Source organism: Streptomyces sp. NPDC002125 (assembly GCF_053593715.1).
Genome location: NZ_JBSFDD010000025.1, coordinates 1 through 114,625 on the forward strand (window position 1 = coordinate 1; position 114,625 = coordinate 114,625).

Sequence of the window (114,625 nt, forward strand, 5' to 3'; positions counted from 1 at the left end):
CGGCGACGTGTGGGCATCTGACGCGGCGGCCATGGGTAGGCGAGGGACGCAGAAGATCGTGCGTGCGGGTGAGGTGACGGCGTCCGACCGGGTGGCCGGTCTGCTCGGAGTGGAGCGGGGCGCGGCTGTCGTCGAACGGTGCCGGATCATGTATCTGGACGGTGTTCCATGCGAGTTGACCGATACCTACTACCCGCTGGAGATCGCCCGGGGTACGGCGCTCGCCGCGCCCGCCAAGATCCCGGGAGGGGCGGTCGGGCTGCTCGCCGGACTCGGGTACGTGGGTGAGCGGGCCCAGGAAGATGTCGCTGCCCGGCTTCCCACCGAGGGTGAGCGGACCTCCCTGTCGATGGAAGCGGGTCAGCCGGTCCTCGAACTCGTCCGGCTCACGCTGGGTGCCGAGGGTCGGCCGATCCAGGCGGATGTGATGGTCATGCCTCCGCATGGGCAGAGGCTGCGGTACGAGATCAGGATCCGATGAGCGTGCCCGGACGCGACGAGGAGCACGTGGACCACCGCTCCCTCCATGAGCGGATCGCCGCCGACCTGCGGGAGGGGATCATGTCGGGAGACCTGGCCCCCGGCGCGAGTCTGCCGTCCACCGCCCAGTTGAAGGAGCGGTTCGCCGCCTCGAACGCGACGGTTCAAAAGGCCCTGCAACTCCTCAAGGGGGAGCGGCTGGTGGTCGGCAGGGCCGGAGCCTCGGTGACTGTTCGCGACCATCGGCAGCGGACGATACGCCCTGCTTCGTACATGGCGCCGGCTGCCGAGGGGGAACCGTATCGCTGGCTCACCGCCGCGGAGGAGTCGGGCAGCCGGGCGCACAGCACGCTGGTGGACGTCGGTGAGGTCGTTCCCCCGGCGGACGTGGCTGATGCGCTGGGGCTGTCCGGGGGAGTCACCGCGATTCTCCGGCGCCAGGTGCTGTCGATCGACGGCGAACCCGCCGAACTCGTCGCCTCCTACTACCCGACAGGGATCGCCGAGGGGACGGCGCTCACCCAGCGCCGCCGGATTCCCGGCGGCACACCCACCCTCCTCGCCGCCCTGGGCTACCCTCCCAGGCTCAGCGTGGACCGGGTCTCCGCGCGCGTTGCCACGCAGGAGCAGTACACGCTGCTCCGGCTCCCCGGTGACCTGCCCGTCCTGCGGACCCTGCGGGTGGTGTTCAGTGACCACGACCGGCCCATCGAGGCGACGGTGATGGTCAAGGCGGGGCATCTCTACGAGGTGCAGTACGAGTTCACGTCCGGACCGTCCGACTGACTTCGGGCCCCGCTCGGGGGAGTGTGCAGATCTCAGTCGCCGGTGTCCCCGGATCGGCGTGCGAAGACCAGGCCGGCGAGGGTGCGGAAGGCGTCTTCCGGCGTGCGGTCACCGAGGGCGTCCGTCAGGTTGCCGCTGAGCAGCAGCGTGGCGAAGCCGTGGGCGAGGGACCAGGCGGCGATGCCCGCGAGCCGGGCGTCGTCACCGCGGTCGGCGTCGGAGAGGCCGCTGACCCCGGCGCGCAGGGCCTCGGTGGCGCGTTCCTTCGCGGCGAGCAGCTCCGGGTCGTCGGCGCGGTGGAGCTCGGGGCGGAACATCACCTGGAAGTGCGCGGGGTGCCCGGTCGCGAAGCGCACGTAGGCCACGCCCCGCTCCCGTAGGTCCGGCGCGTCCGTCAGGGCGTCGGCGAAGAGGGTGTAGCCCTCGGCGGCCACGGCGGTGAGCAGACCGGTGCGGTCCTTGAAGTGGTGGGCCGGCGCGGCGTGCGAGACGCCCGCCCGGCGGGCCAGATCGCGCAGGGACAGGGCGTCGGGCCCTTCGGCCCCGATGACGTCGAGCGCCGCGCCGAGGACGGCGCGCCGCAGGTCGCCGTGGTGATAGGTGCGTTCACTGCTCATGGGACGTACGGTACGCGGAATCTAGGCATTGACAAGTTACCGGGGGGAGGTCCACCCTGGGAATCTAGTCACTGACAAGATGAAGCGCCGAGCGGGAGGCCGACATGTCCGACGAACTGGGGCTCGTACGCAGGATGTGGCATCTGCTGGAGCCGCTGCACGCCGTCCTCTACTACGCGCCGGAGGCCTTCGAGGAGGCTGCCGCGCTCGGCTATGCGACGGACGAGCGCTGGCCCAGCTACTTCGCGTGGCGTGCCGCCCCGCTGGGCGCGGTCGGGGCGGACCGGGTGACGGACACGTTCCACAGCTTCAGTCCGGGGATGACCGCGACCTATGTCCCGGCCGGCTGGTCCGTGGCCACCCCGGACGCGGTGCTCGCGGCCAGGACGCGTGCCGTCAGCCGGGCGTACGGCGCGCTGTTCGGCGACCGGGTCCACGGCCCGGAGTTCGCCGAGGCCGCGGACCTCGCCCGGCGCGCGGCGCTCGCCGCAGATGTGCGGGGGCGCCCGCTCGCGGCGGCCAACGCCGCACTGCCGTGGCCCGAAACCCCGCATCTGGTGCTCTGGCAGGCCGCGACGATGCTTCGGGAGCACCGTGGGGACGGCCATGTCGCGGCGCTCGTGGCGGCCGGCCTGGACCCGGTGGAGTCGCTGGTCTCCTTCGCCGCGATCGGCGCCGCCCGCCCGGAGGTGTTCGCGAGCCGGGGATGGAGCGCGCAGGACTGGGACGCGGCACGCGACAGGCTTGCCGCGCGGGGACTGCTGGAGGCGGACGGGACGGCCACCACCGCCGGGCGGGCACTGCGCGCGGAGGTCGAGCAGCGCACGGACGAGAGCGCGTCGGGCCCCTGGGCGGCACTCGGCTCCGGGGAGCGGGACCGGCTCGTGGAACTGCTGGGGCCGATCTGGGTGGAGGTGATCGGCTCGGGGCTGCTGCCGTCCGAGACGACGCTGGGCATCGGGAAGGTGTGAGCCCGGGGCGCGGCGGGCCGACCCCCGGGTGCGGGTGCGGGTGCGGGTGCGGGTGCGCGTGCCGGCTCACGGCCTTGGGGGCGCCTGCTCACGCGGGCGTCGGATGAGGGGCCTCGGGTACGGACTTCTGGTCACGCAGGCGTCGGGTGAGGGGCCTCGGGTACGGACTCCTGGTCACGCAGGCATGGGGTGAGGGGCCCCACGGCCCGGCGTTCGAGGGGGCCGGGTCAGCCGCCGCACTGTTCCAGCATCATCTCCTTGTCCGCCGAGGTCACGGACATCTCGTACTTGAGGGAGACCTGCGCGAACCGCACCGCGTACGAGCACCGGATCTTCTTGTCCGGCGGCAGCCAGGACGCCGGACCGGAGTCGCTCTTGGAGCCGTTGGCGGGCCCGTCGACCGGGATGAGGTTGAGCGGGTCGTTTATGTCGGCACCCGTAACTGTCTCACCGATCTTCCCGTTATATGCGCGTACGGCTGGTCTCACGCGGGGAGGGTGACTTACACATGCTGGAGTCAGAAGAAGCGGATGCCAGTTCCGGGACACCGGTGCTGCTGCACCGGACAGAACTCGAGGCGCCCCCCATCGACCCACTTCCCTTCGACGGGACCGCGGTCCTTCGGCGAGCGGGTGCCGACGAGGGCAGAACCTTCATCCTCGGACCGGACGGCGGCTACGACCACCACCTGAACCGCTTCCTGCGCGACCTGGAGCACTGGGGCGTGCGATCGGAGAACAGCCGCACCGCCTACAGCACCGACGTCATGCTCTACTGCCGCTTCCTCCACGAGTCCAGGGACGGCAAATCGATCTGGGAGACGGACGGTGCCGACCTCCGCGCTTACAAGGCCGTCCGGCTGCACAGCAGCGGGCCTGGCAGCGTGTCGGTGGCGACCTGGAACCGATCGCTCGCCGCGCTCGACAAGTGGGTGCAGTGGTCGCTGTACGAGGAGTTGTTGTCGGCCGAACCGTTCCGGTACGTCGACAAGACCGTGGTGTCACCACAGGGACCGAAGCGGGTACGGGTCAACGCCGACGCCGGGCTCGAGGTGCCCCGGCAGCCGATCCGCTTCCTGTCGCACGAGGACTTCATGCTCTGGCGGGATGTCGGGCTGCGCGGGCTGCTGCCGGACGGCTCCCTCGATGCCAAGTGGCGTGGGCGCAACGGCGAACGCAACGCTCTCTTCGCCGATCTCCTGGTCTGCACCGGCATGCGGCTGGGCGAAGCCGCGAGCCTGCTGACGACGGAACTGCCGCCGGTGACCGGCAGACGCCTGATCGGCGACATCACCGTCTCGGCCGCCGTGGCCAAGCGCGGCAAGGCGCGCACGGTGTACGTCCGCCCTCGGGTGGCCCGCGACCTGCGCCACTACGTCGGTATGGAGCGTGACGAGCTGGTGCAGCGGCGACGCGCCCAAGGCCTGTACGAAGCACCTGAGAACCCTCTGCCAGTACGTCGGGCGAGCCGGCACGCGCTGGTGATCGAGAACGGAACCAGCTGGTCGTACTCACGGATCGGCGCGGCCGAGCGTGCACGGCTCGTCCAGGTCGACAGCCGGGGAGTCGTGGTCGGTCCCCTGTGTCTGTGGCTGGGTGAGAACGGTATGCCTCTGCGGAGCAGTACCTGGCAGTCGGTATTCCAGCGGGCAAACGAACGGTGCGCGGCGTTCGGGCTCGACTTCGACGTCCACCCGCACACCCTGCGGCACACGTTCGCTGTGCACATGCTCGGCCTCCTGCTTCGACAGACCGTCCGGGCCCTCGGCATGCGTGAGGACCGCCGGTTCACCCACGCGGAAGTGAAGCGCCTACTCATCGGCAACCCTCTGCGCAAGCTCCAGCTCCTGCTCGGCCATCGCCACGAAGCTACCGTCTACACGTACCTCGACGTGCTGGACGAGGCCCAGGAGATCGTGCTCGCGGCGCTCGGCGACTGGGACGAACAGGCCGCCACCTTCGAGCGGATCAGCTTGAGTGCGGAGGAGGAACGGTGAGCCCGCGCCTCGTCCGCTTCCCTGCCGCTGTCGAGACCCCCGCCGCGGCCGAGCCCGTACCGACGATCGGTCCGGTGATCTTCACCGTGGATCTCAACGGGAGTCCCGAAAGCATCGACCTGTCAGGGCTCCCGTGCCCACGTCTCACCCGGGCCCTGGCCGCTGCTCTCGCCGAAGTCGTCAGCGCTCCCGGAACCCTGCGTGACCGCAATGGCGTCCGCTACGTCGTCAAACGCATCCGGGAGTTCGTCGAGTTCGCGGCCGCTGCCCTCCCGAACTCCGCCGCCGACCTGCTTCTGAGCGACCTGGAGCCCGATCTTCTGGATGCGTTCGAGACACGGCTGATCGCTCAGTACGGAGAGACGAGCAAGGAGCCGTACCTCACCATGACGTACCTCGTGCGGCTGCTGAAGCTGGTGCATGAGGGGCACCCCGACGCCTTCGGGGCCGCCTTTCACGCCCGTCTGGGCTTCACGTCGACGTCGGCCCACCGGGCGTCGAAACCGCTCGACGCGTATCCGTTCCCGGTGCTCGACGCGTTGGAGGCCGCCGCCCGGGACGACGTCGCCCGTATCCGCAACCGGATCCTGGAGGGCGAGAAGCTGGCGGCCGCGGGCCGTGACCCGCGCCAACACGGTTGGGACCGGCTGGAGAACATCCTCTGGTACATCGCCAACCAAGGCCCGCTGACCCCCGACGACGCCTCGTACAAGATCCTGCGCTCCTGGGGTGGAAGGGAGGAACTCAACGGTCGTCTCCACCTCACCGCAAGAGACCTGGTGCCTTTCCTGCTTCTGCTCGCCTGCCAGACGGGCATGGAACCCGAGTGCATCCGACAGCTCCGCTCCGACTGTCTGGCGAGTCCGGCACGCGGCTACGTCAGCATTGCCTACGTCAAGAAGCGCGCCCCGGGTTCCACGCACAAGACAGTCAGGGTCACCGATGGCGGCTCGCTGCGCTTCCCCGGTGGCGTGATCCGGCTGGCCCTGCGTCTGACGAAACGCGCCCGTGAGCTGTTCGACAGCGACGCACTGTGGTGCGACGTCGGTCGTCACGGGCAGGTCCGGGCATCCTTCGACGGTCCGCAGGGTTCGGCCGTGAGCCGGCAGTGGATGTCCGAGCATGGGCTCGACCGCCTCACCGACCGCGACGGCCGGCCAGTCGCCCTGGACCTGCGGCGGGTACGCAAGACCGTCAAGTCCCGTCAGTATCTGCGGGCTGGCGGGGTCCTTGAGGACTTCGCCTCCGGCCATACCCGGCCGGTCGCCGCGAAGCACTACGCGGACATCGGCGCGCACGAGGAGACCCACGAGCAGGCAGTGGAGGCGGGCCTTGAACAGGCGCTCGGCGCGGCGCTTTCGCCACCTGTAGTGCTGTCGGACGACGGCACACGGCTTGACGACGGCCAGGCCGCACTGACCGCGCTGGAGATCGAGTCAGCGCTCTCCAGTGAGCAGGACGTATGGCTCGCGTCCTGCCGCAACTTCTTCGCCTCGCCGTTCGCGCGCAAGGCCGGGGCAGCCTGCCCTGTCCCGGTCTGGGGTTGCCTGGAGTGCCCGAACGCGGTGTTCACCAGCCGCCACCTGCCGAGTCTGCTGTCCTTCCTGGACTTTCTGGGGCGACAACGTGAGGAGTATTCCGCCGCTGAGTGGACCGCGCGGTTCGGTCTCGCGTGGGACCGCGTCGTCCACGGTGTTCGAGCCCGCTTCAGCACGCGCCAGATCGCCACGGCGCAGGCCATCGCCGAGGCCGACGGCGATCGCCTCCTGCTACCCCCGTCGTTCCTGGAGGTCATCGCATGACTGCCGCCCCCAAGCCGCAGGCTGATGATCACGACCTGTCCTCGGCCGCGGAGTACGTGCTCCCGGAGCGGCTCACGCGGGGGCTGCCGAGCCGGGGTCCGCTTCTGTACGAGGACGTCTGGGATCTGCGGTGCGTGCTGCCCCGCACCTGGCGGACGTGGCGGCTCGACTTCACGCAGATCGGCGATCCGCTGACACGGCGCACGGCGAAGGAGTACGTCGCCTCCCGCCTCCATCGGGGCTCCCTGGGCCTCGGCCCCATGAAGGCCACGGCAGCAGCCGCAGAGCTACGCGTCTTCATCGCCGTAATGAAGGGTCTGCGAGAGGTGGGCGCCCCTCGGTTGTCCACCGTCGGCCGCACGCACCTGGACGCCGTGTTGACGAGGTGGAAGCCCAGCCCGGACAACGCCGTCCGCAACGTCACGCTGCTCAAGCACCTGGCGGCCCACGGGCCGTTCCTGTCCCAGGACCGGCTGAACGTCCTGCCCTGGAACGGCCGCAGCGCCTACGCCGTCGTCGGCGCGCGGCGGATCAAGGGAGAGAACGCCACCCCCCGCATCCCCGAGGAGGTCCTCGCTCCGCTGCTGCGAGCAGCGGTCTTCTACGTGGAGAAGGCCAGCGGCGACATCCTCACCGCCTGCGGGGAGATCGCCGCGCTCGAAGCAGCGCGCAAGGGCCAGAACCGCGGCCACGGCCAGGCACGCGAACGGGTTCTGGCCTTCATCGCCGAACGCCGCGCGGCCGGTCGGGGTATCCCCGCGCTCCCTCGCGAGACCGCGCACACCGTGCCCGACGCCATCACCGTCGACGGCGTGCCGCAGAGCCCCAACCACAGCCTCATCTCCCTTCTGACTGGTTGCGGCAACGCCGCACATCTGCGACCGCTGATGTGTCAGGCCGGCGAGGACATCGGCTACGAGGAAGGCGGCCTGGACACTCCGATGTCCGAGTGGCCGGCCACCGACATGCCTTGGCGCCCACGACTCAGCCCCTTCACTCTGGCGAACGAGCTGTCCTTCCTGCGAACGGCGTGCTGGATCGCCATCGCCTATCTGTCGGGGATGCGGGACGTGGAAGTTCGTGAGCTGGACCGCGACTGCGCCACTATCGAGACCGGTGCCGACGGTCGGCCCCGATACAAACTCCGCGGGCGGGTCTACAAGGGAAAGGACCGCAAGCTCAGCGGGGATGAAGCCGAGTGGGTAGTCCTCGACGTCGTGCACCGGGCCGTCGCCGTTCTCAGGGAGATCAACGACGACCCCGGCCATCTTTTCGGCTACGACGGCGGTGGCCGCAACGGGTACGTGCTCCTCAGCAACATGCCCCGGCGCATCAGAGCCTTCCGCGACCACCTCAACGAGCTCTTCAGCGCGGCGGATGAGCTCTACATACCGCTGCCGACGACGGACGAGCGCTCCCCGGCGGTGGAGGACGAGGTCGAGGAAGACGCGCCGGCGCCCACGACGCTTCCCTGGGCCTTCGACACCAGGCAGTTCCGACGCACCCTCGCCTGGCACATCGCACACCAGCCCTTCGGCGTGGTCGCGGGTGCCCGCCAGTACAAGCACGCCGCGATCACCATGTTCGAGGGATACGCGGGAACCTCCGCCTCCGGCTTCGCCGACGAGGTCGCCACCGAGGAGGCCGTCGCCAAACTCGACTACGTCGAGGACCTCTACCATGACTGGAACGAGAGCGGCCACTCCGCGGGTGGCGCCGCCCAGCGCATCGAGGCCGAGTTCGACCGCATCCGCGCCGAACTCGGCGACCTGCCAGGTGTGGTGGCCAGCTCCTCCCGGCTGAGAACGCTGCTGCACCACCTGACGAAGACCCTGCACCCAGGCGTGCTGAACGACTGCTTCTATCAGGTGGAGACGGCAGTGTGTCGCAAGCGAGCCAAGCCGCTGGGACGCCCCGTCCCCATGCTCGACATGTGCATGCACTGTCCCAACTCACGCCGTTCAGCCGTCCACCTACCCCGCTTGGAGCGGGCGCATGACATGGCCGAGTCCGAACTGGGCGAGGCCACCGGCGTCCCACGGCTCCAGCAACTGGCCATCACCGAGCACCTGGCCACGCTCACCCGCCTGATCGCCGAAATTGACCACGAGGGCGCCCGACGATGACCGATTCCACGAACGAAACCCTCCTGACCGTCCGCACGGCCTTCGCTCGCCTGACGCGGGAGAACCCCGGGCTGACCGAAATCGACCACAAGATCATGCACGCCTTCGAGCAGCTCATGCTCGGCCGCCCCGAGATCACCGACGGCCGTACTTCGGCAGTGAACATCTGCGCCGAAGCCAGCGTCTCCCGGGCCTCGTACTACCGCTCTCCCGTCGCCGCGGTGATCAAGGGGATTCTCGATTCTCCCGAGGCCAGACGGCCGGAGTCCGACGAGCTCAGGCAGGAGATCACACGTCTGAAACAGTCCGAGCGGGAACTCCGGAAGGAGAAGGCGGGTGAGATCAGGGAACTGCGTGCCACCGTCGCGGCGTACGCGAACCAGATCCAGGCCCTGGCCCTCAGGAACGTGGAGCTGGAGGCAGACACGCGGCGGCTTCAAGCTCAGCTCGACGGAGGCCGGAAAGACGTGGTCAAACAACTGAGGCGATCGCAGGAACCGGCCATGTGAAAGCCTCAGTCGCGAGCGACACGCAGGACTGTGCTCAGTCGGTGTCCGTCGCGGCCAGCACCGCCAGCCGTCGGCCTTCTGGAGAGGCCGAGGCAAGGCCGATATCCCAGGCCACGCGCTCGAACCACTTGGTCTCGGCGTCGAAGGCGTACCAGGCACACTCCCGTACACGTGCTTCGACCGTCTCGGGAGGAGCACCCTCGGCGGCCCCGGCCAGGCCGGCCAGGGACTGCCACGCGGCCAGTCGGCCGTATGCGCCACGAGCACCGGAGTTGTAGGCCCCTCCCGAGGAGGCGGCTGCGAAGATCACTCGCCATGCCTGGTCCGGCGGACAGGCCACGATCGAGAAGGCGGTCTTCCTCCCCGCACCCTTCAGGCACTGCAGCCCCAGTGCCAGCAACGCGCTCGGTACCGATTCGGCGTCCAGAGGAGCTGCCAGACCGAAGATACGTGCCTCGATCCGGCCGTTCGATTCCTCTGCCCAGTTCGCCACGGCCGCGCTGATGCCCTTGGCAGCGGCTGGGGTCGTCGTCTCCTCGACTGGCGGCACGTGCGCCCCGCGTTCGACCACCACGCGACCGCTCTCCGACGGGCCGTACGGCATCGAGTGGCTGCTGCCCCGGGTGCTGTAGCTCGGAAGATCCGGCTGTCCCTCTATATCGGACAGCGCCAACGGGAGCCATCCCAGGGGATGGTGTTCCCAGTGCGGCGATGTCGCCCACCCTGCGATTTCTGGCGTCTCTGTGACTGCGACGCCCCTGAGTACGAGCTCATGGACCAGGCAGGCACGCAGTTCCTCGGAGGCGTTGCCGGTGGACGTCTCGGTGAGTTCCTCTGCCGGGTGGCTGGAGGCCAGCAGGGACGCCGTGTAGTGGTCGAGCTTCCTGTGGGCGGCTTCCGTCGAGGAGACCAGCCGTAGCGCCTGCCTCACGTTCCCGGGGCCGGGATTGGTGGCCAGCAGCCGGAGCAGGTGGTCGAAGACACTGCCGTACTGCCAGATCGGCCTGGGCTCGGAGCCGTACGCTCCGGCGAGCGCGATGCCGAGGTCCGCGACGAAGGCGGCGTCCCCTTGCGCCAGGCGACGGTCGGCCACCTTCCAGACCTCGGTGACACTCTTCAAGCCCGGCAGTTCCGTCACGATCTTCTGTATGCGATCAGCCACGGCAACGGAGCTTAGGCGTCCCACAGCGCGGAAGCGACGGCTTTTCCCCAGGTCATCGGGCTCCTCTCAGTCTCCACACTGCTTGAGCATTACGTCCTTGTCCGGGGCCGTCACTGGGAGCTCATACTTCTCCGCGACCTGCGCGAACCTCACCGCGTACGAGCAGCGGACCGCCTTGTTCGGCGGCAGCCAGGATGCCGGACCGGAGTCCCGCTTGGCGGAGTTCGTGGAACCCGAGACCGGCAAAAGGTTCAGCACGTCATTGGCCAGCTGCCGCCGCTTCTCCTTGCTCCAGCGCGCGGCGCCCATCTGCCAGGCGTACGACAACGGCACCACGTGGTCTATCTGCACCTCGGTGGCCTTGGCCTTCTTCCAGGCGATGTCCTTGCCGGTGTACGGGTCGTACAGGTCCATCGACACGACAATGCAGTCGGAACCGGTACGGAACTCAACGTTTTGACCGTGGAGTTTCAGCAGATCGTTTCGTGTGTCACAGCCGTTTCGCGACAGCGGCACCCCGTCCGCCGTGTCCATCCACGCGTACCCGAACTCGTCCCGGTCGTACCCCGTCTTCGGCCCTCTCCCCTTGGTGGTCACCTTTGAGATCAGCGCCCGCGCTGTCGCCTCGTCCTTCTCTGCCGAGATCGGGGCCAGCCCTGGTTTGGTTCCGTCAGGATCGGCCAAGGGACTCGTCCCGTACCTGGCGGACATGCCGCCGCCTGATGAACCGCTCTCGCCGGAGAGCTCTCCCGTACAGCCTGCCAGTACCGCCCCGACACCCAGTACGACGCCGGCATACAGCACGCCACTCGTGAGACACCGCCTGGACACTCGGCCACCCCGCCCCTGAGACACATCACCGTGAGACATCTACGCCGCCAACATAAGGTCGTTCGCGAGTTGCTTGCGCTTGCTCTCGGACCAGCGGGCGGCGCCCATCTGCCAGGCGTACGACAGCGGCACCACATGGTCTATCTGTACGGCCGAGGCGTCGGCCTTCTTCCAGTCGATGTCCTTGCCGGTGTACGGGTCGTGCAGGGTCATCGAGACGACGACGCAGTCGGAACCCCTACGGAACTCGACGTCCTGTCCATGAAGTTTCAGCAAGTCGTTCCGGGTGTCACAACCGTTCCTCGCCAGCGGCACCCCATCCGCCGTGTCCATCCACGCGTATCCGAACTTGTCCCGCTCGTAACCCGTCTTCGGCCCGCGGCCCTTCGTGGACAGCCCGGAGATCAGGTCGCGGCCCGCCGCCTCGTCCTTCTCGGAGGAGATCGCCGCCAGGCCCGGCTTCGTGCCGTCCGGATCGTCCAGCGGGCTCGTCCCGTGGCCGTCAGGTGCGGCCGAGGAGACCCCGCCGCCCGGAAGACCGCCGTCCTCGGGGAGCCCGGTACCGGTGCAGCCCGTCAACAGCACCCCGAGCGCCACCACGACGCAGCCGGCGGCCGGGCCGGAGGAAGGGAGCCGGGCGGGGCGCCCTGCGGGGCGCCGGGGGGAGGGTGTTGCGCGGAGACGGGTCACGAGGCATCAGCGTAGGCGCAGGGCGAGGGAGGCCGGGAGGGCGCGTCGGCCGTGCGCTGCCGGAGGGGCGGTGGGTGCGGCCGGGGGTGGGAGGGCGCGTTGGCCGGGGCGCTGCCGGTGGGGCGGTGCGGGGGCGGGAGCGTGCTCGGCCGTGAGCTGCCGGAGGGGCGGTGGGTGCGGCCGGGTGTGGATACTTTGGCGCATGTGGAAATGGCGGCTGACGGCCGTGGGGGCGAATCTGCTGCTCGGGGTTCCGGGCGTGATTCCCGTGTGGCTGGTGTGGTATTTCCTGTCCAACGGCCCGTTCGCGGACGCCGGCTTGACCGTCCGGGAGCCGACGGAGAACGACGGCATGATGCTGTGGCTGGTCATCATCGTGCCGGTGGTGGCCGTCTTCGGGATCATCTGGTGGCTGGTCAACGAACGCGTGGGGCGCAGGGCCGCCCTGGACCCGCGCGTGTACTGGCCGACCGGTGTGCTGCTGACCCTCGTGCCCACGGGTGTGCTCATCGTCGGCAGCTATGTGTGAGCGGGCCGGGGCGGTGCCCTGGCGCCCGCACCCGGGGGTGTCCCGTTACTTAACCGGTTGGCGGCGGCGCGGGGCCCCTCTACCGTGGCCGCATGGACGTCAAGATCACCACGCTCGCCGCACGGCCCGAACTCGCAGGTGCGCTGCAGGAGATGCCCGACACCTGGCCCGAGTTCGTGCTGGAGGACCTCGTCGGCTGGGCGAACTTCCCGCGCATCGCGGTCGAGTTCCCCGAGTTCGTGCTCGTCGCCACCGGACCCGAGGGTGACGTGGTGGCCCGAGGCTACAGCGTGCCGTTCGCCCTCGAAGCGCCGGGGCGTGACGGGAAGCTGCCCGAAGGCGGCTGGGACCAGGTGCTGTTGTGGGCCTTCTCCGACCTGAGGCACGGGCGGGCACCGGACACGGTCAGCGCGATCGAGATCGCGGTCGCGGCCGGGAGTCTCGGGCAGGGCATCTCCGGGCGGATGGTGGCCGCGATGCGGGAGAACACCCGGCGCCTCGGCTTCCGGGAACTCGTCGCCCCGGTCCGGCCGAGCGCGAAGCACGCCGAGGCCTCGGCGCCGATGGAGGAGTACGCCCGGCGGACCCGCCCCGAGGACGGCCTGCCCGTCGACCCCTGGTTGCGGGTCCATGTGCGGGCGGGCGGGGTGATCGAGGCGGTGGCCCCGGTGTCGATGACGGTGAGCGGATCGCTGGAGCGGTGGCGGGCCTGGACCGGGCTGCCGTTCGACGCGGAGGGGCCGGTGGAGGTCCCGGGCGCGCTGGTGCCGGTGCACTGTTCGCCCGCCCACGGGTACGCGGTGTACGTCGAGCCGAACGTCTGGGTGCGGCACAGGGCCTGAAGGGCGCTCTGGCTCAGAGGGCTGGGCCTGGGGGTGCGGCACCGGGCCTGAAGGGCCGTGGGCTCCGAACGGGGCCCCGAGGGGTGCGGCACCGCGCCTGAAGGGCCGTGGAGTCCGAACGAGGCCCTGGGGGTGAGGCACCGGGCCGCCGAGAGTGTGGCACTGCGCCTAAGGGGCCGTGGGCTCCGAACGGGGCCCGAACGGCCCCAGGACGCCCCTCCGGTGACTGCTGGAGGGGCGTCGCACGGGGTGGGCCTTCGCCGGGGCGCGGGCCGGTGCTCAGAGCTTCAGGTCCCACTGCTGGGCGTCCCACTCGAAGCCGGGGGAGACCTCGACGGTCAGGTTCTTCGCGTCGGCCGGGGCGTCGAAGGCGTACGTCGCCGTGACCTTCTTGCCCGGCAGGACCGTGCCGCTGAAGCCTTCGCCGACCTTGTCGTCGAAGATCTGCTCGGCGTTCACGCCGTCCTCGCCAGCGCGGGCGTCCACGGTCGTGAGCGTCGCGTCGAACTTCTCCTTGCCCTTGTTCTCGATGACGACCGTGACCTTGTAGGCGCTGTTGCCCTTGGTGTGTCCGATGGCGAACTCGTCGGCGGTGTACGCGGCGGGGGCGTTGACGGTGATTTCCAGGTCGTCGTCGTAGACAGCCGTGTCCCCTTCGGCCAGGCTCTCGCCCTTGGCCTCGCCCTTTGCCTCGTCCTTCGCCGTGCCCTCTCCGGTGTCCGCCGGCTTCGCTGCCGCGCTGGAGGTGGCCGACTTGTTGATGTCGTTCACCACATCGTCCACGGCCTTGAACGTGAGGACGGCTCCGACCACCGACAGGACCAGCGCCACGAGGCCGAGCACCGCGCCGAACGTGGCCACGCCCTTGTTGGTGGCCTCGCCGCGCTTCACGCGCCCCCGGGCGGAGAGTCCCAGGATCAGGGCGATGAGGCCCAGGATGCCCGCGAGCCAGAAGAAGAAGGGGATCAGCCCCGAGACGGTGCCGATGATGCCGAGGACGAGCGCGGCGATGCCGAGGCCGTTGCGGGCCGGGCGGGTGCCGGGCGTCTGCGCCGGGGCGTACGGCTGCTGAGGCTGCGGCTGCGTGTACTGGGACATGGGTGTGCCCTTCGGAGGAAGAACGGAAAGTGTGAGCGGGTCCGCATCACCGTCCGGTGTGCGGTGAGTCAATGAGACCAGCTGCTGTGAACCAAGTCAACACCGTTCACGGGTGTGTGGAGTTGAATGTGGTGTGAACCGATGGGTGGGGTGAGATCGGTATGCTCACCCACACAGCAGGCGACACCCATGCGCGCGGAACGGGAGACAGGCCAGTGCCGGAGAACTCGACAGAGGTGACCGCCGCCGGGATCGCCCGGCTCGCGGGCGTCGGCCGTGCCGCCGTCAGCAACTGGCGCCGCCGGCACGCCGACTTCCCGAAACCGGTCGGAGGCACGGAGGCCAGCCCCTCCTTCGCGCTCCCCGAGGTCGAGCAGTGGCTGCGCGACCAGGGCAAGCTCGCCGAAGTCCCGCTGCGGGAGCGGGTCTGGCAGCAGCTGACGGGTCACCCCGGCGGCGCCGTCACCGCGCTCGTCCACGCCGGGTGCGCCCTGCTGCTCGTCCGGGACAGGCCCACCGCCTGGCTGGAGATCACCGCCGTCTCCGACGCCCGGATGGCGGGAGTGCTGCCCGGCGCGCTGGACCATGTGCTCGCCGACCGCTTCGGGGAAGACCGCTCCGGGGGAGGCCGGGCGGTGCCCACGCCCACCGAGCAGGAGCTCCTGCCGTCCGTCCCGCTGCTGCGGGCCGTCAGCGAACTTGCCGCGGAGAACGGGGCCCGACAGGCCTTCGACTTCCTCTTCGGCCGCCAGCTCGACGCCAACCCGCGTCAGTACACGCTCACGCCCCCCGGCCTGGCCGAGCTGATGGCCGATCTGGCGGAGCCGCCGAGGGGCGCCCGGCAGAGCGGCAGGCACCCCTCACGCACGGTCCTCGATCCCGCCGCCGGAACCGGCGCCCTGCTGCGCGCCGTCGGCCGTCCCACCGCCCTGTACGCCCAGGAGACCGACCCCGACCTGGCGGCGCTCACCGCGCTCCGGCTCGCCCTGCACGCGGCGGGGGGCGGGAGCGGGGGGGCGCTCGCGGTGCGGACCGGCGACACCCTGCGTGCCGACGCCTTTCCCCGGCTCACCGTGGACGCGGTGCTCTGCCACCCCCCGTTCAACGAGCGCAACTGGGGCCACGACGAGCTGGCCTACGACCCGCGCTGGGAGTACGGCTTCCCCGCCCGCACCGAATCCGAACTGGCCTGGGTGCAGCACGCCCTGGCCCATCTCCGCGAGGGTGGCACCGCCGTCGTGCTGATGCCCCCGGCCGCGGCGTCCCGCCGTTCGGGCCGCCGCATCCGAGCCGATCTGCTGCGCCGGGGCGCGCTGCGCGCCGTCATCGCGCTCCCGGCGGGCGCCGCGCCCCCGTACGGCATTCCCCTCCACATCTGGGTACTCCGCAAGCCGGGCTCCGAGCAGCCCCCCGCCCCCGAACTCCTCGTCGTCGACACGGCGGAGCCCGAGCAGGCGGGGGCTCCCACCGGCCGTGACCGGCTGGACTGGCCCGCCGTGCGCGCCGCCGTGCTCGACGCCTGGACCCCCTTCGACGCCCCCGGGCGCCGGGACCCGGTCGAGGAGCAGCCCGGGACCAGCAGGGCGGTCCCCGTCATCGAACTCCTCGACGACGACGTGGATCTGGCCCCCGCCCGCCATCTCCCGCCCCGGGCAGCCGGCGGCGGCGCGGCCGAACTGGTCCGCGTACGGCAGCGCCTGGACGACACCCTCAAGCTGACCTCCCGGCTCACCCCGCCGCCCGCCGTGCCCGGAGAGCCGGCCCGGCGGCCCTTCACCACCGTCGGTGAACTGGCGCGCGCCGGAGCCCTTCATCTGCGTACGGGCACCGGCGCCTCCGGCGGCACCGCGCGGGTCCTCACCGAGCACGACGTCCTCGCCGGTACGGCGCCGAGCGGCACGGCACAGAGCGGCGCGGCGACCGGCCCCGCGCACACGCCCTCACCCGACGCCGAGCCGCTCCTCCTGGAGGAGGGCGACGTGGTCGTGCCCGTGCTGGGCGGCGGCTCGATGGCCAGGGTCGTCGACCAGGCCACCGCCGGAGCCGCGCTCGGCCGCAACCTCCAGTTGCTGCGCCCCGATCCGGCCGCCCTCGACCCCTGGTTCCTCGCGGGCTTCCTGCGCGCCACCGCCAACAACCGGCAGGCCAGCAGTTACGCCTCCACCGCGGCCCGGCTCGACGCCAGACGCCTCCAGGTGCCGCGCCTGCCGTTGGACGAACAGCAGCGTTACGGAGAGCAGTTCAGCGCCCTCGCCGCCTTCGAGGACGCGCTGCGCACGGCCGGGAGACTGGGCGGACAGCTGGTCCAGGGGATGTACGACGGGCTCACGGAGGGCACGGTGGCCCCGGAGTGAGACCCGGAGCGAGACCCGGAGTGAGACGACGGGCGCGGCGACCGGCGACGCCACCGGGGAGCGCGACCGTGATGTGAACCACAACGGTTGTGCACAACCCGGGACCGGTTGTCCGTGTCGGTGTATACGCTCACTGCACACGTCCGACACACGCCCTCCGGGAGCAGCACATGCACGGCTACGGCTATCCGCCGGAGCAGCAGCCGAAGCGTCGTCCGTCCTCGGCCACGCTGGTCACGCTGCGCGTGGTCTTCGTCGCGCTCACCCTGCTGAGCTGCGGGCTCCTCTCCTGGGCGGCGATGCTGCGCCTGGCGATCGTCACCCGCAGGAAGCGCGACTGGTGGCTGTTCGGCCTGGTGATCGCGCTGAACGTCGGACTCATCGCCTATCTCGGGTCGTTGCCCGACGAGGAGGAGGTGATGTCCGACGCGCAGGCGCTCATCACCCTCACCTGGATGCTGGTGCTCTTCGCCGGCACGGTCACCTATTACCTCTACGCGGAGATCCGCCACTTCGGCCCGTACGGAGGCCCGCAGACGGGGCCGTACGGATACGGCGCCCCGCACCCAGGTGCGTCCGTGCCGGGATACGGGCAGCAGACCGTGCCCGTCCAGCCCGCAGTCGCCCCGTCCTACGGCTACCCGCCCGCGCCGCCCCAGCAGACCGTTCCGGCGCAGCCGCAGCCGCAGCCGCAGCAGCAGCCCGCCCCCACGCCCCCGGCCGACACCCCCAGGCCCCACGCGCCCCAGCGGCTGGACCAGGTGCGCGCCGAGCTCGACGAGCTGAGCGACTACCTCCGCAAGGAGGGCGACGGCCGGTGAACGGGCGTGTCATCGCCGGGCGTTACGAGCTGGCGACCATTCTCGGCCAGGGCGGCATGGGCCAGGTCTGGACGGCGTACGACCAGCGCCTGGACCGCAGGGTCGCGGTGAAGCTCCTGCGCCCGGACCGGGTGGCGGGCCCCTCCGGCAGCGAGGCCGCCGACGATCTGCGCCGCAGGTTCGTCCGGGAGTGCCGGGTCACCGCGCAGGTCGACCACCCCGGTCTGGTCACGGTGCACGACGCGGGGAGCGACGGCGAGGACCTCTATCTCGTCATGCAGTACGTCGAGGGCGCGGACCTCGCCGACCATCTTGCCGAGCACGACCCCTACCCGTGGCCCTGGGCCGTCGCGATCGCCGCCCAGCTCTGCGCGGTGCTCTCCGCCGTGCACGCGGTACCGATCGTCCACCGCGACCTCAAGCCGCGCAACGCGATGGTGAAGCCCGACGGCACGGTCACCGTGCTCGACCTGGGCATCGCCTCCGTCATGGACACCGACACCACCCGTCTCACGCACACGGGTTCACCGATCGGCTCCCCGGCCTACATGGCGCCCGAGCAGGCGATGGGTGGCGCCGTCGGCCCGTACACCGACCTGTACGCCCTGGGGGTGCTCCTGCACGAACTCCTCAGCGGTGACGTGCCGTTCGCCGGGTCCACGGCCCTCGGCGTCCTGCACCGCCATCTCTACGAGCCGCCCCTGCCGGTCCGCCACCTCAGGCCCGAGGTCCCCGAGGCGCTCGAAGTCCTCGTCCTGCGACTGCTCTCCAAGGACCCCCAGCACCGGCCCGCCTCCGCCCAGGAGGTCTACGAGTCCCTGCGGCCCCTGCTGCCCTCCGGCGGCTCGCCGTCCGGGCCGCTCGACCCGACCCGCCCCTTCCTCCGCCCGCACGCGCCCTGGCCCGACCGCGCAGCCACCCCGGCGCCGGTGCCGGTCCCCGCCCAGCAGGTGCCCGCGGCGCCGCACGAGCCGCCCGCCCGCCCGGACGTGGCGCGGGCCGTCGACGACGTGAAGCGGCTGCTCGGCGAGGGCCGCATCACCCAGGCCGTCGACATCCTCGGGGGCATCCTTCCGGCCGCCGCGGCGGAGCACGGCGAGCACTCGCCCGTCGTCCGCATCCTGCGCAAGCAGTACGCCGCCACGCTCATGGACGACGGCCAGTACCGCCGCGCCCTCCCCGAGCTCCGCCGCCTCGCCGACGACCGCGCGGCGGAGGCCGGCCCGGCCGACTCCCAGACCCTGCAGTTCCGTTACGACGCCGCGCAGTGCCTGGAGCAGCTCGGCGAGGCCGCCGCGGCGCTCGCCGAGTACCGCGCGGTCCTCCCCTTCTACGAGAACGGCTACGCCCACTCCGGGGGCCCCGGCAGGGCCTTCGACATCCGCCACCGGATCGGCCATCTGCTGCTCGGGGCCGGCGACCACGCGGCGGGCCGCGCCCAGTTGCAGGCGCTCCTGTACGACACGGAGCGGGCGTACGGCCCCCATCACCCGCTCCCCACGGAGCTGCGCAGGCAGCTGGCCCACCACCAGGACGTCCGCGGCTCGGTGTGAGCCGCGGGTTGGCCGAAAAGGGCGGGCCGAGGGGTTTTCGGTTCCGACCCCACACCCACGGGTCCGGAAATCGTTGGTCGAAGCAGTGGCCCGAATCACGTCCACTGCCTAACATCGATCACCGCAAGGCTTTGTGCACTGATGCACAAACTCTCCCCGGGAGGCTCCTTTGCACCGCCGTCGTCGCACCGCGCTCGCCCTTTCCGCCGCCGCACTCCTCGCGGCCCCGCTCCTGACGGCCTGCGGCAGCGAGGCCCATCCCGGTGCCGCGGCCGTCGTCGGCGGCGACCGGATCGACGTGGCCACGGTCCAGGCGCAGGCGGCGGACGTGCGCAGCGCCCAGCGGACCTCGGCACAGTCCGACGAGCTGGTGAAGAAGTCGGGACAGCTGAACCGCGCCAAGCTGCACAGCCTGATCTTCGGCCGGGTCCTGGACCGGGCCGCCGAGGACGCCGGGGTCAGCGTCAGCCGCAAGGAGATCCAGCAGATCCAGGCGGCGGCGGCCCAGCAGTCCGGTGGCGCCCAGGGGCTTCGGACGGTGATGCTGGAGCAGCGCTGGGTCGCCCCCGGCCAGATCGAGGCGGACCTGCGCAAGGAGGTCCAGCTCCCGAAGCTGGCGCAGGCGCTCGGCGCCGACCTGCAGACCCCGGCCGGCCAGCAGGCCGTCGGGAAGGCGCTCACCGAGGCGTCGAAGTCGCTGCACATCGACGTCAATCCGCGCTACGGCAGCTGGGACGACGCGAAGGTCCAGCTCAGCACCTACGAGTCCCCCTGGATCAACCAGGTCACCACCTTCCAGGCGCAGGAGCCCGAGGCAGGCGCCTGACCCTGCGGGGCCGGGGGTAGGTTCGGGGTGTGAACGCTGAAGATCCCGGCCGTATCGTCCTGCTCACCGCCAGCCACCGTGTCGCGCCGGGGCTCCTGTCCTGGCCCGCCTGGCAGACGCTGCACGCCGCCGACCGGGTGGTGTGCGCGGAGGGGGAGCACCCGCAGCTGCCGTATCTGCGGGAGGCGGGCGTCGCCGTCGAGCACGCCGTGCCCTCGGCCGACGAGCTGGTGGACGACTGCGCGGGCGGCCGGACCGTGGTGGTGCTGGTGGGCGGCGAGGGCAATCAGCCGCTCACCGACGGACTGGCCAGGCTCGGCGGTTCCGGCCGGGTGCGGATGCCGGACCTGGAGCTGCTGCCCGGTTCGTACGACCTGCCGGGGGCGCGTCTCCTGGATCTGGTCCAGGTCATGGACCGTATCCGGCGTGAATGCCCGTGGACCTCGCAGAAGACGCACGAGGGCCTCGCGAAGTACGCCATCGAGGAGGCGTACGAACTCGTCGAGGCCATCGAGGACGGTGACCGCGAGGAGCTGCGGGAGGAGCTCGGCGACGTACTCCTCCAGGTCGTCTTCCACGCCCGGATCGCGCAGGAGGACCCCGAGGAGCCGTTCGGCGTCGACGACGTCGCGGCCACGATCGTCGACAAGCTGATCCACCGTCATCCCCATGTGTTCGGCGACGAGACCGCCGAGACCCCGGAGGACGTCCACGCGCACTGGCTGCGTACGAAGGCGATCGAGAAGCAGCGCGCCTCGGTCACCGACGGGGTGCCGCTCGGGCAGCCCGGCCTCGCGCTCGCGGCCAAGCTCGGCAGCCGGGCCCGTACGGCGGGGATCGACGCCGCGCTCCCCCAGGGGGACGGCGTCGGCTACCGGCTGCTGGCCCTGGCCGTGAGCGCCGAGCAGGACGGCACCGATCCGGAGGCCGCCCTGCGGGCCGCCGCCCGCGCCTACCGGGACGCGATCCGGGCGGCGGAGGGGCTCGGGACCGCCCGGGAGGGTGCCGGGGACGCCCCGGACGGCGGCGGGAGCGCTCCGGATAGCGTCGAGGGGTGAACGACAGCCCCGGGGCGGCATCCGCGCCCGACGCAGCACCCGAACTCTTCACCTGGGAGTTCGCCTCCGATCCGTATCCCGCCTACGCCTGGCTCCGCGAGCACAGCCCCGTGCACCGCACGGCGCTGCCCAGCGGGGTCGAGGCGTGGCTGGTGACCCGGTACGCGGATGCCAGGCAGGCCCTCGCCGACACCCGCCTCTCCAAGAACCCGGCGCACCACGCGGGGTCGGCGAACGCCAAGGGCAAGACGGGCATCCCGGGGGAGCGCAAGGCGGAGCTGATGACGCATCTGCTGAACATCGACCCCCCGGACCACACCCGGCTGCGCCGGCTCGTGTCCAAGGCGTTCACCCCGCGCCGGGTCGCGGAGTTCGCGCCGCGCGTGCAGGAGCTGACGGACCACCTCATCGACTCGTTCATCGAGGAGGGGAAGGCGGACCTCATCCATGACTTCGCCTTCCCGCTGCCCATCTACGCGATCTGCGACCTGCTCGGGGTGCCGCGCGAGGACCAGGACGACTTCCGCGACTGGGCGGGCATGATGATCCGCCACGGCGGCGGCCCGCGCGGCGGGGTGGCCAGGTCGGTCAAGAAGATGCGCGGTTATCTCGCCGAACTCATCCACCGCAAGAGGGAGAATCCCGGCGACGACCTGATCTCCGGGCTGATCCGGGCGAGTGACCACGGCGAGCACCTCAGCGAGAACGAGGCCGCGGCGATGGCCTTCATCCTTCTCTTCGCCGGCTTCGAGACCACCGTGAACCTCATCGGCAACGGCACGTACGCGCTGCTGCGCGACCCGGCCCAGCGCGAGCGCCTGGAGCGCTCCCTCGAAGCGGGGGAGACGGAGCTGCTCGCCACGGGCATCGAGGAGCTGCTGCGCTACGACGGGCCGGTGGAGCTCGCGACCTGGCGGTACGCCACCGAGCCCGTGACGCTGGGGGGCCAGGAGATCGCGGCGGGGGACCCCGTTCTCGTGGTTCTGGCCGCTGCGGATCGTGATCCGGCCAGATTCCAGGATGCGGACACCCTGGATCTCGCGCGGAGTGACAATCAGCACCTCGGATACGGGCACGGCATCCACTACTGCCTGGGTGCTCCGCTGGCCCGTCTGGAGGGCCAGGTGGCTCTGGCGACGCTGCTGCGGCGCCTCCCCGACCTGCGGCTCGCTGCGGAACCTGCCGATTTGCGCTGGCGGGGCGGGCTCATCATGCGTGGACTGCGCACGCTTCCTGTCGAGTTCGAACCGGGGCGCCCGGCCGAAAAAAGTGACAGCCTGTCAACTCTGTGACTTTCACGTGATCTCCGCTGCATCGACTTGTGACACACGTTCGAGTAGGGCTAGGTTCACCGTTCGACTCACCCGTCACATGTCAGTCACACGGAAGGCAATCCCATGGGCTCCGCGACCGGCAGACACCGTCGCCCTCGCCAGGCACCCGCCATCGTCGTCGCCGCAGGCGTCACGGGATCGGCCATCGCCATCCCGCTCCTCGGTGCCGGCGGCGCACAGGCCGCAGACGCCACGACCTGGGACCGGGTCGCGGAGTGCGAGAGCGGCGGCATGTGGAGCGCCGACCTCGGCAACGGTTACTACGGCGGCCTGCAGTTCTCGCAGGAGACGTGGTCGGCCTACGGCGGCAAGGACTACGCCCCCAGGGCTGACCTCGCCAGCCGCTCGCAGCAGATAGCCGTCGCCGAGAAGGTGCTGGACGACAAGGGCCCGCAGGCGTGGCCCAGCTGCGCCGTGATCTCCGGGCTCGCCCTGGACGGGACGCTGCCGGGTGTCGACCCGGGCGGCGAGCCCTCCGCCGAGTCCTCGGACACCGCGACCGGGTCCGAGACCCCCTCCGACGAGGCCTCCGACGAGGCCGACGGTTCGGAGAAGTCGGACAAGGCCAAGGACAAGTCCGGCGCAAAGACGGACAAGAGCGATGAAGTGGACGCCTCCACGGGTGCCGACGCGTCGCCGTCCGCCACTCCGTCGCCCGAGGCCTCGGAGAGGTCCGGCGCGTCGAAGGGTGATGCCGCGAAGGGCGGGAAGCACCGCGGCACCCCCGCCCCCGAGGCGAGCGCGAGCACGGGCTCGGAGCTGGGGAGCGGACGCGAGTCCGGCCGCCACGCCTCCCGGGGCGACTCCGACGCGCGCCAGGGTGCGGACAGCACGTACACCGTCCGCTCGGGCGACAACCTCTGGGCGATCGCCGACGCGCAGGAGCTCCCCGGCGGCTGGCCCGCGCTCTATGAGGCCAACAAGAGTGAGCTGGGCTCCGACCCGGACCTGATCCTCCCCGGCCAGAACCTCGTCCTCGACGTCGCGGCGGACGCCGCCGACGCCCGGACGGACGCAGCCGACGCCCAGGCGGAGGCCGTGTCCGGCAGCTGATCCGGCGGTTGATCCACAACTGATCCAAAGCGGGAAAACACCCCGAAATCAGGGGTAGTTCAGAGGCCTATGTCCACTTATGCGTAAGTGAGACATGGGTCTCTTTGCTTCAATTGCCGCGCTCCGCCTGTCCGGTCCGTCCATATTGGCTCCGACCTGCGCAAACGGCTCGACGCACCATTCCGGTTCATGTTGATTGACCGTTATGTCCATCTTTGAATGTAGGGGTTGCGTGTGTTTACGGTCGGAGCCGCTCGCACCGCGGGCACCTTCGACCGTCACGCCGAATCCTGCCGTCGGACGAAGGGAACCGACGCGTAAAGCGCCGTAGGCAGGAGCGGGGGACCCAGGTAAGCGCCGGACCCGGCCGTCGGAAGACGGACGCGGGCACGGCTCGGGGTGAAGTCGTCCGCGAGTGCGGGCGACCGGGCAACTCACAGGCCCGAACCCGACAGCTCACCTCGTAGGCGTCGGTGAGGAGAACCATGCTGCTTTCCAGCAAGGGCAAGCACCGCCGCCCGTCCAAGGCCGTCCGTGTCGCCACCCTGGCCGGTGTCGCCGGTGCCGCCGTCGCCGTGCCGCTGATGGGCGCGACCAACGCCTCCGCCGCCTCCGTCGCCACCTGGGACGCCGTCGCGCAGTGCGAGTCCGGTGGCAACTGGTCCATCAACACCGGCAACGGCTACTACGGCGGGCTCCAGTTCTCGCAGTCCAGCTGGGCCGCCGCCGGCGGTACGCAGTACGCCGCGCGTGCCGACCTGGCCACCAAGGACCAGCAGATAGCCACCGCCGAGAAGCTCCTCGACCTCCAGGGCCCGGGCGCCTGGGCCTGCGCCGGTGCCGGCGGTCTGACGAACGACGGTGTGGACCCGGGTGTCGACACCGGCTCCGGCGCCAAGGCGGCCGAGACGAAGACCCAGCCGGAGCGCACCGCCGAGCAGCCCGCCAACCGCAGCGAGAAGCGCGCGGAGCCGAAGGCCGAGAAGACCGTCACGACCCCGACCGGCGAGAAGGTCCAGAAGGGCGACGGCGAGTACAAGGTCAAGGCCGGAGACACCCTCAGCAAGATCGCCGACGCCGAGAAGGTCAAGGGCGGCTGGGAGAAGCTCTTCAAGCTCAACGACGACATCGTCGACGACGCCGACCTGATCTTCCCGGGTCAGCAGCTCCACCTGAAGTAGTCCGGGGTCCTTCCTCCTGCCCCGGAGGCCCGGCCCGGTGCGCCCACCCCCCTGCGCGCCGGGCCGGGGCCGTGTCCGGCACCGGAAACCTTCGGTGCTGTGCGGAACGGGTTCCCGGAGGTGTTTCGGCGCTCCGCGGAATGGAGCCGCCGGGGGCCGCCGGCGGGCGCGATCGTTCAACTGTTGTAGTTACTTGCCAGTAAAATTCTGGAGCTTTGCCCGTAATACGGGCCCTTGGGTCCTTTTTCGTCCCAGGGGGCGGGCGGACGGCCGACGCAGCGGGCCGGGCCGGTTAGGCTCGTGCCGCAAGGCCACAGTGACCCTGCCCAACCAGTGTCAGATCCCAGAAGGAGATGCCTCGTGCCGTCCATCGACGTCGTCGTAGCCAGGGAAATCCTCGACTCCCGGGGCAACCCCACGGTCGAGGTCGAGGTTGGCCTCGACGACGGCAGCACGGGACGTGCTGCTGTTCCGTCCGGAGCCTCCACCGGCGCGTTCGAGGCCATTGAGCTTCGCGACGGTGACCCCAACCGTTACCAGGGCAAGGGCGTCGAGAAGGCCGTCCTCGCCGTGATCGAGCAGATCGGCCCGGAGCTCGTCGGCTACGACGCCACCGAGCAGCGCCTCATCGACCAGGCGATGTTCGACCTGGACGCCACCGAGAACAAGGGCTCCCTCGGCGCCAACGCCATCCTCGGCGTCTCGCTGGCCGTGGCGCACGCCGCGTCCGAGGCGTCCGACCTCCCGCTGTTCCGCTACCTCGGCGGCCCGAACGCGCACCTGCTGCCCGTTCCGATGATGAACATCCTGAACGGCGGCTCGCACGCCGACTCCAACGTGGACATCCAGGAGTTCATGATCGCGCCGATCGGCGCCGAGTCCTTCTCCGAGGCCCTGCGCTGGGGCGCGGAGATCTACCACACGCTGAAGAAGGTCCTGAAGACCAAGGGCCTGTCCACCGGTCTCGGTGACGAGGGCGGCTTCGCCCCCAACCTCGAGTCCAACCGCGCCGCCCTCGACCTCATCCTCGAGGCCGTCAAGGAGGCCGGCTACGTCCCCGGCCGCGACATCGCGCTCGCGCTCGACGTCGCCGCGTCCGAGTTCTACAAGGACGGCGTCTACGAGTTCGAGGGCAAGTCCCGCTCGGCCGCCGAGATGACCGAGTACTACGAGGAGCTCGTCTCCGCGTACCCGCTGGTCTCCATCGAGGACCCGCTGTACGAGGACGACTGGGCCGGCTGGAAGGTCATCACCGACAAGCTCGGCTCCAAGGTGCAGATCGTCGGTGACGACCTGTTCGTCACCAACCCCGAGCGCCTCGCCCGCGGCATCGAGGAGGGCTCGGCCAACGCCCTGCTCGTCAAGGTCAACCAGATCGGTTCGCTGACCGAGACCCTGGACGCCGTCGAGCTGGCCCAGCGCAACGGCTTCAAGTGCATGATGTCGCACCGCTCCGGTGAGACCGAGGACGTCACCATCGCCGACCTCGCCGTCGCCGTGAACTGCGGCCAGATCAAGACCGGCGCCCCGGCCCGTTCGGACCGCGTCGCCAAGTACAACCAGCTGCTGCGCATCGAGGAGATCCTCGACGACGCCGCGGTCTACGCCGGGCGTTCGGCGTTCCCGCGGTTCCGCTTCGAGGGCTGACGGCCCGAGTCCGGGCACCAGCCTCCGTCCGTCCCCGCACTCGGTCCCGTACCGTGTGCGGGGACGGACGTGCGTAACGGGGAGCGTGAGACATGGCCGGGAAGGACCGCGACCGGTTCTCCACCGCGACCAGGCTGCGGCTGCTCGGCGAGCAGACGGCGGCCCGCGTCTACCGGTCCCAGAACCGCCGTCAGGCCCGCCGCTCCCGGCTCACCGGCCGGGCCGCCTTCCTGGCGCTGATCGTCTGCTCCCTGGTGGTGGCGCTCGCCTATCCCATGCGGCAGTACATCTCCCAGCGCGACCAGATCGCCGAGCAGGAGAGGCTCTCGCAGGACGCGCGGGCGCGGACCGAGGAGCTGCGGGACGAGAAGGCGCGGCTCAAGGACGACGCGTACATCCGCCGTCTCGCCCGCGAGCACCTGCACTACGTGCTGCCCGGCGAGACCGGTTATACGGTGGTCGACCCGGACGCGGCCGAGGTGCGCCGCGGTGAGCCGGGGGAGACGGGGCGGCCCTGGCACTCGAACCTCTGGGACGGCGTCGACACCGCGGACCGGGAGTGACCCCGTCGCGGTACCGTGCCCCCTCCCCGCACCGATTCATACAGTCCGACCGATGACATTCAAGGCAGGCATGGACACGCCCCCTCCGCAGACCGAATCCACCACGCCCACCGCCGCGGACATCGCCGCGTTCGAGCTCCAGCTCGGCCGCCCGCCGCGCGGTCTGCGCGCCATCGCGCACCGCTGCCCCTGCGGCAACCCGGACGTGGTCGAGACGCAGCCCCGTCTGGAGGACGGCACGCCGTTCCCGACGACGTACTACCTGACGTGCCCGCGCGCCGCGTCCGCGATCGGCACGCTGGAGGCCAACGGGGTCATGAAGGAGATGACCGAGCGCCTGGCCACCGACCCGGAGCTGGCCGCCGCCTACCGGGCCGCGCACGAGGACTACATCGCGCGCCGCGACGCCATCGAGGTCCTGGAGGGCTTCCCGAGCGCCGGCGGCATGCCGGACCGGGTGAAGTGCCTGCACGTCCTGGTCGGCCACTCGCTGGCGGCCGGCCCCGGAGTGAACCCGCTGGGCGACGAGGCGATCGCGATGCTGCCGGAGTGGTGGGCCAAGGGCCCCTGCGTCACGCCGTGCGGCGACGCCGACGCGTCCTGACCCCGCGCGGTCCCCGTACAACCACAGGAGCCCCATGACCCGCGTTGCCGCCATCGACTGCGGTACCAACTCCATCCGCCTGCTCGTCGCGGACGCGGACCCCGCCACCGGGCACTTCACCGAGCTGGACCGCCGGATGCGGATCGTCCGTCTCGGCCAGGGGGTCGACCGGACCGGCAGGCTGGCCCCGGAGGCGCTGGAGCGCACCTTCGACGCGTGCCGCGACTACGCGGCCGTGATCAAGGAGCTCGGCGCCGAGCGCATCCGCTTCGTCGCCACCTCCGCCTCCCGGGACGCGGAGAACAGCGCCGTGTTCGTCCAGGGCGTGCTGGACATCCTGGGCGTCGAGCCCGAGGTCGTCACCGGTGACCAGGAGGCGCAGCTGTCCTTCGACGGTGCCACCAAGGAGCTGGCGGGCAGCGACCACCTGGAGAAGCCGTATCTCGTCGTGGACATCGGCGGCGGCTCCACGGAGTTCGTCGTGGGCGACGACCGGGTGCTGGCCGCCCGGTCGGTGGACATCGGCTGCGTACGCATGACCGAGCGTCATCTCGTCCAGGACGGCGCCGTGGTGGACCCGCCCACGCCCGACCGGATCGCGGCGATCCGCGCGGACATCGACGCCGCCCTGGATCTCGCCGCCGGGACCGTGCCGCTCGCCTCCGCGGCGACGCTCGTCGGCCTGGCGGGGACGGTCACGACGATCGCGGCGATCGCCCTCGGGCTGGAGGAGTACGACTCCGCGGCGATCCACCACTCCAGGGTCTCCCTGGAGCAGGTCCGGGAGATCACCGGGCGGCTGCTCGCCTCGACGCACGAGGAGCGCGCGGCGATCCCCGCGATGCACCCCGGCCGGGTCGATGTGATCGCCTCGGGCGCGCTCGTGCTGCTCGCGGTGATGGAGCGCAGCGGGGCCGCCGAGGTCGTCGTCAGCGAACACGACATCCTGGACGGGATCGCCTGGTCCGCCGCGTGATCACAGCGCCCCCGCAGGCGCGGTGAGAAGCTGCTCATACGCATTCCCGCCTGCACCTTTGAGCTCGACAAGGCTCCTTCGGACCCGTCCGGAGGAGCCTTTCGCGCGGCGCCGCCACGAAGTTCGTGAACTTCTTCACAAGGAATTCGGTCCCTCTGGGGGAAGTTCTGCACCCGGGGGGCCGCACGGGTCGTCCGCGAGGCGGCGCGGCAGTGATGCGGGGAGGTTTCGGCGGGGTGGCCGGGGCGTGTCGCGGACGGCTGGTTCATCCCGTCTGCCGCCCCAAGGGCCAGCTCACAAGCGGTGAACAACGTTCGCCAGGACCTCGTGGTTCCCCGTGCCCGCCATGACCTGGGTCACGTGGGCGGCGAAGTGTAGCAGAGGGTCGCGCATACCTTGTGAAGGGGCTCACGAGCATGCCCCCCGAGGGGGGTGGATACTCGATGGCATGAGCACCACGGAGCGTCCCAGGATCCTCGTTGTAGGCGGTGGGTACGTAGGCCTGTACGCAGCTCGTCGCATTCTGAAGAAGATGCGGTACGGGGAGGCGACCGTCACGGTCGTCGACCCTCGCTCGTACATGACGTACCAGCCCTTCCTCCCCGAAGCTGCTGCCGGCAGCATCTCGCCTCGGCATGTCGTCGTCCCGCTGCGACGCGTGCTGCCCAAGGCCGAGGTTCTCACCGGCCGTGTCACGACCATCGATCAGGACCGCAAGGTCGCCACGGTCGCGCCGCTCGTCGGCGAGGCCTACGAGCTGCCCTTCGACTACCTGGTCATCGCGATGGGCGCGGTCTCCCGCACCTTCCCGATCCCCGGCCTCGCCGAACAGGGCATCGGCATGAAGGGCATCGAGGAGTCCATCGGCCTGCGCAACCACGTCCTCGAGCAGCTGGACAAGGCCGACTCGACGACCGACGAGGACGTCCGCCGCAAGGCGCTGACGTTCGTCTTCGTGGGCGGCGGCTTCGCCGGCGCGGAGACCATCGGTGAGGTCGAGGACATGGCCCGCGACGCGGCCAAGTACTACACCAGCGTGAAGCGCGAGGACATGCGCTTCATCCTGGTCGACGCCGCCGACAAGATTCTTCCCGAGGTCGGCCCGAAGCTGGGCGCGTACGGCAAGGAGCACCTGGAGAGCCGTGGTGTCGAGGTCTACCTCTCGACCTCCATGGACTCCTGCGTCGACGGTCACGTGGTGCTGAAGAACGGCCTCGAGGTCGACTCCAGCACGATCGTGTGGACGGCCGGCGTGAAGCCGAACCCGGCCCTGGCCCGCTTCGGTCTCCCGCTCGGCCCCCGTGGCCACGTGGACACCTCCGAGAAGCTCCAGGTGCAGGGCACCGACTACATCTGGGCCGCGGGCGACAACGCCCAGGTCCCGGACATGGTCGGCCGCCGCGCGGGCAACCCGAACGCCTGGTGCCCGCCGAACGCCCAGCACGCGCTGCGTCAGGCCAAGGTCCTCGGTGACAACGTCATCTCCGGCATGCGGGGCTTCCCGCAGAAGGAGTACAGCCACGCCAACAAGGGTGCGGTCGCCGGACTCGGCCTGCACAAGGGCGTCGCGATGATCGTCATGGGCAAGGTGAAGATCAAGGTCAAGGGCCGTCTTGCCTGGTACATGCACCGCGGCTACCACGGCATGGCCATGCCGACCTGGAACCGTAAGATCCGGATCTTCGCCGACTGGACCCTGGCGATGTTCCTGAAGCGCGAGGTCGTCTCGCTCGGCGCCATGGAGACTCCGCGCGAGGAGTTCTACGAGGCCGCCAAGCCGAGCCCCGCGCCCGTCGCGGCCAAGGCCGACGGCGACAAGAGCAAGACCGAGGGCGAGAAGGCCAAGGCCTCCTAGCGCTCGTACGTCATCGAAGGGGCCGTCCGCCATCCGTGGTGCGGGCGGCCCCTTCGGCGTGCCTGCCCGCCGTCAACTAGATGGCTAATGCAGGTGTTTTGCCGTTCCGTTGCCCGGCCGGGGGATGGCATCGCGGCCGGGTTGCGTTGACGCTGGTGTACCTCGCTGCGGCCCCGAGGTGTCGCGGCCCGGTTCGGGTGCGTATATGCGAATTTAGGCACGTTCGGAAACACCACCACGGAGGTGTGCACCATGGCCGACGCCGCATCGCGGCTGACCGCTCTTGCCGAAGAGTTGCTGGGGGAGCCCCTGCCCGTCCGGATCAGGGCGTGGGACGGCAGCGAATCCGGGCCGCCGGGTGCCCCCGTCCTCGTCCTGCGCCACCGCCGCGCCCTGCGGCGCCTGCTCTGGAAGCCGGGCGAACTGGGCCTGGCCCGCGCCTGGGTGGCCGGTGAGATCGACGTGGACGGTGATCTCTACGCCGTCCTGGACTCCCTGGCCTCGCTGCTCTGGGAGCGCGGCGCCGACGCCAAGGACACCGTCCACCCCGTCCGCGACCCGAAGGTCCGGGCCTTCGCCCGCGGCCTCGTCCAGCTGGCCGGGCCCTGGCCCCCGCCGGCCCCGCCCGCGGAGGAGGTCAGACGCCGCACCGGCGCACTGCACACCAAGCGCCGCGACAAGGCGGCCATCAGCCACCACTACGACGTGGGCAACGACTTCTACGCCATGGTCCTCGGCCCGTCCATGGTCTACTCGTGCGCCTACTGGCAGGACGGCGGGAGCCTCGAAGAGGCCCAGCGGGACAAGCTCGACCTCGTCTGCCGCAAGCTCGCCCTGAAGGAGGGCGACCGGCTCCTGGACGTCGGCTGCGGCTGGGGCTCCATGGCCATCCACGCCGCCCGCGAGTACGGCGCCCGCGTCACCGGGGTGACCCTCTCCACCGAACAGGCCGCCTTCGCCCGTAAGCGCATCGCCGAGGAGGGCCTCACGGACCGGATCGAGATCCGGGTCCAGGACTACCGGGACGTCAGCGACGGCCCGTACGACGCCATCTCCTCGATCGGCATGGCCGAGCACGTCGGCACCGTCCGCTTCCGTGAGTACGCCGACGACCTCTACGCCCTCCTCAAGCCCGGCGGCCGGCTGCTCAACCACCAGATCGCCCGCCGCCCCGAGAAGGACGAGACCGCCTACCGCATCGACGACTTCATCGACTCCTACGTCTTCCCCGACGGCGAACTGGCCCCGGTCGGCCGCACCGTCGCCACCCTGGAGGAGGCCGGCTTCGAGGCCCGTGACGTCGAGGCGATCCGCGAGCACTACGCGCTGACCCTCCGCCAGTGGGTGACCAACCTGGAGAACAACTGGAAGGAGGCCGTACGGGCCACCTCGCCCGGACGCGCCAGGGTGTGGCGGCTCTACATGGCGGCCTCCGCGCTCTCCTTCGAGCACAACAAGATCGGCGTCAACCAGATCCTCGTGGTGCGTCCGCGGGAGGGCGGCGCCGCTGACATGCCGCTGCGGGCCCGCGACTGGACGGCGTCGGCGAACGGCTGACGACGGCTGGTCCGCACACACGGAAGGGCCGGTACCCGCGGGTACCGGCCCTTCCCGTACGGAGCCGGCGGGCTACTCCGTCTTGATCGCGGTCAGCATGTTCAGCTTCGCGCCGCTGCGGGCCGGCCAGAGGGAGGCCAGGACGCCCACCAGGCCCGCGAGGACGAGGAAGACGGCGAGCCGGTCCCAGGGGATGACCAGGGCGTAGCCCGGGATCGAGGCCGACAGGCTCTCGCCGATCGCCCAGCCCAGGAACGTACCGAGGCCCACACCGACCACCGCCCCGAAGAGCGAGATGACGACGGCCTCCAGCCGGATCATGCGCTTGACCCTGCGCCGGTCCAGACCGATCGCGCGCAGCATGCCGATTTCCTGCTGGCGTTCGTAGACCGACATGGCGAGCGTGTTGACGACGCCGAGGACCGCGATGACCAGGGCCATGGCCAGCAGCCCGTACATGATGTTCAGCGCGGTGTTGATGAAGCCGCCGAACATGTCCCGGATGCCCTGGCGGTCCATGACGCTCATCGCCGGGTTGTCGCCGAGCGCGTCGACCACGGCCTGCTCGTTGGCCTCGCTCTGGCCGCCGTCCATGGTCAGCCAGACCTCGCGGATGTCGGCGAGGGTCTCGTGCGGGTCGACGACGTCCTCGGCGATCAGGACCGGGGAGAGGAACTCGTTGCCCTCGTAGAGCGCGCCGACCTTCAGCGTCTCCTTCTTGTCGTCCTGGAACGTCACCGGAACGCCGTCGCCGGTCTTCCAGCCGCGCGACTTCGCGGTCTTGCGGTCGACGGCGATCTCGCCGTCCTTCAGGGAGGAGAGCGAACCGGAGACCGTCTTCAGGGCGAAGACCTTCTCGACGTCACCCGGGGTGACTCCGGAGGCCGAGATACCTTCCTCCTTGCCGACGGTCAGCCAGACGGCCCGCTGGGGGGAGGCCGCGGCGACGCCGTCCGCCGTGCGCAGGGCGGTGAGAGCCGTCTCGTCGAGCGGCTCCCCGCTGGCCATCGAGATCATGTAGTCGGCCCGGATGTTGTCCGTCGTCATCTTGTCGATGGTCTGGCCCAGCGTGACTCCGAGCACCGAGATACCGGTGACCAGGGTGAGACCGATCGCCAGGGCGGAGGCGGTGGCTCCGGTGCGCCGCGGATTGCGGACCGCGTTCTGCGCCGCCAGCTTGCCGGAGACCCCGAACACCTTGCGCAGCAGCGGGCGGAACAGGGCGATCACCGGCCGCGAGAGCAGCGGGATGAGCACGATGACGCCGATCAGGGCCAGAAAGGCCCCTCCGCCGATGAGCCAGCGGCCGTTCTCGTCGCCCTGGGCGGCACCGCCGATGATCGCGGCGGACCCGAGGAGGGTGAGGACCCCGCCGATCGAGTTCCGTACGACGAGGGACTTGGTGGTGGCCACGGCGTGCACGCTGCTCATCGCCGCCACCGGCGGGATCTTGGCGGCACGGCGGGCGGGCAGCCAGGCGGCGAACACGGTGATCAGCACACCGACGGCGAACGCCGAGACGACCGAGGCGGGGGAGACGACCAGCGGTCCGGCCGGGATCTTCCCGCCGATCACGCCCATCGCGGAGCGCAGTCCGACGGCGAGGCCGACGCCGAGCGCGAAGCCGGCCACCGACGCGACCACGCCGACGACACCGGCCTCCAGCAGGATGGCCCGCTTGACCTGCCGGCGGGAGGCGCCGACGGCGCGCATCAGGGCGAGTTCCTTGGTGCGCTGGGCGATGAGCATGGTGAACGTGTTGGCGATCAGGAACACACCGACGAAGAGCGCGATGGCCGCGAAGGCGAGCAGCATCGAGTTGAGGCTCTTGAGGCCGGACTCGGTCATCTCGGCCTCCTCGTCCGCGAGGGCCGCGCCCGTCTTGGCCTCGGCGTCCTTGGGGAGGAGGGGCTTCACCGCGGCCAGCAGCGCGGTGTCGGACGCGCCGGGCTCGGCGACGACGTTGACGTCCTTGAACTCGCCGGGCCGAAGGTAGAGCCGCTGGGCGACGTCGGTGTCGAAGAGGACGAGGCTGCCGCCGGCGTTCACGGCGCCGTCCTCGGTGGTGAAGACGCCGGAGAGGGTGTACTCCTTCACCGGGCCGTTCGTGGCGACCCGCACCGGGGCTCCCACGCGGTACTCGCCCTTGCTCGCGGTCTCCTTGTCGAGCGCGATCTCACCGTCCTTCACCGGCCCGGTGCCCTCGGTGAAGGTGTACTGCGCGTCCTTGCCGCCGGTGCCGGGGGCGAAGTTGGAGCCGGTGTTGGACCAGCCGTTGCCGATGAGCTTGCCGTCCGGGTCGGCGACGCCCGCGAAGCCGGAGACCCGTCCGGTGGCCTCCGCCACGCCGTCGATGTCCCGGATCTTCCCGAGTGTCTCCTCGTCGACGGCGGCGGTCTCCTCGTCGCCGCGCTCCGCCCAGGTCGTGACGGCGACGGCGACGTTGTCGTAGCTCTTGGCGGACTGGTTGCGGAAGGCGTTGCCGAGGGTGTCGGTGAAGACCAGGGTGCCCGAGACGAAGGCGACGCCGAGCATCACGGCGAGCACGGTCATCAGCAGCCTGGCCTTGTGCGCAAGCACATTGCGCACGGCGGTACGGAACATGTCTGTGTGTCCTGGGGATGGGTTCCGGAAGGGGGAGGGGCGGCGGGCTCGCCGGGTCAGCTGGTGCGGCCCTTCGCGTCGAACGCCTTCATCCGGTCCAGCACCTTGTCCGCGGTGGGCTGCGTCATCTCGTCGACGACGGCCCCGTCCGCCAGGAAGATCACCCGGTCCGCGTAGGACGCGGCCACCGGGTCGTGGGTCACCATCACCACGGTCTGGCCGAGCTCGCGCACCGAGTTGCGCAGGAAGCCGAGGACCTCGGCGCCGGAGCGGGAGTCGAGGTTGCCGGTCGGCTCGTCACCGAAGATGATCTCGGGCTGGGAGGCCAGGGCGCGGGCGACCGCCACGCGCTGCTGCTGGCCGCCGGAGAGCTCGGTGGGCCGGTGCTTCAGCCGCTCCGAGAGGCCCACCATGTCGATGACCTTCTCCAGCCAGGCTGCATCGGGCTTACGGCCCGCGATGTCCATCGGCAGGGTGATGTTCTCCAGCGCGGTCAGCGTGGGGAGCAGGTTGAAGGCCTGGAAGATGAAGCCGATCTTGTCCCGGCGCAGCTGGGTGAGCTGCTTGTCCTTCAGGGTCCCGAGCTCCGTCTCACCGATGCGCACGGAGCCGCTGCTGAAGCTGTCGAGACCGGCCACGCAGTGCATCAGCGTGGACTTGCCGGAGCCCGAGGGGCCCATGATGGCGGTGAACTCGCCCTGCGGGAAGTCCACGGTCACCCGGTCCAGGGCGACCACCTGGGTCTCCCCCTGGCCGTAGACCTTCGACAGCTCCGTGGCGCGGGCGGCGACCGCGGTGGTGCGGTGAACGGTGGTGGTGGTCACGGGGGTACTCCTGGTTCGGACGACTGCTTCGCGGGACTGGTTCGCGGGGACCCCACCATCGTCACCGCCGTATCGCGCCGGGTCGTCAGTCCCCGTGCCCGTTCCTGGGGCCCTCTTGAGTCGCACCCGCAGGGCGGCGGCGTAGTCCTGAGGTAGGAGAACGACCCCGAGATCCGCCGCCCCGGGCCCGCGGCCCCGGACCTCAGCGCGGGGGCGCGGTGGACCCCCGGGGCACCAGCCGGGCCGCCGCGTCCTCGAAGCCGGGGGCGGTGCCGTCGGCCACCATCGCCAGGAGGGTACGGGCCGCGTGGGTGCCGTACGCGGGGATGTCCCTGCTCAGGGCGGTGAGCGGGGGGCGTACGACGCGGGAGAGCTGGGAGTCGTCCCAGGCGACGAGCGAGAGGTCGCCCGGCACGTCGAGTCCCATCTCCTGGGCGACGGAGAGGCCGGCGACGGCCATGATGTCGTTGTCGTAGAGGACGGCGGTGGGGCGCGCGGCCGAGCTGATCAGCCGCCGTGTGGCGTGCGCGCCCTCCTCGCCGGAGTAGTCGGTGTGCACCACCACCGGCTCGTCGAGGCCGAGTTCGGCGCTGAGCTCGCGCTGGGCGCGGTCGCGCAGCTGGGTGTGCGTCAGCTCGGGCAGTCCGGCGACCCGGGCGATCGAGCGATGGCCGAGCGCGGCCAGATAGGTCAGGGTGTCCCGCAGCACCGCCCGCTCGTCCGACCAGACGGGCGTGAGCGGTCCCGCCGCGGACGGGTCGCCGATCACGACGGCGGGCATGCCCAGCTCGGCGATGCCCTCGATGCGCGGATCGGGGGAGCGCACATCGGCGACGAAGACCCCGTCCACCCGGCCCTCGCCCCACCAGCGGCGGTACATCTCCAGCTCCTGCGCGGGGTCGGTGACGACCTGGAGGAGCAGGGCGCAGCCGCGCGCCGACAGCTCGGTCTCGATGCCGCTGATCAGCTCCATGAAGAACGGCTCGACCCCGAGCATCCTGGCGGGCCGCGACAGCGCGAGCCCCACGGTGTCGGCCCGCGCACGGGTGAGGGCCCGGGCCGCGCTGTTGGGGCGCCAGCCGATCTCCTGCGCGATGGCCTTGATGGAGGCGCGGGTCGCGGGGGAGACCCCGGGGCGGTCGTTGAGGGCGTACGACACCGCCACCTTCGACACCCCGGCGCGGCGCGCGATGTCGGCGATCGTGGGGCGGTGCTTGGACATGCGACCTCGCTTAACCGGTTCGTGTTCAAGGCGCATCCTAGACCGTCCGGCCGCAAGGCCCTGACCACTGTCTTCCCCGGCGCGGTCCAGACCTCTCCCAACACCCCTGAAAAAACTCGGATGGGAGCGCTCCCGCTCTATTGACACCGCTTCTGGGCCCCCATACCTTCACGGCACTTACCCGGTTCAGTAACTCCGCTCGGCAGGGACGGCGGGGGAAAAGGAGGGGCTATGGGTACGCGTACCCGGCTGCGGGTCACCACCGCACTCGCCGTGTTCACACTCGCCGCGACCGCGTGCACGGGAGGCGGCTCCGGGACGGGCGGCTCCAGCGGCCCGGTCGGCAAGGGCGGCTCGCTGCCCCGCAACGAGACGCTCTACACCACCGGCACCCAGTGGGGGCCTCCGGCCAACTACAACCCGCTGCGCAACTGGGACCACGCGACCGGCACCAAGGGCCTGGTCTACGAGACGCTGTTCCACTTCGACCCCAACGAGGGCAAGCTGACGCCCTGGCTCGCGGAGTCGGGCAGCTGGACCGACGACAAGACGTACGAGGTGAAGCTGCGCTCCGGCATCACCTGGGCCGACGGCAAGCCGCTGACCGCGAAGGACGTGGCGTACTCCTACGGCCTGGGCAAGATCGAGGCCGCCTCCTTCCACTCGCTGTGGAGCTGGCTGTCCGACGCGAAGGCGGTGGACGACAGCACGGTCCGCTTCACCTTCAAGGAGGCCCGCTACCAGGAGTGGGACTACACCCTCTACGGCCAGCCGGTCGTCCCCGAGCACATCTGGAGCACCCGCTCCGACGAGGACGTCCTCAACGGCGTCAACGACAAGCCGGTCGGCACCGGGGCGTACAAGCTCAAGAGCAAGTCCCAGGACCGGGTCGTCTGGGAGCGGCGCGACGACTGGTGGGGCACCAAGGCGCTCAGCATGACGCCCGCCCCCCGCTACATCGTCGACGTCTCCAACCCGAGCAACGAAGTGGTCATCGGTCAGCTGGGTCAGGGCCAGCTGGACCTCAGCAACAACTTCCTGCCCGGAGCCTCCTCGCTGGTCAAGAGCAAGAAGGTCGTCTCGTACTACGACGAGGCTCCCTACATGCTCTCGGCCAACACCGCCTGGCTGGTGCCCAACACCACCAAGAAGCCGATGGACGACGCTGCCTTCCGCAGGGCGCTGGCCGCCTCCGTCGACACCGGGAAGATCGTGAAGGGTGTGTACGGCGACCTCGTCAAGCCGGCCTCCCCGACCGGACTGCTGCCGCAGTGGGAGCAGTACGAGGACAAGGCCCTCATCGCGGAGAAGGGCTTCACGCACGACACCGCCGCGGCGAAGAAGGAGCTCGCGGACGCCGGTTACAAGGACAAGGACGACGACGGCTTCGTCGAGAACAAGGACGGCTCCGCCCTCAGCCTGAAGCTGGCCGTGCCCTCCGGCTGGACGGACTGGATGGAGGCCGCCAAGGTCATCGCCGCCGGGGCCAAGGAAGCGGGCATCAAGCTCAGCACCGAGTTCCCCGACCAGAACGCCCTGAACGAGCAGCGCGGCAAGGGTGAGTTCGATCTCGTCATCAACAACGAGCGCCAGCTGTCGAACACGCCCTGGACGTACTACGACTACATGTTCCAGATGCCCGTCCAGAAGCAGCAGAACACGGTCAACTTCGGCCGGTACGAGAACGAAGAGGCCTGGAAGCTGGTGCAGGAGCTCGGCGGGGTGAAGACCGACGACGCAGCGGGCATGAAGGCCGCCGTGTCGAAGATCCAGGACATCCAGCTCACCGAGATGCCCATCATCCCGCTCTGGTACAACGGCCTCTGGTCGCAGTCCACCACCGGTACCTGGACGAACTGGCCGTCGGACGCCGACGGTGCTCCCAAGACGGCACCCGCCCTGTGGCGCAACTGGCTGGAGATGGGCGGCTTCGAGACGCTCACCCAGCTGAAGCCCGCCAAGTAGCGCGGAAGCCGCCGTCCATGACCGCCCCGCCGTGCGCCCACACCTGACCGTGTGCGCACGGCGGGGCTCTCCACCAGGGGAGCACCCTTGCGCCGCTATTTCGCCCGCAAACTTCTCATCTACGCGCTGACCTTCGTCGTCGCCGTCACCGTCAACTGGATGATCCCGCGCTTCATGCCCGGCGACCCGGTCTCCGCCATGGTCGCCCGCGCCCGGGTCTCGCAGCCCGAGGCCGCCGAGGCGATGCGCACCTACTACAACAACCTGTTCGGCTTCGACGAACCGCTGTGGCAGCAGTACCTCCACTTCTGGGGGGCGCTCCTCCAGGGCGACTTCGGCATCTCGATCTTCGTCTTCCCCACACCCGTCGGCGACGTCCTGCTCGACGCGCTCCCGTACACGCTCGGCCTGATGATCCCGGCCGTCCTGCTCAGCTGGTTCGTGGGCAACTGGATCGGTGCGCTGTCCGCCCGCCGCAAGGTCCTGGACAACACCGTGCTGCCGGCCGGATATCTGCTCACCGCCATGCCGTACATGTGGATCGCCGTCATCCTCGCCTGGGCGCTGGGCGCCAAGGCCGGATGGTTCCCCATATCAGGGGGCTACAGCCTGGACATCCAGCCCGGCTGGAGCGCCGACTTCGCGGTGGACGCGCTGCACCACTGGGTGCTGCCGTTCCTCTCCCTCTTCCTGGTCGCGCTCGGCGGCTGGGCCATCGGCATGCGCAACATGATCATCTACGAGCTCGAGTCGGACTACTCCGCCTATCTGTCGGCCCTCGGCGCACCCCAGCGGCTGATCCGCCGCTACGCCTTCCGCAACGCCGTACTGCCCCAGGTCACCGGGCTGGCGCTCCAGCTCGGGGTGCTCGTCGCCGGAGCGCTCGTCACCGAGATCGTCTTCGCCTACCCGGGGCTCGGCTCACTGATCCTGGCCGCGATCCAGAACCAGGACTTCTTCCTGCTCCAGGGCGCGTTCCTCTTCATCGTCATCGGCGTACTGATCGCCAACTTCCTCATCGACATCGTGTACGTCATCGTCGACCCCCGCACCCGTACGGGCATGGCAGGAGGCACGTCATGAGCACACTGCCCGACCCGGCACCCGAGGCCCCGTCCGCCGACGCGCCCGTCGCCAAGCCCGGCCGCGAGTCGCTGCACTACGCGGTGCGCAACCCCAAGCTGATCATCGGCGTGACCCTCGTCGCGATCCTGCTCGCCGTCGGTGTCATCGGCCCGATGCTGCTCGACAGCGGCAACCCCAACGAGTACGTGGGTCCGCAGGCCGCCGCGCCCGACGGCACGTACTGGATGGGCACCACCACCTTCGGCCAGGACGTGTACGCCCAGTTCGTGCACGGGCTGCGCGCCACCTTCCTGGTGGGCGTCGTCGGCGGGGCCATCGCCGCCGTGATCGCCATGGTGGTCGGCTTCCTCGCCGGCTACCGGGGCGGAGTCACCGACGAGATCCTCAACATGCTCACCAACGTCGTCCTCGTGATCCCCGCCCTCGCCGTCCTGCTGATCATCAACGCCTACATGGGCGTGCGCAGCGTGGCCGTGCAGGGCCTGTTCATCGGACTGACCTCGTGGCCCTGGGCGGCGCGCGCCATCCGCGCGCAGACGTTCTCGCTGCGCACCCGGGAGTTCGTGGACCTGGCCCGGCTCAGCGGGAGCGGCACCTGGCGGATCGTCTTCCGCGAGATCGCGCCCAACATGAGCTCGTACCTCTTCATGATGTTCATCCTCCTCTTCGGCGGGTCCATCCTCATCGCCTCCTCGCTGGACTTCATCGGGCTCGGCCCGACCGAGGGCGTCTCGCTCGGCCTGATGCTCCAGAGCGCCCAGCAGTGGAGCGCGCTCCAACTCGGCATGTGGTGGTGGTTCATTCCGCCGGGCGCCGGGATCACCGCGATCGTCGGCGCGCTCTACGTCGCCAACGTGGGCCTCGACGAGGTCTTCAACCCGAAGCTGAGGGAGTCCTGAGCACATGACCCTGACCGTCAACGATCTGCGGGTCCACTACCGCACGCTGCGTGGCGAGGTCCGGGCCCTGGACGGCGTCGGCTTCGACCTGGCGGACGGCGAGATCCTGGGCCTGGCCGGCGAGTCCGGCTGCGGCAAGACCACCCTGGGCAAGTCCCTCATCCGTCTCGACGGCCGGATGCGGCACGTGGGCGGCACCGTGACCCTGGACGGCGACGAGCTGCCGCTCTCCGACGACCGGGCCATGAACGCCTACCGCTTCCACAAGATCTCGCTCGTCCCGCAGTACTCGATGAGCGCGCTCAACCCGACGCGGCGCATCGGCCGCATGATCCGCGAGCTCCTCGCCTCGCGCGGTGTCACCGTGGACACGGACGAACTGCACCGCAGGCTCGCGCTGGTCGGCCTCGAACCCGAGGTCCTGGAGCGCTATCCCATCGAGCTGTCCGGGGGCATGAAGCAGCGCGCCGTCATGGTGATCTCCACGCTGCTCGACCCGTCCGTCCTCATCGCCGACGAGGTCACGTCTGCGCTGGACGTCTCCAACCAGCAGGCCGTCGTGGGCGCACTCACCGGGCTCCGCGACAAGGGCCTGGTCACCAGCATGATCTTCGTGACCCACGACCTCGGACTGACCTCGCACATCGCCGACTCGATCATGGTGATGTACGCGGGCAAGCTCGCCGAGAAGGCGCCCACGAAGACCCTGACGACCGCGCCCCGCCACCCCTACACCAAGATGCTGATCGGCTCGCTGCCCCAGGTCGGCGCCCGCTTCAAGGACAAGCCGCTCAGCGGCATCGAGGGCTCCCCGCCCTCCCTGCTGAACCCTCCCGCCGGCTGCCGCTTCCGCGCCCGCTGCCCGCTCGCCGACAGCGGGTGCGCCGAGGAGCCCCCGGTCGTCGAGGTGGCCCCCCGTCACACCGTCGCATGCTGGAAGGCGGCCTGATGCTGACCCTCGACCGTGTCACCAAGACCTTCCGGGCCGGCGCCTTCGGCGGCGGCTCCACCACCGCCGTGGACCGGGTGTCCTTCTCCGCCGCACCGGGCGAGCTGGTCTCCCTCATCGGTGAGAGCGGCAGCGGCAAGTCCACCATCGGCCGCATGGTGCTCGGCCTCACCCAGGTCAGCTCCGGCAGCCTCACCCTGGACGGCGAACAGGTCCGGCCGGGCAAGGACTTCTACCGCCGCGTCCAGGGCGTCTTCCAGGACCCCTTCAGCTGCTACAACCCCGTCTTCAAGGCCGACCGCGTCTTCGCGCTGGTCCGCCGCGCCTACCACCCGGACGTCCCCGACAAGGAGTGGGCCGACCGCGTGGAGAAGGCCGTACGCGACGTACGCCTTGACCCGGGGCAGGTGCTCGGCCGCTATCCGCACCAGCTCAGCGGCGGCCAGCTCCAGCGCCTGCTGATCGCCAGGGCGCTCCTGCTCGACCTGCGCTTCCTGGTCGCCGACGAGATCACCAGCATGCTCGACGCCTCCACCCGCATCGATGTGCTCAACCTCCTCGCGGGGCTCAAGGAGCGCGGTCTCGGCGTTCTCTACATCACCCACGACCTCTCCCTCGGCACCTATCTCGCCGAGAGGACGGTGGTGCTCAGGAACGGCCGGGTCGTCGAACGCGGCGATACGCAGAAGGTCTTCGGCAACCCCCTCCACCCCTACACCCGCACGCTCCTGGCCGCGGTGCCCCGGCTGAACCAGCCCTGGACGTCCGCCGAACCCGTCGAGGCCTGCGCCTACCACGAGGGGGGCGCACAGGATTCCGATCTGCACGAGACCGAACCGGACCACTTCGTCGCCTGCGCCCAACTCCCCGACTGCGGAAGGACCTCCGCGTGACCTCTCGCCACCTGCCCCTGCACGAGGGCTGGACGCTCACCGCCGACAGCCCCGTGCCGGTGGGGCTCCCCACGGGCGGCGTCCCCGCGGTCGTCCCCGGCTGTGTGCACACCGATCTGCTGGCCGCCGGACTGATCGACGACCCCTATCTGGACGACAACGAGAAGCGGCTCGGCTGGATCGGCCGTACCGACTGGACGTACAGCACCGCCTTCGACTGGTCCGACGACGGGCACGAGTGGGCCGACCTCTGCTTCGACGGCCTCGACACCGTCGCCACGGTCCTGCTCAACGGCACCGAGGTGGGCAGCACCGCCAACCAGCACCGCTCCTACCGCTTCCCCGTCCGGGAGCTGCTGCGCGAGGGCTCCAACACCCTCGCCGTGCGCTTCGCCTCCCCGTACGCCTACGCGGAGGGCTTGCGCGACAAGCTCGGCGACCGGCCGGGCGCCTACACCGAGCCGTACGCCTTCATCCGCAAGATGGCCTGCAACTTCGGCTGGGACTGGGGCCCGACCCTGGTCACCTCGGGCATCTGGCGGCCCGTCGCCCTGGAGTCCTGGACCGGCCCGAGGATCGCCGAGGTGAAGGTCCTCGCCGACCTCGACGGGGACGGGGTGCCGCGGCTGGCGCTCACCCTCGGCGTCGACCGGGCCGGCGACGGCCCCCTGGAGGCGACGGTGGAGGTGGCCGGCGAACGGGCCGTGCTCACCGTCCCGGCCGGCGAGTCCCGCGCAGAGGTCACGCTCCCCGTCCCCGGCGCGGAGCGCTGGTGGCCGCACAGCCACGGCGAGCAGCCGCTGTACGACGTCACCGTGCGCCTCGGTGACGACGCCTGGAACGGCAGGACGGGCTTCCGGGGCGTCGCCCTGGAGCGCGAGGCGTTCCGCATCTCGGTGAACGACGAGCCCGTCTTCGTACGCGGGGTGAACTGGATCCCCGACGACTGCTTCCCCGCGAGGGTCACCCGGCAGCGGATCTCCGACCGCTTCGACCAGGCGATCGCGGCGGGCGTGAACCTGATCCGGGTCTGGGGCGGCGGCCTCTACGAGAGCGACGACTTCTACGAGCTGGCCGACGAGAAGGGGCTGCTGGTCTGGCAGGACTTCCCGTTCGCCTGCTCGGCCTACCCGGAGGAGCAGCCGCTGTACGACGAGGTGGCCGCGGAGGTCCGCGAGAACCTCGTCCGGCTCGCCCCGCACCCCTCGCTCGTGCTGTGGTGCGGCAACAACGAGAACCTGGAGGGCCACGCGGACTGGGGCTGGCAGGAGAAGCTGGAGGGCCGCACCTGGGGCCACGGCTACTACCACGAGCTGCTGCCCGCCCTGTGCGCCGAGACCGACCCGACCCGCCCCTACTGGCCGGGCTCGCCCTACTCCGGCTCCCCGGAGCTGCCCCCGCAGGACCCCGCCCGGGGCACGGTCCACCTCTGGGAGGTGTGGAACCGCGCCGACTACACCCACTACGCCGACACCGCCCACCGCTTCGTGGCCGAGTTCGGCTTCCAGGGCCCGCCCGCGTACGCCACGCTGCGCCGGGCCGTCAGCGGTCCGCTCGGCCTGGGCGCCCCGCTGATCGCCCACCACCAGAAGGCGGAGGACGGCGACGCCAAGCTGCTGCGCGGCCTCGGGGACCATCTGCCCCAGCCCGCCTCCTTCGACGACTGGCACTGGCTCACCCAGCTGAACCAGGCCCGCGCGGTGGCCTTCGGCATCCGCCACTTCCGCTCGCACACCCCGTACTGCATGGGCTCGATCGTGTGGCAGCTCAACGACTGCTGGCCGGTCGTGTCCTGGGCCGCGGTGGACGGCGACGGCCGCCGCAAGCCGCTCTGGTACGCCCTGCGCGCGGTGTACGCCGACCGTCTGATGGCCGTACGGGACGGAGCCCTGCACCTGGTCAACGACTCCCCCCGCCTCTGGGAGGGAGTGCTGCGGCTGACCCGGCGCTCGCTGGACGGCACGGTCCTGGCCGAGGAGGAGGTCACGGTGAGCACGGCGCCCCGTGATGTCTCCCGCGTCCCCCTGCCGGCCCCGGTCGCCGAGCCCGGCGACAGCACCCGCGAGGTGCTCGTGGCGGAGCTGGGCGAGCTGCGGGCGGTCGAGTTCTACGAGGAGGACACCCGCCTCGCGCTGCCACCCGCCCGGTACGAGGTCTCCGTGACCCAGGGTGACGAGTCGGGTATCGGTTACCGGGTGACCGTGACGGCACGGACCCTCCTGAGGGACCTCGCCCTCTTCCCCGACCGGCTCGACCCGGCGGCCGAGGTGGACGACATGCTCGTCACCCTGCTGCCCGGCGAGAGCGCCGTGTTCCATGTCACGGGCGCGGTGCTGAAGGACCCGGAGGCACTGGGGACGCGCCCGGTTCTGAGGTGCGTCAACGACACGGTCCACAGCTGAGGTGGCGGAACCCTGGCGAACGGTGGCGCGGCCCCTGGCGCATGGGCCGTGCGAGTGCGGCGAGTTTCCGTCATTCCCGTTTGCCGGGGTTCGTCCCGCTCGGAAGGTCCGGGCGTGTGCTGATGCGCTGCGAAGTGTCTGACGGCCACTCAAACGGTCAATAAAATAAGACAACATCGAGCGGGTGTTCCGCTGTTCGAGGGACGCCCCCGGATAGGGTCTTGTGCCAACGCGGAGTCGCGCGCCCACGCCCGGGTGGTGGAATGCAGACACGGCGAGCTTAAACCTCGCTGCCTCCTCGGGGGCGTGCCGGTTCGAGTCCGGCTCCGGGCACTCACCTCCGCACGCGGGTTGAGCTGCGCGAAAGGCCGGCTTCGCGGTCCGTGGTCCGGGCGCCGGGAGCACGGCGGGTGTACGCCTCCCCCGCCGCCGCGTGCGGCGACGTCGCAGAGCGTGAGCGGAAGGCACCCGAACGCAGTCACCGATCCGGTCGGAGCCACGGGCGGCCCCTGGAGCGCGGGCGCCGGCCCGTGCGGCGCCGTGGCCCGCTGGTGCGGGGCGGGCCGAGGGGGTCGCAAAGTATTTCAGCCGTCAACTTCCTCAAAGATCCTCCTCTGGCACTAGGGTCATTGTTTTGCCTACCCATTACTCTTGTGACAAGGCCACGCACGGTGGCCATGGAGGAGTGAAATGAGGAGCAGCAACCCGGTCTTCTCGCGACGGGGGTTCAGCCGCGACAACGGCTACGCGGGCTTCAACGCGGCGCCGCAGGCCGGGGCCCCGGCAGCGGGTGCCAACCCGTACGCCCAGGGCACCGCCGCCAACCCGTACGCCACGAACCCCTACGCCCAGCAGGACACCCAGTACGGCGCCCCTCAGGCGCCGGCGCGCTCCGGCGCGATGACGATCGACGACGTCGTCACGCGTACGGCGATGACGCTGGGCACCGTGGTGCTCACCGCCGCGCTGTCCTGGGCCCTGCTGCCGGTCGACGAGGCCAATCTCGGCAAGTCCTACGGCATCGCCATCGGCGCCGCCCTGGTGGCGTTCGTCTTCGCGATCATCCAGTCCTTCAAGCGCAAGGCCTCGCCCGCGCTGATCCTGGCCTACGCGGCCTTCGAGGGTGTCTTCCTCGGAGTGATCTCCAGCACGGTCAGCACCTACATCAGCCCCGGCACGGTGATGCAGGCGGTCATGGGCACCATGTGTGTCTTCGCCGGTGTCCTCATCGCGTACAAGATGCGGTGGATCCGCGTCACCCGCCGTTTCTACGGCTTCGTGATGGCCGCGGCCATGGGCTTCGTGCTCCTGATGATGGTCAACCTGCTGTTCAGCGTCTTCGGTGGCGGTGACGGCCTGGGCTTCCGCAGCGGCGGCCTCGGCATCCTCTTCGGAGTGATCGGCATCATCCTGGGCGCGTGCTTCCTCGCCCTGGACTTCAAGCAGGTCGAGGACGGCATCAACTACGGCGCCCCGCGCGAGGAGTCATGGCTGGCGGCCTTCGGCCTCACCCTGACGCTCGTGTGGATCTACCTGGAGATGCTGCGTCTGCTCTCCATCCTCAACGGGGACGACTGACCCCGTAGGCACGACGACGACGGAACGGCCCGCAGGTTCGCCTGCGGGCCGTTCCGTCGTCGCGGGCAGGGGGAGCATCGGCGCCTCCCACGCAGTACGTACGCGTTGCCGGTCCGTGCCCGGGCGTCGGCGCGTTGGTAACCATCGCGCGGGGGCGCGTAGGGTCACGGCGTGCTCGATACGACTCCTCTGATCACCGCCGTGGACCGATTCGCCGACCGGGTGCGCAGCGCCCCGCAGAGTCGGCTCCAGCGCGGCACGGCCGCGGAGGCCCTGGCCGCGGCCAGGGAGCTGTCCGCCCGGGCGCAGCGCGCCGAGTCGCCCGGCCGGGAGCCGCGCGTGATGCCGGACGCGGGGATGTTCGCGGTCGGTGACCAGCTCGCCGTCGCGGGCCGGGACCTGGCCGTGGCACTGGAAACGGCCTCGTCCCAGGAGCTGGACGAGGCCGTGCGGTGTGTCGAGGAGGCGGCGGCGCGTGCGTTCGCACCCGGGCCGCGCTAGAACGAGGCGATGACGCGGTCGGCGAGGATGTAGACGTTCTTCTCGCCGCACGAGAAGGTCAGCGCGTAGGCGCCGGAGACCCCGGAGCCGCCCAGCAGCACCGGCTGCTGCCCGGAGCGCAGCGACTGTGCGAGGCGCTCGGCGGTCTCCCGGTGGCCGGGGGTCATACAGAGCGTCGTGCCGTCGGCGAAGACGTACACGTCGAGCGTCCCGAGCGGGCCGGGCCGCACGTCCGTGAGCTCCGTAGCGGTGTCGGCGAGCCGCTCCAGACGGTTCACGGTACGCTCATGGTCGGTGACGACCGGTGTCTGTACGGGGACGAAGTCCGGGTGCGAGGGGTGGCGGCGACGGGCTGCGGCCAGCTCGGGGGAGTCCTCGGCGAACTCCGCGTATTCGGCGGCCTCGGGCAGGTCGGTGAGTTCGGCGAGCTCGACCAGCTCGTCGAGGGCGTCGCCCGCTTCGAGGTCCATCGCCTCCAGGCCCGCGAAGTCGCTCTGGCGGGGCATGAAGAACGGGGCGTCATCGCCGAGCCCGCCCAGCAGGGACGGGGCGTCGGCGGCGTCGCGGGCCTCCTGGGCGGCCCAGAAGGCACGGGCCTCGGCGAGCTCCCGCTCACGCTCCTCGGCGAGTGCTTCGGCGACCGCCGCGCGTATCTCCTCGACGGGCGTGCTGGAGCTGCGGTCCTGCTGTTCGGGGACGGTCGCGCGGAGGGTCCGGCCCTCCGCCAGCTCCGTGCGCAGGGCGCTGACCTGCTTGCGCAGCCCGTGAGCAGCGTGCAGAGCGGCGGCGCCGACGGCCGTGGCAGCGGCGGTGGTCAGCAACAGGGCAAACGGCATGGCGCTCACTGACATACTCCCGGTTTCAATCGACACCCCCGACTTCCTACATCAGCTTGTCCTGTACTGGTACGCCCTGTCAGTGCATTACGTCACGAATTGGACAGGTCTTTGGGCCCTGTGTTTAGCCCTGGGGCGGGTGTGACCTGCAGAAACGACTCTCCCCCGGGACGCAGATCACATCCTGGGGGAGATTCGGTCACGATCGCGGCTCGGCCGGGTTCAAGCGGTCCCCGGCGCGGGAGGGCGGCACCTGGCCGGAAACCGCCCTGCGGTCCGCGACGGCTGTGCGACGGCTCAGCTCAGGCGCTCGATCACCATGGCCATGCCCTGTCCGCCGCCCACGCACATGGTCTCCAGACCGAACTGCTTGTCGTGGAACTGCAGGCTGTTGATCAGCGTGCCGGTGATGCGCGCGCCGGTCATGCCGAACGGGTGGCCGACGGCGATCGCGCCGCCGTTGACGTTGACCTTGTCCAGCGGCAGGCCGAGGTCACGGTAGGACGGGATGACCTGGGCGGCGAACGCCTCGTTGATCTCGGCGAGGTCGATGTCGTCGATGGTCAGCCCGGCGCGCTTCAGCGCCTGCTTGCTGGCCTCGACCGGGCCGTAGCCCATGATCTCGGGGGAGAGGCCGGAGACGCCCGTGGAGACGATGCGGGCCAGCGGGGTCAGGCCCAGCTCGCGGGCCTTGGTGTCGGACATGATCACGAGGGCGGCGGCGCCGTCGTTGAGCGGGCAGCAGTTGGCCGCGGTGACGAGTCCGTCGGGGCGGAACACCGGCTTCAGGCCCTGCACGCCCTCCAGGGTGACGCCCGCGCGCGGGCCGTCGTCCTTCGAGACGACCGTGCCGTCCGGCGTCGTCACGGGGGTGATCTCGCGCTCCCAGAAGCCGTTCTTGATGGCTTCCTCGGCGAGGTTCTGCGACCGCACGCCGAACTCGTCCATGTCCTGCCGGGTGACGCCCTTGACCCGGGCCAGGTTCTCCGCGGTCTGGCCCATAGCGATGTACGCGTCGGGGACGAGGCCCTCCTCGCGCGGGTCGCTCCAGCTGGTGCCGGTCTGCTCGGCGCGGGCCGCGGTGCGGGCCTCGGCCTCGGCGAAGAACGGGTTGCGGGTGTCCGGCAGGCTGTCGGAGTTGCCCTTCGCGAAGCGGGACACCATCTCGACACCGGCGGAGATGAAGACGTCGCCCTCGCCCGCCTTGATGGCGTGCAGCGCCATGCGGCTGGTCTGCAGCGAGGAGGAGCAGTAGCGGGTGACCGTACAGCCGGGGAGGTGGTCCATCCCCATCTGTACGGCGATGATGCGGCCCAGGTTGTTGCCCTGCTCGCCGCCGGGGAGGCCGCAGCCGAGCATCAGGTCGTCGATGTCCCTCGGGTCCAGCTCGGGGACCTTCGCCAGCGCGGTCTGGATGATGGTCGCGGTCAGGTCGTCCGCGCGCAGGTCCTTGAGGGACCCCTTGAAGGCCCGGCCGATCGGCGAACGGGCAGCAGAGACGATCACGGCTTCGGGCATCACGCGGCTCCATGAGGGATGGAAGGCAGGAAGGCTGGGCTGCCTTGGAAGTTACCCGGACGTACAGCTGAGGTCACCCAACAGGCGATGTGATGCGGACCTCTTTTCTAAGCAACCGCTCAGTCGCCCGCAATGTTCCCGGCCGGCCGGGGGCAGAGGCGGGAGCAGAGGCGGGAGCGCGACCCGGCTCGGGACCGGTCGCCGCACGGGTCGCCTCCGCCCGCCCCGCACGGGGTCGCCGGTCCGGACCTTCGAAGGTGCGGGGACGACGGGGCCTCTCCCGCCCGACCGGTCGCCCGGGCGGTGCTCAGGCCCGGCGCCAGGTCGCTCCCGAGCCGCGGCCCGGCATCGGCCCGCCGTTCCTGCCCGGGCCCGTGCCCGGCTCCGTGCCGCGCTCCTCGACCGGACCCGCGCCCGTACCCGTACCCGCGCCCGTACCCGGCCCCGCGCCCGTACCCGGCCCCGCGCCCGTACCCGGCCCCGCGCCCGCCCCCGGCCCGGTGTTCGTATCCGCGCCCTTGTCCTTGTCCTTGTTCTCGTGCCGCACCGGCTCCGTGTGGGCCGGGAGGCGCCGGCGCCTGCGGTGCTTGAGCAGGGCCCAGGGTGCCCTGGCCCCCGTCACCTCGGTGCCCGCCTCGCGGGCGGCCCTGGACGCCGCCTTGGCCACCGGCAGCATGCCCTCGCGCCGCGAGCTGTCCAGATGGTCGGATTCCGGCCACAGCCCGAGTGCGGCGCAGAGCGTCGGCAGCATCGCCATCGAGGCGGTCGCGTACCCCTCGGCCGAGGGGTGGTAGTTGTCCGGTCCGAAGAGCTCGCGGGGATTGGCCTCGAACTCCGGGCCGAGCAGGTCTCCCAGCGAGACCGTCCGGCCGCCCTGCTCCACCGCGCCGATCGTCTGCGCCGCCGCCAGCTGGCGGCTCACCCGCCGGGCCAGCCAGCGCAACGGCTGGTAGACCGGCTCGATCGTGCCCAGGTCGGGGCAGGTCCCCACCACCACCTCCGCACCGGCCGTACGCAGCCGGCGCACGGCCGTGCTCAGACAGCGGACCGACTGCGTGGCGGGCATCCGGTGGGTCACGTCGTTGGCGCCGATCATGATCGCGCAGACGTCCGGCACCCCCGAGGGGTCGGCCAGCACCAGCGACACCTGGCGGTCCAGGTCGTCCGACCGGGCGCCCGGCAGTGCCACGTTCCGCAGGTCCACCGGCCGCTCGGCCACCGCCGCCAGCCCGGACGCCAGCAGGGCACCAGGGGTCTGGCCGGCCCTGCGCACTCCCTGGCCCGCCGCCGTCGAGTCGCCCAGCATCACGAACCGCAGCGGATCGGAGGGGCCGGCGAAGGCCACCCCGTAACGCCCGTCCGCGCTCGGCGGGACCGGTGCCTTTCCGCCGCCCACCTGCCGTTTCGCCAACTGCACCTCGGCCAGCACCAGGCCGACCGTCGCCGCCCCGACCAGTCCTACGCTGCCGCCCCCATATGCCGCACCCGCCGCGATCCGCCGTGCCACCCTCGCTCTCGACACAGTCCGGTCCACCTCCTCCGTGCCGTACAGCCGTACACAGCACTACCTGCCCCGCGGAGGGCGTAGCTCAATCGCTTCGCCCGATCTCGTGCCCGTACGCATACTCTTGGCGGACCATCTCGGAGATCCCGGAGTACACGGTGCAATTCCACGATTCGATGATCAGTCTGGTCGGCAACACCCCGCTGGTGAGGCTGCGCAATGTGTCGGCAGGCATTCAGGCGACGGTCCTGGCCAAGGTCGAGTACTTCAACCCCGGCGGGTCGGTGAAGGACCGCATCGCGCTGCGCATGATCGAGGCGGCCGAGCAGAGCGGCGAGCTGAAGCCCGGCGGCACGATCGTCGAGCCGACCAGTGGCAACACGGGAGTCGGCCTGGCCATCGTCGCCCAGCAGAAGGGCTACAAGTGCATCTTCGTCTGCCCGGACAAGGTGTCCACGGACAAGATCAACGTCCTGCGGGCGTACGGCGCCGAGGTCGTGGTCTGCCCGACGGCCGTCGACCCCGAGCACCCGGACTCCTACTACAACGTCTCCGACCGGCTGGTCCGTGAGACTCCGGGAGCCTGGAAGCCCGACCAGTACTCCAACCCGAACAACCCGCGCTCGCACTACGAGACCACCGGCCCGGAGCTCTGGGAGCAGACGGACGGGCGGATCACCCACTTCGTCGCGGGCGTCGGCACCGGCGGCACGATCACCGGCACGGGCCGCTATCTCAAGGAGATCAGCGAGAACCGGGTGCGGGTCGTCGGCGCGGACCCGGAGGGCTCCGTCTACTCCGGCGGTTCGGGACGCCCGTATCTCGTGGAGGGCGTCGGCGAGGACTTCTGGCCGAGCGCCTACGACCGCACGGTCACGGACGAGATCGTCGCGGTCTCCGACAAGGACTCCTTCCAGATGACCCGCCGTCTCGCCAAGGAGGAGGGGCTGCTCGTCGGCGGCTCCTGCGGCATGGCGGTCGTCGCGGCCCTGGAGGTCGCCAAGCGCCTGGGTCCCGAGGACGTGGTGGTCGTCCTGCTGCCGGACAGCGGGCGCGGTTACATGAGCAAGATCTTCAATGACGAATGGATGGCCGACTACGGCTTCCTGGAGGACACCGGTCCCTCGGCCAGGGTCGGCGCGGTGCTCGACTTCAAGGACGGCCCGCTTCCCTCGCTCGTCCACATGCACCCGGAGGAGACGGTCGGCGAGGCCATCGACGTGCTCCGGGAGTACGGCGTCTCCCAGATGCCGATCGTGAAGCCCGGCGCGGGTCACCCGGACGTGATGGCCGCCGAGGTCATCGGCTCCGTCGTGGAGCGCCAGCTCCTGGACGCGCTGTTCACCCAGCGGGCCACGCTCTCCGACCCGCTGGAGAAGCACATGTCGGCGCCGCTGCCGCAGGTCGGCTCCGGTGAGCCCGTCGAGGACCTGATGGCCGTGCTCAGTGGTGCGGACGGTGCCGATGCGGCGATCGTCCTCGTCGAGGGCAAGCCGACGGGTGTCGTGAGCAGGCAGGACCTGCTGGCCTTCCTCGCGAAGGGCTCCGCGCCCAAGCCGTAGCGGGCAGGTTTCCGGGGTTCGCGAAAACGGTACGAGCGCGACACGTACGCGCAGCACCGGCTTAACACGGCACCGGCAGAGTAATGGGTGTCGGCAGGGAGACCCGCCGACACCACGAACGGCGACACGGACTACGGAGCGGCTCCCGGACCTCCACCGTCGCCCGGACGCGACACCCGGCCCTGACCCGGGACCGCGTCCCTCGCGGGGACCGCCGTCGTCCCGCCCCCTGGGCAACCGGGGGTGCGGCGGTCCCCGCGATTATTCATGCCCGCATGCGCGCGGTCCCCGTGCTCGCGCCGCCGGGGATTCTCAGTCCTCCCAGTCGGACGGATACCGCTTCCTCGCCCGGGCCCAGGGCCACGAGCGGGCGGCGTGCACGGCGTTCACCCCGAAGATTCCCAGCCAGGCCACGACGAGCCCGTCGATCCCGGCGTTCGCGACGCCGATGGCGGACAGCGGGATCGCCAGCACCAACGACACGATCCCGAAGCCGTAGCGCTCCGCGAAGGCCCCGAACGGCCTCGTCGGCCGTGCGGCGCCCCGGGCGGCGGCCATCTGCTGCTCGGCGAGACCGCGTCGCATCCGCCGGTCGACCGTACCGTCGAGCCGCTGCTCGACCTTCTCCAGGAACGAGTCGATGAGCGCGGCCTCGTACTCGGGCCCCAGCTCGGCACGGGCCTGGAGGGTGGCGTCGAGCTCTCGCTTGAGCTCAGGGTCACGGGCTTCCATACGCAGTACGTTACGAAGCCGGGGCCCTCCGGTCAGTGGGGTTAGCCCCCCGGTTTGCGCGGTCCTTCGCGCAGGGCACCCCGTGCCCCCTCGGCGTAGCGTTGATGCCGGAGACGGGAGGCGTCCCATGGCCACCACGACGTCGTCCGCCCGCACCATCCCCCGTACGACGGGGGCGCGGGCCCGCAGGGTCAACGAGGCGGAACTGCGGGCGACCCTGTCCACCTTCCGCGAGCTCTCCGACGAGGACTGGCGGCGGCCCACGGTCTGCGAGGGCTGGACGGTCCGGGACATGCTCGCCCACACCGTCGGCCAGTTCGAGGAGCTGCCGCGTCCCTGGGTCGCCGTGCGCCGTGTCCGGCAGGCGGCGCGGACCCATCCAGGGCTCGGCAGGCTCGACGGGCACAACGAGGTCCAGATCGAGGACCGCAAGGCCGTCCCCGGGCCCGAACTGATCGGCGCCCTCGCGCACTTCGCGCCGCAGGGGCTCATCGCCCTGCGGCGCATGCCCGCCCCGGCCCGCCGCAAGGTCCGCCTCAGCCTGCTCTACCCGGAGGCGAGGGCACTGCCCGACGACTCGATGGACTACCTCGGCAACGTCCTGCTGGCCCGCGACACCTGGATGCACCGGGTGGACCTGGGGGACGCCACGGGCGCCGAACCGGTCCTCGACGGGCACGACCGGGAGATCGTGGACCAGGTGGTGCTGGACCTGGCCCTCTCGTGGACGGGGCCCTCGGCGGAACTCGACCTCCGTGGTCCGGCGGGCGGGCACTACCTTCTGGGCATCGGCGCCCCGGCCGCCACCCTCCGCGCCGACGCGGTCGACTTCGCCCGGCACCTGTCCGGCCGGCCGACGCGAGGGCGCCTGGAGCTGGAGGGGGACCCCGAGGCGGGGGCGGCGCTGCTGGCGGCCCGCGTCGTGTTCTGACGCGGTGCGCAGGCCCCGGGAGGCCCCGGCGCCGGAGGGGCCCCGGAGTCAGGGGGGAGAGACCTCGGCGAGGAACGCCTCGGGCGTGACGGCGTACCCAAGGCTGTTGATGACGGCGACCGGGGTGCTGTCGATCAGTACCGTCGGGGTGGACCGGACGCCGCTCGACGCGAACGCCGCCGACACCTGCGCCGCCCAGGGCAGATAGGTGCGCTCCATGACCTTCTGCCGGAAGGAATCGGAGTGCAGCGCCTCGACCTCACCGGCCAGCCGCAGCAGGTTGTCCCGGTCGGCGAAGGCGTCGACGTCCTCGCTGGGCTGATCGGCGTACAGGGCCCGCAGATAGTGCATGAACGGCTTCGGGCCCACGTCCGCCGCGGCTCCCAGCGCGGCCAGCGCCTCCAGGGACCCGCTGCCGCCCGCGTTGTCGTCGATGAACGTGCCGAAATGGTGGTCCACCGCGAAACGGCCCTCGTCGGCGGCCCGCTCCATCACGGCCCCGAGGTCCAGCTCCATGCGTTTGCAGTAGGGGCAGCGCAGATCGGCGTAGACACTCAGCACATGTGCGGCGTCGTCGTCCCCGTAGCGGACGACGACGCCGCCGGGCCCTCTCGTATTGGCTGGGATCATGCTCCAAGGGTCGGCAGGGGAGAGCCGTCCCGCAATGCGAGCCGCCGGACCGGCGGCCCGGCCGCGGCGGTGGACGTGCCTGGAACCGGTCTGTATATGGACATGCAGACTGCTTGCTGGCTGAATGGATTCCTCGGGTGCCGGACCGGCGCGGCGGAGTTTCTGGAGGGGACAGCATGAGCGGGAGCAGCCCGGCTGCGCGGTTGCAGCGGCTCTTCGAGGGGCAGCGGCTCACGCCCACCCAGCGGCGGATCGCGCACTCCATGGTGCGGCGGGCCGCGGACGCCCCGTTCCTCTCGAGTGTGGAGCTGGCCGAGCTGGCGGGGGTCAGCCAGCCGTCCGTCACCCGCTTCGCCGTGGCGCTCGGCTTCGACGGCTACCCGGCCCTGCGCAAGCACCTGAGGGAGGTCGCACCGGCCGGGGCGGAGGGCGGGACGGAGGCGGAGGAGTCGGTCAACGAGTACCAGCAGGCGGTGCGGGCCGAGATCGAGAATCTGCGGCAGCTGTCCGAGCTGCTCGCCGATCCCGCCCCGGTGGAGCGTGCGGGGAGGCTGCTCGCCGCGTCCAGGCCGCTGCTCGTGCTCGGTCTGAGGGCCGCGTCCTCGCAGGCCAGGGGGTTCGGCTACTTCGCCGCAAAGGTGCACCCCGATGTGCGGGTGCTCGACGAGGGCGGCAGCATGCTGTACGACCGGATCGACGCCGCCCGGAGCGCGGGCGCGAGCGTGCTGCTGTGCTTCGCGCTGCCGAGGCACCCGCGTGAGGCCGTGGACGCGCTGGCGTACGCGCGGGCGCAGGGGCTGACCGTCGTGACCGTGGCCGACTCCGCGTTCGCCCCGGTGGCCGCCCACAGCGATCTGCTGATCCCCGCCGCGGTGGGGACCGGGCTGGCCTTCGACACCGCGTGCGCGCCGATGCTGCTGGGGCGGGTGCTGCTGGAGGCCATGTGCGACGGGCTGCCCGACGCGCAGGCACGGCTGGAGGAGTTCGACGCGCGGGCCGCGGCGCGGGGGCTGTTCGTCGAGTAGCGGGGGCCGGGGTTCCGCCGGTTCTCGGAGGAGCGAGGGGGCGGCTTCCGCCGGTTCTCGGAGGAGCGAGGGCCTGCTTCCGCCGGTTCTCAGACGCCGCTCATCTGTGCCCGTTAATCTCCGCGCCCAGAAGGTGCACAGGGAGCTGCGGGAGAGGGGTACGGACGTGGGGCGCGGAGCGCAGTCGTTGGCGAGGGTGGCCGTGATCGTACGGGCCGGGGCCTCGCCGCTGTGGTGGCCGGGGCTGCTCGCGGCGGCCGTCGGGGCGTTCGTACCGGGAGTGACCGGGCGGCGGATCGGGCTGCTCGCCGGTGCCGCGCTGTTCCTGGTGGCCCTGGCCGTGGTGGCGTTCTCGCGTACGGGGAGATACGCGGAGCTCGCCAGGGGGGCCACCCGGGCGGGCCGGAGCGACTTCCTCCAGGACCGGGACGTGACCGTGCGGAACTGGCGGCGCCGGTACCGCTGGTGGCTCGCCGGGGCGTTCCTCGTGGCGGTGGCGAGCGCCGCCGTGCTGCCGGGGGCCGGCGGGCTTCTGCTGGCCGGTGCGGGCGCCGGGCTCTGGCTGAAGTCCGTACGGATCGGACAGCGGGAGAGGCGGGACGACGTCCTGTACTGGGTGCGGACCGACTGGGTGGAGCGCGGGCGGCCCGCGGGCAGCCGGGTGAAGGGCTACCGGACGACCGGGCCCATGGCGGGGGACGCCGCACCCGGAGGGGCGCGGCGTCGCCGCCCGTGAGACCGGCGGGTCAGACCTCCAGCTCGGCCTCGATCTTCTTCAGCTGGTGACGGGCCATCGCGAGGTTGGCCCTGACCTTGTCCAGGACGAGGTAGAGGAACAGGCCGTTGCTGCCGCGGGTCTTGAGGAGCCGGATGAGGTGGTACTGACCGCCGAGGGTGATCAGGACGTCCTCGATCTCGTCCTTGATGCCCAGGTGCTCCATGGTCCGGAGCTTTGCCCGGATGACGTCCGTGTTGCCGGCCGCCGCGACCTCCAGGTTGAACTCCTTGCCGCCGCCGAGGGTGCCCAGGGCCATGCCGCTCGTGTAGTCGACGAGAGCGACACCGAGGGTGCCCTCGATCGACGACATAGCTTCCTTCAGTGACGTTTCGGTGTTGGCCATAGTGCTCGTTTCCTTTCCCTGGCCGACCCGTTGGCCGGTCCGTTTATGACGTACGGGTGTCACGTGAGATCGGGTGCCGTGGTGCGGCGGGGCAGGCCCCCGGCCTGCTGGGCTCGCGGGGGAGGCGCCGGCCGGTCGGTGTGTTCCTGTGCGGCGTCGACCACTTCGCCGATGCGCGCGCCGGCCCTGCGGCCCTCCAGATGGAGGCGGCCGACGTTGATGCGGTCCTCGGCGAGCAGGGTCAGGACGGCGGAGGAGCCCGCGGCGTAGGTGGCGATGTAGCCGCTCTCGCCGCGGATCAGGAGTTCGCGGAAGCCGCCGCGTCCGGTGGCGTCGGTCATCCGGATCGAGACGCCGAGTGCGGCGGCCGTCAGGGCGGCGACGCCCTCGGCCTCTATGCCAGGGGTGTCCTGGGCGAGGATCAGGCCGTCGGTGCTGGCGGCCAGTGCACCGGTCAGGAGGGGCACGCGGGCGCGTAACCGCTGGAGCTCGTCGAGGACATCCTGCACTTCGGCCTCGGGCACCATCAGCTGTCTCCTCCCGGCACGCTGTCTGAGCGCGCGTATCACAGGGCCTCCAATGCGTCTCTGAGCCGGCGCAACAGGGCGACGTCGGGGTCGTTCGTGACCTCGGGCAGCGGGATGCGGCCGGGCTCCGATACGGACCCGGCCGTGACCGGGCGGACCGCTTCGACCAGTCCGGCGGCGGCGAGCCGGCGCAGATCGACGAGGATGTGGAAGGCCGAGCGGCCCAGTTCCGTGGCGATGTCCGTGGCCGTGCGCTCGCCGTCGACCAGGGCCAGGACGCGTCGCTGGCGCGGGGGTACGGGGGCGTCGACCGGGTGCGCGGTGGGGACGAGCGGCGCGGTGTCGGTGAGCGCGTCCGGCCAGATGCGGTCCAGGAGTTCGCGGCGCCGGAGCGTCTCGCGCTGCACGGCGTGCACGGGCACCGGGCGGACGGGGCCGATCCAGTGGGAGACCCCGTAGCGGAAGCGGGCCGGGGTGTTCGTGGGGGCCAGGGCGAAGAAGGCCGCGTCGTACAGCGCGCCCAGATGGCAGAGCTCCAGGGCGCCGCCGGGGACCCGGCCGCTGTCCACGAGATACCGGCCGACCCGCTGCCCGGCGCCCGCCTGGGCGACCGCGTCCCACCAGCCCTCGGAGCGCAGGGCCCCGCCGGTGGTGAGCAGCACGTCGATGCCGGGGGTGGCCGGGCTCTCGGCGTGGACGACCTGGCCGTCGGCGAGGTAGAGGGTGCCGCGGTCCCTCATCAGCGCGCCGGTCGCGCGCTCGGCCGCCAGCCGCTGGAGCATCGGGGACGGGGCGGCCCGTTCGGACAGGTCCGTTCCGGCGGTGCCCGTGGCTCTCATGCCAGGACCAGCCGCTCCGCTATCTCGCCGAGCCGTATGCGGGCGAGGGCCAGATTGCCCTCCGCGCGGTCCAGCCACAGGTGGAGGAAGACGCTGCTGTCGAAGGCGGTCTCCACGAAACGGAGGATGTGATAGCTGGGGGCGGTGGTGACGATGACGTCCTCGACGGCGGGGGCGGGCGGGCCGGACGCGCTCGCATGCCCCTCCGCCTGTGCGAAGACGGGCTGTTCGGCGGCCATCCTCGCCACCTCCGCGGTCTCGGCGGCCGTGGCCTCGTGGTCACCGTTGGGCGACTCACCGATGGTGCCGAGCGCGAGACCGCTGGTCCAGTCGACCACCGCGGCACCCCGGGCACCGGGCAGCCTCATGACGTCGATGAGGCACTCGTCGATTCCGGGCACCGCGGACTCCCCTCCCGACGTGGCGTACGGATGTAGTGGAGAGGCTACGCAACGTGTGCGGTCCTGGTGGGAGTTCTGGCATTTTCCATTGGTACATGCGATCGCCGGTGTAAAGGACGGCAGGTGAACGCGGTGCGGCCCGTCGGAATCCGTCCTACCGGCTGTCGCTCCTTCCCTGCGAGCGGGTTGTTCCGCGCCCGGTTTCAGGCCTTTCCGGCCTTCTCCCGGGCCGACATCACCGCCTTGTTGACCGCCCAGAGACCGATTCCGATCAGCAGGAGGATTCCGGCGCGGATGTAGACGTCCGCGGCCCGGTCGGCGAGCGGGCTCGCCAGGATCAGGGAGGTGACCGCCCCCAGCACGGGCAGGGCCGTCGGCGCACGGAAGTGGCGGTGCTCCACCCGGTCCTTGCGCAGCACGAGCACCGCGATGTTGACCACGGCGAAGACACAGAGGAGCAGGAAGGACGTGGTGTCGCCGAGGCCCTCGATCTCGCCGGTGGAGACCAGCCCGACGGCGAGCGCGGTCACGAAGACGATGCCCACCCAGGGGGTGCGGCGGCGGGCGAGGACGCGGCCCATCGTGGGAGGCAGGATGCGTTCGTTGGCCATGCCGTAGCAGAGGCGCGAGGCCATCATGATGTTGATCAGCGCGGAGTTGGTGACCGCGAACAGGGCGATCAGCGCGAAGAGCTTGGGCGGGAAGTCGATACCGCCCGCCTTCACCACTTCGAGCAGCGGCCCGCTGGACGTCTCCAGGGTGCGGTGGTCGACCAGCAGCGAGGAGACCAGGGCGACCAGGACGTAGATCGTGCCCGTCACCGCGACGCCGATGAAGATGGCGCGCGGGAAGGTCCTGGCCGGGTCGCGGGTCTCCTCGGCCATGTTCACCGAGTCCTCGAAGCCGACGAAGGCGAAGAAGCCGAGCGCCGTCGCGCCGAGGACGCCGGTGAGCAGTGCGTAGCCCGTGCCGCCCGTGTCCAGATCGGTGAGCCTGGACGGCTGGCCGTCGCCCGAGAGGACCGCGTACGCGCCGATCGTGAGGATCACCAGGAGGCCGCTGAGCTCGACGATCGTGAGGACGACGTTGGCCTTCACCGATTCGGAGACCCCGCGCAGGTTGAGCGCCGCGAGGGCGAGGACGAAGAGGATCGCGACGAATGTGGGCGGCACCGCGTCCGTGAACTCGCCCAGGTAGTCGCCGCTGAACGCGCGGGCCGCGGCGCTCGCGGACGACAGGCCCGAGCACATGACCATGAAGGCGACCACGAAGGTCAGGAACGGCACCTTGAACGCCTTCTGGGTGTAGAGCGCGGCGCCGGCGGCCCGGGGGTACTTGCCGACGAGCTCGACGTAGGAGGCCGCGGTCAGGAGCGCCACCACGAAGCCGATCAGGAAGGGCAGCCAGAGCGCCCCGCCGACCTTGCCCGCGACCTTTCCGGTCGTGGCGTAGATGCCGGTGCCGAGGATGTCCCCGATGACGAACAGGATGAGGAGCTTGGGGCCGATGACCCGCTTGAGCGCGGGCTCACCTGCCGGGGTCGTGGTCTCGGTCGACGGCACCGGTCCTCCTCGGGGGTGTGATGACAGGAGGCCTGCCCGGGGGAGGCGCGTGCCGCACCTGTTGACTAGAACTATTCAGGTAGACAGGATGTGAATGGAAGCGTCGCATTCGCGAGGAGGCATCCCCATGTCAGGACCCCGCCCCGTACGGGCACCGCGCGGTACGGAACTGAGCGCCCTGGGATGGCAGCAGGAAGCCGCCCTCCGCATGCTCCAGAACAACCTGGACCCCGAGGTCGCCGAGCACCCCGACAAGCTCGTCGTCTACGGCGGCACGGGCAAGGCGGCCCGGGACTGGCGGTCCTTCGACGCCATGGTCCGTACGCTGCGGACGCTGAAGCAGGACGAGACGATGCTCGTCCAGTCCGGGCGCCCCGTGGGTGTCATGCAGACCCACGAATGGGCACCGCGCGTCCTGATCGCCAACTCCAACCTGGTGGGCGACTGGGCCAACTGGGAGGAGTTCCGCCGTCTGGAGGCCCTCGGGCTCACCATGTACGGGCAGATGACCGCGGGCTCCTGGATCTACATCGGGACGCAGGGCATCCTCCAGGGGACGTACGAGACCTTCGCCGCCGTCGCGGCCAAGCGGTTCGGCGGGACGCTGGCCGGGACCATCACGCTGACGGCCGGACTCGGCGGCATGGGCGGCGCACAGCCGCTGGCCGTCACGATGAACGACGGCGTCGCGATCTGCGTCGACGTCGACCCGCGCGCCATCGAGCGCCGCATCGAGCACCGCTTCCTGGACGTACGGGCCGACTCCCTGGAGCACGCGCTCCAGCTGGCCGTCGAGGCCCGCGACGCGCGGCGCCCGCTCTCCATCGGGCTGCTCGGTAACGCGGCGGAGCTCCTGCCCCGGATGCTCGCCGAGGGCGCACCGGTGGACATCGTCACCGACCAGACCAGCGCGCACGACCCGCTCGCCTACCTGCCCGTCGGCGTCGACTTCGACGACATGGCGTCGTACGCAGCCGAGAAGCCCGCCGACTTCACCCGGCGCGCCCGGGAGTCGATGGCCGCACACGTCGAGGCGATGGTCGGCTTCATGGACGCGGGGGCCGAGGTCTTCGACTACGGCAACTCGATCCGGGGCGAGGCCCAGCTCGCCGGATACGCCCGGGCGTTCGACTTCCCGGGCTTCGTGCCCGCGTACATCCGGCCCCTCTTCTGCGAGGGCAAGGGGCCCTTCCGGTGGGCCGCGCTGTCGGGCGAGGCGTCGGACATCCACAAGACGGACAAGGCGCTGCTCGAACTCTTCCCGGAGAACGAGTCGCTGCACCGCTGGATCAGGATGGCCGGCGAGCGGGTCCACTTCCAGGGGCTTCCCGCCCGGATCTGCTGGCTCGGCCAGGGCGAACGCGACAAGGCGGGCGACATGTTCAACGACATGGTCGGCAACGGCACCCTCACCGCCCCGCTCGCGATCGGCCGCGACCACCTGGACTGCGGTTCGGTGGCCTCCCCCTACCGTGAGACGGAGGCCATGCTCGACGGCTCCGACGCGATCGCCGACTGGCCGCTCCTGAACGCCATGGTGAACGTCGCCTCGGGTGCCTCCTGGGTCTCCATCCACCACGGCGGCGGCGTCGGCATGGGCCGCTCCCTCCACGCGGGCCAGGTCTCGGTCGCCGACGGCACGGCGCTGGCCGGCGAGAAGATCCGCCGCGTCCTCACCAACGACCCCGCCATGGGCGTGATCCGGCACGTCGACGCGGGCTACGACACCGCGGAGTCGGTCGCGCGGGAGCGCGGTGTGCGCATCCCGATGCGGGAGGACGGCACCGCGTGAGCGACACCTTCCACGCCATGTGGCGCTCACTGCTGCCCATCGGCCGCAGCGACGCCTCCGGCGGCTACCGCCGCTACGCCTGGACCGGGGCGGACGCCGAGTGCCGTCTGTGGTTCCGGGCGCAGGCCGAGGCGCGCGGCCTGGTCACCGAGACCGACCGCAACGGCAACCAGTGGGCCTGGCTCGGCGACCCGCTCGCCGGGGACGCCGTGGTCACCGGCTCCCATCTCGACTCCGTGCCCGACGGCGGCGCCTTCGACGGGCCCCTCGGTGTGGTGTCCTCCTTCGCCGCCCTGGACGAACTCCGCCGCAGGAGAGCGGTGTTCACCAGGCCCTTCGCCATCACCAACTTCGGTGACGAGGAGGGCGCCCGCTTCGGGCTCGCCTGTGTCGGGTCCCGGCTCGCCGCCGGACAGCTGACCGCCGAGGACGCGCACCGGCTCCGCGACGGGGACGGTGTCTCGCTCCCGCAGGCCATGGAGGCGGCCGGCCACGACCCCGACGCCATCGGGCCCGACCCCGAACGCCTGGCCCGGATCGGCGCGTTCGTCGAGCTCCATGTGGAGCAGGGGCGCGCACTCGACCTGAGCGGGGACCCGGTGGGCGTCGCCTCGGCCATCTGGCCGCACGGCCGCTGGCGGTTCGACTTCCGGGGCGAGGCCAACCACGCGGGCACCACACGGCTCGCCGACCGGCGCGACCCGATGCTCACCTACGCCGAGACGGTGCTCGCCGCCCGGCGCGAGGCGGAGCTCGCCGGCGGCCTCGCGACCTTCGGCAAGATCGCGGTGGAGCCGAACGGCGTCAACGCGATCCCCTCCCTCGTGCGGGGCTGGCTCGACTCGCGCGCCGTCGACCAGGCCACCCTCGACGCCGTCGTCACCGGTGTCGAGCGGGCCGCGCGGGAGCACGCCGAGCGGGCCGGGATCGATCTCGCCGTCGTACGCGAGTCGTTCTCGCCCGTCGTGGAGTTCCAGCACGCGCTGCGGGACGAGATCCGCCGGCTGCTCGGGCTGCGCGGTCCGGACGACGCGGGGCGGACTGTGCCCGTGCTCGGCACGGGGGCCGGACACGACGCGGGTATTTTGTCCGCTTCCGTGCCGACCGCCATGCTGTTCGTACGGAACCCCACCGGGATCTCGCACTCACCCGCCGAGCACGCCTCGGAGGACGACTGCGTGGCCGGGGTGGAGGCACTCGCCGACGTACTGGAAGGTCTCGCGTGCAGCTGACAACGCAACCTACGGGCACACCGGTCACCGCGACGTACTGGATGTCCCACGCCTGGCTCGGCACCCATGTCGAACCGGGGGTCCTGCTGGACGTGGCCGGAGGGCGTATCGCCGGTGTCCGTACGGGCATCGACGCGCCGCCGCCCGGTGCCACCACACTGCGCGGCCTGACCGTCCCGGGGCTGGCCAACACCCACTCGCACGCCTTCCACCGGGCGCTGCGCTCCACCGTCCAGGTGGGCTCCGGCACCTTCTGGACCTGGCGCGAGACGATGTACCGCACGGCGGCCCGGCTCACCCCCGACACCTACTACGACCTGGCCCGTGCCACGTACGCCGAGATGGCGCTCGCGGGCATCACCGCCGTGGGCGAGTTCCACTACCTCCACCACGCGCCCGGCGGAACGCCCTACGACGATCCGAACGCCATGGGCGAGGCCCTGATCGCGGCCGCCGCCGAGGCGGGCATCCGCATCACCCTGCTCGACACCGCCTATCTCGCCGCCGGATTCGGCGCGAAGCCCGACCGGCACCAGCTCCGCTTCTCCGACACCACCGCCGACGCCTGGGCGGAGCGCGCCTCCCTCCTCAAGGGCGACGGCGACCAGGCACTGATCGGCGCCGCGATCCACTCCGTGCGCGCCGTCCCGGCCGGACAGCTCTCCACCGTCGCGGAGTGGGCACGGGAGCGGGCGGCCCCGCTCCACGTCCATCTCTCCGAGCAGACGGCGGAGAACGACGCCTGCCTCGCCGCCCACGGCCGCACCCCGGCCCGGCTCCTCGCCGACCATGGCGTCCTCGGGCCCGGCACCACCGGCATCCACAACACCCACCTCACCGCCGAAGACATCGAGCTGCTGGGCAGCTCCCGGACGGGCACCTGCATGTGCCCCACCACCGAACGCGACCTCGCGGACGGCATCGGCCCCGCCGCCGCGCTCCAGGGCGCGGGCTCCCCGCTCTCGCTGGGCAGCGACAGCCACGCCGTGATCGACCTCTTCGAGGAGGCCCGGGCGATGGAGCTCAACGAACGCCTGCGCAGCCATGTGCGCGGGCACTGGACCGCCGCCGCACTGCTGAGGGCCGCCTCCGCCGAGGGGCACGCCGCGCTCGGCCGCCCGGACGCGGGCGTGCTCGAACCGGGCGCGCCGGCCGATCTGACCACCGTCGCGCTGGACTCCGTCAGGACGGCGGGGCCGGTGCCGAGACTCGCCGCGGAAGCGGCCGTATTCGCAGCCTCCGCGGCGGATGTGCGGCACACCGTGGTGGCGGGACGGCACATCGTCCGGGACGGTCGGCACACCCGGATCGAGGACGTGCCGGGAGCGCTGGCCTCCGCCATCGCCGCCCTGCACGGGCACGGCTGAACACCCGCCCCGGGCCCCGGCCGGACGGCTGCCCGTACGGCTGCCTGGGGCCCCGCCCCGCCCCGGAACGGCCTCCCGGCCGGGGGCAAGTCCCTGGACCGCCCCCACACCGGCGGCCGGCCCCTGAACCCGCCTGGCAGTACGCCCCGAAGAACGCCCCCCGCCCGAGCCCCGGCAGCCAGCCGGGCGGCGAACCCGACGAAAGCCGAGCCCGGATGACGACGACCGCCCCGACGACCGCCCTCACCCGCATTGCGAACCTGGTCACCAACGACCCCTCCCTCGGTGACGGAACCCCCCTCGGACTGATCCGGGACGCGGCCGTCGTCATCGAGGGCGACCGCGTCGTCTGGACCGGTGAATCCAGCAAAGCACCCGCCACCGACAACGCCGTCGACGCGGGCGGCCGGGCCGTGATCCCCGGCTTCGTGGACTCCCACTCCCACCTCGTGTTCGCGGGGGACCGCACCGCCGAGTTCAACGCCCGCATGTCCGGACGCCCCTACTCCGCGGGCGGCATCCGCACGACCGTGTCCGCCACCCGCGCGGCATCCGACGAGGACCTGTCCGCCAACGTCGCGCGCTATCTCGCCGAGGCACTCCGGCAGGGCACCACCACCGCCGAGACCAAGTCCGGCTACGGACTCACCGTCGAGGACGAGGCGCGCTCCCTGCGGATCGCCGCCCGCCACACCGACGAAGTCACCTTCCTCGGCGCCCACATCGTGGCCCCCGACTACGCCGACGACCCCGCCGCCTACGTGGACCTGGTCACCGGGCCGATGCTGGACGCCTGTGCCCCGTACGCCCGCTGGATCGACGTCTTCTGCGAGCGGGGCGCCTTCGACGAGGACCAGGCGCGCACGGTCCTCACCGCGGGCCTGGCCAGGGGTCTGCACCCCCGCGTCCACGCCAACCAGCTCGGCCACGGTCCCGGTGTCCGGCTCGCCGTCGAGCTCGGCGCGGCCTCCGCCGACCACTGCACCCACCTCGACGACGCCGACCTCGACGCGCTCGGCCAGGGCAGCACGGTCGCCACCCTCCTCCCCGGCGCCGAGTTCTCCACCCGCGCCGCATGGCCGGACGCCCGCCGCATCCTCGGCGCGGGCGCGACCGTCGCCCTGTCGACGGACTGCAACCCCGGCTCCTCCTTCACCTCCTCCATGCCGTTCTGCATCGCCCTCGCGGTACGGGACATGGGCATGACTCCCGGCGAGGCGGTCTGGTCGGCCACCGCCGGAGGCGCCGCCGCGCTCCGGCGCACCGACATCGGCCGCATCGCCCCGGGAGCCCGCGCCGACCTCGTGCTCCTCGACGCCCCCAGCCATGTCCATCTCGCCTACCGGCCGGGAGTCCCGCTGGTCAGGGCCGTATGGCGGAGCGGGGAGCGGGTCGTGTGACGCACCGGAGGCGCCGGACCCGATTTTCACCGGTCGGTCACCAGATGTCGCGGCTGTCTACCGCGGAGTGACCGCGCCCGGTACCGTTCTGCACGGCGTGGCTCAGGGGGCAGGACCGGGGGGTCTTATGAGCGGTCGGCGCATACGTGTGGTCAGGCCCGGAGATCTGGGCGCGGGGGACATCGAGACCTGGCGGGAGCTGCGGGCGAAGTCCGGAGCACCGGCCCATCCGTTCATGGAACCGGAATTCACCCTCGCCGTCGGCCGTGTCCGGCCCCGCGCGAGGGTGGCCGTGATCGGTGACGGCGCCGGGGGGACGGGCGGCTTCCTCCCCTTCGAGCGGGGGCGGCTGGGGCACGGCCGGGCGATCGGCCTGGGCGTGTCCGACCTCCAGGGCGCGGTGCTGCGCCCCGGACTCCGGCTGGACACGAAGGAGCTGCTGCGGGCCTGCGGCCTCACCACATGGGAGTTCGACAACCTGGAGGAGGGGCAGGGCCTCTTCGAGCCGGACGCCGCCCGCTCGTACGCCTCGTACGTCATCGATGTCGGCGAGGGGTACGAGAGCTACGAGAAGGTGCTGCGCGCGCAGTCGCCGAAGTTCCTCAGGACCACCCTGGCCAAGGAGCGCAAGCTCGGCCGGGACGCGGGCGAGGTCCGGTTCGTCCTCGACGAGCGCGACCCGGCGGCGCTGCGGACGCTGATGGAGTGGAAGTCCGCGCAGTACCGCAGGACCGGCCGCCGCGACCGCTTCGCCAAGCAGTGGATCCGCGGCCTCGTGGAGTTCCTGTTCCACACCGGGGCGCCGGGCTGCTCGGGCCTGCTCTCGGTCCTGTACGCCGGTGACCGCCCCGTGGCGGCCCACTTCGGGCTCCGCTCGCGGACGGTGCTCTCGTGCTGGTTCCCGGCCTACGACCCGGGGTTCGCGAAGTACTCCCCGGGGCTGATCCTCCATCTGCGGATGGCCCGGGCGGCGGCGGACGACGGCATCGGGACGCTCGACATGGGGCGCGGGGCCGCCGAGTACAAGGACGCCCTGAAGACCGGTGAACTGACGGTGTACGAGGGCGCGTCGGTCAGGCCGGGCGCGGGTGCGGCGCTCCAGTGGCTGGGCCGCGAGCCGTCCCGGCGCGCCCACGGCTTCGTGACGAAACGGCCCCGGCTCGCGGGCCTGGCGCGGCGCGGCCTCGAACGGGCCGGCCGGCTGCGCGAACCGAAACGTCCATAGCGATCGCGACCGGGGGGACCGGATGCCGTACGGGAACGAACAGGCGGACAGCACAGCGCGGTTACCCGGCATCGGCCGGCTCGTGGGACTGGCCGTGGCCGAGCTGGAGCTCGACGCGCGGGACGGCTCGGGTGTGCGGATCGCCCCCGCACCCGGCGGCCCGCCCTTGGAGGACGCCCCGAGGGACGGCGACGACCTGCGGATCTTCGCCCTCGTGCGGCTGCGGGGGCGGCCGGTCGGCACGGTCGTCGGGCGGGTCCGCAGGGGCGAGGACGCGGCCTCCGTCCTGGCGAAGCAGGCCGCGGACGAGCTGGCGCTGCCCGGGGCGCCTGCCGGGGACGGGCCGACCGGGAGCGGGCCGACCGGGAGCGGGTCGACCGGGAACGGGCCTACCGGGGAAGCACGGGGCGGGGGCGCCGGACGGGGGGACATCCCCCGCGCCACGGTCGTCGTGGCGACCCGTGAGCGCCCCGGGCAGCTCGCCCGAGCCCTCGATTCGCTGCTCACGCAGGACCACCCGGACTTCGACGTCGTGGTCGTCGACAACGCCCCGGCCACCACCGCCACCCGCGATCTCGTCTCGTCGGTGTATGCCGGGCGGGGCGTGCGCTACGTGCGGGAGCCGGTGCCGGGGCTGGCCGCCGCGCACAACAGGGGGGGCGCCGTCGCCGAGGCCGGCGTCCTCGCCTTCACCGACGACGACGTCATCGCCGACCCGCACTGGCTCAGCGCCCTCACCCTGCCCTTCGGCGAGGACCCCCGGCTGGCCTGCGTCACGGGTCTGATCCTGCCCGCCAGGCTCAGCACCCCGGCGCAGATCCTGCTGGAGAGTCACGGCGGTTTCGCCAAGGGGTTCGCCGAGCGCCGCTACGACCCCGCGCACCCGCCCGCCGACGAGCCGCTCTTCCCCTTCACCGCCGGACGCTTCGGCTCCGGCGCCAACATGGCCTTCCGGGCGGGTCCGCTGAAGGCGGTCGGCGGCTTCGACCCGGCCACCGGCACCGGAACCCCCGCGAGGGGCGGCGACGACCTCTACGCCTTCGTACGGCTGCTCGCCGAGGGCCATCCGCTGCTCTACACCCCGGACGCGATCGTCTGGCACCACCACCGGGAGCGCTGGGGCGACCTGTGCGGGCAGGCCTACGGCTACGGCGCCGGGCTCACCGCCTGCCTCACCGCGCTCCTGGTCCGCAGGCCGGCGCTGCTGCCGCCCCTCCTGGCCCGGCTGCCGCGCGGCCTCGCCCATGCCCGGGCGATGACGGCGCCACGGGCCGACGGCGCGGCCGGGCGCGCGGGTGTTCCCGGTGCGCACGGTGCGTACACGTACCCGTGGCCCCGGCATCTGTCCCGGCTGGAGCGGCGCGGTCTGCTCTACGGCCCCCTCGGATACGTACGCGCGCGGCTGGCGCTCCGTGGCGCGGCACGACCCGGGGAGGGGCGATGAGCCCGCACGGACCGGACGCGTCCGGAAGGCCCAGCGGCCCCGGAAGGCCCATCGGACCCGGCAGGCCCATCGGCGCCGGAAGGCCGTTCGGGCCCGGCAGGCCCGAAGGCCCGGGGCCGGCATCCCGGATTCCGGTGCTGCTCTACCACGCCGTGATGGACGATCCGCCGGACTGGATCGCCGAGTTCACCGTCACGCCACGGTCGTTCGCCGCCCAGCTGGACGCGATCGCGGCGGGCGGCCGTACGCCCGTCCCGCTCAGCGCCCTCGTCGCCCATCTCGTGGGACGGGAGCCGCTGCCGGAGCGTCCCGTCGTCCTCACCTTCGACGACGGCTTCGCCGATCTGCCGGGTGCGACGGCCGAGGCACTGGCCGGGCGTTCGATGCCCGCCACCGCCTATCTGACCACCGGGGCGCTGACCCAGGCAGGCGGCAGCCTCCTGCCGCCCGCGCCGATGATGAGCCTCGGGCAGGCCCCGCTGCTGGAGCAGTACGGCATCGAGGTGGGCGCCCACACCGTCACCCACGCCCAGCTGGACACCCTGTCCGGCCCGGCGCTACGGGCCGAACTCGCCGACTCCAGGGCGGCGTTGGAGGACGTGCTGGGCCATGAGGTGACCCACCTCGCCTATCCGCACGGCTACAACAGCCCGCGCGTGCGCCGTGCCGCACGGGCCGCCGGTTACGAGAGCGCGGTGGCCGTCCGGCACGCGCTGAGCTCCGCCAGGGACGAGCCGTTCCGGATCGCACGGCTGATCCTGCGCCGGAGCCACACCGCCCGGGACGTCGAGCGCTGGATGGGCGGCCGGGGAGCGCGGGTGGCCCCGTTCCCCGACGCGCCGCCGACCGTGGGGTGGCGGTGGTACCGCAGGGCCCGGGCAGCCGTGCGGGGTCCGGAGTTCGCGGGCTGAGCCGGTGCGCCGCGGCAGCACGGAGAAAACGGCGAGAGCGCCACAAAGCCGAAGCACATTCCTATACTTCGCTTAAGGGGACAGCGGCGTGACGGCCGCGACCACATCCGTGGGGGGAGTCGCACCGTGCCACAGCATGTGCCCGTGCCGGTCAAGGGGGACGCCGGAGGGAGCGCCGGGCCGGTGCCCCCCGGCCGGCCGCCGGGCACCGCCCCCGGGAAGGCGGCCCGCCGCTTTCCCGGCGCGCCGGGGCCCCGGTCGCTGCTGACCTGGCTGCCGTTACTCCTGGCAGCCGGGCTCTGGACCCTCTCGCTGCCGCACATCGGATTCCGCTCGATGGGCGAGTACGGACTCCTGGACCGGCTGCCCCTCACCTACTACCTCTCCCTGCTCGTCCTGACCGCCGGCTTCCTGGCCAGCCTCCGCCGCGCGGGCACGGCACCGTGGTGGCCCGCGCTCCACTGCGCCGGTCTGCTGATGGCCCTCAAGGGCGTCCCGGCCGTGCTCTACGACTCCGAGCGCTACCCCTGGGCCTCCAAGCACGACGCCGTGATCAACCATCTGCTGGCCAACGGCGAACTGCGCCCCGGCGAGGGCCTGTCAGGCAACATGTCGGCGTACGACCAGTGGCCCGGCTTCTTCACGCTCAACGCCGGCCTCGTACGCGCCTCCGGTGCCGAGAGCGCCGCCGCCTATCTGAACTGGGCACCCATCGTCCTCGGCCTGCTGATGATGCCCGTCCTGGTCCTCCTCTACCGCACCTTCAGCGAGGACTGGCGGCTCGTCTGGACCGCTGTCTGGATCTTCCAGCTCGCCAACTGGGTGGGGCAGGACTACCTCGCCCCGCAGGGCCTCGCCTTCCTCCTCCATCTCGCCGTACTCACCGTGGTCGTACGGCACTTCGTGCGGCCCGGTTCGGCGGGGAGGCTGCGCTCGCGTGCGTATCTCGACCCGGCCGCAGCGGCGGTCCCGCCGCCCACCGGCACCCGGCAGCGCGCGGTGTGCGTGGTGGTCCTCGCCCCGCTCGTCCTCGCCGTGAACGCGGTGCACCAGCTGACCCCGGTGATGCTCTGCGTCACCCTGCTCGCCCTCTGCCTCACCCGCCGCTACCGCAACCCCGGGCTCCTCGCCGTGGCCGCGCTGCTCATGCTGGCCTGGGACCTCACCATGGGCCGCCCGCTGTTCATGGAGACCCTGGGCACCCTGCGGGACTCGCTCGGCCGGCTCACCCAGAACTCCCGCGCCGGATACGCGGGCGAGCTCACGGGGGCGGGACCCGAGCTCGCGGGACGGGCGAGCATCCTCATGGTGCTGGCCCTCGCCGCACTCGCCGGTACGGCCCTCCTGCTGCGCCGCCGCCTGGTGCACAGCTCCCTGCCGCTGCTGCTGGCCTCGCTCGCCCCCGTACCCCTGTTCGCCGTCAACGACTACGGCGGCGAAATGCTCTTCCGGGTCTATCTGTTCGCGCTCCCCGGCGCCGCGTTCCTCGCCGCCGCCGCGCTCGTGCCCGCAGCCGGGGGGCTCGGGGCGCACCGGGTGCGTCCCGCCGTTCGCAGGGTCTGCGCGATCGCGCTCCCGGTGGCGCTGATCGCGCTGACGACGGGCTTCATGCCGTCCTACTACGGCAAGGAGCGGATGAACTACACCCCGCCCGCGGAGACCGCGCTCGTCACCCGGACCCTCGACAGGGCCCCCGAAGGGTCACTGATCCTGGCCACCACGGGCTCCTTCCCGCAGGCGCTGCACCGCTACGACCAGCTCGAACACTGGTTCTTCGCCGAGCAGGAGCTGCCCGAGAACATCGAGGTGCTCAAGGACCCGGCGGGCTATCTGTCGGCCAGGCTGCCCGCGGGTACCACGGCCTACGTCATCCTCACGCGCACCCAGGACATCTACACCGCCGGAGAGGGGCTCCTGCCCCCCGGCGGCTTCGCCCGGCTGACCAGGGACCTCACCGCCTCTCCGCTGTTCCGCGTCGTGGAGCGCACCGGACACGGCGTGGTGCTCCGCTACGACAGCCCCTGAGGCCCGGCCGAACGGCAGAACCCGGAACAGCCCGACCGAACGGCAGAACCCGGAACAGCCCGGCCGAACGGCAGACCCCGGAACAGGAAGGCAGCGACGTGTCCCAGAACCGGCAACCGGCGTTCCCCGCCAGGCAGATCCGGACCAGAGTCGCCCTGGCGCTCTCCGGGTGGGTGGCGCTCGCCGCGACCGCGCTGCCGTCAGGAGCGCCCCTGCGCTGGGCACCGGTGCTCCTCTTCGTCTGCTTCGGTCCCGGGCTCGCCCTGCTGTATCCGCAGCCGGGCCCGCTCAGGCAGGGGGCCCGCCTCGAAGCGGCGGCGCTCGCCGCGCCGCTCGGGCTCTCCGTGGGCGTCCTCGCGGCCACCGCGCTCTTCCTCGTGGAGCGCTTCTCGGGAACGTCGTTCCTGGTGGTGCTCGCCGCGCTCACCACCCTCGCCGCCGCCCTCCCCGGGCTTCCGCTGCCCGCCGCCACCCGGGGCGCCGTCGAGCGGACCGGGGCGACACCCGTGAGGCGCCGATGACCCGCCACCGCACCCCGCGCACGTATCCGGTGCTCGCCCTGGTCGCCGTCGCCGCCCTGCTGACGGGCCTGCTCGCCTGGTTCGGCACCCCGTCGTCCGAGGAGGCGGACGGGCGGGTGCCCTCCGCGGGCGAGCTCCCCGCCGACGCCGCCACCGGCCCGGTCCCCGGCGGTACGTGCGCCCCGACGAAGACCCTGGTGCCCCCGTGCGGAGCCTGGTGGGGCGCCTATGTGCCGTACGCGGAGAACGGCTCGCTGAAGGACGCGGTGTACGCGTTCGAGAAGAAGATCGGCCGGAAGCTCGACCTCCTGTACACCTACCACGACATGTCGAACACGGAGCTCGACGGACAGCTCCTGACCCCCGACGAGCAGATTCTCGGCAGGGACCGGCTGCTGATGCTGGCCTGGGAGTCCACGGTCTGGCGCGAGCCCCACCACGCGAACTGGACGGAGGACCAGCTCGGCTGGGCGAGGATCGCGTCCGGGGAGTACGACCGCGAGATCATCGACCCGCAGGCGCGGCGCATCAAGGCGTACGGGAAGCGGGTGTTCTTCTCCTTCGACCAGGAGGTCGACGCCCGTGTCGGTGAGGCGGGCACACCTAAGGAGTACGTCGCCGCCTACCGCCACCTCCACGACCGCTTCGAGGAGCTCGGTGTGGACAACGTGGTGTGGGTGTGGACGGTGTCCGGCTACCTCGCGTCGGGGAAGCTCTTCGAGCGGCTCTACCCGGGCGACGACTACGTCGACTGGATCGGCATGGATCAGTACAACTACTTCACCTGCCACGACACCACGGACTGGAAGGGCTTCGACCGCAGCCAGCGGCCGACGTACGACTGGCTGCGCACCCACATCAGTGCCGAGAAGCCCCTGATGTTCGCCGAGTTCGCCACGGTGCCCGATCCGGCGGACGAGGACCGCCAGCGCGAGTGGTACGAGGCGATCCCGGAGGTGGCGCGGACCATGCCCGGGGCCAAGGCGCTGGTGCACTGGAACAGGGCGGTGCCGGGCGAGGGCTGCGACCTCACGGTCGACGACGGCCCCGGCCTGGAGGGCTACCGCACGGCCGGCCAGGACGACTGGTTCAGGCAGCCGGTCCCCGGCCGCTGAACGGGTCGGGACAGCTGGTTCAGGCAGCCGGTGCCCGGCCGCTGACCCACCCGCGCACCCCGTACACCACCGCCGTGGCCGCGAACAGCCCTGCGGAGACAGGCAGTCCGGCCGCGGCGAAGGCGTCCTGTGCCGCCCAGCCCGCGACCGCGAGCACCCACACCACGGACGCCGTGGCCCGCCGCTGCGCCCCCGCGGTCCGCAGCAGGACCGCGGCCAGCGCCAGGCAGAGCAGCTGGAGCGCGAAGGGCAGGACCCGCAGCACCCCGGCGGGGGAGTCGAGCCCCGCGGCCCCGGCGAGGAAGCCGGCGAGGGTCCCGTGCCACTCCCGCGAGGCGGCGGCCGGCCGGACGCCGAGGAGCGGCGGAGCGGAGTGCAGGGCGGCGACGGTCACCAGCAGGGCCGAGCCGAGCAGCGCCGGGCGGGGCCGGTGCAGGGCGACGGCCGCACTGTGGACGACGACCATGAGCACCCCGGCGGTCACGGTGACCGGCGGCAGCGCACCGACGAGCTCCGCACCGCTCAGCGGCCCCGCGCCGACGTCCGCCGCCCTTGCCAGCGGCACCCAAAACAGCGCGGCCGCGAGCCCGAGCAGCCCCCACAGCCACCGGGCAGCCACAGCGGACGCCAAGGGAGCGGGAGGCGCTGCGGGCCCGTGCACCGGCGGGCCGAAGGCGGGCGTCCCCGTGTCGTGGGCGCCCCGGAGAAACACCGTGCCGGAGGCCCGGTCCGCCCCGTACGCCTCGGCCCGCCGGTCCCGGCCCTGCGCCGCGAGCCTGGCCCAGCTCGTCCCGAACTCCTCGCCGCCCCGGGCCGGCCGCCGCGCGCCCCCCGGGGTCCGGCCGGTCAGCGCGGAGCGCAGGCCCAGCGCGGACACGGTCGCCACCGCCGTCATCGCGAGCAGCATCGCCCAGCCGGCCCCGGCGATCCCCAGCGGGCCGAGCAGCAGGGCCGCGCTCCCCAGCACCAGGACGCACATCGCGCCCTGGAGGACGGCCAGCGCACCGGTGCGGCCCTGCACCCGGAGCACTCCGATGTACAGCTCGACCAGGACCCGGGGGAGGGCGGCGGCGGCCAGGAGCCGCAGCACCAGGGTGCCGTGGGCCGCGTAGTCCGGGCCGAAGGGGGCGAGGATGTACGGGGCGAAGAGGACCAGGACGAGGACGACCGGGACGAGCAGGACCGCCATGCGCCGCAGCGCTCCCCGTACGCCCTCGGCCAGGCGGCCGGGGCTGTGCGAGGCGTGCGCCGTGAGGGAGGAGGCCATGTTGATGGCCATGAACTCCATGGTCCCGCCGACGGTGTAGGCGATGTAGAAGAAGCCGTTGTGAGCGGCGTCGAAGCGGACGGCGACCATCACGGGCAGCAGGTTGATCATTGCGAGGCTGAAGAGCGCGCCGACGGAGTCACCGGCCAGGAAGCGTCCGATCTCCCGCAGCCCGGGCGGTTCGCGGCCCCGGTCGGCAGCGGCCTGACGCGGGATCAGCCGGCGGAAGACCAGCCAGCCGAGCGGCAGTACGGACAGGGCGATGGCGGCGGCCCAGGAGACGAAGACCCCGAGGACGGGCAGGGCGGTCGCGAACGCGGCGAGGAGCAGCAGCTTGCCGAGGGAGAACACCGCGTTGCCGACGGGCACCCAGACGGCCTTGCGCAGCCCCGTCAGCACCCCGTCCTGGAGGGTCAGGACCGCCCAGGCGACGCAGGAGCCGGTGAAGACCAGCCCGGCGGAGAGCGTGCCGAGCGGCGCGTACGAGTCCCCCCACAGGTCCAGGGTGAGCAGGAAGACCACGCAGACGAGCGAGACGACGACGGAACTCGCGAGGTAGGTACGGGCGACGAGCGAACCGGTGGCGCGTCCGGCGCGGGGCACGTAGCGGACGACGGCGCCGATCATGGTGGTGGCGGTGACCGAGGCGAGGAGCCGCATCGCGGCGATGGCGGCGGAGCCCTGGCCGACGGCCTCCTCGGTGTAGTAGCGGGCGGCGACCAGCCAGAAGCCGAGTCCGAGGGCGGCGGAGACACCGGTGGAGAGCATCAGGGCGTAGGCGTTGCGGAACATCGAGTCGCCGCTCGCGCCCTCCGGTGCGGGCGCGGGGGCGGTCACGGTCTTCGGCGGGCCCGCTCTGGCGGTGTCAGCCACCGGGCAGCTCCCCCGCCGGCTCGGCGCCCGCCGCGTCCAGGACGCCGACGACGGTCCCGGCCCGCAGCGGGTCGACGGGCAGGGCGTGCCGGGCGAACCAGGCGGCGTTGCCGGGGGAGGGCGACGGGTCGGTGAAGGGCTCGCCCGCATAGGTGTCGAGCGGCGGGTCGTAGAGATAGCCGACGGTGATCCGGCGGCGGGCAAGGGCGGCGACGGCCGCGTCCCGGTCGGCCACCAGCAACGGCACCCGGAACAGCGGCTGCACGGGCGCGCCGGGGCGGACCGGGGCCGCCCAGCGGGTCGAGAGGAGCCGCTCGGTGCCCGTCCGGTGCGCGGCGAGCCGCTCGTCGATCCGGCCCAGCAGGCGCCCGACGCGGCGGGAGCGGAGCCGGCCGGGGGCGGTGCGGTAGTCGTGCATGTCGACGCGCACCCACGAGTGGAAGCCGGTCAGCGAGGGCGCGGTGCCGAGCGCGCCGCGCAGCTCGCCGGGTCTCAACGGCATCCGGATCTCCTCCCGTTCCGTGAGGCCGAGACGGCGCAGCGCCCACCACGCGGCGGGCGCCAGCCGCAGCCCGCGTACGGCCGATTCCGCGTACGGGCGTACGGCGTAGGCGAGTTCGGCGGTGAGCCGGGCCGGGTCGAGCAGCGCGTCCCGGGCCCGCTCCAGCGGTGCGCGCAGCGCCGGGTCGGCGACGGCGAGGAAGCCCCCGGACTTCGCGCCGACGTGCTTGGAGAGGCTGAAGACCGCCGCGTCCCCGAAGGTGCCGACCGGCCGCCCGTCCGACGTGCTCCCGATGGCGTGCGCGGCGTCCTCGATCAGCGCGATCCCGAGACGGTCGCAGCGCTCGCGCAGCCTGCCCGCCGGGTCGGGGTTGCCGTACAGATTGGTGGTGAGGACGGCCGAGAGGCCCTGCCAGAGGGATTCGGGCACGGCGTCCGGGGCGATCGAGCCGTCCGTCGCGGACAGGGGCGCCTGGACGGGCCGCAGCCCGGCGGCGAGCACGACGAAGAGGATGACGTCGTCGTTGACGGGGGACATGAGGATTCTGCCGCCCGGTTCGCACCAGTGACGGAGCGCCAGATAGAGGCCCAGCCGGCAGGACGGGACGTACAGGCACTCCCGGCCCAGCCGGGCGCCCATCGCCGATTCCGCCGCTCCCACCGCCGCCGGTACGCCACGGGCCGCCGGACCGCTCTGACCATGAGCCATGTGTTCCCCCCAGAACCATGCCCAATGTGGCCCAATGCGTGGCACTTCGTCAACAATGCGGAAGGACCCGCCCGTCGGCCTGGGCAGGTCCTTCCGCAATGGTGTTCCCGCGGTGTGCGGGAGGCTGGTTCACTCCTCGACGGTCAGGCCCTTCCTGAGCTTGACGAGGGTCCGGGAGAGCAGCCGGGACACGTGCATCTGCGAGATGCCGAGTTCCTCACCGATCTCCGACTGCGTCATGTTGGCCACGAACCGCAGGGAGAGGATGGTGCGGTCGCGCAGCGGCAGCGAGGCGATCAGCGGCTTGAGGGACTCGACGTACTCGATGCCTTCGAGGCCGTGGTCCTCGTAACCGATGCGGTCGGCGAGGGCGGCCTCCTGCCCGTCGCCGTGGTCGTCGGGCTTGGCGTCCAGCGAGCTCGCGGTGTACGCGTTGCTCGCGGCCATGCCCTCGACGACCTCGTCCCTGCTGAGGCCGAGGCGCTCGGCGAGTTCGTCGACGGTGGGCGCGCGATCCAGCTTCTGGGCCAGTTCGTCGCCCGCCTTGGCGAGGTCGAGCCGCAGTTCCTGGAGCCGGCGCGGGACACGCACCGACCAGCTGGTGTCGCGGAAGAAGCGCTTGATCTCGCCGATGATGGTGGGCATCGCGAAGGTCGGGAACTCCACGCCGCGGCTGAGCTCGAAGCGGTCGATCGCCTTGATCAGGCCGATGGTGCCGACCTGGACGATGTCCTCCATGGGCTCGCTGCGGGTGCGGAACCGGGACGCGGCGAACTTGACCAGCGCGAGGTTCAGTTCGACGAGGGTGTTGCGGACGTACGCGTACTCGTGGGTGCCCTCTTCGAGGGTTTCGAGCCGCGCGAAGAGCGTCTTCGACAGCGCCCTGGCGTCCAGTGCGCCGACTTCGGCGTAGTGCGGGATCTCCGGGAGGCCCTCGAGCCCCTCGAACCCCTCGGCCGGGAAGTCGTCGTCGGTGGCCGGGGCCGGGGCCGGGGCCGTGGTGGTGCGGGTGCTGGTGCGCGGGCCGGGTACGGCGCTCGCGGCAGCGGAGTCGGAATCGGTCGGTCCCTGAGGACATGCCGACGTCGCGATGTGGGTACGCGATACGTCGAGCCGGGGTGACATGGTTCTCCTCCATCGTTCTCGGCATATGGCTGCCGATGCCCATACGTGTTCCTGCGGTGAAGCGGCGCCTCCGAAGCCGATCGAGTTCCTGGTCGTGCTGTCTGTCCTTCCTACCCTTACCCGGTCCAAGCTGTGAGTTACAAGCGCCAAATACGCCTGTATGTCTGGTTTATGGAGTTCTTCGACTACCGTGTGGCGAGGGAAACGCGTAATGTTTTACGCACGTCGAGGGCAGCCACGATGGCAACCGCGCACACTGTGTGCGGACAGTGACGGACGGCGAAGAGGGACGGGCATGGACCGCGGTACGGTCGGCAGTGCGAACCGGGGTCGGCTACAGGTCGATGTCCGGGCCGAGGGCGACAGCGAGGTCGTGACGCCGGTGGGTGAGCTGGATCACCACACCGCCGATCTGCTGCGGGAGCCTCTGGAGAGCGCGCTCGAACAGGGGCGCACGCGCCTCGTGGTCGACTGCTCGCGCCTCGACTTCTGTGATTCCACCGGACTCAATGTGCTGCTCGGCGCGCGCCTGAAGGCGGAGGCCGCCGGGGGAGGGGTTCACTTGGCCGGAATGCAGCCCGTGGTGGCTCGCGTCTTCGAGATCACGGGGGCGGAGGCGGTTTTCACCGTCCACACCTCTCTCGAAGAGGCTCTCCGCAGCTGACAGCGGCGTTTCCCCTGCTCTTCCCGCCCCTGGTGTCCCTCTCGTCGCGCGAGTCACGCTCACGGCGTAGGCGAAGTGGGTGTTGTCACCATTCAGCCGGGCAGGAGAGACCCCGTCGGGGTCTTGGAACCCGCACACTCTGTATCTGATCAGTATCTGTTCGATGGCAACACACGGTGAATCGGTGAGGTGAAGCGCTGATGAGCACCACCCGGCAGCATCCGCCGGGCGGCCTCGGCCGCGAGCCGGACGGCACGGGCACCGCCTCTGTCGCGCCCGCTGACCGGCAGTGGCGCACGCTCTCGCTGAGACAGGCCACCGGCATCGTGCCGATGGCACGGGACTTCGCCAGGCAGGCGCTCCACGACTGGGGCTGGCTGCCCGCGTCCGGCGCCGACCGCAGAGCCGCCGCCGAGGACGTCCTGCTGGTCGTCTCCGAGCTCGTCACGAACGCGTGCCTGCACGCGGGCGGCCCCGAGGAGCTCCGTATCGGCTGCTCGCCCAAGATGCTCCGGGTCGAGGTCGTGGACGGCGGTGCGGGGCAGCCCGCGCCCCGCACCCCGCACCGCGCCGGGCGGCCCGGAGGGCACGGCATGTTCATCGTGCAGCGCCTCTGCCTGGACTGGGGCGTGACGCGTACGCCCGAGCAGCCGGGCAAGACCGTCTGGGCCGAGCTCGCCGCGCCGGCCTAGTCGCGTCCTGGACCGGCCGAAGCGTTCGTACGGCAGAGGGCCCCGCACCGAATCGGTGCGGGGCCCTCTGCCGTACGGCCGGGGTCCGTGTCAGCGCACGTCGCCCATGAGCGCCTTGACCTTGCCGCGGTACATGAAGACCGCGACACCGGCGGCGACCGCGAGGGCCGCCTGGAGGGCCACCACCCCGGTGCCGTTGAGCTCGACACCCGCGAGGGAGAGCAGGCCCGTGGTGCAGTCGCCCGCGGTGACCGCGAGGAACCAGACACCCATCATCTGGCTGGCGTACTTGGCCGGGGCCATCTTCGTGGTGACCGAGAGGCCGACCGGGGAGAGCGTCAGCTCACCGACGGTCTGCACGAAGTAGATCGCGACCAGCCACATCGCGGCGGCCTTGTGGCCGTCGCCCGCGATGGTCAGCGGCGCCAGGAAGAGGAAGAACGACGCGCCGACCAGCACCAGACCGGAGCTGAACTTCACGACCGTGCTCGGCTCCTTGCCCCGCCGGTTCAGCGCCATCCAGAAGGCGGCGAAGACCGGGGCCAGCGCCATGATCAGGACCGGGTTGACCGACTGGTACCAGGAGACCGGGAAGTCCCAGCCGAGGACCGAGTTCTCCGCGGAGGAGTCGGCGAAGATCGCCAGGGTCGAACCGCCCTGGTCGTAGATCATCCAGAAGATGGCGGCGGCCACGAAGAACCAGATGTAGCCGGACATCTTCTTCTGCTCGGTCTCGCTGAGCTCCTTGTCGCGCTTGATGCGCGCCAGGACCATCACCGGGATGACCAGGCCGGCGATCGTGATCGGGACGAGCAGCCAGTTCAGCGTGTAGACGCCGGTGACGACCGTGCCGATGTAGAAGACGGCCGCGATGCCGAGCCAGATCATCGACTTGCGCAGCGTGGAGGCGCGCTCGTCGGCGGAGAGCGGCTTCGGCACGACGAGGCTGCGCTCGTTGAGGTGCCGGGTGCCGAGCAGGAACTGGGCGACGCCGAGTCCCATGCCGAGGGCCGCCAGGGCGAAGCCCAGGTGCCAGTTCACGTTCTCGCCGACGGTGCCGATGATCAGCGGTGCGGCGAAAGCACCCATGTTGATGCCCATGTAGAAGATCGTGAAGCCACCGTCACGGCGCGGGTCGTCCGGGCCGTCGTAGAGGTGGCCGACCATCGTGGAGATGTTCGACTTCAGCAGGCCGGAGCCGATGGCGACGAGGCCGAGACCGGCGAAGAACGTGCCCTCGGAGGGCAGCGCCAGCGTCAGGTGGCCGAGCATGATCACGCCGCCCGCGATGGCGACGGTCTTGCGGGGGCCCCAGACGCGGTCGCCGAACCAGCCGCCGGGCATGGCGAGCAGGTACACCAGCGACAGGTAGACCGAGTAGATCGCCGTGGCCGTGGCGGGGTTCATGTGAAGCCCGTTGGGAGCGATCAGGTAGAGCGGGAGGAGGGCGCGCATGCCGTAGTAGCTGAAGCGCTCCCACATCTCCGTCATGAAGAGTGTGGCCAGGCCGCGGGGGTGGCCGAAGAAGGTCTTCTCCGAGCCGGCGGTGCCGGCGGAGTCCTTCGTCAGGCTGGACGCCATGGTCGATCCTTGCTGGTCGGGACGCGTCGCCTCGTGAGCGTGCGCGCCCGGTGGGGGGTAGCCGGCACCGGTGCGGAGGCATCCCACCCCCGACGCCTCGAGGGGATTCGATCCGGCCCCGCTCCGTTCGGAGACTCGGGGGGCGGAGTCGTGGGACCGACCGCTCCGGGATCCACGCCCGGTACGCGTCCTCGCGCTCCGGGCCCGGCCCACAGGTCATTCACTGGTCGGGCCGGCGGGAACCGGCCCGTACACAAAAGTGACCCCGGGCGCGAAACGCTGCCCAAAGGTCATTCGGATGTGCAACAGGCGTCGAGCAACCATACGACACGACAGAGGGGGATATGAAAGGACTTGAGAGATGGATCACAGGTTCGGGTGGAACCACGGTCCCATATTCAAAGGTGGATGACCGATTCTTCACCCTGTGCCGCAGGGCCTGTCGAGGGCTTCACCCCAGCGGTCCCGCGCGGACTACCATCACTCCATGACCCGTGTACTGCTCGCCGAGGACGACGCATCCATCTCGGAGCCACTGGCCCGCGCCCTGCGTCGGGAGGGTTACGAGGTCGAGGTCCGCGAGGACGGTCCGACCGCACTCGACGCCGGACTCCAGGGAGGCGTCGACCTGGTCGTGCTCGACCTGGGGCTGCCCGGCATGGACGGCCTGGAGGTCGCCAGGCGGCTGCGGGCCGACGGCCACGCGGTACCGATCCTGGTGCTGACCGCCAGGGCCGACGAGGTCGACACGGTGGTCGGGCTGGACGCGGGCGCCGACGACTACGTCACCAAGCCCTTCCGCCTGGCCGAGCTCCTGGCCCGGGTCCGCGCCCTGCTGCGCCGCGGTGCCACCGAGCCCGCCCCGCAGCCCGCGACGCACGGCGTCAGGATCGACGTCGAGTCCCACCGCGCCTGGATGGGCGACGAGGAACTCCAGCTCACCGCCAAGGAGTTCGACCTCCTGCGGGTCCTCGTCCGGGACGCCGGCCGGGTCGTCACCCGCGACCAGCTGATGCGCGAGGTCTGGGACACCACCTGGTGGTCCTCCACCAAGACCCTCGACATGCACATCTCCTGGCTCCGCAAGAAGCTCGGCGACGACGCGGCCAATCCGCGCTACATCGCGACCGTCCGGGGCGTCGGCTTCCGGTTCGAGAAGAGCTGACGTACAGAGACAGTCATGCGCCGCCGACTGATCAACTCCACGCTCGCCGTGGTGCTCGTCGTGATCGCCGTCTTCGGCGTCTCCCTCGTCATCGTCGAGACCCGCACCATCAGCAACAGCGCCCAGGAGAGCGTCGACGCCGAGGCCTTCCGGCTGATCAGCGTCGTCGAGAGCCGGCTGCTCGGCGCCGAGCGGATCACCCCCGACGTGCTCTCCGAGCAGGTCGACCCCACCCGCTACGCCCGTGTCGAGATCCCGGGACGGGCGCCCATCGAGGTCGGTGAGCGCCCCACCGACGGCGTCATCCGCAGCACCGAGACGGGCGAGCAGGGCGAGAAGGTCACCGTCGAGGAGTCCCGCTCCACCGTGACGCGCGAGGTCGGCAGGACTCTGCTGATCATCGGAGCCGTGGCGCTGCTCGCCATCGTCTCCGCCGTACTCCTCGCCGTACGCCAGGCCAACCGGCTGACCTCCCCGCTCACCGACCTCGCCGAGACCGCGGAGCGCCTCGGCTCCGGCGACCCGCGGCCCCGGCACAAGCGGTACGGGGTGACGGAGCTGGACCGGGTCGCCGATGTCCTGGACTCCTCCGCCGAGCGGATCGCCCGGATGCTGACCGCGGAACGGCGCCTGGCCGCCGACGCCTCGCACCAGCTGCGTACGCCGCTGACCGCGCTCTCCATGCGGATCGAGGAGATCTCCGTCACCGACGACCCGGACACGGTGAAGGAGGAGGCGAACATCGCGCTCACCCAGGTCGAGCGGCTCACGGACGTGGTGCAGCGGCTGCTGACCAATGCCCGTGACCCCCGCACCGGGTCCGCCGTCGTCTTCGACCTCGACGAGGTCGTCAAGCAGCAGATCGAGGAGTGGCGCCCGGCCTACCGCAGCGCGGGCCGCGCCGTCGTCTGCTCCGGCAAGCACGGGCTGGAGGCCGTCGGCACCCCCGGAGCCGTGGCACAGGTGCTCGCCGCGCTGATCGAGAACTCGCTGATGCACGGGGGCGGCACCGTGGCGCTGCGCACCCGGGTCACCGGCAACCAGGTCGTCGTCGAGGTCACGGACGAGGGGCCGGGCGTGCCCGCCGATCTCGGGGCGCGGATCTTCGAGCGGACCATCAGCGGCCGCAACTCCACCGGGATCGGCCTCGCCGTGGCCCGGGACCTGGCGGAGGCCGACGGCGGGCGGCTCGAACTGCTCCAGCAGCAGCCCCCGGTCTTCGCCCTCTTCCTCAGCCGGGTCGTCCCGAGCCGCAAGGAATCCGTACGCCCGGTGCGGTGAAGCACCCGAGCGGGACGCCGGGTGTCAGTGGGGCACCGGGCCGGGCGTCACCTCGTCGGAGGGCCGCCGCTGCTCCAGAAATCGTTCCGCGTCGAGCACGGCCTCCTTGGCGGGGAGCGCCCTGAACACCCAGGTGCGGTAGGACCAGAAGCGGAACAGGGTGGCGATCCCGATGCCGAGGATCTTGAAGACGTTGCTCTGGACGGGACTGTTCCAGCCGAAGCCGTACGTCGCCAGATAGAGGACGCCCGTCTCGATCACCGCTCCGACCGCACTGAACAGCAGGAACAGCATCAGCTCGCGGGTCCGGCCGGTCTTGTCGCGGTCCCGGTACGTCCAGTAGCGGAAGCCGACGTAGTTGAAGAGGATGGCGACGACCGTCCCCATCAGCCCGGCCCGCACCACCGGAATCTCCGTGGTGCGCCAGATCAGGTTGGAGACGGCGATGTTGACGACCAGCCCGAGTGCGCCGACCGCGCCGAACTTGGCGACCTCCCGTGCCAGCAGATCAAGCCGGGTCCGCAGTGCGCCCCGTTCGCTCATGGTGATCGCTCAGCCCCGTCCGGTCGGTTTCGTCAACGCGGCCATGCTAACCAGCCCTCCCGTGTGATGCCCGTGAGCCGGCAGGGCCGGGGACCTTCCGGCCGCCCGATACCCTGGAGTCGTGACGTTCCCTGTAGTCGGCATGGTCGGTGGCGGTCAGCTCGCCCGTATGACCCACGAGGCCGGCATCCCCCTCGGCCTGAAATTCAAGCTCCTCAGTGACACCCCCCAGGACTCGGCGGCCCAGGTGGTCGGCGAGGTCGTCGTAGGCGACTACCGCGACCTGGAGACACTGCGCGCCTTCGCCCGCGGCTGCGACGTGATCACCTTCGATCACGAGCACGTGCCCACCGAGCACCTGCGGGCCCTGGAGGCGGACGGCATTCCCGTACGCCCCGGCCCCGATGCCCTGGTGCACGCCCAGGACAAGGGCGTGATGCGTGCCAAGCTCACCGAGATCGGCGCGCCCTGCCCCCGCCACCGCATCGTGGCGGACCCGGCGGACGCGGCGGCCTTCGCCGAGGAGGTGGGAGGCTTCCCCGTCATCCTCAAGACGGTCCGCGGCGGCTACGACGGCAAGGGCGTGTGGGTGGTCCGCTCCGAGGCGGACGCCGCCGAGCCCTTCCGGGCCGGTGTCGCCGTCCTCGCGGAGGAGAAGGTCGACTTCACACGGGAGCTCGCGGCCAACATCGTCCGCTCGCCGCACGGCCAGGCCGTCGCGTACCCGGTCGTCGAGTCCATCCAGGTCGACGGGGTCTGCGACACCGTCATCGCCCCGGCCCCGGATCTCGACGAGAGCCTCGCGGGCGAGGCCCAGCAGCTGGCCCTGCGGATAGCCGATGAGCTGGGCGTGGTGGGCCATCTCGCGGTCGAGCTCTTCGAGACGCGCGGACCCGACGGGAAGCCCGGCATCCTCGTGAACGAGCTCGCGATGCGCCCGCACAACTCCGGGCACTGGACCCAGGACGGCGCGATCACCTCCCAGTTCGCCAACCATGTGCGTGCGGTCCTGGACCTCCCGCTCGGCGACCCGCGCCCCCGCGCCACCTGGACGGTCATGTGCAACGTCCTCGGCGGTGACTACCCGGACATGTACCAGGCGTATCTGCACTGCATGGCCCGGGACCCGCAGCTCAAGATCCACATGTACGGCAAGGACGTGAAGCCGGGCCGCAAGGTCGGGCACGTCAACACCTACGGCGACGATCTGGCGGACGTGCGGGAGCGCGCCCGGCACGCGGCCGACTACCTGCGAGGAACGATCACCGAATGACCGCACCTGGCTCCGCCCCCGTCGTCGGCATCGTGATGGGCTCGGACTCCGACTGGCCCGTCATGGAAGCGGCGGCCAAGGCCCTCGACGAGTTCGAGATCCCCTACGAGGTCGACGTCGTCTCCGCCCACCGCATGCCGCACGAGATGATCGCGTACGGCGAGAAGGCCGCGGACCGCGGTCTGAAGGCGATCATCGCCGGGGCGGGGGGCGCGGCCCACCTGCCCGGCATGCTGGCCTCCGTCACCCCGCTGCCCGTGATCGGCGTGCCGGTGCCGCTGAAGTACCTCGACGGCATGGACAGCCTCCTGTCCATCGTCCAGATGCCGGCCGGTGTCCCGGTCGCCACGGTCTCCGTCGGCGGCGCCCGCAACGCGGGCCTGCTCGCCGCCCGTATCCTCGCCGCCCACGACGGCGCGCTGCTGGAGCGGATGAAGGACTTCCAGCAGGAGCTCAAGGACCAGGCCACGGAGAAGGGCAAGCGACTGCGCGCCAAGACCCAGGGCGCGGACTCCTTCGGCTTCGGGAAGTAGGCGCCCCGTGTCCGAGCCCGACCGCCTGGACCGCGCCAGGCAGCTCCTCGCCGAGCACCCCGTCGTCGACGGCCACAACGACCTCCCCTGGGCCCTGCGCGAGCAGGTCGGCTACGACCTCGACGCCCGTGACATCGCCCTGGACCAGACCGGCACCCTGCACACCGACATCCCGCGGCTGCGGGCCGGCGGTGTGGGCGCCCAGTTCTGGTCCGTCTACGTGCCACCCCATCTGGCCGGCGACGACGCGGTGAGCGCCACGCTGGAGCAGATCGACGTGGTCGCCGAGATGCTGGACCGCTACCCGGACGACCTGCGGCGCGCGCTGACGGCCGACGACATGGAGAAGGCCCGCGCCGAGGGCCGTATCGCCTCCCTGATGGGGGCCGAGGGCGGCCACTCCATCAACAACTCGCTGGGCACCCTGCGCGCGCTGCACACCCTCGGCGTCCGCTACATGACGCTCACCCACAACGACAACACCGACTGGGCGGACTCGGCGACCGATTCCCCGCGCACCGGCGGCCTGTCGGAGTTCGGCCGCGAGGTCGTGCGCGAGATGAACCGCGTCGGGATGCTGGTCGACCTGTCCCACGTGGCGGCCACCACCATGCGCGACGCGCTCGCCACCTCCGTGGCGCCGGTGATCTTCTCGCACTCCTCGGCCCGCGCGGTCTGCGACCACCCGCGCAACATCCCCGACGACGTGCTGCGGATGCTCGCGGCCAACGGCGGAGTGGCCATGGCGACCTTCGTGCCGAAGTTCGTCCTGCCGGCGGCCGTCGAGTGGACGCTCGCCGCCGACCGCAACATGCGGGACCACGGCCTGCACCACCTGGACACCACCCCGGCCGCCATGCGGATCCACGCGGACTTCGAGGCGCTCAACCCGCGCCCGATGGCCACCGTGGCCACGATCGCCGACCATCTCGACCACATGCGCGAGATCGCAGGGATCGACCACATCGGCATCGGCGGCGACTACGACGGCACGGCGTTCCTCCCGCTGGAGCTGGAGGACGTGTCGGGCTACCCGTATCTGATCGCCGAGCTGCTCACGCGCGGCTGGTCGGAGACCGATCTGGCGAAGCTGACCTGGCAGAACGCCGTGCGGGTCCTCCGTGACGCGGAGGCGGTGGCCCGGGACCTGAGCGCCCGGGTCGGCCCGTCGCACGCGACGATCGACGAGCTGGACGGCGAGGACCGGGGGTACTGATCCCCGTACGACCCCTCAGGAAGGCGGCGGCCCGTGGTGGGGCCGCCGCCTTCGCGCGTCAGGCCTTCGGGCGGCCCATCGCGCGGTACGTCCATCCGGCCTCGCGCCACACCGCGGGGTCCAGCGCGTTGCGGCCGTCCAGGATGATCCGGCGGCCCACGGCCTCGCCGAGCGCGGCCACGTTCAGCTCCCGGAACTCCCGCCACTCCGTCAGGTGCAGCACCACGTCCGCACCGCGCACCGCCTCCAGCGCCGTGTCCGCGTAGCCGAGCGTCGGGAAGAGGCGGCGGGCGTTGTCCATGCCCTTGGGGTCGAAGACGGTGACCTGGCCTCCCTGGAGATGGATCTGCCCGGCGACGTTCAGGGCCGGCGAGTCGCGTACGTCGTCCGAGTCCGGCTTGAAGGTGGCGCCGAGCACCGCGACGCGGGTGCCGAGGAACGAGCCCCCGCCCACGGCCTCGCGGGCCAGCTCCACCATGTGGCCCCGTCGGCGCATGTTGATGGAGTCGACCTCCCGCAGGAAGGTCAGCGCCTGGTCGGCGCCCAGCTCACCGGCGCGCGCCATGAAGGCCCTGATGTCCTTGGGCAGACAGCCCCCGCCGAAGCCGATCCCGGCCCGCAGGAACTTGCTTCCGATGCGCTCGTCGTGGCCGATCGCCTCGGCGAGCTTCACCACGTCGCCGTCGGCGGCCTCGCAGACCTCCGCCATGGCGTTGATGAAGGAGATCTTGGTGGCCAGGAAGGAGTTCGCCGAGGTCTTCACCAGTTCGGCGGTCGGGAAGTCCGTCACCACGAAGGGCGAGTCCTCGGCGATCGGCCCCGCGTACACCTCGCGCAGCAGCTTCTCGGCCCGCTCGCTCTCGACGCCGACCACGATCCGGTCCGGGTGGAGCGTGTCCTTCACCGCGAAGCCCTCGCGCAGGAACTCCGGGTTCCAGGCCAGCTCCGCGTCCGCACCCACCGGCGCCAGCTCGGCCAGCCGCTTCGCCAGCCGGGCGGCGGAGCCCACCGGGACGGTGGACTTGCCCACGACCAGGGCGGGCCGGGTCAGCTGCGGGGCGAGCGACTCGAAGGCGCTGTCCACGTAGCTCATGTCGCAGGCGTACTCGCCGTGCTTCTGGGGAGTGTTCACACAGACGAAGTGCACATCGCCGAAGGCGCCGATCTCCTCCCAGGAGGTGGTGAACCGCAGCCGCCCCGTGGACCCCTCGATGCCCGCGACGTGCTTCTGGAGGATCTCCTCCAGCCCCGGCTCGTACATCGGCACCCTGCCCGCCGACAGCATCTCGATCTTCTCGGGCACGACATCCAGCCCGAGGACTTCGAAGCCCAGCTCCGCCATGGCCGCGGCATGGGTGGCGCCGAGGTAGCCGGTGCCGATCACAGTGATCCTGAGGGCCATGGGTGCTCCTGAACGATGCGGACAGACGTGCGGAGCCGAGCATAACCGTGCGTGCGGAACGCCGTTTTCCGGCCGTCGGAGGGCTGTCGGCAAGCTCACGTGCCGTGCCCGTATGCCTTCGCGCTGCGAGGCCACTAAAATTGGGTTACTTAACGGTAGTTAGCATCCTTGGGGAGTGAACGTCTTGGCGGGTTCGACCGATTTCGACCTGTACCGTCCGGCCGAGGAGCACGACATGCTCCGCGAGACGATCCGCTCGCTCGCCGAGGCGAAGATCGCCCCGCACGCCGCCGAGGTGGACGAGGAGGGGCGCTTCCCGAGGGAGGCCCTGGAAGCTCTCGTCGCCTCCGACCTGCACGCGGTCCACGTCCCGGAGGAGTACGGCGGCGCGGGCGCCGACGCGCTCGCCACCGTCATCGTGATCGAGGAGGTGGCCCGCGTCTGCGGCTCGTCCTCCCTCATCCCGGCCGTGAACAAGCTGGGCTCGCTCCCGGTGATCCTCTCCGGCTCCGAGGACCTCAAGAAGAAGTACCTGGGCCCGCTCGCCAAGGGCGACGCGATGTTCTCGTACGCCCTCTCCGAGCCGGACGCCGGCTCCGACGCGGCCGGCATGAAGACCAAGGCCGTCCGCGACGGCGACTTCTGGGTCCTCAACGGCGTGAAGCGCTGGATCACCAACGCGGGCGAGTCCGAGTACTACACGGTGATGGCCGTCACCGACCCGGAGAAGCGCTCCAAGGGCATCTCCGCGTTCGTCGTCGAGAAGTCCGACGAGGGCGTCTCCTTCGGTGCCCCGGAGAAGAAGCTCGGCATCAAGGGCTCCCCGACGCGCGAGGTCTACCTCGACAACGTCCGTATCCCCGCCGACCGCATGATCGGCGAGGAGGGCACCGGCTTCGCCACGGCGATGAAGACCCTGGACCACACCCGTATCACGATCGCGGCCCAGGCCATCGGCATCGCCCAGGGCGCCCTCGACTACGCCAAGGGCTACGTCCAGGAGCGCAAGCAGTTCGGCAAGCCGATCGGCGACTTCCAGGGCGTCCAGTTCATGCTCGCCGACATGGCCATGAAGCTGGAGGCGGCCCGCCAGCTCACCTACGCGGCAGCGGCCAAGTCCGAGCGCCTCGACGGCGACCTGACCTTCTTCGGCGCCGCGGCCAAGTGCTTCGCCTCCGACGTCGCGATGGAGGTCACCACGGACGCGGTCCAGCTGCTCGGCGGCTACGGCTACACCCGTGACTACCCGGTGGAGCGCATGATGCGCGACGCCAAGATCACCCAGATCTACGAGGGCACCAACCAGGTCCAGCGCATCGTCATGGCCCGCAACCTGCCGTGAGCGCGGCCTTGGCGCCCGCGCCCTGAGCGCGCCCTGAGCGCGTCGTGTGCGCCAGGTGCGTCGCGTGCGTCATGTGCGTCACGAAGGAAGCCCCCGCCGAGGCGGGGGCTTCCTTCGTCGTGCCGCGGCCGGGGGTCAGCTGCCCTTGACCGTGACCTTCTCGTCGTTCTTCAGCTGCTCGACGAGCTGCTTGACCTTGTCCTTGTCCCAGACGAGGTTGCCGTTCACGCTCTGGCCCGAGAGCGGGATGTTCATCGACGTACCCTCGCCGCCGGTGACGCCCTTCATGGCGAAGAACATGTTGCCGAGCGACCAGAGCGACATGTCCTTGTCCACGATCAGGGTGTCCAGGCCCGCGCCCATCGTCGGGTACAGCTTGAACGGGTTGAGGATCGTCGACGGGGTCGCCGTCTGGGAGGCCAGCGCCGCGAGGAACTTCTGCTGGTTCTTCGTGCGGTCCAGGTCGCTGCCCGCGAAGGCGTAGCGGGTGCGGACGAAGGCGAGGGACTGCTCGCCGTTCAGCGTCTGCTTGCCGGCCTGGAAGTCGGCGCCGGACTTCTTGTCCTTGAAGGCCTTGGGGATGTCCAGCTCGACGCCGCCGATGGCGTCCACGATCTTGGCGAAGCCGCCGAAGCCGATCTCGACGTAGTGGTCGATGCGCAGCCCGGTGTTGAATTCCACCGTGCGCACGAGCAGTTCGGGGCCGTCCTCGGCGTACGCGGCGTTCAGCTTCACCTGGCGGCCGGTGCCCTCGAACATCTTGCCGGACTCGGATCCCTTGAAGGACGGGATCTCGACGTTCGAGTCGCGGGGCAGGGAGATCAGCGTCGGGCCGTTGGAGCCGTCGTGCAGGATCATCATCGAGTCGGTCCGCTTGCCCTCGGCGGAGCCGGTGTGCAGCTTCTTCTTGTCCTCGGCCGTCATGCCCTCGCGGCTGTCGGAGCCGACGATCAGGTAGTTCGTGCCGTCGCCCTCGGAGGGGCGGTCGATGACCTTGGAGAGGTCGACGTCGCGCTTGAGCTTTCCGTCGGCCCAGAAGTACGTGCCGATGGAGACGGCGAGGACCACGACGACCAGCGTCAGCGCGCCGACCTTGATCCGCCGGCCCCAGTTCGGGGCGGCGCGGGGCTGGACGTAGCCGCTGTCACCGCCACGGCCGCCGCCACCGTGGCCGCCGCCGTAGACCTGTCCCGTGTTGTAGCCGCTGTCGTAACCGGAGCCGTCGTCGTACCCCTGACCCTGCTGCTGCTGCGGCGGGATGCGGGGCGGGGACTGCGGCGGCGCGGGGCGCCGGCGGACGTGCGGCATGGCGCGGGCGCTCTCGGGCTGCGGGCTCGCGCTGCCTCGCCCGTAGCGCTCGCCGGGTCCGCCGTTCCGTCCTTCGGGCCAATCGCTCATGCCGAACAGTGTGCCGTCTCGACCTGTGCCTCTTACAGGGTGTACGGGAGATCGGGTCAGGGCTGTTGCGAAGCTGATGCAAAGCAACCCGGTGCAAGCCGCCGCATAAGGTGGACGGCATGACAGATCAGCCCCAGCCGCCGGAGGCCGATGTTCCGGTCAAGCCGACCTCGGCCTCCCGGACCACCCTCAGCCACATCATGACCAGCCACGACACCAACCTCCTGGGCACGGTGCACGGCGGCGTCATCATGAAACTGGTCGACGACGCGGCGGGCGCGGTCGCCGGCCGGCACTCCGGCGGCCCGGCGGTGACGGCGTCGATGGACGAGATGGTCTTCCTGGAGCCGGTCCGCGTCGGTGACCTCGTTCACGTCCGCGCCCAGGTGAACTGGACGGGCCGGTCCTCGATGGAGGTCGGCGTCCGTGTGATGGCCGAGCGGTGGAACGAGTCCACCCCCGCCCAGCAGGTCGGCAGCGCGTATCTGGTCTTCGCGGCGGTCGACGGGGAGGGCAAGCCGCGCCGTGTGCCGGAGGTCGTCCCGGAGACCGAGCGCGACAAGCGCCGCTACCAGGAGGCGCAGATCCGCCGTACGCACCGTCTCGCCAGGCGCCGCGCGATCAAGGAGCTGCGGGAGCGGCGGGCCGCGGAGGGCATCGACGACTGAGGCGCGCGGGCGCCCTGACGGCCGCCCCCGGCGCTCGGTGGACCCTCAGCGCGCGACGCGCAGCCGCTCCAGCAGCGCGTCCTCGGCCCGCTCCGCCTCCGGCTCCTCCCAGAACGTCACGGGTACGCCCCTGATGTGGCGGCCCCGGGGATCGAGGAGATGTCCGGCGATCTTGAGCTGCCACAGGGCCACCGCCCGGTCCATGACGGCGAGCTCGGGAAAGCGGTCCGTGAGCCGGGCCTCGAACGCGCCGATGTCCTCGGCGGAGCGCAGCCACACCGTCAGCAGGAGGTTGTGCGGGCCGGTCAGGGAGGCGCAGAGCCGCGTCTCCCGCATCCGGATGAGCTGTGAGGCGATGCGGGAGGCCTCGCCCGCCGGAGCGACGCCCCAGAAGGTGACGGAGATCGGCCAGCCGGACAGATGGCGGGCCACCTCGCACCGGTAGATGAGCGCGTCCTGCCGGTGCATCCGGTCCAGCCTGCGGCGCACGGTGGTCGGGCTGACGCCGAGGCGCTCGGCCAGCCGGGCGGCGGGCTGCCGGAAGTCCTCGCTCAGCAGCAGGTAGAGCCGGGCGTCCAGCGCGTCGGGAGCGGGCAGCCCACGTCTCGGGGCGGGCTGCCCCCGGTCCTTCGCCAGCACGTCCTGGCTGTCGGGGGCCAGCCGGTCCAGCCGCCAGCGGCTGCCCTCGGTGTGCACGGCGGTCGCGGTCTGGGAGCGGGTGGCCGACACCCCGGGCAGCCTGCCGAGGCGGAAGCCGACGTAGCGGGCGAGCATCGCCAGGTCGGGGAAGGCCGCGGTCAGCAGCAGGTCACGCGCGCCGGTGACGTGCTCGATGCTGATCAGGTGCGGATCGTCGGCGATCTCCGCCGCCACCTCGTGGAGCGCGCCCGCCGCACAGTCCACCTCGATGAACGCGATGATCGGCACCACGGGCCCGACCGCCACGGTGTAGCAGCTCAGCCAGGCGTTCCCGGCCTCGGTCAGCCGGTTCCAGCGGCGCGCGGCCGTGGAGGCGTCCACGCCGAGCGCCTTGCCTATCTGGGCCCACTCCGCCCGGGGTGAGGTCTGGAGGGCGGTGATCAGCAGGTAGTCCAGCTCGTCCAGAGGCGAGGGCTGCTCGGCGCTCAGCAGGCCCAGGGAGGGCCCGGCGGATTCATGCGTCGATGAGCTCATGGGGAACGCTTTCCTGCGGACGATCATGGTCGGCGTGGTTCGTTCCGCACGATACGCCCATGTCCTTGCTCCACGAGGCCCGTGACCTCGCCCCCGCCCTGACCGAACTGCGCCACGCCCTCCACCGCGAGCCCGAGCTCGGCCTCGACCTCCCGCTCACCCAGGCGAAGATCGTCGCCGCGCTGGACGGCCTGGGCCTGGAGATACGGCTCGGCAAGGCGCTGAGTTCCGTGACCGCCGTCCTGCGGGGCGGCCTGCCGGGACCCGCCGTTCTCCTGCGCGGGGACATGGACGGGCTGCCGGTCCAGGAGGACTCGGGCGTCCCGTACGCCTCCGTCGTCGACGGCCGGATGCACGCCTGCGGGCACGATCTGCACGTCACCGGGCTCGTCGGCGCCGCCCGGCTGCTGGCCGCCCGGCGCGCGGAACTGGCGGGGGACGTCGTCTTCATGTTCCAGCCCGGCGAGGAGGGGCAGGGCGGCGCGCAGATCATGATCGACGAGGGCGTCCTCGACGCGGCGGGGGAGCGGGTCGTCGCCGCGTACGCCCTGCATGTGATCTCCATCGGCGCGCCCACCGGCTTCGCCGCGACCAGGCCGGGCCCCATGCTCGCCGCCTCGGACGAGGTCACGGTCACCGTGCGCGGCCGGGGCGGTCACGGGTCCTCACCGCACTCCGCCGCCGACCCGGTCCCCGCGATGTGCGCCATGGTCACCGCGCTCCAGACCGCCGTCACGCGTGAGATCGACGTCTTCGACCCCGCCGTCATCACCGTGGGGAGGATCGAGGCGGGCACCGCGGCCAACGTCATCCCGGAGACCGCCCGCTTCGCCGCCACCGTGCGGACCTTCTCCGACGCCTCCCACGCGAGGGTGCGCGCGGCCTTCGAACGTACGGTGCACGGCGTGGCCGCCGCCCACGGAGTGAGCGCCGGGATCGACTACGTCGAGCAGTACCCGCCGACCGTCAACGACCCGGACGAGGCCGCCTTCGCGCTGGAGACGGCGGGCCTGGTCCTGGGCGAGGACCACGTCTTCGAGGCCCCCAAGCCGATGGCGGGCGCCGAGGACTTCTCCTTCGTCCTGCGCAACGTGCCCGGGGCCTTCCTCGGCCTCGGCGCCTGCCCGCCCGGCACCGACCCGGCGACGGCCCCGATGAACCACTCCGCGCAGGCCGTCTACGACGACGGGGCCCTGCCGCACGCCGCCGCCCTCCTCGCCGGACTGGCCCTGCGCCGGCTCGGCGCCCCGCTCGCCCCCGCCCCGCAGGAGCAGCCGTGACCGCGACCACCACCCCGCCGCCGGCCGGCCCCGCCGAGCAGCCGCTGCCCGCGTCCGTCACGGCCGTCGTCGGGCTCCTGATCCTCTTCGAGGTGACCAGCGGATTCCTCCAGGTCGGGCTCGCCCCGCTGCTCCCCGACCTGGCCGACCACCTCGGCATCGGTTCGGCGGCCCTGAACTGGGTCGTCTCCGTGCAGCTGCTGGCCGCCGCCGTCTGCGTCCCGCTGTTCGGCCGCCTCGGCGACCTGTACGGCCACCGGCGGATGCTGCGCGTCGCCCTGGCACTGATAGCGGCCGGCACCCTGGTCGTCGCGCTCGCCCCCGACTACGCCACGCTGCTCGCCGGCCGGGTGCTCCAGGGGCCGATCGCCGCCCTGCTGCCCCTGGAGATCGCCCTCGTACGGGACAGGCTGCCCGTCGCCGACGCGCGGCGGGCCATCGCACGCCTGGTGGGCGCGCTGACGCTGGGCGCGATGGCCGGAGGCGTGGTGATGGGGCTCGTCGACACCGCCTTCGGCGATCTGCGCCTGACCCTGCTGGTGCCCGCCGTGCTGGCCGTGATCTGTGTGCCCGTCTCCTTCGTCGCGGTGCCGGAGTCGCGGATCAGGGCCGGCGGCCGGGTCGACTGGGCCGGGGTGGTGCTGCTCAGCGGCGCCATGGTCGCCCTGCTCGGCGGGGTCTCCGGGGCGGAGGGCGGTTCCTGGGGGTCCGCCCGGGTCCTGGGGCCCCTGGTGCTCGGGCTCGCCCTGCTGGCGGTGTGGGTGCTGGTGGAACTCCGCAGCTCCGAGCCCCTCGTGGACGTACGGGCGCTGGCGGCGCGGACCACGCCCCCTTCTACTGCGCGGCGTTCCTCTTCGGGGTCTTCTACTTCGGCAGCCAGGCGCCGAACTCGACGTTCTACGCGGCGGACCCGGAGGCCACCGGATACGGCTTCGGGCTGAGCGCGCTGTCCATCTCCCTGGTGCTGCTGCCGGGGGCCGTCGGCAGTGTCATCGGCTCGCTGGGTACGGCGGCCGTCGCGAAGCGGATCGGTTACCGGCCCACGCTGATGGTGGCGTTCGGGCTGGTGGCCCTGACCTTCCTGCAGTTCGCCCTCCTGCACGACGAGATCTGGCAGATGGCGGCCGGGTCCGCCTTCACCGGCCTGGGGATAGGACTGGCCCTCGGCGCCATGCCGACGGTGATCGTCGAGGCGTCGGACCCGTCGAGGTCCGGGATCACCGCCGCTCTGTACAACAACATCAAGACGGTCGGCGGGGCCGTGGCGGGCGGGGTCTTCGCCTCCCTGCTCGGCGCGTTCCTCGTGGAGTCCACGGGCGAGCCGGGCGAGGGCGGCTACGAGGCGCTGTGGCTGGTCGCCTCGGCCGCCGCGCTGATCGCCTTGGCGGCCACCGTCTTCTCCCGGCGCCGCGAGGGCTGAGCGGCACGCGGCCGGCCGTCGCGAGGGCTGACCGGCACGGGTCCGGCCGTCGCTACGGCGTGAGGCGGGCACGGGGCCCGGTCGTCGCTACGGCGTGAGGCGACGGCCGGTCACGGGCAGACCACCTGGTCGCCCGTGACCGTCCCGAACTCGCCGCGCTGCGGGTCCTCCGCCTTCACCCGCTGCACCTTCCTGAAGTCCGAGCCCGCCATGACCTCCATCGTCCCGCCCTGCCCCTTCACCGCCCTGAGCTCACAGCCGGGCAGCGCGGCGGCCAGGGACTTCGCCGACCTGTCCCAGCGCGGGTCGTAGCTGACGACCGTCCGCTTCAGATCGCCCGGGCCGCCGTTCAGCGGAGCGCGGGTCGTGTTGAAGCCCGTGCCGCGCAGGCCCGCGTCGACGTCCTGGCCGAGCCCGTCCCTCTCCGTCCCGTTGTAGACCTGCACCCGGATCTGCTGCGGGGCGACGTCGACGAGCGTCGCCTTCGGCTCCTTCGGCAGGTGCGGGGCGAGCGGCCGGTCCTCGCGCAGGGCCTGGAACAGCCTCTTCGACTTCGCGGCGTCCCACTTCACCGTGGAGCCGATGCCCTTGACCTGGAAGCCCTTCTCCTCCAGCGGCACGGAGGCGAACTCCGACGAGGCCGGGGTGAAACCGCGCATGGCCTTGCCGAGCTCCAGCATCTGCTCCGTACCGAAGCCCTTGTCGGCGCGTACGGACTCCAGCATCGTCGAGGTGACCTGCTGGAACTTCACCGGGTTCATCAGCACACCGCTGCTGGTCGTCTGCTTGATCAGCGCGGCCATGAACTTCTGCTGGCGCTGCATCCGGCCCAGGTCGGCGGCTCCGTCGAGATGCCGTGAGCGTACGTACTGGAGGGCCTGCCCGCCGTCCAGCTTGTGGGTGCCGGGGGTGAGGTTCAGACCGGTGTACGAGTCCTTGAGCGGCTTCGCGGTGCAGATCTCCACCCCGCCCAGGGTGTCGACCGTCTTCATGAAGCTGGTGAAGTCGACCTCCAGATAGTGGTCGATCTTGATGCTCGTCATCTTCTCGACGGTCCGCACCGTGAGCTGGGGGCCGCCCTCGGCGTAGGCGGCGTTCAGCTTCACGGGGTGCGAGGCGTGCTCCTGGCCCGTCGTGGCGTCGGTGTGCGCCGGGAGCTCGGCATAACTGTCGCGCGGCAGGCTGATGACGCTCGCGCGCCGCTTGTCGGCGGAGAGATGGACGAGCATCAGGGTGTCGGTGCAGTGACAGGGGGCGCCGCCGAGCTTGTACTTCTTCTTCTCCGCCTTGCTGATCCTGTCGCGGCCGTCGGTGCCGACGAGCAGGAGGTTCGTCCCGTTTCCGCCCTGGGGGCGGTTCTTCATGTCCTTGAAGGGGTCGACCCGGTCGATCCCCGTCTCCAGACCGCTGACGACGGCATGGCCGATCCCGCCGGCGCCGAGCACCAGCACCGACAGCCCGGTGGCGACCCGCATGCCCCAGCGGGGCGGCGTCTTCCGCCCCCCGGGCCGGCCGCGCCGGGCGGTGCCGCCTGCGGACTGCCGGGGGTTCCTGCGCTGCGGGGGAGCGGTGCGGGGGTGCGGTGGACGGGGCGATCGGTGCGGCGTGGGCACGAGGGACACCTCCGCGGTGCGAGTGGGACTTTCGCACGGTAGGCCCATACGATCTGCAGACCGGGACGAGACCCGGCGGGGCGCGCCGGTGTCCCCCGTTCGCGGTAACGTGGCGGCCGAATCACGCCGCCTCCTGGGGTGCGAAAACCCCCGGACCCCCGGCATCCCCGAGGACCCCCGAGGACCACATGTCTGCCGCGCAGTACCCCGCCGTCTCCGTGATCATGCCGGTGCTCAACGAGGAACGCCATCTCAGGAACTCGGTCCGGCACATCCTGGAGCAGGAGTACGCCGGTGAGATGGAGGTCGTGATCGCCCTCGGCCCCTCGAACGACCGTACGGACGAAATCGCTGCCGAGCTGGTCCGGGAGGACTCCCGGGTCCACACCGTCCCCAACCCGACCGGCCGTACCCCCGCCGCGCTGAACGCCGCGATCAAGGCCTCACGTCACCCGATCGTGGTACGGGTGGACGGCCACGGCATGCTCTCGCCGAACTACATCGCGACGGCGGTCCGGCTGCTGGAGGAGACCGGCGCGCAGAACGTCGGCGGCATCATGAACGCCGAGGGCGAGAACGCCTGGGAGGAGGCCGTCGCCGCCGCGATGACGTCGAAGATCGGCGTCGGCAACGCGGCCTTCCACACCGGCGGCGAGGCGGGGCCCGCCGAGACCGTGTTCCTGGGGGTCTTCCGCCGCGAGGCGCTGGAGCGCGCCGACGGCTACAACGTCGAGTTCATCCGCGCCCAGGACTGGGAGCTGAACTTCCGCATCCGCGAGGCGGGCGGCCTGATCTGGTTCTCGCCGGAGCTGAGGGTGCAGTACCGCCCGCGGCCCAGCGTGCGCGCGCTCGCCAAGCAGTACAAGGACTACGGCCGCTGGCGCCATGTCGTGGCGCGCTACCACTCCGGCTCGATCAACCTGCGCTACCTCGCCCCGCCGACCGCCGTCTGCGCGATCGCGGCGGGCGTCGTCGTCGGCGCCGCGGTCACCCCGTGGGCCTTCGTCGTGCCCGCCGGTTACGTCGCGGCGATCGTCGCCGGATCGCTGCCCGCGGGCAAGGGCCTGTCGCTGAAGGCCCGGGCGCAGATCCCGGTGGCGCTGGCCACCATGCACATGTCCTGGGGCTACGGCTTCCTGACCAGCCCCCGCTCGCTGGCGAAGAAGGTCATCGCCAGCCGCCGCCCGGCCATCCAGGAGCAGGCGGTCTGACCTCCGTACGCACAGGAGAAGGGCCCCGCCGGGCGAACACAGCCGGCGGGGCCCTTTCCGCGTCCTACGACGTCACCAGGTGAACCCCGGGTTGACGTGCATGCACGCCTTCTCGTTCGCCCCGTTGAGCGGGTTCGCGGAGTCCGGCGTCTTCTCCTCGGCGGCCTCGGCCGGGTACGCCCCGTCCTCGCGCCAGTCGGCGCCCACGGCCAGGACGATGCCCGACGCGTCCGTCGACTTCTTCACCTGGGACACCGGGATGCCGAGCGCCTTGGCGACCGCCTGAGCGTCGCCCTCCAGATCGGCGCTGGGATACAGGATGCCGGTCCTGGCGGCGCCCTCGACGTTCTGCGAGTCGACCGACGCCTTGGCGAAGCCCTCCTCCGTGAGCAGCCCCTTGACCGTGCTCGCGCGGCCCTGGGCCGGGCCGAGCGTGTCCGTGCCGGTGGCGTTGCGCACGCTGACCGCGATCTCGGCGGCCGGGGCCGCGGCGTCCTTGGTGACGGTCGTCTTCCGCTTGGACGCCTTGCCGTCCAGCGGGATGTCCTCGCGGATCATCCGGAAGACCTGCTCGGCCTCGTCGGCCTTCGGGTACACCCGGCCGCTGAACTCGCCCGTGCCGTAGACGTTCGGCATGGTCGTCATGGTGATGCGGTTCGTCGGGGCCTTCTTGAGCTCCTCCGCCAGGTCGTACAGCTTCTTGACGGTGTCGAGCCCCGTGTCGACCGTCAGCGCGCTGGTGGCGGCCTCGGCGAGGTTCATCAGCTTTCCGGGGTCGGTGAGCTTGGTGCCCTTGCGCAGCTCGCGCACCATCGAGTTCAGGTACTGGTGCTGGGCCTTGGTGCGGCCGAGGTCCGTGTTGTCCTCGAAGCCGTAGCGCGTGCGCAGCCACTGGAGGGCCTGCTTGCCCTTGACGGAGGTGGTGCCCTCCTCCAGCTTCAGGCCCGAGCCCTTGCCGTCGCGGGTGTGCGAGTAGACGTTGGCGTCGACACAGACCGGGACCCCGCCGACCGCGTCGGCCATGGAGACCACCCCGGCGAAGTCGATCATCATGAAGTGGTCGATGGTGATGCCGGTGAGCTCGTACCAGGCGGCCACCGTGCAGCCGGGGCCGCCGCGGCCCAGGCTCTCGTTGGTCTGGACGTCGACCGTGCTGGCCGCGTAGACCTTGCCGGTGTCGGGGTCGGTGCACTTGGGCATCTTCAGCATGGTGTCGCGCGGCATGCTGACGACCGAGATGTTGCTCCGGTCCGCGGAGAGGTGGAGCAGCATCTGCACATCGGCGAGCGGTGTGCCGCCGAAGGTCTCCTTGGCGCCGCCCAGCTTCTGGTTGGCCTTGGAGTCCCGCGCGTCGGAGCCGATGAGCAGGATGTTCAGGGGGGTCTGACCGGCGGCGTTGGCCTTGTGATCGGCCATGTCCTTGTCGCCGAGCGTCAGATCCTCCTTCCTGATGTTGCCGTTGAGATGCTTGTAATACAGGTATCCGGCGCCGCCGGTGCCGAGTATCAGCACGGCGAGAACGCTGGCCACCCAGCGCAGTACGCGCTTCTTGCCGCTCTTCGCGGCCCGCCGCGACCTGCGGTTCGGCGGCCCCTGGCGGTGCCCGCCCTCCGCGGGGGCGGACCGCTCCCGCCGGCCGTGCCCGCCGCCCGCCGCCCGGCCGTCCGTTCCGTCCACGCCGTCGCCGTCGTGGCGGCCGCGTGGTCGTGTCCCCTCCCCGCGCGTGCTGCTCCGTCCCACCAGGACCCCCCTACTGCTCAGAATTCTGTTGTGGCGCGAGGACGGTCGTCACTGCGCGCATACCGCCTTGTCGGCGCTTGCCTTCGGGATGCCTTCGGGCGCCTTCGTCGCGCCGGTGACCGGCACTCCCACGGCCTCGAAGTCCGCTTTGAGGGCCGGCGCCATTGCCTGGAGCCCTTCGGTGCCGGAGCTTCCCTGCTTCAGCGCGGTGGCGGGCAGGCCCGCCATGTCCGCGAGGGCACGGCCCTGGTCCGTCTGTTCCGCCGCGCCGGCGAGGCCGCCCCCGTCGAGGACGTCGACATGTGTGCCGGTGGTTTCGGCCCCGCTGCCGTCGCGGCGGCAGCGCTGGGCGGGCACCCGGATGCCCGGGTCGCCGGATATCAGTACGGAGGGGGTGTGGGTAAGGGAAGGGCCCGGTGACTCTGTTCCGGAGTGGTTCAGTCGCAATTCGTAATTGCCGGTCCGCGGGTCGAGCACCCACTGCTCGGCGGGATCGATTTCCTCCGCCCGCCCACGGCTGTGCGCGTCCACGGTTGCCTGAATCCTCCGTCGGTGCCACGCGAGGCGCCTCCCCCTGCACGGCGCTCGGTTTCTTCGCTTCCGGCCCTGCGCGGCACGGGCGCCGCGTCCACCGGATCGCGTCACACTATCCGGCCGATTCACCCACGGGGGGCGCGCGTGACACATTCCACGCTCCTTACAACCGGGCATTCCGCCTAAATACTCTCCGATTGCAGCCCCTTGCTTGAGAATTGCTTTAAGCGTCGCACGGGTCATCGGCCGCATTCGACCCCGAATAGGTGGGAGCGGGGGTGGGGCTCCCCTCCGTTTCGCCGGGCTTTTGGCCGGACGGGTCCTTCCCGGAGCTGTGATCCGCCTGTGAATCCCCGGAATTGATTTCCTCGGCGGGCACCACGGCGACGGGCTCGTCCTTGCGCAGCGCGGTGAACAGCCGGTCCGCGTCCGGCTGCACGAGTTCGTCCCGGTTCGGGTCGGCGCGGTAGGACTGCCGGGGCACGGTCAGGAACTGCACCTTGTCCGTGGGGACGTTCCGCATCCCGCGCACCAGGTCGTACAGGTCCCGCAGCGAGTCGAGCCCCGGGTCCGTGGTGAGCGACTTCGTCGCCGCGTCCAGCACCGGGTAGAGCCGCGCCGGGTTCAGCAGGACGCCGTTGCTCTGCATCTTGTTGACGAGGGCCCCCAGGAACTTCTGCTGACGGTCCATGCGCTCGGTGTCGCTGCCGTCACCGATCGACTTGCGGGCCCGTACGTACCCGAGGGCCTCCTCGCCGTCCAGCTTCTGACGGCCCGCGGGAAGCTTGAGGTGCGCGTCGTCGTCGTCGACCGGCTCCTTGAGGCAGACCTCGACACCGTCCACGGCGTCCACCATGTCCTTGAAGCCGCTGAAGTCGATGACCATGTGGTGGTCGACGCGAATGCCCGTCATCTTCTCGACGGTACGGATCGTGCAGGCGGTGCCGCCCAGCTCGAAGGCCCAGTTGAACTGGGCGAACTGCGCCTTCGTGGCTTTGCCGTCCTCGGTGTGGCAGCTGGGGATCTCGGCCATCAGGTCGCGCGGGATCGACACCGCGGTCGCGCTCCTACGGTCGGCCGCGAGGTGCAGCAGGATCGTGGTGTCCGAGCGCTGGCTGCCGCCGTCGTCGCGTCCGTAGGCGCTGTTGTCGCCGGAGCGGGTGTCCGAGCCGACGAGCAGGATGTTCTGCGCGTCCCGCGCGATCGGCAGCGGGCGGTCCTTCTCGTACGCCTTGAGCTCGGCGGCGGCGCTGGTGTCGGTGGTGATGTTGCCGTCGAGCTTCTTGTACACCCACCAGCCCACCCCGGCGGCGACCAGCACGAGGAACGAGGCGGCCAGGGCGGTCCAGCGGAGCCAGTGCCGCTTGCGCTCCCCGGGGCCGCGCTCGGGCCGCGCACCCCAGGTCCCGTCCCCGGCCGGAGCGGCGGAGGCGTCGCTCCCGGGTGCGGCTTCCGGAGTTCCGGCGGGGCTGTCGTCCTGCGGCGCGGCTCCGGACGTCTTGGGGGCCCCGTCCGTCAGTCCGTCCCCGGCCGTCTCGTCCTGGTCGTCCGGATCGGCCGGGCTGCCGGGGGTGTCGCTCACGTCTGCGTCCATCCTCACGTTCGGCGGCGCGATGGGCCGCCGGTCGCAGAAGTAGACGGCTGAACCTCACGCTTGGTTGTGCATTCAGGCGGAGTGGTCTGTACCGCCCGATCATGTACCGCCGTCGGTGTTCAGTCCCGGGGGCTCGGCCCGCCGTGGGCCGGACGAGTGGCCCTCAGGGCGCTTGTCATACCGCAGTGTTGGTGATCCGCTCACTCTCGACACGCTTGGCGAGCCCGTCCTCGTCCAGTTGGTCCAGATGGCGGCACAGGACCACGGAACCTCCCGCGGCCAGCGGCGCGAAGAGCCCCGCGGAGAGCCCCTCCCAGGTGTCGTACGTACGCCCGGTCAGCAGCCTGGACCCCGGGCCGAGCCCCAGCGCCGTCGCGTCCTCGCGGGCCCGGGCGACCAGCTGTTGTGCCGTCATCCCCTCGCCGCCCACGGCCAGCGCGGGGGCGCCGGGGTCCACGGGGGCGTACGGGGCGAAGCGGTCGCCCTGGCCCGGCACCTCCACCGCGTAGTCCGCGAACCCCTCGGGCGGCTGGGGGAAGCGGCCCCCCAGCGGGCGCAGGGCCAGCGCCACCCGCTCGCCCCGGCAGGCGCGCGCCCGGTCGAGCCCGTCCGGTCCGCTGACGACCAGATCGGCGGACGCGGGGTCGCCCTGCACATCCGCGACCACCCCGACCGAGGAACAGGCGAGCAGCCAGACGGCCGACTGCCAGTGGGCGGGGAGCAGCAGCGCGAGCCGGTCGCCCGGCTCGGCGGCCAGGTCGCCCTGGAGCAGGTTGGCGGTCTTGGCCACCCAATTGGCGAAGGTGGCCACCGACAGTTCGACGCGCTCTCCGGTTGCGTCGTCGTAGAAGGTGACGAGAGGACGGGCCGGGTCCGCGGCGAGCGCGGATCGCAGCAGGTCGGCGGGGGTGCGATCACTGGCGTTCATCCGCGCAAGCGTACGCGGGGGGCGCCCGCCCGGCAGGGGGTGACGGGTGACCCGTACACCGGTTCGGCAGACGGTGCGTCAACTTCAGGCGTTCGTACTCCAGTAGCCGGTCATGCCGGACTGGGCCAAGTATTTCCTGTATGCGTGCACTTCTTGCGACTTCGATCGGCGTCACCTGCGCGACGGCCCTCACCCTTCCGCTCGCCGCGCCCGCGCCCGCCGCCCCCGTTCACGCCCCGGTCGCCCAGGCGCCCGCGGCATCTCCCGTCGAGCCCGCCGGCTCGACCCAGTCACTGCCCCTGCGGCCGCTCACCGGCGCCGCACCGAGAGCCACCGGCACACCCACCGAAACCGTGAGCCCCGCAGCCGGACAAGGGCTGCTCCGGCGGGACGCGCAGCGCTTCTCGCTCGTCGGCGTCATCTGGGACGACGCCGACGCCGAACTCCACGGATCGGTCCAGGTCCGCACCCGCGCCACCGGTACCACCCACTGGTCCGGCTGGCAGTCCCTGGAGACCCACAACACCGACCACGCCGCCGACTCCGGCAGCGCCGAGCGCGAGTCGGGCAGGGTGCGCGGCTCCACGGCCCCGCTCTGGGTCGGCGACTCGGACGGCGTCGAGGTGCGCGTACGGTCCGAGAGCGCCGGACCGCCCTCGGCGCGCGCCGCCGCCGCGCTCCCGTCCGGTCTGCGGGTGGAGCTCGTCGACCCGGGCGAGGACCCGGAGGAGCCGCGCGCCGAGGGCGGCCAGGCCGCCGGCAGCCCGTCCGCCGTCACCGCCGTGGCCCCGTCGCCCGGCACCACCACGGCCGCCCAGCCGGGCGCGCTCCCGGAGTCCGCGGGCCTCACCATGGCCGCGGCGGAGAGCTCCGCGGTCAACGCCGATCTCGCCCCGCTCGGCGCCACGATGATCCAGCCCCTGAGCAAGGCCGAGTCCGAGGAGCAGGCGGTCGTCGGACCGGCCGCCAAGCCGTTCGTGGGCCCGCGCCCCGGCATCGTCACGCGCAAGGGCTGGGGCGCCGACGAGAGCCTGCGGGAGCGCGCCTTCGCGTACACCTCGACCGTCAAGGCAGCCTTCGTCCACCACAGCGCGACCGGCAACAACTACACGTGCGCCCAGGCACCCTCGGTCCTGCGCAGTATCTACCGCTACCACGTCAAGAGCAGCGGCTGGCGCGACTTCGGCTACAACTTCGCCGTCGACAAGTGCGGAAACATCTACGAAGGCCGTGCGGGAGGCGTGTCCAAGGCGGTCCTGGGGGCCCACACCCTCGGTTTCAACACCAACAGCATGGGCATCGCGGTACTCGGGACGTACAGCTCGAAGAATCCGCCCGCCGCCGCCGTCAACGCGATCGCCAAGCTGACGGCCTGGAAGCTCGGACTGTTCGGCCGCAACCCCAAGGGCAAGGTCACCCTCGTCTCCGGTGGCAGCGGCAAGTACAAGAAGGGCGCCAAGGTCAAGCTCAACGTCATCTCGGGGCATCGCGACGGCTTCGCAACCGAATGCCCTGGAATCCGTCTCTACAAGAAGCTCGGCACGGCCCGGACGAGTTCGGCGAAGCTGCAGGGCCGCTGACCGGGAGGGACCGAACGGTCTGCATACACTGGCCAGCCGAAACGAGGCCCGGCCCCAGCAGGAAGCAGAGACGGTGCTGTGACAGAGGCAAAAGAAGCGATCCTCCTGGTCGGTGGCAAGGGCACCCGGCTGCGTCCGCTCACGGTGCACACCCCGAAGCCGATGGTCCCGGCGGCGGGGGTGCCCTTCCTCACGCACCAGCTGGCGCGGGCCAGGGCTGCCGGGGTGGAGCACATCGTGCTCGCGACGTCCTATCTGGCGGAGGTCTTCGAGCCGTACTTCGGCGACGGGGCGTCGCTCGGCCTCTCCATCGAGTACGTCACCGAGCGCGAGCCGCTCGGCACCGGCGGGGCCATCCGCAACGTGGCGTCGCGGCTCTCCTCGGGGCCGGACGAGCCGGTCATCGTGTTCAACGGGGACATCCTCACCGGTCTCGACATCCGGGCCCTGGTCGCGGCGCACGCCACGTCCGGGGCGGACGTCTCCCTCCACCTGACCCGGGTGGAGGACCCGCGCGCCTTCGGTCTCGTGCCGACGGACGCCTCGGGCAGGGTGACGGCCTTCCTGGAGAAGCCGCAGACACCCGAGGAGATAGTCACCGACCAGATCAACGCGGGGGCGTACGTCTTCCGCCGCTCGGTCATCGACACGATCCCGGTGGGCCGGCCGGTCTCCGTGGAGCGCGAGACCTTCCCCGGACTCCTGGCCTCCGGCGCCCACCTCCAGGGCATGGTCGACTCCACGTACTGGCTGGACCTCGGCACCCCGCAGGCGTTCGTGCGCGGCTCGGCCGACCTGGTCCTGGGCCGCGCGCCCTCTCCCGCGGTCCCCGGCCGCTGCGGCGACCGGCTCGTCCTGCCCACGGCCTCCGTGGCCGCCGACGCCAAGCTCACCGGCGGTACGGTCGTCGGCGAGGGCGCCCTGATCGGCGAGGGCGCGAGGATCGCGGGGTCCACCGTGCTCGCCGGCGCGGTCGTGGAGCCCGGCGCCGTGATCACCGACTCGCTGGTCGGAGCCGGCGCCCGCATCGGCAGCCGTACGGTCCTCACGGGCGCGGTGATCGGTGACGGAGCCCACGTCGGCGCGGACAACGAACTGCGCGACGGAATCCGGATCTGGTGCGGCGCGAGCATCCCGGACGCCTCCGTCCGGTTCTCCTCCGACCAGTGAACGGCCCCGGTCGGCCTTACCCTCGATAGGCACCCCGACGACCGAGGACCTCACCCGTGGCAGGACGCTTCGTACCCCGCACCCCCGCAGTGCCGCGCCGGCAGGCGGCGGCCACGGACGCGTCCGCGCCGCACACCAGGACCTGGACGCCACCGTGGCCGCTCGATCTCCGGCTGGTCCTGAGCCCGCTGCGGCGCGGCCCCGCGGACCCCTGCTTCCGGGCGCTGCCCGACGGGACGTTCTGGCGGGCCACCCGCACCCCGGCCGGCCCCGGCACCCTGCGCGTCTCCGGCTCCCGTGACGGCGGCGTCTCGGCGGCGGCCTGGGGTCCGGGCGCGCAGTGGCTCCTGGACCGGCTCCCGGCGCTGCTCGGCGCCGACGACACCCCGGAGGACTTCCGCCCGCGCCACCGGCTGGTCGCCGCGGCCCAGCACCGCAGGCCGGGGCTGCGCCTGCTGCGCACCGGGCTGGTCATGGAGTCGCTGATCCCGTCGATCCTGGAACAGAAGGTCACCACCGACGAGGCGTACCGCGCCTGGCGGCTGCTGGTCCGCACCCACGGCACCCCGGCCCCCGGCCCGCAGGACGCGGCGTTCGGGGCGTACGGCCTGCACGTCATGCCGGACGCCAGGACCTGGTCGATGATCCCGTCCTGGGAGTGGCACCGCGCGGGCGTCGACTCCAAGCGCTCCGACACGGTCCAGCGCGCGGTCCGGGTGGCCCGGCGCATGGAGGAGGCGGCCTCGATGGAGCTCCCCGACGCGATGGCCCGGCTCCAGCTCATCCCCGGCATCGGCCCCTGGACGGCGGCGGAGACCCTGCAGCGCTCGAACGGCGCGGCCGACGCCGTCACGGTCGGCGACTACCACCTGCCGGGCATCGTCGGCCACGCGCTCGGCGGCAACCGGCACGCCGACGACGAGCAGATGCTGGAGCTCCTCGCCCCGTACGAGGGCCAGCGCCACCGGGCGACCCGCCTGATCCTGCTCTCGGGCCATGTCCCGGCGCGCCGGGCCCCACGGATGACACCGGGCGACATCGCCCGGCTCTGAGGAACCCCACAGAACTACCTGGGGGCTTCCTGGGCCGCAGGGAGTCCCAGGAAGCGCGCTCCCCGGCAGGTCCGGTTCAGCGGACGGTGACGAACGCCTCCGGGTCCCGGTCGGCCCGGGCGGCCGGGGCGTTCTTCGGGCGGCCCACGGCCACCGCGCCCAGCGGGTCCCAGGAGTCCGGAAGGTCCAGCACCTCACGCACCACGTCCCGGCAGAACATCGTCGAGGACACCCACGCCGAGCCCAGCCGCTCACCGGCCAGCGCCACCAGGAAGTTCTGCACCCCGGCGCCCGCCGCGACCACGAACATCTCGCGCTCCGCGGTGTCCCGGCGCTCGTCCCCGTAGGTGTGCGAGCCGTCCATCACGAGGCACGGCACCACCAGATACGGCGCGTTGCGCAGGACGTCACCCCGCCGCACCCGCCTGGCGACCGACTCCTCGCCGCGCCCGTCCCCGCGCAGGTCCGCGATCCAGGCGTCCCGCATGGCGTCGAGCAGCCGCGTCCTGGACTCCTGCGACTCCAGCAGGACGAACCGCCACGGAGTCGTGTGGTGCGGGGCCGGGGCGGTCACCGCCGCCGCCACCGCACGCCGTACGGCGCCGGGGTCGACCGGGTCGTCCGTGAACTCCCGTACCGTGCGGCGGAGATACAGCGCCTCGCGCACCGCCTCGGACGTCCCCAGCCGGAACATGTCGTCGGCGGCGACCCGCACCATCGCACGGGCGCCCTCCTCCTCCGGAGAGTCCGCGCCCGCCACGACATGGGGGAGCCCGCGCACCACCGCGACCGGCAGCCCGGACGCCTTGCCCTTCACCAGGTCACCGGCCGAGGCGAGTTCATCGGCCGTGGCCACGACCGTGGCGCTCAGCGGATTGCCGTAGCCGTCGGTGCCGCCCCGGAGGTCGTCCAGCACCTTGACCCCGGCGGCACCGATCGCCACGTCCGTCAGGCCGTTGCGCCAGGGTCGGCCGAAGGTGTCCGTGACGACGACCCCGATCTCCACGCCGAGCGCGTCCCTCAGGCCGTCCCGGATCAGCCGGGCCGAGGCGTCGGGGTCCTCGGGCAGCAGCAGGACCGTACCGGCCGGGGTGTTCGACGCGTCGACCCCGGCGGCGGCCATGACGAGCCCCTGCCGGTTCTCCACGATCCTGAGCGTCCCGCGCCGGGCGACCACCCGGACCGTCTCGGAGTCGATCGCCGCCTCCCGGTCGGTGGCCTCGACGATCCGGCCCTCCGCCTTGGAGACGATCTTCGAGGTGACCAGCAGGACATCGCCGTCCACCAGGCCCGGCTCCGTGGCCGCGATCAGCTTCGCCAGGTCGTCGCCCGCCCGCACCTCGGGCATCCCGGGCAGGGCCCAGACCCGGTAGGAGGGTGCCGTGCCGCTCATGCCCGTACCTCCTCGGCCAGGGCCAGGGCCTGCCGTGCCATCTCGGCGGTGGCGTCCAGGTCCGTCATCATCAGCGGGACGGCGCGGCAGCGGATGCCCGCGGCCTCGATCTCGTCGACCACCCCGGCGTCCACGGTGTCGACGAGCCAGCCGTCGAGCAGCCCGGAGCCGTAGTGCTGTGCGACGGCCGACGCGGTGGACTCGACGCCCACCGCGGCCAGGACCTTGTCGGCCATGCCCCGCACGGGTGCGTCGCCGACGATGGGGGAGAGCCCGACGACGGGGACCCCGGCCTCGGCGATCGCCTCCCGGATACCGGGCACGGCGAGGATGGTGCCCACGGAGACGACCGGGTTCGACGGCGGGAAGACGACGACGTCGGCCTCGGCGATGGCCTCCAGGACGCCGGGGGCGGGCTTGGCCTGCTCCGCGCCGACCGGCACGACGGCCCGCGCCGCCACGGAGGCGCGCAGCTTCACCCAGTACTCCTGGAAGTGGATCGCCTTGCTCTCGCCGTCCACATCGACCGCCACATGCGTCTCGACGCGGTCGTCGGACATCGGGATCAGCCGGACGCCGGGCTTCCACCGCGCGCAGAGCGCCTCGGTGACCGCGCTCAGCGGATAGCCGGCGCCGAGCATCTGCGTACGGACGATGTGGGTGGCGAAGTCACGGTCGCCGAGACCGAACCAGTCGGGCCCCACGCCGTACGCCGCGAGTTCCTCCTTCACCTGGAAGCTCTCGTCGGTACGCCCCCAGCCCTGCTCCTCGTTGATGCCACCGCCGAGGGTGTACATCACGGTGTCCAGGTCGGGGCAGACCTTCAGCCCGAACAGATGGATGTCGTCGCCGGTGTTGCCGATCACCGTGATGTCCGCGTCGGGAGCGGCCTGTTTGAGGCCACGCAGGAAACGAGCACCACCGATACCGCCGGCCAGAACCACAATGCGCATGCACAACAGTCTGTCAGGCGGAGCCTGATCGTTGTGGGGGTGGTGGCGGGCGACGGGTGGGACTGTCAGGCGGAGCCTGATCGTTGGTGGGGTGGTGGCGGGCGACGGGTGGGACTGTCAGGCGGAGCCTGATCGTTGTGGGGGTGGTGGCGGGCGACGGGTGGGACCGTCAGGCGGAGCCCGATGGGTGGCGGGTGACCGTCAGGCCGGTACGACGGTTTCGGGTTCGGCGGCCGGGGCGCACTGTGCCGAGTGCATCGGCATCTCGGTGAGGCCCGGGAAGTAGATGTGCAGGCTGACCGTGGGTTCGAGGGAGTCGTTGGCGACCTCGTGGACGTAACCGGGGGCGAAGACGCGCTGCGCGCCGGGGGTGAGGGTGACCGCCCCGCGTGCCGTGTGCTCGGTCAACTCGCCGTCCAGGACCGTGAGCACGCCGGAGGAGAGGCCGTGGTCGTGGAGTCCGCTGCCCTGTCCGGGGACCCAGCTCAGCAGCCAGACCTCATATCCCGGCCCAGTTTGCAGCCGGTGGTACCAGCGGGTGGTGGTGTCGTAACGGACGAGTGGGGCCCACCGGCCGCGGTCGGCCGCGATGGAGCGGGCGAGCCCGACGAACTCGGCCACGGTCGAGGGATGGGGGCGGGCCGGCTGGAGGAGGTGCTGGACTTCAAGGATGTCGCCGGCGATCGAGAGGTCGCTGTCGCTGTTCATGGGTGCGGTGGTTCCTCGGCATGTGGATGCGCGTGCGTGGGGGTGTCGCGGAAGACCGGAAATGCGATGAAGAGAGCTGAATCAGAGCTGGAGCTCTACGGCTTCAACAGCTGTGACAGCTGGAACAGCAACAGCGGGCCTGGACAGCCGTACGGAACCCACGGATGCGGGTCGTGTACGAGGCTGCGGTCGCTGGCATGAAGTCAAGGAGACCGGCTCGATGCGCGGTCTGTCAACTCAATGCCCGATTTGGCGGCAATGTTTCACCCCTTCCGGTTGCAGGGGGTGGAGAAAGGTTTTGCCACCCGCCGGAGCGGCAAGGTGGCGCAACGGGCATGTGCTCAAACGTGGGTGAGGGCTCGTGACCCTACTGTGATCTTGGTCGCTACAGTGATCAAATCGAAACATTGCGGCGGCTCCACTCGTCTCACTCGGTGAGAAGCGATGCCGGGTGGACTCGCATGGCATATGTCAGATTTTTGGTGATTTGAACACTTTCCGCATACGCTTGGTTCCGCAGAGTGAATACCGAGGCCAATAGCAGATCTTCGCTTGACTGGCCCGAAGCTACACACTTGTAATTTCACTCGTGTCGTTCGGCCGCATCGATAACGGCCGCATCACGGGGACGCAAGAGACAGACGAGGGGCGCACATGACCGAGCTGTTCCAGCAACTGCTGGTCGAGGACGCGGACGAGGAACTCGGCTGGCAGGAGCGCGCACTGTGCGCCCAGACCGATCCCGAGTCCTTCTTTCCTGAGAAGGGCGGCTCCACCCGCGAGGCCAAGAAGGTCTGTCTCGCGTGCGAGGTCCGCTCCGAATGCCTTGAGTACGCCCTCAACAACGACGAACGGTTCGGTATCTGGGGCGGCCTCTCCGAGCGCGAACGGCGACGCCTGAAGAAGGCCGCCATCTGAACATCCCGCGCACCTGGACACCGGGACCGCGATGGCCTGGGGGCCGCACCCTGTACGCAGGGCGCGGCCCCCAGGCCATCGGCATGTACGGGCGTTCCGGATCCCGCCCGTCAACCGCTCGGCGCGGGGCGCACATCCGTACCGTTAGTGTGGGGCCCCGTCCGAGAGACGCGCCAACGCCCCGCCGGGGCGCGCGTGTACACCGATGCAGCCCCCGGGGGGACCCCCCTCCGGACCCGGCCGGAGGGCCCGTACCCCGATGTCCGTGCACAGCCACTCGGCGGCGCCGAACGCGGCCGCCGCCGCCCCAGAGTTCCCCCGGCACGTCGTCACCGCCGTGCTCGTCTCCCACGACGGCGCACGCTGGCTGCCCCGTGTGCTGGCCGGGCTGCTCGGGCAGGAACGCCCCGTACAGAACGTCGTCGCGGCCGACACCGGCAGCGCCGACGACTCCGCCCGTCTGGTCACCGAGTCGCTCGGCGGGGAGCGCGTCCTGCACCTGGCACGGCGTACGAGCTTCGGCACCGCCGTCGACGAAGCGGTCCGCACGGCCGGTGTGCTCACCCCCGACGACCTGCCGTACCTGAAGCGCCCCAGCGGCTGGGATCCCGTCACCCGCACCTGGCGTGACGACGCGTACGACCTGCCGGAGCTTCCGCACGGCGACCCCGTCCAGTGGCTCTGGCTGCTGCACGACGACAGCGCCCCCGAGCCGGACGCGCTCGCCGAGATGCTGCGCGTCGTCGACAACGACAAGCACGCCGCGATCGTCGGACCCAAGCTGCGCGGCTGGTACGACCGCAAGCAGCTCCTGGAGGTCGGCGTCTCCATCGCCAACAGCGGGCGCCGCTGGACCGGCCTGGACCGCCGCGAACAGGACCAGGGCCAGCACGACCAGGTCCGTACCGTGCTCTCCGTGTCCTCCGCGGGCATGCTGGTGCGCCGTGACGTCTGGGAGGAGCTCGGCGGCTTCGACCGCAGGCTCCCGCTGATGCGTGACGACGTGGACCTCTGCTGGCGCGCGCACATGGCGGGCCACCGGGTGCTCGTCGCCCCGGACGCGATCCTGCGGCATGCCGAGGCCTCCGCCAGGGAACGCCGTCCCATCGACTGCGCCGGACGCTCCGTCGCCAGCCCGCACCGCGTCGACAAGGCGGGCGCGGTCTACACGATGCTCGTCAACGCCCGGGGCAAGCAGCTGCCGTGGGCGCTGCTCCGCCTCGTCGTCGGCACCCTCCTGCGCACCCTCGCCTATCTCGTCGGCAAGGTGCCGGGGCAGGCGCTCGACGAGGTCGCCGGGCTCTTCGGCACCCTGCTGCGGCCCGGGCGGATCTTCGCCGCGCGCCGGGCACGCGGCAAGGGCGCGGTGGACGCGGCCGAACTACGGGCCCTCTTCCCGCCGCCCGGAGCCACCGTCCGGGCCACCGTCGAGCAGATCGCGGGCAACTTCGGCAGCCGCACCGACTCCGACTCCGGAGGCTCGCGGCACGGGGTGGTCGAGTCCGGCCCCGGTGGTGACGACGCCGACTTCCTGGAGATCGAACAGTTCGCCCGGCTGAAGAAGCTCGGCCGCAAGCCCGGCCCCGTGCTCTTCGCCCTCCTCCTGCTCGTCTCGCTGGTCGCCTGCCGGGGGCTCCTCGGCAGCGGCGCGCTCGCCGGCGGCGCCCTGCTGCCCGCCCCCGCCGACGTCTCCGACCTCTGGTCGCGCTATGCCGACGGCTGGCACCCCGTGGGGACCGGCGGAACCCAGACCGCGCCGCCCTACCTCGGCGTGATCGCCGCCCTGTCGGCACTGTTCCTCGGTTCCACCGGCTTCGCGCTCACCCTCCTGCTCGTCTGCTCGGTCCCGCTCGCCGGGCTCACCGCGTACTTCGCCTCCAGGCCGCTGATCGAGTCCCGGCTCCTGAGGGCCTGGGCGAGCATCGCGTACGCCTTCCTGCCCGCCGCGACCGGCGCGCTGGCCACCGGGCGGCTCGGCACAGCCGTGCTCGCCGTCCTGCTCCCGCTGATCGCCCGCGCGGCCGTCGCCGCCCACGGGCTGCGCGGTGACGGCTCCACCGCACGCGGCAGCTGGCGGGCCACCTGGGCGTACACCCTGCTGCTCACCTTCACGACGGCCTTCACGCCGATCGTGTGGCCGCTCGCGGTGGTTCTCGGCATCGGGGTGCTCGTGCTCCGCCGCAACGACATCACCGCGTACGGGCTGCGCTTCCTGGCCACGGCGGGCACCCCGCTGCTGGTCCTCGCGCCTTGGTCGCTCTCGCTGCTGACCAGCCCCTCCGGCTTCCTGAAGGAGGCCGGGCTCGACCTGGGCACGGGCACGGCGTCCGCCCTGGACCTGCTCGGCATCAGCCCCGGCGGCCCCAAGGCGGCCGGCGGCATCCTGCTGCTGGGCATCGTGCTCGCGGCGCTGGCCGCCCTGCTGCGCGGGGAGCGGCAGTTCGCGATCCGTACCGCCTGGGCCGTCGTGCTGACCGGGCTCGTCTTCGCCGCCGTCTCCAACGGCTCCACCTGGGCCGGGCCCGCGACCCTCGTCTACGGGATCGCGCTGCTCGCCGCCGCGCTGCTCGGGGCGGACGGCGCCCGGGTGCGGGTCGCCGCGCTGAGCTTCGGCTGGCGCCAGCCGGTCGCCGCGCTGATCGCCCTGGCCGCCGGGATCGCACCCGTGCTGGCGGCGGTGGGCTGGATGATCGGCGGCGCCACCGGGCCGCTGGAGCGCCGCGACCCCGTGCAGGTGCCGGCTTTCGTCGCGGAGGAGAGCGCCACCCGCGACCAGCCGCGGACCCTGGTCCTCGGCGGCACGTCGGAGGCGGCCGTCTCCTACAGCCTGGTCCGCGGTTCCGGCGCGCGCCTCGGCGACGCCGAGCTCACCGAGGCGGGCGGCAGCAACTCCCATCTCGACAAGGTCGTCGCCAACCTGGTCGCGGGCTCCGGCGCCGACCAGGGCAGCCAGCTGAGCGGCTTCGCGATCCGCTACGTCCTCGTACGGGACGGGGCGCCCCGGCAGATGAGCCGCGTGCTGGACTCGACGCCCGGCCTGAGCCGGCTCAGCCAGCTCGACGGCAGCGCGCTGTGGCGCGTCGACCGGCAGGCCTCCCGCCTGACGATCGTCCCCTCCGGCGAGGGCGCCGAGCCCGTGCCGGTGGGCTCGCTCCCCGTGGAGGCGCACACCAGGATCCCCGAGGGCGACGCCGGCCGGGTGCTGCGGATCGCCGACGCGGCCGACCCGGGCTGGACGGCCACGCTCGACGGCGTGGCGCTGACCCCCAAGACCGTGGACGGCTGGGCCCAGGGCTTCGCGCTCCCCGCGGGCGGCGGCACGCTCGACCTCACCTATGACACCCCGGCCGCGCACACCGCCTGGGTCTGGACGCAGGTGGCGCTCGGTGTCGTCCTGGTGGTCCTGGCCCTGCCGGGCCGCCGCCGGGAGATCGACGACGACCTGCCCGAGGAGACCGAGTCCGTACCGGCCGAGCCGGTCGCCGGCGAGGGACGCAGGGCGCGCAGGTTGCGCGCGGCGGCCCAGGCCGAGGCGGCGGGAGGCGACGACGAGCCCGCCGCGGCGTACGCCCAGGCCCCCTACGCCGACGCGGCGCCCGACGCCGGGCAGCAGTACATCCCGGCCCAGCAGACCGCCGACCCGTACGCGGCGGTGCCGGGTGACCAGGACGGTACGGGTTCGTACGCGGCGGTGCCCGGGGACCAGGACGGTACGGGCACCTACGCGGCGGTCCCGCAGCAGAACGTGTACGGGGAGCAGAACGCGTACGGGGAGTGGGACGCCCGGCAGCAGTACCAGGGCGCCGACCACGGCCAGTACCAGGCAGGGCAGGACGCCGGCCAGTACTACCAGGCCGATCCCTACCAGCAGCAGGACCCGTACCAGCAGCAGGGCGCCTACGACCCGTACGGCTACGCCCAGCAGCAGCCCTACGCCACGGGTGCGGGCGAGACCCCGTACGACGGGCACGACGAGAACGCAGCCCCGGGCCAGAACCCGTGGCAGACCGGTAACGGCAGCAACGGCAACGGCAACGGCAACGGCAACGCATCGCGAGGCGAGTCCGAGTGAAGTCCACCCCCCTGTCCCTCATCGCGGGCACCGTCGCCCTTGCCGCGGTCACCGGCTTCGCCGCGCTCACAGCGCCCGGCGACGCGGGC

95 protein-coding genes, 1 tRNA gene, 4 pseudogenes and 1 riboswitch (1 of these 101 cut by a window edge) are annotated in these 114,625 nt (G+C 71.5%); of the genes and pseudogenes, 65 read left to right on the forward strand and 35 right to left on the reverse strand.

Annotation, left to right across the window (positions count from 1 at the left end; translation table 11 throughout):
* Both ACWCQM_RS31395 and ACWCQM_RS31400 read left to right on the forward strand, forming a co-directional pair.
* Positions 1-481: GntR family transcriptional regulator (locus tag ACWCQM_RS31395; RefSeq protein WP_450918464.1), on the forward strand; the 481-nt coding region annotated here is incomplete at its 5' end.
* A complete protein-coding gene (locus ACWCQM_RS31400) occupies positions 478-1,266 on the forward strand; it encodes a GntR family transcriptional regulator (protein ID WP_450918465.1) in 789 nt (262 codons plus the stop codon). The genes ACWCQM_RS31395 and ACWCQM_RS31400, both read left to right, overlap by 4 nt.
* Positions 1,267-1,298: 32 nt before the next feature.
* Here ACWCQM_RS31400 and ACWCQM_RS31405 read toward each other — a convergent pair whose 3' ends face one another.
* Positions 1,299-1,883, reverse strand: coding sequence for a TetR/AcrR family transcriptional regulator (locus ACWCQM_RS31405; RefSeq protein WP_450918466.1), 585 nt, complete (start codon positions 1,881-1,883; stop codon positions 1,299-1,301).
* Positions 1,884-1,987: 104 nt separating this feature from the next.
* Between ACWCQM_RS31405 and ACWCQM_RS31410 the strand changes: the two genes are divergently transcribed.
* Positions 1,988-2,854: an SCO6745 family protein gene (locus tag ACWCQM_RS31410; RefSeq protein ID WP_450918467.1), complete on the forward strand. Its 867-nt coding sequence runs from the start codon at positions 1,988-1,990 to the stop codon at positions 2,852-2,854.
* Between the two features lie 227 nt (positions 2,855-3,081).
* Here ACWCQM_RS31410 and ACWCQM_RS31415 read toward each other — a convergent pair.
* A pseudogene (locus tag ACWCQM_RS31415) lies at positions 3,082-3,279 on the reverse strand (GmrSD restriction endonuclease domain-containing protein); the annotation flags it as partial.
* A gap of 83 nt (positions 3,280-3,362) precedes the next feature.
* Here ACWCQM_RS31415 and ACWCQM_RS31420 point away from each other — a divergent pair.
* The 4 genes from ACWCQM_RS31420 to ACWCQM_RS31435 are packed head-to-tail and all read left to right on the forward strand — an operon-like array spanning position 3,363 to position 9,287.
* Positions 3,363-4,850 carry a tyrosine-type recombinase/integrase gene (locus ACWCQM_RS31420; protein WP_450918468.1) on the forward strand — a complete coding sequence of 496 codons (1,488 nt, stop codon included), beginning with the start codon at positions 3,363-3,365 and terminating at the stop codon, positions 4,848-4,850.
* Complete coding sequence (locus tag ACWCQM_RS31425) at positions 4,847-6,652, forward strand: hypothetical protein (protein WP_450918469.1); 1,806 nt, start codon at positions 4,847-4,849, stop codon at positions 6,650-6,652. Before ACWCQM_RS31420 ends, ACWCQM_RS31425 begins: the two co-directional genes overlap by 4 nt.
* Positions 6,649-8,778, forward strand: a complete 2,130-nt coding sequence (locus ACWCQM_RS31430; protein WP_450918470.1) for a hypothetical protein — start codon at positions 6,649-6,651, stop codon at positions 8,776-8,778. The genes ACWCQM_RS31425 and ACWCQM_RS31430 overlap by 4 nt, the downstream gene beginning before the upstream one ends.
* Positions 8,775-9,287, forward strand: a complete 513-nt coding sequence (locus ACWCQM_RS31435) for a hypothetical protein (protein WP_450918471.1) — start codon at positions 8,775-8,777, stop codon at positions 9,285-9,287. The genes ACWCQM_RS31430 and ACWCQM_RS31435 overlap by 4 nt, the downstream gene beginning before the upstream one ends.
* Before the next feature lie 34 nt (positions 9,288-9,321).
* Here the strand turns inward: ACWCQM_RS31435 and ACWCQM_RS31440 are convergent, their stop codons facing one another.
* From ACWCQM_RS31440 to ACWCQM_RS31450, 3 genes and pseudogenes are all read right to left on the reverse strand, one after another.
* Complete coding sequence (locus tag ACWCQM_RS31440; protein WP_450918472.1) at positions 9,322-10,449, reverse strand: DUF6183 family protein; 1,128 nt, start codon at positions 10,447-10,449, stop codon at positions 9,322-9,324.
* Between the two features lie 66 nt (positions 10,450-10,515).
* A complete protein-coding gene (locus ACWCQM_RS31445; RefSeq protein ID WP_450918473.1) occupies positions 10,516-11,319 on the reverse strand; it encodes an HNH endonuclease family protein in 804 nt (267 codons plus the stop codon).
* An 18-nt stretch (positions 11,320-11,337) separates the two neighbouring features.
* Positions 11,338-11,880 (reverse strand): annotated as a pseudogene (locus ACWCQM_RS31450) (HNH endonuclease family protein); the annotation flags it as partial.
* Between the two features lie 292 nt (positions 11,881-12,172).
* Here ACWCQM_RS31450 and ACWCQM_RS31455 point away from each other — a divergent pair.
* Positions 12,173-12,499, forward strand: a complete 327-nt coding sequence (locus ACWCQM_RS31455; RefSeq protein WP_450918474.1) for a hypothetical protein — start codon at positions 12,173-12,175, stop codon at positions 12,497-12,499.
* A 92-nt stretch (positions 12,500-12,591) separates the two neighbouring features.
* Positions 12,592-13,341 carry an N-acetyltransferase gene (locus tag ACWCQM_RS31460; RefSeq protein WP_450918475.1) on the forward strand — a complete coding sequence of 250 codons (750 nt, stop codon included), beginning with the start codon at positions 12,592-12,594 and terminating at the stop codon, positions 13,339-13,341.
* A gap of 279 nt (positions 13,342-13,620) precedes the next feature.
* Here the strand turns inward: ACWCQM_RS31460 and ACWCQM_RS31465 are convergent, their stop codons facing one another.
* Entirely contained in the window at positions 13,621-14,439 is an 819-nt protein-coding gene (locus tag ACWCQM_RS31465; RefSeq protein WP_450918476.1) for a DUF4190 domain-containing protein, read from the reverse strand.
* Positions 14,440-14,654: 215 nt separating this feature from the next.
* On the opposite strand from ACWCQM_RS31465, the gene ACWCQM_RS31470 reads away from it, so the two are divergent.
* From ACWCQM_RS31470 to ACWCQM_RS31535, 14 genes are all read left to right on the forward strand, one after another.
* The gene (locus ACWCQM_RS31470; protein ID WP_450918477.1) at positions 14,655-16,793 is read left to right on the forward strand and encodes an N-6 DNA methylase; all 2,139 of its coding nucleotides are present in this window, start codon (positions 14,655-14,657) and stop codon (positions 16,791-16,793) included.
* A 170-nt stretch (positions 16,794-16,963) separates the two neighbouring features.
* The gene (locus ACWCQM_RS31475; protein ID WP_450918478.1) at positions 16,964-17,614 is read left to right on the forward strand and encodes a hypothetical protein; all 651 of its coding nucleotides are present in this window, start codon (positions 16,964-16,966) and stop codon (positions 17,612-17,614) included.
* Positions 17,611-19,167, forward strand: a complete 1,557-nt coding sequence (locus ACWCQM_RS31480) for a protein kinase domain-containing protein (protein ID WP_450918479.1) — start codon at positions 17,611-17,613, stop codon at positions 19,165-19,167. Before ACWCQM_RS31475 ends, ACWCQM_RS31480 begins: the two co-directional genes overlap by 4 nt.
* A 169-nt stretch (positions 19,168-19,336) precedes the next feature.
* Positions 19,337-19,993 (forward strand): SurA N-terminal domain-containing protein, encoded by a 657-nt coding sequence (locus ACWCQM_RS31485; RefSeq protein ID WP_450918480.1) that lies wholly within the window; start codon positions 19,337-19,339, stop codon positions 19,991-19,993.
* A 29-nt stretch (positions 19,994-20,022) separates the two neighbouring features.
* Positions 20,023-21,051, forward strand: coding sequence for a nucleoside triphosphate pyrophosphohydrolase (locus ACWCQM_RS31490; RefSeq protein ID WP_450918481.1), 1,029 nt, complete (start codon positions 20,023-20,025; stop codon positions 21,049-21,051).
* Positions 21,048-22,343, forward strand: a complete 1,296-nt coding sequence (locus tag ACWCQM_RS31495) for a cytochrome P450 family protein (protein ID WP_450918482.1) — start codon at positions 21,048-21,050, stop codon at positions 22,341-22,343. Before ACWCQM_RS31490 ends, ACWCQM_RS31495 begins: the two co-directional genes overlap by 4 nt.
* A gap of 105 nt (positions 22,344-22,448) precedes the next feature.
* Complete coding sequence (locus ACWCQM_RS31500) at positions 22,449-23,438, forward strand: transglycosylase family protein (protein ID WP_450918483.1); 990 nt, start codon at positions 22,449-22,451, stop codon at positions 23,436-23,438.
* Between the two features lie 313 nt (positions 23,439-23,751).
* Positions 23,752-23,923: riboswitch (cyclic di-AMP (ydaO/yuaA leader) on the forward strand.
* On the forward strand, positions 23,924-24,619 hold the full coding sequence (locus ACWCQM_RS31505; RefSeq protein ID WP_450918484.1) for a transglycosylase family protein: 696 nt from the start codon (positions 23,924-23,926) through the stop codon (positions 24,617-24,619).
* Between the two features lie 360 nt (positions 24,620-24,979).
* Complete coding sequence (eno, locus tag ACWCQM_RS31510; protein ID WP_014155837.1) at positions 24,980-26,266, forward strand: phosphopyruvate hydratase; 1,287 nt, start codon at positions 24,980-24,982, stop codon at positions 26,264-26,266.
* Positions 26,267-26,358: 92 nt separating this feature from the next.
* Entirely contained in the window at positions 26,359-26,829 is a 471-nt protein-coding gene (locus ACWCQM_RS31515) for an FtsB family cell division protein (RefSeq protein ID WP_073753117.1), read from the forward strand.
* Between the two features lie 70 nt (positions 26,830-26,899).
* Entirely contained in the window at positions 26,900-27,433 is a 534-nt protein-coding gene (locus tag ACWCQM_RS31520) for a DUF501 domain-containing protein (RefSeq protein ID WP_450918553.1), read from the forward strand.
* A gap of 34 nt (positions 27,434-27,467) precedes the next feature.
* Complete coding sequence (locus ACWCQM_RS31525; protein ID WP_450918485.1) at positions 27,468-28,409, forward strand: Ppx/GppA phosphatase family protein; 942 nt, start codon at positions 27,468-27,470, stop codon at positions 28,407-28,409.
* A gap of 448 nt (positions 28,410-28,857) precedes the next feature.
* The gene (locus ACWCQM_RS31530) at positions 28,858-30,264 is read left to right on the forward strand and encodes an NAD(P)/FAD-dependent oxidoreductase (RefSeq protein ID WP_073753110.1); all 1,407 of its coding nucleotides are present in this window, start codon (positions 28,858-28,860) and stop codon (positions 30,262-30,264) included.
* Positions 30,265-30,516: 252 nt separating this feature from the next.
* Positions 30,517-31,821: a class I SAM-dependent methyltransferase gene (locus ACWCQM_RS31535; RefSeq protein ID WP_450918486.1), complete on the forward strand. Its 1,305-nt coding sequence runs from the start codon at positions 30,517-30,519 to the stop codon at positions 31,819-31,821.
* Positions 31,822-31,893: 72 nt separating this feature from the next.
* Here the strand turns inward: ACWCQM_RS31535 and ACWCQM_RS31540 are convergent, their stop codons facing one another.
* From ACWCQM_RS31540 to ACWCQM_RS31550, 3 genes are all read right to left on the reverse strand, one after another.
* The gene (locus tag ACWCQM_RS31540; RefSeq protein ID WP_450918487.1) at positions 31,894-34,425 is read right to left on the reverse strand and encodes an ABC transporter permease; all 2,532 of its coding nucleotides are present in this window, start codon (positions 34,423-34,425) and stop codon (positions 31,894-31,896) included.
* A gap of 56 nt (positions 34,426-34,481) precedes the next feature.
* Positions 34,482-35,249 carry an ABC transporter ATP-binding protein gene (locus ACWCQM_RS31545; RefSeq protein WP_267075275.1) on the reverse strand — a complete coding sequence of 256 codons (768 nt, stop codon included), beginning with the start codon at positions 35,247-35,249 and terminating at the stop codon, positions 34,482-34,484.
* A gap of 202 nt (positions 35,250-35,451) precedes the next feature.
* Positions 35,452-36,471 carry a LacI family DNA-binding transcriptional regulator gene (locus ACWCQM_RS31550; protein WP_450918488.1) on the reverse strand — a complete coding sequence of 340 codons (1,020 nt, stop codon included), beginning with the start codon at positions 36,469-36,471 and terminating at the stop codon, positions 35,452-35,454.
* A gap of 231 nt (positions 36,472-36,702) precedes the next feature.
* Here ACWCQM_RS31550 and ACWCQM_RS31555 point away from each other — a divergent pair, with 231 nt between their 5' ends.
* From ACWCQM_RS31555 to ACWCQM_RS31595, 9 genes are all read left to right on the forward strand, one after another.
* On the forward strand, positions 36,703-38,436 hold the full coding sequence (locus ACWCQM_RS31555) for an ABC transporter substrate-binding protein (protein ID WP_450918489.1): 1,734 nt from the start codon (positions 36,703-36,705) through the stop codon (positions 38,434-38,436).
* Between the two features lie 87 nt (positions 38,437-38,523).
* Positions 38,524-39,519: an ABC transporter permease gene (locus tag ACWCQM_RS31560; protein WP_073753098.1), complete on the forward strand. Its 996-nt coding sequence runs from the start codon at positions 38,524-38,526 to the stop codon at positions 39,517-39,519.
* Complete coding sequence (locus ACWCQM_RS31565; RefSeq protein WP_450918490.1) at positions 39,516-40,421, forward strand: ABC transporter permease; 906 nt, start codon at positions 39,516-39,518, stop codon at positions 40,419-40,421. The genes ACWCQM_RS31560 and ACWCQM_RS31565 overlap by 4 nt, the downstream gene beginning before the upstream one ends.
* A 4-nt stretch (positions 40,422-40,425) precedes the next feature.
* Complete coding sequence (locus ACWCQM_RS31570; protein WP_073753094.1) at positions 40,426-41,370, forward strand: ABC transporter ATP-binding protein; 945 nt, start codon at positions 40,426-40,428, stop codon at positions 41,368-41,370.
* On the forward strand, positions 41,370-42,263 hold the full coding sequence (locus tag ACWCQM_RS31575; protein ID WP_450918491.1) for an ATP-binding cassette domain-containing protein: 894 nt from the start codon (positions 41,370-41,372) through the stop codon (positions 42,261-42,263). The genes ACWCQM_RS31570 and ACWCQM_RS31575 overlap by 1 nt, the downstream gene beginning before the upstream one ends.
* A complete protein-coding gene (locus tag ACWCQM_RS31580; RefSeq protein ID WP_450918492.1) occupies positions 42,260-44,665 on the forward strand; it encodes a glycosyl hydrolase 2 galactose-binding domain-containing protein in 2,406 nt (801 codons plus the stop codon). The genes ACWCQM_RS31575 and ACWCQM_RS31580 overlap by 4 nt, the downstream gene beginning before the upstream one ends.
* 249 nt (positions 44,666-44,914) lie before the next feature.
* Positions 44,915-44,998: transfer RNA gene (locus ACWCQM_RS31585), tRNA-Leu, on the forward strand.
* 357 nt (positions 44,999-45,355) lie between these two features.
* Positions 45,356-46,243 carry a Bax inhibitor-1/YccA family protein gene (locus ACWCQM_RS31590; RefSeq protein ID WP_450918493.1) on the forward strand — a complete coding sequence of 296 codons (888 nt, stop codon included), beginning with the start codon at positions 45,356-45,358 and terminating at the stop codon, positions 46,241-46,243.
* 171 nt (positions 46,244-46,414) lie between these two features.
* Positions 46,415-46,744: a hypothetical protein gene (locus tag ACWCQM_RS31595; RefSeq protein ID WP_073753091.1), complete on the forward strand. Its 330-nt coding sequence runs from the start codon at positions 46,415-46,417 to the stop codon at positions 46,742-46,744.
* On the opposite strand, the gene ACWCQM_RS31600 is transcribed toward ACWCQM_RS31595, so the two are convergent.
* From ACWCQM_RS31600 to ACWCQM_RS31610, 3 genes and pseudogenes are all read right to left on the reverse strand, one after another.
* Complete coding sequence (locus tag ACWCQM_RS31600) at positions 46,741-47,580, reverse strand: hypothetical protein (RefSeq protein ID WP_450918494.1); 840 nt, start codon at positions 47,578-47,580, stop codon at positions 46,741-46,743. The two genes, ACWCQM_RS31595 and ACWCQM_RS31600, sit on opposite strands and share 4 nt — an antisense overlap.
* A 297-nt stretch (positions 47,581-47,877) precedes the next feature.
* Positions 47,878-49,098, reverse strand: a complete 1,221-nt coding sequence (locus ACWCQM_RS31605) for an acetyl-CoA C-acetyltransferase (RefSeq protein WP_450918495.1) — start codon at positions 49,096-49,098, stop codon at positions 47,878-47,880.
* Between the two features lie 514 nt (positions 49,099-49,612).
* Positions 49,613-50,605: pseudogene (locus tag ACWCQM_RS31610) on the reverse strand (SGNH/GDSL hydrolase family protein); the annotation flags it as partial.
* 155 nt (positions 50,606-50,760) lie between these two features.
* Between ACWCQM_RS31610 and ACWCQM_RS31615 the strand changes: the two are divergent.
* Positions 50,761-52,164, forward strand: a complete 1,404-nt coding sequence (locus ACWCQM_RS31615) for a cystathionine beta-synthase (protein WP_450918496.1) — start codon at positions 50,761-50,763, stop codon at positions 52,162-52,164.
* 312 nt (positions 52,165-52,476) lie between these two features.
* Here ACWCQM_RS31615 and ACWCQM_RS31620 read toward each other — a convergent pair whose 3' ends face one another.
* Entirely contained in the window at positions 52,477-52,896 is a 420-nt protein-coding gene (locus ACWCQM_RS31620) for a hypothetical protein (RefSeq protein WP_450918497.1), read from the reverse strand.
* A gap of 127 nt (positions 52,897-53,023) precedes the next feature.
* Here ACWCQM_RS31620 and ACWCQM_RS31625 point away from each other — a divergent pair, with 127 nt between their 5' ends.
* Entirely contained in the window at positions 53,024-53,827 is an 804-nt protein-coding gene (locus ACWCQM_RS31625) for a maleylpyruvate isomerase family mycothiol-dependent enzyme (protein WP_450918498.1), read from the forward strand.
* 48 nt (positions 53,828-53,875) lie between these two features.
* Here the strand turns inward: ACWCQM_RS31625 and ACWCQM_RS31630 are convergent, their stop codons facing one another.
* Positions 53,876-54,457: a thioredoxin domain-containing protein gene (locus ACWCQM_RS31630; protein WP_450918499.1), complete on the reverse strand. Its 582-nt coding sequence runs from the start codon at positions 54,455-54,457 to the stop codon at positions 53,876-53,878.
* A 176-nt stretch (positions 54,458-54,633) separates the two neighbouring features.
* On the opposite strand from ACWCQM_RS31630, the gene ACWCQM_RS31635 reads away from it, so the two are divergent.
* Together ACWCQM_RS31635 and ACWCQM_RS31640 are read left to right on the forward strand one after the other, a co-directional pair.
* The gene (locus ACWCQM_RS31635; protein WP_450918500.1) at positions 54,634-55,482 is read left to right on the forward strand and encodes a MurR/RpiR family transcriptional regulator; all 849 of its coding nucleotides are present in this window, start codon (positions 54,634-54,636) and stop codon (positions 55,480-55,482) included.
* A gap of 196 nt (positions 55,483-55,678) precedes the next feature.
* On the forward strand, positions 55,679-56,218 hold the full coding sequence (locus tag ACWCQM_RS31640) for a hypothetical protein (protein ID WP_450918501.1): 540 nt from the start codon (positions 55,679-55,681) through the stop codon (positions 56,216-56,218).
* Positions 56,219-56,228: 10 nt separating this feature from the next.
* Here the strand turns inward: ACWCQM_RS31640 and ACWCQM_RS31645 are convergent, their stop codons facing one another.
* The 5 genes from ACWCQM_RS31645 to ACWCQM_RS31665 form a co-directional block, all read right to left on the reverse strand.
* Positions 56,229-56,603 carry a hypothetical protein gene (locus tag ACWCQM_RS31645; RefSeq protein ID WP_450918502.1) on the reverse strand — a complete coding sequence of 125 codons (375 nt, stop codon included), beginning with the start codon at positions 56,601-56,603 and terminating at the stop codon, positions 56,229-56,231.
* Between the two features lie 59 nt (positions 56,604-56,662).
* On the reverse strand, positions 56,663-57,130 hold the full coding sequence (locus ACWCQM_RS31650; protein ID WP_450918503.1) for a roadblock/LC7 domain-containing protein: 468 nt from the start codon (positions 57,128-57,130) through the stop codon (positions 56,663-56,665).
* Between the two features lie 38 nt (positions 57,131-57,168).
* Positions 57,169-57,969: a helix-turn-helix domain-containing protein gene (locus tag ACWCQM_RS31655; RefSeq protein ID WP_450918504.1), complete on the reverse strand. Its 801-nt coding sequence runs from the start codon at positions 57,967-57,969 to the stop codon at positions 57,169-57,171.
* Positions 57,966-58,370, reverse strand: a complete 405-nt coding sequence (locus ACWCQM_RS31660) for a hypothetical protein (RefSeq protein WP_450918505.1) — start codon at positions 58,368-58,370, stop codon at positions 57,966-57,968. Before ACWCQM_RS31660 ends, ACWCQM_RS31655 begins: the two co-directional genes overlap by 4 nt.
* A 203-nt stretch (positions 58,371-58,573) precedes the next feature.
* Positions 58,574-59,932: an APC family permease gene (locus ACWCQM_RS31665; protein ID WP_450918506.1), complete on the reverse strand. Its 1,359-nt coding sequence runs from the start codon at positions 59,930-59,932 to the stop codon at positions 58,574-58,576.
* 127 nt (positions 59,933-60,059) lie between these two features.
* Here ACWCQM_RS31665 and hutU point away from each other — a divergent pair, with 127 nt between their 5' ends.
* The 10 genes from hutU (at position 60,060) to ACWCQM_RS31715 (ending at position 72,964) form a co-directional block, all read left to right on the forward strand.
* Positions 60,060-61,724 (forward strand): urocanate hydratase, encoded by a 1,665-nt coding sequence (hutU, locus tag ACWCQM_RS31670; protein WP_450918507.1) that lies wholly within the window; start codon positions 60,060-60,062, stop codon positions 61,722-61,724.
* Positions 61,725-61,741: 17 nt separating this feature from the next.
* Positions 61,742-62,956 (forward strand): allantoate amidohydrolase, encoded by a 1,215-nt coding sequence (locus tag ACWCQM_RS31675; protein WP_450918554.1) that lies wholly within the window; start codon positions 61,742-61,744, stop codon positions 62,954-62,956.
* Positions 62,947-64,323: a formimidoylglutamate deiminase gene (locus tag ACWCQM_RS31680; protein ID WP_450918508.1), complete on the forward strand. Its 1,377-nt coding sequence runs from the start codon at positions 62,947-62,949 to the stop codon at positions 64,321-64,323. Before ACWCQM_RS31675 ends, ACWCQM_RS31680 begins: the two co-directional genes overlap by 10 nt.
* 215 nt (positions 64,324-64,538) lie before the next feature.
* On the forward strand, positions 64,539-65,723 hold the full coding sequence (hutI, locus tag ACWCQM_RS31685; RefSeq protein ID WP_450918509.1) for an imidazolonepropionase: 1,185 nt from the start codon (positions 64,539-64,541) through the stop codon (positions 65,721-65,723).
* A 127-nt stretch (positions 65,724-65,850) separates the two neighbouring features.
* Complete coding sequence (locus ACWCQM_RS31690; protein WP_450918510.1) at positions 65,851-66,948, forward strand: GNAT family N-acetyltransferase; 1,098 nt, start codon at positions 65,851-65,853, stop codon at positions 66,946-66,948.
* A gap of 88 nt (positions 66,949-67,036) precedes the next feature.
* Complete coding sequence (locus ACWCQM_RS31695; protein WP_450918555.1) at positions 67,037-68,392, forward strand: glycosyltransferase family 2 protein; 1,356 nt, start codon at positions 67,037-67,039, stop codon at positions 68,390-68,392.
* A gap of 155 nt (positions 68,393-68,547) precedes the next feature.
* Positions 68,548-69,303 carry a polysaccharide deacetylase family protein gene (locus tag ACWCQM_RS31700; protein WP_450918511.1) on the forward strand — a complete coding sequence of 252 codons (756 nt, stop codon included), beginning with the start codon at positions 68,548-68,550 and terminating at the stop codon, positions 69,301-69,303.
* A 126-nt stretch (positions 69,304-69,429) separates the two neighbouring features.
* On the forward strand, positions 69,430-71,328 hold the full coding sequence (locus tag ACWCQM_RS31705; RefSeq protein WP_450918512.1) for a hypothetical protein: 1,899 nt from the start codon (positions 69,430-69,432) through the stop codon (positions 71,326-71,328).
* Between the two features lie 98 nt (positions 71,329-71,426).
* On the forward strand, positions 71,427-71,849 hold the full coding sequence (locus ACWCQM_RS31710) for a hypothetical protein (protein ID WP_450918513.1): 423 nt from the start codon (positions 71,427-71,429) through the stop codon (positions 71,847-71,849).
* A complete protein-coding gene (locus ACWCQM_RS31715; RefSeq protein WP_450918514.1) occupies positions 71,846-72,964 on the forward strand; it encodes a glycoside hydrolase family 26 protein in 1,119 nt (372 codons plus the stop codon). Before ACWCQM_RS31710 ends, ACWCQM_RS31715 begins: the two co-directional genes overlap by 4 nt.
* 19 nt (positions 72,965-72,983) lie before the next feature.
* Here the strand turns inward: ACWCQM_RS31715 and ACWCQM_RS31720 are convergent, their stop codons facing one another.
* The 3 genes from ACWCQM_RS31720 to ACWCQM_RS31730 form a co-directional block, all read right to left on the reverse strand.
* The gene (locus ACWCQM_RS31720; RefSeq protein ID WP_450918515.1) at positions 72,984-75,104 is read right to left on the reverse strand and encodes a lipopolysaccharide biosynthesis protein; all 2,121 of its coding nucleotides are present in this window, start codon (positions 75,102-75,104) and stop codon (positions 72,984-72,986) included.
* Positions 75,097-76,245: a DegT/DnrJ/EryC1/StrS family aminotransferase gene (locus ACWCQM_RS31725; RefSeq protein WP_450918556.1), complete on the reverse strand. Its 1,149-nt coding sequence runs from the start codon at positions 76,243-76,245 to the stop codon at positions 75,097-75,099. The genes ACWCQM_RS31720 and ACWCQM_RS31725 overlap by 8 nt, the downstream gene beginning before the upstream one ends.
* Before the next feature lie 198 nt (positions 76,246-76,443).
* Complete coding sequence (locus tag ACWCQM_RS31730; RefSeq protein ID WP_450918516.1) at positions 76,444-77,439, reverse strand: RNA polymerase sigma factor SigF; 996 nt, start codon at positions 77,437-77,439, stop codon at positions 76,444-76,446.
* Positions 77,440-77,734: 295 nt separating this feature from the next.
* On the opposite strand from ACWCQM_RS31730, the gene ACWCQM_RS31735 reads away from it, so the two are divergent.
* Together ACWCQM_RS31735 and ACWCQM_RS31740 are read left to right on the forward strand one after the other, a co-directional pair.
* Positions 77,735-78,103 carry an STAS domain-containing protein gene (locus tag ACWCQM_RS31735; RefSeq protein ID WP_450918517.1) on the forward strand — a complete coding sequence of 123 codons (369 nt, stop codon included), beginning with the start codon at positions 77,735-77,737 and terminating at the stop codon, positions 78,101-78,103.
* A 200-nt stretch (positions 78,104-78,303) separates the two neighbouring features.
* Positions 78,304-78,795, forward strand: a complete 492-nt coding sequence (locus tag ACWCQM_RS31740; protein ID WP_450918518.1) for an ATP-binding protein — start codon at positions 78,304-78,306, stop codon at positions 78,793-78,795.
* Positions 78,796-78,885: 90 nt separating this feature from the next.
* Here ACWCQM_RS31740 and ACWCQM_RS31745 read toward each other — a convergent pair whose 3' ends face one another.
* Positions 78,886-80,376: an oligopeptide:H+ symporter gene (locus ACWCQM_RS31745; RefSeq protein ID WP_450918519.1), complete on the reverse strand. Its 1,491-nt coding sequence runs from the start codon at positions 80,374-80,376 to the stop codon at positions 78,886-78,888.
* A gap of 487 nt (positions 80,377-80,863) precedes the next feature.
* On the opposite strand from ACWCQM_RS31745, the gene ACWCQM_RS31750 reads away from it, so the two are divergent.
* Both ACWCQM_RS31750 and ACWCQM_RS31755 read left to right on the forward strand, forming a co-directional pair.
* Positions 80,864-81,541 (forward strand): response regulator transcription factor, encoded by a 678-nt coding sequence (locus ACWCQM_RS31750; RefSeq protein ID WP_031098784.1) that lies wholly within the window; start codon positions 80,864-80,866, stop codon positions 81,539-81,541.
* A gap of 15 nt (positions 81,542-81,556) precedes the next feature.
* The gene (locus ACWCQM_RS31755) at positions 81,557-82,822 is read left to right on the forward strand and encodes an ATP-binding protein (protein WP_073753043.1); all 1,266 of its coding nucleotides are present in this window, start codon (positions 81,557-81,559) and stop codon (positions 82,820-82,822) included.
* 24 nt (positions 82,823-82,846) lie between these two features.
* On the opposite strand, the gene ACWCQM_RS31760 is transcribed toward ACWCQM_RS31755, so the two are convergent.
* Positions 82,847-83,365 (reverse strand): GtrA family protein, encoded by a 519-nt coding sequence (locus tag ACWCQM_RS31760; RefSeq protein WP_450918520.1) that lies wholly within the window; start codon positions 83,363-83,365, stop codon positions 82,847-82,849.
* 142 nt (positions 83,366-83,507) lie between these two features.
* On the opposite strand from ACWCQM_RS31760, the gene ACWCQM_RS31765 reads away from it, so the two are divergent.
* The 3 genes from ACWCQM_RS31765 to ACWCQM_RS31775 are packed head-to-tail and all read left to right on the forward strand — an operon-like array spanning position 83,508 to position 86,387.
* Positions 83,508-84,638, forward strand: coding sequence for a 5-(carboxyamino)imidazole ribonucleotide synthase (locus ACWCQM_RS31765; RefSeq protein ID WP_450918557.1), 1,131 nt, complete (start codon positions 83,508-83,510; stop codon positions 84,636-84,638).
* Positions 84,635-85,171, forward strand: coding sequence for a 5-(carboxyamino)imidazole ribonucleotide mutase (gene purE, locus ACWCQM_RS31770; RefSeq protein WP_450918521.1), 537 nt, complete (start codon positions 84,635-84,637; stop codon positions 85,169-85,171). Before ACWCQM_RS31765 ends, purE begins: the two co-directional genes overlap by 4 nt.
* Before the next feature lie 7 nt (positions 85,172-85,178).
* On the forward strand, positions 85,179-86,387 hold the full coding sequence (locus ACWCQM_RS31775; RefSeq protein WP_450918522.1) for a dipeptidase: 1,209 nt from the start codon (positions 85,179-85,181) through the stop codon (positions 86,385-86,387).
* A gap of 58 nt (positions 86,388-86,445) precedes the next feature.
* Here the strand turns inward: ACWCQM_RS31775 and ACWCQM_RS31780 are convergent, their stop codons facing one another.
* Entirely contained in the window at positions 86,446-87,789 is a 1,344-nt protein-coding gene (locus tag ACWCQM_RS31780; protein ID WP_450918523.1) for a UDP-glucose dehydrogenase family protein, read from the reverse strand.
* A gap of 184 nt (positions 87,790-87,973) precedes the next feature.
* Between ACWCQM_RS31780 and ACWCQM_RS31785 the strand changes: the two genes are divergently transcribed.
* On the forward strand, positions 87,974-89,131 hold the full coding sequence (locus tag ACWCQM_RS31785) for an acyl-CoA dehydrogenase (RefSeq protein WP_450918558.1): 1,158 nt from the start codon (positions 87,974-87,976) through the stop codon (positions 89,129-89,131).
* 135 nt (positions 89,132-89,266) lie between these two features.
* On the opposite strand, the gene ACWCQM_RS31790 is transcribed toward ACWCQM_RS31785, so the two are convergent.
* On the reverse strand, positions 89,267-90,529 hold the full coding sequence (locus tag ACWCQM_RS31790; RefSeq protein WP_450918524.1) for an LCP family protein: 1,263 nt from the start codon (positions 90,527-90,529) through the stop codon (positions 89,267-89,269).
* 119 nt (positions 90,530-90,648) lie between these two features.
* On the opposite strand from ACWCQM_RS31790, the gene ACWCQM_RS31795 reads away from it, so the two are divergent.
* Complete coding sequence (locus tag ACWCQM_RS31795; protein ID WP_450918525.1) at positions 90,649-91,197, forward strand: acyl-CoA thioesterase; 549 nt, start codon at positions 90,649-90,651, stop codon at positions 91,195-91,197.
* A gap of 45 nt (positions 91,198-91,242) precedes the next feature.
* Here the strand turns inward: ACWCQM_RS31795 and ACWCQM_RS31800 are convergent, their stop codons facing one another.
* On the reverse strand, positions 91,243-92,370 hold the full coding sequence (locus tag ACWCQM_RS31800) for an Lrp/AsnC family transcriptional regulator (protein ID WP_450918526.1): 1,128 nt from the start codon (positions 92,368-92,370) through the stop codon (positions 91,243-91,245).
* 59 nt (positions 92,371-92,429) lie between these two features.
* Here ACWCQM_RS31800 and ACWCQM_RS31805 point away from each other — a divergent pair, with 59 nt between their 5' ends.
* The 3 genes and pseudogenes from ACWCQM_RS31805 (at position 92,430) to ACWCQM_RS31815 (ending at position 95,070) form a co-directional block, all read left to right on the forward strand.
* Entirely contained in the window at positions 92,430-93,650 is a 1,221-nt protein-coding gene (locus ACWCQM_RS31805) for a M20 metallopeptidase family protein (RefSeq protein WP_450918527.1), read from the forward strand.
* 92 nt (positions 93,651-93,742) lie between these two features.
* Positions 93,743-94,225: pseudogene (locus ACWCQM_RS31810) on the forward strand (MFS transporter); the annotation flags it as partial.
* Positions 94,226-94,407: 182 nt separating this feature from the next.
* A complete protein-coding gene (locus ACWCQM_RS31815) occupies positions 94,408-95,070 on the forward strand; it encodes an MFS transporter (protein WP_450918528.1) in 663 nt (220 codons plus the stop codon).
* Positions 95,071-95,180: 110 nt separating this feature from the next.
* Here the strand turns inward: ACWCQM_RS31815 and ACWCQM_RS31820 are convergent, their stop codons facing one another.
* A complete protein-coding gene (locus tag ACWCQM_RS31820; protein WP_450918529.1) occupies positions 95,181-96,683 on the reverse strand; it encodes an LCP family protein in 1,503 nt (500 codons plus the stop codon).
* Positions 96,684-96,871: 188 nt separating this feature from the next.
* Between ACWCQM_RS31820 and ACWCQM_RS31825 the strand changes: the two genes are divergently transcribed.
* Positions 96,872-97,894 (forward strand): glycosyltransferase family 2 protein, encoded by a 1,023-nt coding sequence (locus ACWCQM_RS31825; protein WP_073753017.1) that lies wholly within the window; start codon positions 96,872-96,874, stop codon positions 97,892-97,894.
* 72 nt (positions 97,895-97,966) lie between these two features.
* Here ACWCQM_RS31825 and ACWCQM_RS31830 read toward each other — a convergent pair whose 3' ends face one another.
* From ACWCQM_RS31830 to ACWCQM_RS31845, 4 genes are all read right to left on the reverse strand, one after another.
* The gene (locus tag ACWCQM_RS31830) at positions 97,967-99,634 is read right to left on the reverse strand and encodes an LCP family protein (RefSeq protein WP_450918530.1); all 1,668 of its coding nucleotides are present in this window, start codon (positions 99,632-99,634) and stop codon (positions 97,967-97,969) included.
* A 48-nt stretch (positions 99,635-99,682) separates the two neighbouring features.
* Complete coding sequence (locus tag ACWCQM_RS31835; protein WP_450918531.1) at positions 99,683-100,165, reverse strand: hypothetical protein; 483 nt, start codon at positions 100,163-100,165, stop codon at positions 99,683-99,685.
* A gap of 226 nt (positions 100,166-100,391) precedes the next feature.
* Entirely contained in the window at positions 100,392-101,762 is a 1,371-nt protein-coding gene (locus ACWCQM_RS31840) for an LCP family glycopolymer transferase (protein ID WP_450918532.1), read from the reverse strand.
* 175 nt (positions 101,763-101,937) lie between these two features.
* Positions 101,938-102,690: a TIGR03089 family protein gene (locus tag ACWCQM_RS31845; protein WP_450918533.1), complete on the reverse strand. Its 753-nt coding sequence runs from the start codon at positions 102,688-102,690 to the stop codon at positions 101,938-101,940.
* 140 nt (positions 102,691-102,830) lie between these two features.
* Here ACWCQM_RS31845 and ACWCQM_RS31850 point away from each other — a divergent pair, with 140 nt between their 5' ends.
* From ACWCQM_RS31850 to ACWCQM_RS31860, 3 genes are all read left to right on the forward strand, one after another.
* The gene (locus ACWCQM_RS31850) at positions 102,831-104,270 is read left to right on the forward strand and encodes an N-acetylmuramoyl-L-alanine amidase (protein ID WP_450918534.1); all 1,440 of its coding nucleotides are present in this window, start codon (positions 102,831-102,833) and stop codon (positions 104,268-104,270) included.
* A gap of 78 nt (positions 104,271-104,348) precedes the next feature.
* Positions 104,349-105,440, forward strand: a complete 1,092-nt coding sequence (locus ACWCQM_RS31855; RefSeq protein WP_450918535.1) for a sugar phosphate nucleotidyltransferase — start codon at positions 104,349-104,351, stop codon at positions 105,438-105,440.
* 56 nt (positions 105,441-105,496) lie between these two features.
* Positions 105,497-106,492 carry a DNA-3-methyladenine glycosylase family protein gene (locus tag ACWCQM_RS31860; protein ID WP_450918536.1) on the forward strand — a complete coding sequence of 332 codons (996 nt, stop codon included), beginning with the start codon at positions 105,497-105,499 and terminating at the stop codon, positions 106,490-106,492.
* A 76-nt stretch (positions 106,493-106,568) separates the two neighbouring features.
* Here the strand turns inward: ACWCQM_RS31860 and ACWCQM_RS31865 are convergent, their stop codons facing one another.
* From ACWCQM_RS31865 to ACWCQM_RS31875, 3 genes are all read right to left on the reverse strand, one after another.
* A complete protein-coding gene (locus tag ACWCQM_RS31865) occupies positions 106,569-107,885 on the reverse strand; it encodes a coenzyme F420-0:L-glutamate ligase (RefSeq protein WP_450918537.1) in 1,317 nt (438 codons plus the stop codon).
* Complete coding sequence (gene cofD / locus ACWCQM_RS31870; RefSeq protein WP_450918538.1) at positions 107,882-108,838, reverse strand: 2-phospho-L-lactate transferase; 957 nt, start codon at positions 108,836-108,838, stop codon at positions 107,882-107,884. Before cofD ends, ACWCQM_RS31865 begins: the two co-directional genes overlap by 4 nt.
* A 201-nt stretch (positions 108,839-109,039) precedes the next feature.
* Positions 109,040-109,546, reverse strand: a complete 507-nt coding sequence (locus tag ACWCQM_RS31875) for a cysteine dioxygenase (protein ID WP_450918539.1) — start codon at positions 109,544-109,546, stop codon at positions 109,040-109,042.
* A 654-nt stretch (positions 109,547-110,200) separates the two neighbouring features.
* Here ACWCQM_RS31875 and ACWCQM_RS31880 point away from each other — a divergent pair.
* From ACWCQM_RS31880 to ACWCQM_RS31890, 3 genes are all read left to right on the forward strand, one after another.
* Positions 110,201-110,464 (forward strand): WhiB family transcriptional regulator, encoded by a 264-nt coding sequence (locus ACWCQM_RS31880; protein WP_031093859.1) that lies wholly within the window; start codon positions 110,201-110,203, stop codon positions 110,462-110,464.
* A 259-nt stretch (positions 110,465-110,723) separates the two neighbouring features.
* Positions 110,724-114,536, forward strand: coding sequence for a glycosyltransferase (locus ACWCQM_RS31885; RefSeq protein WP_450918540.1), 3,813 nt, complete (start codon positions 110,724-110,726; stop codon positions 114,534-114,536).
* Positions 114,533-114,625 carry the 5' end (the start) of a DUF5719 family protein gene (locus tag ACWCQM_RS31890; protein WP_450918541.1) on the forward strand. Its footprint extends 1,467 nt past the window's final position, so only the first 93 of its 1,560 coding nucleotides appear in the window; its start codon is at positions 114,533-114,535; its stop codon lies beyond the right edge, outside the window. Before ACWCQM_RS31885 ends, ACWCQM_RS31890 begins: the two co-directional genes overlap by 4 nt.

What these genes read in the sequence shown, in the direction of transcription:
- ACWCQM_RS31400 (WP_450918465.1), top strand. Translation starts at nt 478, where the DNA reads ATGAGCGTGCCCGGACGCGACGAGGAGCACGTGGACCACCGCTCCCTC.
- ACWCQM_RS31405 (WP_450918466.1), bottom strand. Translation starts at nt 1,883, where the DNA reads ATGAGCAGTGAACGCACCTATCACCACGGCGACCTGCGGCGCGCCGTC.
- ACWCQM_RS31410 (WP_450918467.1), top strand. Translation starts at nt 1,988, where the DNA reads ATGTCCGACGAACTGGGGCTCGTACGCAGGATGTGGCATCTGCTGGAG.
- ACWCQM_RS31420 (WP_450918468.1), top strand. Translation starts at nt 3,363, where the DNA reads ATGCTGGAGTCAGAAGAAGCGGATGCCAGTTCCGGGACACCGGTGCTG.
- ACWCQM_RS31430 (WP_450918470.1), top strand. Translation starts at nt 6,649, where the DNA reads ATGACTGCCGCCCCCAAGCCGCAGGCTGATGATCACGACCTGTCCTCG.
- ACWCQM_RS31435 (WP_450918471.1), top strand. Translation starts at nt 8,775, where the DNA reads ATGACCGATTCCACGAACGAAACCCTCCTGACCGTCCGCACGGCCTTC.
- ACWCQM_RS31445 (WP_450918473.1), bottom strand. Translation starts at nt 11,319, where the DNA reads ATGTCTCACGGTGATGTGTCTCAGGGGCGGGGTGGCCGAGTGTCCAGG.
- ACWCQM_RS31455 (WP_450918474.1), top strand. Translation starts at nt 12,173, where the DNA reads ATGTGGAAATGGCGGCTGACGGCCGTGGGGGCGAATCTGCTGCTCGGG.
- ACWCQM_RS31460 (WP_450918475.1), top strand. Translation starts at nt 12,592, where the DNA reads ATGGACGTCAAGATCACCACGCTCGCCGCACGGCCCGAACTCGCAGGT.
- ACWCQM_RS31465 (WP_450918476.1), bottom strand. Translation starts at nt 14,439, where the DNA reads ATGTCCCAGTACACGCAGCCGCAGCCTCAGCAGCCGTACGCCCCGGCG.
- ACWCQM_RS31475 (WP_450918478.1), top strand. Translation starts at nt 16,964, where the DNA reads ATGCACGGCTACGGCTATCCGCCGGAGCAGCAGCCGAAGCGTCGTCCG.
- ACWCQM_RS31500 (WP_450918483.1), top strand. Translation starts at nt 22,449, where the DNA reads ATGGGCTCCGCGACCGGCAGACACCGTCGCCCTCGCCAGGCACCCGCC.
- ACWCQM_RS31505 (WP_450918484.1), top strand. Translation starts at nt 23,924, where the DNA reads ATGCTGCTTTCCAGCAAGGGCAAGCACCGCCGCCCGTCCAAGGCCGTC.
- ACWCQM_RS31515 (WP_073753117.1), top strand. Translation starts at nt 26,359, where the DNA reads ATGGCCGGGAAGGACCGCGACCGGTTCTCCACCGCGACCAGGCTGCGG.
- ACWCQM_RS31520 (WP_450918553.1), top strand. Translation starts at nt 26,900, where the DNA reads ATGGACACGCCCCCTCCGCAGACCGAATCCACCACGCCCACCGCCGCG.
- ACWCQM_RS31525 (WP_450918485.1), top strand. Translation starts at nt 27,468, where the DNA reads ATGACCCGCGTTGCCGCCATCGACTGCGGTACCAACTCCATCCGCCTG.
- ACWCQM_RS31530 (WP_073753110.1), top strand. Translation starts at nt 28,858, where the DNA reads ATGAGCACCACGGAGCGTCCCAGGATCCTCGTTGTAGGCGGTGGGTAC.
- ACWCQM_RS31535 (WP_450918486.1), top strand. Translation starts at nt 30,517, where the DNA reads ATGGCCGACGCCGCATCGCGGCTGACCGCTCTTGCCGAAGAGTTGCTG.
- ACWCQM_RS31540 (WP_450918487.1), bottom strand. Translation starts at nt 34,425, where the DNA reads ATGTTCCGTACCGCCGTGCGCAATGTGCTTGCGCACAAGGCCAGGCTG.
- ACWCQM_RS31550 (WP_450918488.1), bottom strand. Translation starts at nt 36,471, where the DNA reads ATGTCCAAGCACCGCCCCACGATCGCCGACATCGCGCGCCGCGCCGGG.
- ACWCQM_RS31555 (WP_450918489.1), top strand. Translation starts at nt 36,703, where the DNA reads ATGGGTACGCGTACCCGGCTGCGGGTCACCACCGCACTCGCCGTGTTC.
- ACWCQM_RS31565 (WP_450918490.1), top strand. Translation starts at nt 39,516, where the DNA reads ATGAGCACACTGCCCGACCCGGCACCCGAGGCCCCGTCCGCCGACGCG.
- ACWCQM_RS31570 (WP_073753094.1), top strand. Translation starts at nt 40,426, where the DNA reads ATGACCCTGACCGTCAACGATCTGCGGGTCCACTACCGCACGCTGCGT.
- ACWCQM_RS31575 (WP_450918491.1), top strand. Translation starts at nt 41,370, where the DNA reads ATGCTGACCCTCGACCGTGTCACCAAGACCTTCCGGGCCGGCGCCTTC.
- ACWCQM_RS31590 (WP_450918493.1), top strand. Translation starts at nt 45,356, where the DNA reads ATGAGGAGCAGCAACCCGGTCTTCTCGCGACGGGGGTTCAGCCGCGAC.
- ACWCQM_RS31600 (WP_450918494.1), bottom strand. Translation starts at nt 47,580, where the DNA reads ATGCCGTTTGCCCTGTTGCTGACCACCGCCGCTGCCACGGCCGTCGGC.
- ACWCQM_RS31605 (WP_450918495.1), bottom strand. Translation starts at nt 49,098, where the DNA reads ATGCCCGAAGCCGTGATCGTCTCTGCTGCCCGTTCGCCGATCGGCCGG.
- ACWCQM_RS31620 (WP_450918497.1), bottom strand. Translation starts at nt 52,896, where the DNA reads ATGGAAGCCCGTGACCCTGAGCTCAAGCGAGAGCTCGACGCCACCCTC.
- ACWCQM_RS31625 (WP_450918498.1), top strand. Translation starts at nt 53,024, where the DNA reads ATGGCCACCACGACGTCGTCCGCCCGCACCATCCCCCGTACGACGGGG.
- ACWCQM_RS31630 (WP_450918499.1), bottom strand. Translation starts at nt 54,457, where the DNA reads ATGATCCCAGCCAATACGAGAGGGCCCGGCGGCGTCGTCGTCCGCTAC.
- ACWCQM_RS31635 (WP_450918500.1), top strand. Translation starts at nt 54,634, where the DNA reads ATGAGCGGGAGCAGCCCGGCTGCGCGGTTGCAGCGGCTCTTCGAGGGG.
- ACWCQM_RS31645 (WP_450918502.1), bottom strand. Translation starts at nt 56,603, where the DNA reads ATGGCCAACACCGAAACGTCACTGAAGGAAGCTATGTCGTCGATCGAG.
- ACWCQM_RS31650 (WP_450918503.1), bottom strand. Translation starts at nt 57,130, where the DNA reads ATGGTGCCCGAGGCCGAAGTGCAGGATGTCCTCGACGAGCTCCAGCGG.
- ACWCQM_RS31655 (WP_450918504.1), bottom strand. Translation starts at nt 57,969, where the DNA reads ATGAGAGCCACGGGCACCGCCGGAACGGACCTGTCCGAACGGGCCGCC.
- hutU (WP_450918507.1), top strand. Translation starts at nt 60,060, where the DNA reads ATGTCAGGACCCCGCCCCGTACGGGCACCGCGCGGTACGGAACTGAGC.
- ACWCQM_RS31675 (WP_450918554.1), top strand. Translation starts at nt 61,742, where the DNA reads ATGTGGCGCTCACTGCTGCCCATCGGCCGCAGCGACGCCTCCGGCGGC.
- hutI (WP_450918509.1), top strand. Translation starts at nt 64,539, where the DNA reads ATGACGACGACCGCCCCGACGACCGCCCTCACCCGCATTGCGAACCTG.
- ACWCQM_RS31690 (WP_450918510.1), top strand. Translation starts at nt 65,851, where the DNA reads ATGAGCGGTCGGCGCATACGTGTGGTCAGGCCCGGAGATCTGGGCGCG.
- ACWCQM_RS31700 (WP_450918511.1), top strand. Translation starts at nt 68,548, where the DNA reads ATGGACGATCCGCCGGACTGGATCGCCGAGTTCACCGTCACGCCACGG.
- ACWCQM_RS31715 (WP_450918514.1), top strand. Translation starts at nt 71,846, where the DNA reads ATGACCCGCCACCGCACCCCGCGCACGTATCCGGTGCTCGCCCTGGTC.
- ACWCQM_RS31725 (WP_450918556.1), bottom strand. Translation starts at nt 76,245, where the DNA reads ATGGGCGCCCGGCTGGGCCGGGAGTGCCTGTACGTCCCGTCCTGCCGG.
- ACWCQM_RS31730 (WP_450918516.1), bottom strand. Translation starts at nt 77,439, where the DNA reads ATGTCACCCCGGCTCGACGTATCGCGTACCCACATCGCGACGTCGGCA.
- ACWCQM_RS31735 (WP_450918517.1), top strand. Translation starts at nt 77,735, where the DNA reads ATGGACCGCGGTACGGTCGGCAGTGCGAACCGGGGTCGGCTACAGGTC.
- ACWCQM_RS31740 (WP_450918518.1), top strand. Translation starts at nt 78,304, where the DNA reads ATGAGCACCACCCGGCAGCATCCGCCGGGCGGCCTCGGCCGCGAGCCG.
- ACWCQM_RS31745 (WP_450918519.1), bottom strand. Translation starts at nt 80,376, where the DNA reads ATGGCGTCCAGCCTGACGAAGGACTCCGCCGGCACCGCCGGCTCGGAG.
- ACWCQM_RS31750 (WP_031098784.1), top strand. Translation starts at nt 80,864, where the DNA reads ATGACCCGTGTACTGCTCGCCGAGGACGACGCATCCATCTCGGAGCCA.
- ACWCQM_RS31755 (WP_073753043.1), top strand. Translation starts at nt 81,557, where the DNA reads ATGCGCCGCCGACTGATCAACTCCACGCTCGCCGTGGTGCTCGTCGTG.
- ACWCQM_RS31760 (WP_450918520.1), bottom strand. Translation starts at nt 83,365, where the DNA reads ATGAGCGAACGGGGCGCACTGCGGACCCGGCTTGATCTGCTGGCACGG.
- ACWCQM_RS31765 (WP_450918557.1), top strand. Translation starts at nt 83,508, where the DNA reads ATGGTCGGTGGCGGTCAGCTCGCCCGTATGACCCACGAGGCCGGCATC.
- purE (WP_450918521.1), top strand. Translation starts at nt 84,635, where the DNA reads ATGACCGCACCTGGCTCCGCCCCCGTCGTCGGCATCGTGATGGGCTCG.
- ACWCQM_RS31780 (WP_450918523.1), bottom strand. Translation starts at nt 87,789, where the DNA reads ATGGCCCTCAGGATCACTGTGATCGGCACCGGCTACCTCGGCGCCACC.
- ACWCQM_RS31790 (WP_450918524.1), bottom strand. Translation starts at nt 90,529, where the DNA reads ATGAGCGATTGGCCCGAAGGACGGAACGGCGGACCCGGCGAGCGCTAC.
- ACWCQM_RS31795 (WP_450918525.1), top strand. Translation starts at nt 90,649, where the DNA reads ATGACAGATCAGCCCCAGCCGCCGGAGGCCGATGTTCCGGTCAAGCCG.
- ACWCQM_RS31800 (WP_450918526.1), bottom strand. Translation starts at nt 92,370, where the DNA reads ATGAGCTCATCGACGCATGAATCCGCCGGGCCCTCCCTGGGCCTGCTG.
- ACWCQM_RS31805 (WP_450918527.1), top strand. Translation starts at nt 92,430, where the DNA reads ATGTCCTTGCTCCACGAGGCCCGTGACCTCGCCCCCGCCCTGACCGAA.
- ACWCQM_RS31825 (WP_073753017.1), top strand. Translation starts at nt 96,872, where the DNA reads ATGTCTGCCGCGCAGTACCCCGCCGTCTCCGTGATCATGCCGGTGCTC.
- ACWCQM_RS31840 (WP_450918532.1), bottom strand. Translation starts at nt 101,762, where the DNA reads ATGGACGCAGACGTGAGCGACACCCCCGGCAGCCCGGCCGATCCGGAC.
- ACWCQM_RS31845 (WP_450918533.1), bottom strand. Translation starts at nt 102,690, where the DNA reads ATGAACGCCAGTGATCGCACCCCCGCCGACCTGCTGCGATCCGCGCTC.
- ACWCQM_RS31850 (WP_450918534.1), top strand. Translation starts at nt 102,831, where the DNA reads ATGCGTGCACTTCTTGCGACTTCGATCGGCGTCACCTGCGCGACGGCC.
- ACWCQM_RS31865 (WP_450918537.1), bottom strand. Translation starts at nt 107,885, where the DNA reads ATGAGCGGCACGGCACCCTCCTACCGGGTCTGGGCCCTGCCCGGGATG.
- cofD (WP_450918538.1), bottom strand. Translation starts at nt 108,838, where the DNA reads ATGCGCATTGTGGTTCTGGCCGGCGGTATCGGTGGTGCTCGTTTCCTG.
- ACWCQM_RS31875 (WP_450918539.1), bottom strand. Translation starts at nt 109,546, where the DNA reads ATGAACAGCGACAGCGACCTCTCGATCGCCGGCGACATCCTTGAAGTC.
- ACWCQM_RS31880 (WP_031093859.1), top strand. Translation starts at nt 110,201, where the DNA reads ATGACCGAGCTGTTCCAGCAACTGCTGGTCGAGGACGCGGACGAGGAA.
- ACWCQM_RS31885 (WP_450918540.1), top strand. Translation starts at nt 110,724, where the DNA reads ATGTCCGTGCACAGCCACTCGGCGGCGCCGAACGCGGCCGCCGCCGCC.